We start from the raw sequence: 112,295 nt of genomic DNA on the forward strand, positions 1-112,295 counted from the left end.
CGCGTCAGGACGCGCGGTCCGCCCCACGTCGTCGGAGCGGGCGGGGGCCGGGGCGCACAGGGGTGGGGCCGCACCGGGGCCGCACCGATACGGCGGTGCGGGGGTGCGGCGGTGCGAGGGTGCGGGACGCGCCGCCGCGCTCACGGGGGCGTTTCTCGTCGCCGCCTCAAGAATTCCGCTCGGCATCCGAAGGCCGCCACTGCGCCACGTCACCCTCCTGGGGGGTGACGTGGCGCTGTGGCGTGCGGCGGGCGTGGACCGTTCAGTTCCAGAGCGGCTGGTGCACCGTCCTGGGATATCCGTCCGGCCTGCCGTCGGTGTACGTCAGGCTCATGCGGGTGTAGTGGGACAGCTGCGGCTGCTGCTTCCACGTCCGGGGGTGGTCGAGCCGCACGGTGACCGGGCACGAGCGGAAGGTGCCCGCCGCGCAGTAGGGCTTGCAGTCGTTGACCACGTTGACGCCCGTGGCCACCGCGCGCTTCGCGTCCCACCGAGTCCAGTGCAGCGAGGTCAGGCGGCTGTTCCCGTCGCCGCAGGCCAGGATGAAGTCGGCCGGGCGGACCTGGGACCGGTCGAAGCAGTCCATGAGGACCGTGCTGCTCACCTGCCGGCCGGCGGTGTCCGCCGACCGCGGTGCCGCGGCGGGTGCGGCGGCGGCCGTGGCGGTCGCGAGGGCCGCGGCGGCGCCGAACATGACCGCCGCCCTGAATACGTTCTTGGCCATGTCCGCTCCCGGAACCTCGTCGCGGAGCCCACCGGCCACGCGTCCTCGCCCGTCACCCCGCCGGGCACGCCGGGGCCCGGACCCCGCCGAGCGCGCCTCCGCGCGGGCGGAATCCTCGGTTCCGACGCTACGGCCCCCGCCGGAGATGCACCACTCGCACGGCCCAACGCGATCCATGACCGCGGGCTCGGGCGGGGGCGGATCAGGCGGGCGGGTCCTCGGACCGGTCCTGCTCCTCCAGAGGCGGCATGAAGGCGCGCAGCCACCGCTCCGTCTGGGCGACGTGCGCCTCCGCGGCGCCGGCCGCCGCGCCCGGGTCCCGGTCGGCGATCGTGGTGGCCATGACGCGGTGGTCCTCGTCGCTCTTGCGGCGCAGCTCGGGGCCCTCGGGGAGCGTGAAGACCTGGTACTTGCGGGAGCGGGCGCGGAACACCGAGAGCAGGGAGGCGAGCGCGGGATTGCCGGCGGCCCGGGCGATCTCCGCGTGGAACTCGTGGTCGAGCTCCGATGCCTCGGTCGGGTCGTCGGTCGCCTCCATCGCGTCGCAGAGCGAAAGGAGCGTCCGCACCGTCTCGGGGGTGCGGCGCGCGGCCGCCTTCGCGGCGACGTGGGCCTCCAGCACCCGCCGGATCTCGTACACCTCCAACAGGCCGGACAGCGGCAGGAGTTCGAGGGTCAGGGAGAGGCTGCCGATGACGTCCTCGGGGCGGAGCGGGGAGACGTAGGTGCCGGAGCCGTGCCGCGGCTCGATCACGCCGAGGGCGGCCAGCATCCGTACGGCCTCGCGCAACGAGCCGCGGGAGACGCCCAGTTCCTCGCAGAGGTCGGCCTCCGGCGGGATGCGCTCACCCGCGACCAGGCGGCCCGTCGCGATCATGTGCCGTAGCCCGTGGAACGCCCTGTCGACCGCCGACATCCGACTCCTCCCCTGACGGGCCGGCGGCACCGCCGAGCCCGGGTGCACTCTAGCGAGTCCACCCGAGTCATCAGATGTCCTGGGCGTCTCGACCGCAACTCATCTGATGACTTCTTGTGTATGACCCTTGCCTGGCCGGAAAATGCCGTGCAGGATGCCGAGTCATCATACGAGTTCAGGTGACGGTCCGATGTCTCGTACGGCGCACCCGTGTGCCGTACGGCCCTTCGGATCCCGGCGGACGAGGAGACATGTGAGCGAGACCGAGGTCACCACCGCCCCGCGCCCCCTGCTGCTGGCGGACGGCCGGCCCGCCGCCCGGGCGTGGTCGCTCGACCCGGCCATGAAGCACCTGAACCACGGTTCGTTCGGGGCGGTCCCGCTGGTGGCACAGGAACGGCAGAACGAGCTGCGCGCCGAGATGGACCGGTCGCCGGTGGTCTGGTTCCCGGCGCTGCCGCAGCGGATCGCCGACACCCGGGTGGAACTCGCCCGCTTCCTGCGGGCGGACGCGGACGACCTCGCCCTGGTCCCCAACGCGAGCGCCGGGGTCAGCGTCGTCTACGCCGGCCTCCCGGACCGCCCCGGCGGGGAGATCGTCGTCACCGATCACGGCTACGGGGCGGTGACCATGGGCGCCGAGCGGCTGGCGCGCCGCTGGGGCGGGCGGGTCCGCACCGCGCGGGTGCCGCTGGACGCCGGTGAGGAGCAGGCGTACGAGGCCGTGGCGGCGGAGCTGAGCGACGCCACCGGGCTCGTCGTCCTCGACCAGATCACCTCGGCGACCGCCCGCCGCATGCCGGTCGAACGCGTCGGCGCCCACGCCCGGCGGCTCGGCATCCCGCTGCTCGTGGACGCGGCCCACGCACCCGGGCTCATCGCCGCCCCGCTCGACGGTCTGGACTGCGATTTCTGGGTGGGCAACCTGCACAAGTGGGGCTGCACGCCGCGGGGCACCGCCGCGCTGGTGGCCCGTGGTGAACTGCGCGAGCGGCTCCACCCGCTGATCGACTCGTGGGCCGCCGCCGATCCGTACCCCGACCGCTTCGACCAGCAGGGGACGGTGGACGTCACCGGCAGTCTGGCCGCGCCGGCCGCGCTGGACTTCGTCGAGCGCACCTGGGGCTGGGACACCGCCCGGCGGTACATGGACGACCTCGCCGGCTACGCGGAACAGGTCATCGGTGCCGCCCTCGCCGAATTGACGGGGGAGCCCGGCACGGTCGATGTCGGGATGCCCGTGCCCGGCATGCGCCTGGTGCGCCTGCCGGCCGGTCTGGCCGCGAGCCGCGTCGAGGCCGACGCCCTGCGCGACCGGGCCGCCGGGGAGCTGGGCGTGGAGACGGCCTTCACCAGCTTCGACGGCATCGGCTATCTGCGGCTGTCCGCACACGTCTACAACACCCCCGCCGACTACGAGTACTTCGCCGAGACCTGTGTCCCCGTCCTCGGCGAGTGGGCCCGCACCGCACGGGCCCGTTCCGGCACCCCGTGACACCGCGCCACCGACAACCCCCGTCCCCCGAAGCCGCCTTGAGTGCGGCAGATCCAAGGAAGAGGTCGGCACGATGAAGAGAAGGACGGCAGCCCTGGCCCTCGGCACGGCCGCCACGATGGTCCTGACCGGCTGTTCCGCCATGGGCGGCGGCGACAGCGGCACGGTGACCCTCAACATGGTCGAGAGCCTGACGAACCCCGCGCGCACGAGCCTGCTGAAGGACCTCATAGCGGACTTCGAGCAGCAGCACCCCAAGATCAAGGTCAACCTCATCTCGCCGCCCACCGAGCAGGCCGACCAGAAGATCCAGCAGATGCTCCAGTCCGGCAGCGGTGTCGACACCCTGGAGGTGCGGGACATCACGGTGGGCCCGTGGTCGAACAACGGCTGGCTCCACGACATGAAGAAGGGCCTGACCGGCTGGAAGGGCTGGGACGCCATGACGGAGAACGCCGTCAAGGCGTCCCAGGACACCAAGGGCAGGACGTACTTCGTCCCCTACGGCTTCTACGGACTGAGCCTCTTCTACCGCACCGACCTGATCAAGGACGCCGGGTTCTCGGCACCGCCGGCCACCTGGAAGGAACTGCTGAAGCAGGCCTCGGCCGTGCACGACCCCGCCAAGCGCCGCTACGGGTACGCCTTCCGCGGCGGAGCCAACGCCAACAGCAACGCCACGGCCGCCATCGAGGCGTACGTCGCCGACAGGATCGACCCCGCCGACGGCTTCAAGCTGAAGGACGGCAGCACGATCTTCTCCGCGCCCGAGGCCCTCGACGCCATGGAGACCTACGTCGAGCTCTTCAAGGAGGCCTCGCCGAAGTCGTCCGTCTCCTGGGGCTACCCGGAGATGGTGGAGGGCTTCTCCAACGGGTCCACGGCCTTCCTGCTCCAGGACCCCGAGGTGATCGCCACCGTCTCGGAGTCCAAGGCGATCTCCGCGGACCAGTGGGACACCGCCCCGCTGGTCGCGGGCCCCAGCGGCAAGACCGTGCAGCCCCTCGCCACCGCCGGCTGGGGCGTGGCGAGCGGCAGCAAGCACAAGGCCGAGGCGCTGAAGCTCGTCGAGTTCCTGTCCGAGGGCAAGGCGTCGACGGCCTTCACCAAGAAGAACAGCCTGGTGCCGATCCTCAAGTCGGCCACCGAGGACCCGTTCTACAAGACCGGCCCCTGGTCCAGCTACGTCACGATGACGGAGCACCCGGAGAAGTACCTCAACGTCAGCCAGCCGCGCGGCGTCGCGTGGTGGACCGAGTGGCAGCAGAAGGCCGACGCCGACATCCAGAAGCTCGTGCTCGGCAAGACGACGCCGAAGGAACTTCTGGCCGGCTGGGACGCGTACTGGACCGAGAAGCGGCAGCAGGAGAAGTAGCCATGCCGACCGCGTCCGGAGCGACGAGTACGACGAAGAAGACGAAGGCGGCGAAGACGAGGACGGCGGGCCCCTCCGGTGACGGGGGCGCCCCGCCCGCCCGCGGCGCGGCGCGGGGCCGCCGCAAGCCGGAGTTCACGTCCCGCCGGGGACTGCTCATCGCCGCCTTCATGGCCCCGGCCGCGGTCTTCGTGGCGGTCTTCACCTACTACCCGATGCTGGCCGGCAGCCAGATGGCCTTCCGCCACTGGAACCTGTCGGACCTCACCGACACCTCCTGGGTGGGCCTGGACAACTTCCACGACGTCTTCGCCGACCCCGCCTGGGGCACCGTCCTCGGTAACACCGCCGTGTGGGTCTTCGGGTCGATCGTGCCGCAACTGGTGATCGGTTTCGCCCTGGCCCTGTGGCTGCGCCGCAAGTTCCCCTTCCGCGGCCTCTACCAGGCGCTGGTGTTCTTCCCGTGGGCGATCTCCGGCTTCCTCATCGGCATCCTGTTCCGCTGGATGTTCAACAGCGAGTTCGGGGTCGTCAACGACCTGCTGCAGAAGGCGGGTCTGATCGACGAGCCGGTCGCCTGGCTGGCCGACCCGCAGACGGCGATGTTCGCCGTGGTGGTTGCCAACGTCTGGTACGGGGTCACGTTCTTCACGATCATGATCCTGGCCGCGCTGCAGTCCATCCCCGACGAGCTGTACGAGGCCTCGGCGCTCGACGGCGCGGGCAAGGTGCGGACGCTGTTCCGGATCACCATCCCGTACATCCGCGTCACGCTCGCACTGACCGTCCTGCTGCGGATCATCTGGATCTTCAACTTCCCGGACCTGATCTTCGGGATGACCGGCGGCGGACCCAACAACGAGACGCACATCGTGACCACCTGGATGATCAAGATCACGCAGCAGGGCGACTACGGCAAGGCGTCCGCGCTCGGCCTGATCGTGGTCGCGACGCTGCTGGTGTTCGCCGTCTTCTTCCTCCTGGCCACGCGTGAGAAGCGAGAGGTGAAGCCGTGATCGGCAAGGAGTCCACGGCCGGACGGGCCGCCAAGTTCACCTTCCTCGGCCTGTGGGTGGTTTTCACCGTCTTCCCGCTGTACTGGATCACGGTCACCTCGCTCAAGGCGCCCGGCGACATCTTCGCCTTCCCCCTCTCCTACTGGCCCGAGCACGTCTCGCTGGAGAACTACCGAGGGCTGTTCGCCAAGGCCGACTTCGGCGTCTACCTCACCAACAGCCTCGTCGTCGCCACCGTCGCGGGCGCGGTCGCCACCGCCATCTCGATGCTGTCGGCGTACGTCCTGGCCCGCTTCGAGTTCCGCACCAAGTCCGCGCTGCTGATGGCGGCCCTGGTCACGCAGATGATCCCCACCTTCATCGCGCTGGGGCCGCTGTACCTGTTGATGACCGACCTGAACCTGGTCGACAACCGGCTCGGCCTCATCCTGGTCTACATCGCCGTCTGCATCCCGTTCTGCACGGTGATGCTCCGGGGCTTCTTCGAGAACATCCCGGACGCCCTGGAGGAGGCCGCCATGATCGACGGCCTGTCCCGGTTCGGGGCGCTGTTCCGGGTGCTGCTGCCGGTGATGCGGCCCGGGATCGTGGCCGCGTTCATCTTCAACTTCGTGAACTGCTGGAACGAGCTGTTCCTGTCGGTGACGCTGATGAACAGCGACAGCAACAAGACCGTCCCCACGGCCCTGAACGGGTTCATCTCCAGCTTCAACATCGACTGGGGCTCGATGTCGGCGGCGGCGGTCCTCACCATCCTGCCGACGATGCTCCTGTTCGCCTTCGCCAGCCGCCACATCGTCCAGGGACTCACCTCGGGCGCGGTGAAGGGATAGGCGAGGCGCCGGGACCGCTGACCAATTCACGTACCTTCGAGGGGAGTTCACCGTCCCGGCGGACGACGACGAGGCGGACGTCGTCAGGGGCGTCTCCCACGGCGACGGCGATGCCGGGGTCCAGCTCCGCTACGGCGTAGGCGGTCGTGGCCGACCCCGGCACACCGTCGTCCCCGTCGTTCGGGGTGTCGTCGCACGCCGGGACGACCGCCTCGCCGAGCGCGTCCCCGACCGTGAACGGGATGTTGGCCACGTCCTGGTACGTCCGGCCCTCGTACTCGACCAGGAAGGCGCAGGACGAGGCGGCCTCACCGCCACCACCGCCCACGTCCGTGCAGGCCACGGCGGACGCGACGACGGCCGCCGCGACCGCCGCCCGCACGCCTCTGCCCCGGCTCGTGTGCAGCACCGTTCCCATCGGGAGACCTCCTCCGGAAGCCCCTCGGCTCCCGCTCGGTTGCATACCGGAGGCCGGGGCAGTCCTGCCGCGCCCCCGTCCCGGACCTTCACCACTACGACGGAGAGGGGGCCGTCTTCGTTCGGCCGGAAGGACTTCCGTGGCGGGTGTCGATCCGGTCTGCCCTCGTTCGACGCAGGGGTGAGAGTGGAAGACAACGGACCGAGGAGCACCTCATGCCCAAGCTGCGTGGACACAACCTCACCGTCTCGGTCGACGGCTTCGCCGCGGGAACGCGGCAACGCCTGGAGGCACCGCTCGGCGACGGCACCGACGGCCTGCACACGTGGATGTTCGACGCCCTGCGGGACCGTGCCGACGGCAGAAGGGGCGTCGACATCGACTGGGTCGAACGGTCCGAGCGGAACGTCGGCGCGACCATCATGGGGCGGAACATGTTCGGGCCGCAGCGCGGCCCGTGGGAGGACGAGTCGTGGACGGGCTGGTGGGGCGACAACCCGCCCTTCCACCACGACGTCTTCGTCCTCACGCACCATCCGCGGCCGTCGGTGGCGATGAAGGGCGGAACCACGTTCCACTTCACCGACGAGTCCGTGCATACGGTGCTGGAGCGGGCGTTCGAGGCGGCGGGCGGCAGGGACGTACGCGTCGGCGGCGGAGCGGCCACGGTGCAGCAGTACTTGCGGGCCGGTCTGATCGACGAACTGCACCTGGCGGTCGTCCCGCTCCTCGTCGGCCGGGGCGAGCGGCTGCTCGACAACGTGGCCGACGCGATCGGCGACTACCGGGTGGCCGAGACGGCGGCCTCACCGGCCGCCACCCACGCACTGCTGGTCAGACGCTGACCCGCGGCTCACGCCGGAGAAGGCTCCCTCCCCGCCGGGGCAGGGGAGCGGGGTGGGGCAGGAGCGGGTGTCGTCGGAGAGCGGGGTGGGTCAGCAGCGGCTGTCGTCGGGGGAGCGGGGTGGGGTCACGAGCGGCTGTCGTCGGACTGGTTCGCCCGCTCCGCCTTCTTCTCCTTCAGGCGCACGGTCTCCTTGCGGACCTCGGCCTGGGTGGCGCGCTCCCGCCGGAGCCAGGACGGGTTCTCCTTCTTGAGCTCCTCGATCTGCTCCGTGGTGAGCGCCTCGGTGACCCCGCCGCGGGCGAGCCCCGCGATCGAGATGCCCAGCTTCGCCGCGACCACCGGGCGGGGGTGCGGACCGTTCCGGCGCAGCTCCTCCAGCCACGCGGGCGGGTCGCTCTGCAGGGCGCTCAGCTCGGTGCGCGAGACGACACCCTCCTGGAACTCGGCGGGGGTGGCCTGGAGGTACACACCCAGCTTCTTCGCCGCGGTGGCGGGCTTCATGGTCTGGGTGGTCTGCTGCGACGTCATGGTGTCAAGGGTAACGAGCATGTGCGCCGCCTCTGACCACGCCCGGTAGCCTGGCCAGGTGACAGGCTCGGAAGCAACCCCCTCGTTCCGGCTCGCGTATGTCCCGGGAGTGACACCCGCCAAGTGGGTGCGGATCTGGAACGAGCGCCTGCCGGACGTCCCGCTCACCCTCGTCGCGGTGCCCGCCGCCGAGGCGAGCGGCCTGTTGCGCGACGGCGGCGCGGACGCCGGCCTCGTCCGGCTCCCGGTGGACGGTACGGACCTCAGCGCGATCCCCCTCTACGCCGAGACGACGGTCGTCGTGGTCCCGAGGGACCACATCGTGACGGCGGTCGACGAGGTGTCCGTCGACGACCTCGCCGACGAGCTGGTGCTGCATCCCCTCGACGACGTCCTGGACTGGCAGAAGCTGCCCGGGCGGCCCGCCAACGAACGTCCGGCCACGACCGCGGACGCCGTGGAACTGGTCGCGGCGGGCGTGGGGGTCGTCGTCGTCCCGCAGTCCCTCGCCCGGCTGCACCACCGCAAGGACCTCACCTACCGGCCGGTGGCGGACGCCCCCGAGTCACGCGTCGCGCTGTCGTGGCCGGAGGAGCGGACCACCGACCAGGTCGAGGACTTCATCGGCATCGTCCGCGGGCGGACTGTCAACAGCTCCCGCGGGCGTCCCACGGCCCCGGCCGCCCCTTCGGCCCAGCCCAAGCGGAAGCAGCCCCCGAAGGGCGACGCGCGCCGCAAGCCGGCGGGCGGCAAGCAGGGCGGCAAGAACCCCCGGAGCGGTTCCGGCGGTTCCGGCGGCGCCACCAAGGGCGCGAAGCGCGGAAAACCCCGCCGCCGCTCGTAACCCGGTTCCGGCCGGCCGATCGCGCGCCGCTCCTGACCCGCACGGCAGGAGCGGCACCACTGAGCCGACCGCCGGTTCCATGCGCAGATCGGGCTACCGAAAGGCACGCCCAGGCCACCGAACGTCAGTCGTCAGCCGCCGGGGCGTCGGCCGCTGAAAGGCATGGCCAACAACTTCCGTCAGCTCGGGACCGGGGCTGGGCTCACGCGGCCTCACTGCACCGCAGCGGCTCTGCCGTCCCCTGCGGCGTCACCACGTGAGGAGGCCGGGCCGTCAGCCGTCGGGCCGCCGACCGCTGACGGGCATGGCAGGCGACGCCCGTCAGCTCGGGACCGGGCTGGGCTCCCGGCGGCCGCACCACACCTCGGCGGTTCCGCCTCCCGGGCGGACTCACCACGTGTCGACGAACCCCCGGCCCTCCCGGGGACCAACCTGCTCGTGGCCGTCGAGGGCGGCGAGGATCCACTCCCGGGACTCCGCCGGGTCGATCACCGCGTCGATCTCCAGTGCGGCGGCCGCGTTGACCGCCTTGCCGTGCTCGTACAGTTCGGCGACTCGGGCCGCGAAGGCGCGGTCGCGCTCCTCGGGGTCCTCGATCGCCTCCAGTTCCTTGCGGTAGCCCAGGCGGACCGCGCCCTCCAGGCCCATGCCGCCGAACTCGCCGCTCGGCCAGGCGGCGGTGGCCAGCGGGGCGCGGGTGGAGCCGCCCATCATGGCCATCGCGCCGAGCCCGTACGCCTTGCGCAGGACGAGGCAGACGAGCGGTACGCGCAGGTTCGCGCCCGTCACGAAGAGGCGCGCGAAGTGCCGTACCGTCGCGGTCCGTTCGGCGTCCGGACCGACCATGAAACCGGGGGTGTCGCAGAGCGAGACGACCGGGAGGCCGAACGCGTCGCAGAGCTGGAGGAAGCGGGCCGCCTTGTCCGCCGCGTCCCGGTCGACGGCGCCGCCCAGATGCGCCGGATTGCTCGCGAGGAGCCCCACGGGACGGCCCTCGATCCGGACGAGTGAGGTGAGCACGCCCACGCCGAACGCCGGCCGCAGCTCCAGCACCGACCCGGTGTCCGCGAGCGCCGTCACGGCCGCCCGCATGTCATAGGCGCGCCGGCGGTTCTCCGGCACGACGTGGCGCAGCAGCCGCCGGTCCGGCGCCTCCCAGCCCTCCCGCGCGCCCTGGAAGTACCCGAGGTAGCGGCGTGCCACGCGGACCGCCTCCGCCTCGTCGGCCACGGCGATGTCGACGACCCCGTTGGGCTCCTGGACCGACAGCGGTCCGACCTCCTCGGGCCGGTACACCCCGAGGCCGCCGCCCTCGATCATCGCGGGACCGCCCATGCCGATGGTGGCCTCGGGGGTGGCGATCACGACGTCGCAGCAGCCGAGCAGGGCCGCGTTGCCGGCGAAGCACCGACCCGAGGCGATGCCGACCAGCGGGACCGTGCCGCTGAGGCGTCCCATCCGCTGGAACGTCGTGATGTTGAGACCGGCGACGGCGGTGGTGTCCGTGTCTCCGGGCCGGCCCCCGCCGCCCTCGGCGAACAGCACCACCGGCAACCGCCGCTCCTCCGCGACGCCCAGCATCCGGTCGGTCTTGCGGTGGTTCTGGTGCCCCTGGGTGCCCGCCAGGACCGTGTAGTCGTACGACATCACCACGCAGGGCGCTCCGTCGACCCGCCCCGTGCCGGTGACCATGCCGTCGGCCGGGGTGGAGCGGATCAGGTCGTCCAGCGAGCGCCGCCTGCGCTGCGCGGCGATCGCCAGGGCGCCGAACTCCGTGAAGCTGCCCGCGTCGCAGAGGTCCTCGATGTTCTCGCGGGCGGTACGGCGCCCGAGCGCGCGGCGCCGGGCCACGGCGTCCGGGCGGTGCTCGTCCAGACCGAAGGCGTGGCGGCTGCGCGCCTCGGCCAGATCGGGCCGTACGGCGTCCAGGTCGACCGTCCCCACGGTCCCGGTCCCGCCGGACGCGTCGCTCGCCCCGTCCAGCTCGACCAGGGGCCGCCCCTCCCGCACGGTGTCGCCGAGGCGCGCGTGCACGGCACGGACGACTCCGGGGGCCGCCGCCCGGACGACGTGCTCCATCTTCATGGCCTCCAGCACGACCAGTTGCCCGCCCGCCGCCACCCGGTCGCCCGGGGACACGTCGACGCCGACGACCGTGCCGCTCATGGGGGCGACGGCGGTCCCCTCGGCGGGTGCCGGGGCGGCGTCCTCGGGGACCAGCTCGGCCAGGTGCTGCTCGACGAACCCGGTGTGCGCCCAGAACTCCGGCCGGTCGAGAACCGCGCGCAGCAGCGGGACGCCCGTCCGCACCCCCTCGACCGTGAACTCGTCCAGCGCCCGCCGGGCCCGCTCGCAGGCGGCGGCGACCCCGTGCGGTGAGGACACGATCACCTTGGCCAGCAACGAGTCGTAGCGGACGCCCACTTCGGCCCCCGCCCGCGCGGCGGTGTCGACCCGGACCCCGGGCCCGGTCGGCACGTCGAAGCGCGCGAGCCGGCCCGCCGACGGACGTACCGTGCCGTCCGCCGCCGTGACCTCGGCGTTCACCCGGGCCTGCACGGCGTGGCCGCGAGGAGCCCGGGGCTCACCCGCCAGCCCCAGCGCCTCCAGCGTCTCGCCCGCGGCCAGCCGCAGCTGGACGGCGACCAGGTCGACGCCGGTCACCTCCTCGGTGACCGTGTGCTCCACCTGGAGACGGGGGTTGGCCTCGATGAAGCGGAACTCCTCGCCGCGGACCAGGAATTCGAAGGTGCCCAGTCCGGTGTAGCCGGTCGCCCGGGCCATCCGCAGGGCACAGGACAGCAGCGCGTCGCGCACCCGCGGCGGCAGTCCGGGCGCCGGTGCGATCTCGATCAACTTCTGGTGGCGGCGCTGGGCGCTGCAGTCCCGGTCCCACAGATGGGTGACGGCGCCGGTCGCGTCGCCGACGACCTGCACCTCGATGTGCCGGGCACCCTCCAGCAGCCGCTCCACGTACAACTCGGGCCTTCCGAAGCCCTGCTGGGCCTCCGAGCGGCACCGCTCCCAGGCGTCGGCCAGCTCTCCGGCCGAGCGCACCACCCGCATCCCGCGGCCGCCGCCCCCGCCCACCGCCTTGACCATGACGGGGCCGCCCGCCAGGAACTCCCGCGCCTCCTCCGGGCTCGTGCCGCCGCGGGTCCCCTCCAGGACCGGCACGCCCTGGTCCACGGCGAGCGCGCGTGCGCGCGCCTTGTCGCCGAACAGCGCCAGCACCTCGGGGGAGGGGCCGACGAAACGGACTCCGCCGGCCAGGCACCGGGCGGCGAACCCGGCGTCCTCGCTGAGGAATCCGTACCCCGGGTGGAGGAAGTCGCAGCCGCGCGCCGCGGCCAGCAGTGCGTCCGCGTCCAGGTAGCCGGCCCCGCCCAGCGGCACCGCCTCGTCGGCGTAGCGGACGTGCAGGTCGTCGTCCGGGGCGTACACCGCGACGGTGCGCAGCCCCGCCTCGGCCGCGGCGCGCAGGACACGTACGGCGATCTCCCCGCGGTTGGCGACGAGTACGGCGGCAGAACCCATGAGCCCCTCCGGGAAACCGTGGTCGGCCGCCATGCTCATTGACATTGACGTCAACGTCAATATGCTCGCGGCGTGACAGCCGACGAACAGGCGGTACGGCGGGCGTGGGCGACCCGCACAGCCCGCGACCGCAGCGAGGCCCCGGCGCGCGGCAGGCTCCTGGACGCGGCCGAGGCCGTCTTCGCGCGGCTCGGCCACGGCGCCGCCACGGTGGGCGACATCACCGCCGAGGCCGGGATCTCGCGCGCCGGCTTCTACGTGTACTTCGCGTCCAAGGAGGAGATCTTCCGCGTCCTCGCCACACGGGTCAGGGACGCGTTCCTCGCCGCGCAGGACGTGCCGGACGTGGACGACACCGACGACGTGCGCGCCGTCGCGACGGCCTCCGTCGGTGCCTTCGTCGCCGCCTACGCCCGCCATCTGCCGCTGCTCGGACCGCTGGCGGAGCAGGCCCGGACCGACCCCCGGCTGGCCGAGCTGTGGCAGGAGATCTGCGAGCGGCCCGTGCACCGCCACGCCCGCTACATCCGCCGCGTGGCCGCCGAGGGCCGGGCCGCCCCGGTCGCCGAACCGCTCGCCGTCGCCCGCGCGGTCGGCGGCATGTGCGTCGAGTTCGCGCGGCTGGCCGCCGCGGATCCCGGTACGTACGACGACGCGGTCCGGGACGTGACGGCCATGTACCTCAACCTGCTCGGAGTCCGCCCCGGCCCGAACAGCCGCACCCGCCATAGCACATGAGCCGGTGACCCGGGCACTGGAGCGCCCGTCGCAAAGGGCGTCGGTGAAAGACGGTTGTGGGAGCGCTCCCAACTAGGCAGGATGCGGTAGTGACTTCCTCTCCCGCCGTACGTCCGTACCGCCCGCAGGACCGGGCGGCCGTCGAGGACATCTGCGTGCTCACCGCCCACAACGGCGGTGACAGCAGGCCCCATTACAGAGATCCCGGGATCTTCCCCGCCGCCTTCGCCCTCCCGTACGTCGAGCTGGAACCGGACCTGGCCTTCGTGCTGGACGACGGGCGCGGACAGGCGGTGGGGTACGTCGTCGGCGCCGCGGACACCGCCCGTTTCGCCGAGACGTTCCGCGCGAAGTGGCTGCCCCGGGTCGCCGATCGCTATCCGCTTCCCTCCGGCCCGCCCGCCAGCGCGGACCAGGCGATCGTCGCGCTGCTGCACGACCCCGAGCGCATGGTCTTCCCCGAGATGGCCGCGTATCCGGCCCACCTGCACATCGACCTGCTCCCCGAGTGGCAGGGCCGCGGGCACGGCCGTGCGCTGATGAGGGCACTGCTGGCGGCCCTGCGGGACAAGGGCGTCCCGGCCGTCCACCTGGTGATGGTCACGGCCAACACGCGGGCCAGGGCGTTCTACGACCGCCTGGGCTTCCACGAGATCGACGTGCCGGACCCCGGACCGGTCACCTGCCTCGGGCGTACGACGGGACGACTCGACCGACTGTGAGCGCCCGCTCCGCGCCCGTTCCCTCGGGGCCGTCACTCACCCGCGCAGTCCGGAGGCCGCGACCGTGACGGGGGGAGGTGCGGTGCCTCGGCGCGGCCGTGCACGGCGTGGTCCCTCGGCCGGGGCGGCGCCGGCGGCCAGACGGGCCGGTGCTCCGCGGGCAGGTCCAGCAGGGCCTGACCGACCGTCAGCCGGCTGGGCAGCAGTTCCGAACTGCCGGTCTGCGCAAGGAGTTCGGTGAGCCGGCGCCCCGCCCCGGCCAGCATGAGCTTGCCCTGCCTGCGCTCCAGCAGCCAGCGGACGGCCAGCAGGCTGTTCAGGCCCCGCGAGTCGCAGAAGACGAGGGCGGTCACGTCCAGCACGAGATGCCGGTGCCCCGCGTCCACGCTCGCTCCGAGCGTGCCCAGGAAAAGCTCCTCACCACTCTGGTCCAGCTCGCCGCTGACCCGCAGGACCGCGCAGTCGTCACAACTGGTGATCTCGGTGATGGTCAGACGGTGGGTCTGTGTGGACATCGCACCTCCATCCAGCCCTCGTGCGGTGAGCCACTACTACCAGAGCTCCCCTGCACGTCCCTGCCGGTCCGGGTCCGGCGAGCGGCCCGGACGCTTCCCCTCAGGCCTCCCACGCTGGGCCGTCCCGCGGTCCGGGCGCCGCCCGATCGTCACCCGTACGGGTGCGTGTGCCCCGCATTCCGGGCGCCAGGGCACCTCCGGCGGAACCCGTCCGCCCGCGACGCCCCGCACGCGCCGTCGCCGCACCGGGCCGGGCCCGTGCGCGTCCCGTACGCCCGTCCGGTCCCGCACCGGCCGGTGCCTGTCACCGGCCTGGAGGTGGACCTTAGCGCGATGTGCACCCGAACCGGACACGATCGCCGATTCCGGCCACCAGCCAGAGGATTGGGGATGGCATCGGCGGGGCCACGGGACGCGCTGGTGGCGGACCGTCAGGAGGGCGTCGCCGTCAGGGAGTCCGGGACGAGCGGGCGGAGCGGACGAGCCAGTCGTGAGCCGCCCGCGCCGTGAACTCGGCCTGGCCGCCGCGCAGCAGCAGCGCGGCGGTCGCGAACGCCGGGTCGTCGGCCTGGGCGGCGACGTAGGGGACGGCGACGCAGCGCATGCCCGCCGCGTGCGCGGCGGCGGCGCCGGGGGCCGCGTCCTCCAGGACCACGCAGTCGGCGGGGGCCGCCCCCAGCCGGCGGGCCGCCTCCAGGAAGATGTCGGGTGCGGGCTTGCCGTGCGCGACCTCCTCGGCGGAGACGACGGTGGTCAGCCACTCGTCCAGGCCCGTGCCCGCGAGGATCGCCTCGATGGCCTGCGGTGAGGAACCCGACGCCACGGCCATCGGGACCCCCTCGCGGGCCAGCAGCTCCACGAACGTCCGCATCTCCGCGTACACGGGCGTGGCCGCGCGGGCCAGCTCCAGATAGCGGCGGTTCTTGTCCGCGAGCAGGACGTCGAGGGGCGCTTCGAGGCCGTAGCGCTCCTTCCAGAGCCGCAGCGTCTCCCGCGTACTGATCCCGACGTACCGTTCGTGGTCCGCCCAGGTGAAGTCCGTGACGCCGTGCGCGGCGAGCGTCCGCCGGCCCGCCTCGAAGTAGTTGGGCTCGCTGTCCACGAGCGTTCCGTCGAGGTCGAAGACGACCGCGGTGCCGCCGAGAGTGCTCATGGCCTCCAGGATGCCAAGGGCGCCGTCCCCGCCGCGCGGCCCGGCCGTGACCGGAGCCGGGAGCGCGGCGCGTGCCTCGCCCCGGCTCGCGGGGGGTCAGCTCTTCGCCGCCCGGCCCATCGACTCGACCAGCGGCAGCAGCCGGTGCGGGACGCGCTCGCGCAGCACCACCTCGGTACGGGTGCGGACGACGCCGGGCAGGCTGATCAGCGACTGGATGACGTCCTCCAGGTGCGCGTTGTCCCGCGCCACCACCCGGGTCAGCAGATCACCGCCGCCGGTGATCGAGAACGCCTCGACGATCTCCGGGACGGCGGCCAGCGCGTCCCCCACGTCGTCGAGGTTGCCCTGTGTCACCTCGATGTGCACGAAGGCGAGCACGGGGTGGCCGAGCGCGGCGGGGGACAGGGCGGGGGCCGTGCCGGTGATCACCCCGTCGCGCTCCAGCCGGTCGAGGCGGGCCTGGAGCGTGCCGCGGGCGACGCCCAGGATGCGCGCGTACTCCCGCACGCTGGTGCGCGGCTGTTCGAGGAGCAGCCGCAGGATGCGGGTGTCGAGTTCGTCCACGGCCATGGTCCGTTGGCCTTCCTGCTGTCACGGGTGATCCACTCCGACTGTACCAATGGCTCAGTGAACGGTGAGCCGGTTGAGCCACTGCCGTCCTGATGCTTTCCTAGGGCCTATTGATGGCGCCGCGCAGCGCAGGACAGGCAATGAAGCCGGATCCGTGCCCGCGGCGCCATTCCCATGTCCTGAGGGGATCGCCCGAAGGCCGGGTCGACGAGAAACGGGGGCGGCTGCCGCACGTGAAGAAGATGTTCAGGGCTCCGGATCCGGGACTGTTCCGGCTGCGGGTCTCGCTGCGGGCGGTGCTCGGCATCGGCCTCGCCGTGACCGTGTCGGAACTGGCGGGACTGTCGCTGCCGGCCTCGATCACGGGCGGGCTCGCGGCACTCCTCGCGCTGTTCACCGTGGGGGACGCGACCGTGCGCGGACAGGCGGTCACCACCGCCCTGCTGCCCGTCGTCGGCTTCCCCGTCCTGGCGGTCGCGACGGTGCTGCACGGGGTGCCCGCGCTGCGTGACGCGACCTGGCTCGCGGTGATCTTCGGCGGGGTGTACGCCCGCCGCTGGGGGCCGCGCGGTCACGCGCTCGGGATCTTCGCGTTCATGATGTTCTTCACCACGCAGTTCCTGCACGCCCTGCCCGGCCAGTTGCCGCAGCTGTACGCCGCCGTCGCGCTGGCCCTGGCCGCCTCCTCGGCGGTCCGCTTCGGCGCGTGGTGCATCGAGCGGCGCACCCCGCCGCCTCCCGCGCCCGCGCCTCTGGACGGACGGGGGCTCGACCGCCCGGCCACCCGCCAGGCCTTCCAGGCGACCGCCGCCTGCGCCTTCGCCGTCGCCGCCGGCCCGCTCCTCTCGCACGAACGCTGGTACTGGGCCGTCGGCACCGCTTGGTGGATCTTCGTGAACACGGCGTCGCGCGGCGAGACCCTGGTCCGCGGCTTCCGGCGCGTCGTCGGCACGGTCACCGGCATCGGCGCGGGACTGCTGGTCGCCGTCCCCCTGCACGGCGCCCCGGCGCCCACCGCGGCGCTCGTGGCCGTCTGCGTCTTCGGCATCTTCTACACGGCGGCGCCCTCGTACAGCTGGATGATGTTCTTCGTCACCGTCATGGCCGGCCTGCTGTACGGGCTCCTGGGCGTGCTGCACCCGGGACTGCTGGCCCTGCGCTTCGCCGAGACCGGTGTCGGTGCCCTCGGCGCGGCGCTCGCCGTCGCGCTGATCCTGCCGATCACCACGCACGCGGTCACCGACCGCTGGGTGGAACGCGCCCTGCACGCGGTGCACGGCTGCACCGCGACGGCGGCACGGCGGCTGGCCGGTGACGCCGCCGCCGACCCCGCGCCCCGGGTGGCGGAGCTCGAAGCCCTGCTGGGGCGGGTGCGCTCGGCGCTCGCGCCGCTGGTCCATCCGCTCAATCCGCTGCGGGCGCGGAAGGCCAGGGCCCGCGAGGTCCTCGCCCTGCTCGACGACTGCGCCCGTGAGGCGCGCGGGCTCGCCGCCGTCGCCGCCGACCCGGACGCCTCGCACGACGCCCGCCTGACCGCCGCCTGCGGGCGCGTCGAGGCGGCGATGGCGTCCCTCGTCGGCGCCGTGCCCGAGGGCGCCGTGCCGGCCCACCCGGCCGCCCCGGGCCATCACCCGGGCGCCGAGCAGGCCCTGGCCCATCTGCACGGCCTGGAGCGGGCGCTCGCGGCCCTGGCGGGCCCGCTGCGGGGCTCACGGCTCCTGGGCGCCTGAGAGACCCCGGCACAGCCCGGCGAGGCGGGCTGCGCCGGGCGAAGGTGCCTACGCCGGTGAGGTTTGCACGTACGGCGAGATGCGTTCGCCCGGTGAGGCGCGTATGTGCGGCGAAAGCTTGGGCGCACGGGGGAGATGCTCACGCAGGCGAGACGCACACGCAGGGCGAGGCACGCACGCACCGCAGACGCTCACGCAGGGTGAGGCGCGCACGTGCGATGAGATACCCACGCACGACGCGAGGCCCACGCAGGGCGAGGCGCGCACGCACGGCAGATGCTCACGCAGGGTGAGGCGCGCACGCACGGCGAGGCGCGCACGCAGGGCGACCGCATGCGCGCGGCGACCGTCCGTACGACGAGGGCATTCCCGGGGCGCGCACACGTGGCGAGGCGCGCACGCAGGGCGAGATGCTCACGCGCGGGCGAAGCTCGCAAGAACGGTGAGGCGCGAGACCGGAAACGCCGCCGTACAGGAGCGTCCGGCCGCCGTCGGCGTACGCCCCGCCACGGACGGTGGCCCCGTGGCTCCGTGGCTCCGTCGCCCCATGGCCCCGGCGGCCCTCCGGCCGGGCGCCGGCGTCCCCGGGAGTCGTCTCCGCGGCGGGCGGGCGACCGTGCCCTGCTCGGTCCAGACGGATGATCCCGCGCTGCTACCGTCGCCCCGGACAGCGCAGCAGCGAGAGGGGACGGCAGTGACAGACGACGTCAGGCGGCAACCACGGGCGTTCATCGGGTCGTTCACGGCGGCGGGCGGCCACGGTGTGCTCACCGCGGCCGTGGACGAGCAGCGGGGCACGCTGACGGTCCTGAGCGCCGTGGACGGCGTACCCGACCCGTCGTACCTCGCCCTGTCGCCCGACGGCGGCACGCTCTACACCGTCAGCGAGACCGCCGACGGCGCGGTGGCCGCCTTCCGCGTGACGGGCGACAAGCCCGAGCTCACCGGGCCGCCCGTGCCGGTCGGCGGCAGCGGGCCCACGTACCTCAGCCTCCACGGCGGCCACGTCCTGACCGCCAACTACGGCTCGGGCAGCGTCACCGCCGTGCCCGTCCGCGCCGACGGGAGGCTCGCCGACGCCCCCTCCGCCGTGTTCGCGCACACCGGCTCCGGCCCGCACTCCCCGCGCCAGCAGGGCCCGCACGCCCACCAGGTGCAGCCCGACCCCAGCGGCCGCTGGGCCGTGAGCGTGGACCTCGGCACGGACTCGGTGCGGGTGTGCGCGCTGGACGGCGGAACCCTCTCGCTGCACCGCGAGACGGCGCTGCGGCCCGGCTCCGGACCCCGCCACCTGGCCTTCCATCCGCGCGGCGAGCACGCCTACGTCGTGAACGAACTCGCGCCCACCGTGACCGTCTGTCGCTGGGACGCCGCCGCGGGCACACTGCGGCCCTTCGGTGAGACCGCCGTGCTGCCGGGCTCCCCGGACGGCGACGCGTTCCCGTCCGGCATCGCCGTCTCGCCGGACGGGCGGTTCGTCTGGATCGCCACCCGGGGCGAGGACGTCCTCTCCGTCCTGGCGCTCGACGGGGAGGAACTGCGGCTGGTCGCGACGGTGCCGTGCGGCGGCACCTGGCCGCGGGCCATCGCGCTGCACCCCTCGGGGCGCTTCCTGTACGTCGCCAACGAGCGCTCCGGGGACGTGACCTGGTTCGCGGTCGACCCCGCCACCGGGATGCTGCGCAAGAGCGGCTCGATCGAGGCCACCGCGGCGTCCTGCGTGGTGTTCGGCTGACCAGTCGCCGGCCGTCACCCGCGACCCGTGGGTGCCGCCGCCTGACCGCCGGGCGCAGAGGGGCGGAGCCTGCTGCCAGGCGCGTACCGGGCCCGGGGAACCAAGGTGACCCGGCCCGGGGAGCCAAGGTGACGGTGACCCGGCCCGGCCCCGCACACGGCGAAGGGCCCGTTTCGTGGAAACGGGCCCTTTCGGCGTCCGAGGTGCGGGTGACTCCCGTCGGCGGCCCCGCGGAACCGCGTGGACCTGCCGGACGGGTCTAGCGGGCCGGCGCGCCCTGCGGCTGCTGCGGGGCGATGCCCAGCGCCGTCGTGTACTTGGCCAGGGCCAGCTTGCCGATCGCCGGGTACGGGCCGAGCGCCTCGGCGGCGGAGCAGCCCGCCTCCTTGGCGGCCGCGTCGAGCAGCCCCGGGTCCAGCTCGGGACCGATCAGGTACGGTGCGAGCGCCAGCTGCTGGGAACCGGAGGACCTCAGCTGCTCGGCGATCGCCGCGATGGAGCCCTCCTCGTCGAGCGCCGCCGCCATCACCGGCACCGCGAGCCGGGCGGCCAGCAGCATGCCGGTGATCCCGGCCGCCTGCACGGCCTCCTCGCCGCCCACCGACGCGAGGATGATGCCGTCCGCCGCGGTCGCCACGGTGAACAGCCGGGCACGGTCGGCGCGCGCCAGACCCGCCTCGGACAGGCGCACGTGCAGGGCCTCCGCGAGCAGCGGGTGCGGGCCGAGCACGTCGGTCAGGTCGGCCGCGACGCGGCTCTCCATGACGGCCTGGCGGATGCGGCGCAGCAGCGCGTTGTCGGGTCCCGCGAGCAGCGGCACCACGACGGCCACCGGGCCGTCGGGCTCGGCCACGTCCGCACCGGCGGCGCGCGCCTGCTCGAAGCGGGCCGTGCGCTCCTCGGCGGCACGGCCGAGCACGGACTGCAGGGTGGGGAACTCGGCGTCGTCGCCGTCCAGGTACCCGATCCGGGCGTCGAGGCCGGGGAGCTCGGAGCGGGCGATGCTCACGACCTCCTCGGCGAGGCTGCGCGTGGCGGCACTGGGAGTGCCCGGCAGCGCGAGGACGAGCGCGGGCGCGCCCTCGGGAGCCGCCAGGGGTTCCGGGCGGCGGTGCCGCCCGGGCTGGCGGGGTCGCGGCATTCGTACTGGCAGGCCGGACGCGGGCCCAGTGGGGGAGCTCATGGCGCCGCATGTTACTGGCTTCCTGGGCTCCCCTGTTCGGGGAGGGTGCAGGTGAGCGGTATCCGTCCGCTTTTGTCGCATGAGTTACGTACAGATTAGAAATGATCACTACGACCCCTCTTGACGAGGCGGCCCCGACCGCCACGCCATCGGACCTCGCGGATCGGGCGAAGGGTGTCAACCGGCCGTCTCGGACACCACGTGCAGCAGGCGCGCGTCCGGCGCGAGCGCGAGGTCGCCGCGGGCGAGGTCGACGGCGATGATCATGGCGCCGTGCAGGGGGTCGCCCGCGGCCGGCACCGTGCGGGCGTGCGGCAGTTGAGCCGCCAGCTCCTCGCGCAACGGTACGAGCAGCGGGTCCCCCATCTTGAACAGTCCGCCCGTGAGTGCGACGTGCGCCTCCCCGGTCGCGGGGCAGACCGCGGCCGCGGACTCGGCCATGTGCCGGGCCGCCGCCCGCAGGATCTCCGCCGCCACCGGATCGGCGCCCGCGGCCGTCGCCACCTCGGGAGCGAAGGAGGCCAGCACCGCGGGCCGGTCGGCGCGCGAGTACAGCCGGCCCGGCAGCTCCGGCACCGGCCCGAACCGCTCCTCGACGCGGGCCAGCAGCGCCGCCGAACCTCCGTGCCGCCCGTCGAAGGCCCGCAGAGCGGCCTCCAGTCCGGCCCGCCCGATCCACGCCCCGCCCCCGCAGTCGCCCAGCAGATGGCCCCAGCCGTCCGCCCGGCGCCAGCTCCTCAGGTCCGTCCCGACGGCGATCATCCCCGTGCCGGCGGCGATCACCGCGCCCGGCCGCCGGCCGAGGGCCCCCGTGTACGCGGTGACGGCGTCGGCCGCCAACACCACCCGGCGGACGCCCAGTTCACGCTCCAGGGCGGACGGCAGCCGGGCCCTCAGGTCGTCCCCCAGGGTGGCGAACCCGGCCGCGCCGACGGCGACGGCCCCCACTTCCTCGACGCCGGAGTCCGCCATCAGCCGCCGGGCCATCGGCAGCAGTTGTTCCAGCAGGTGATCCGCGTCGATGCCACGCGGGCCGGTGCGCACCGGTTCCGCGGACGTCAGCGGCCCGGGGCGGCCGGTGCCCGCGTCGGCGGGAACACCGAGCGCGGCCCGCATCCCGGAGCCGCCCGAGTCCACGGCCAGCACTCCGGACACGGGGCCGGGGCGGCTCACGGCAGTCGCCAGTCCACGGGCTGCGCTCCCTGCCGGGCCAGGAGGTCGTTGGCGCGGCTGAAGGGCCGCGAGCCGAAGAAGCCGCGGTCGGCGGACATGGGGGAGGGGTGCGCGGACTCGATCGAGGGGAGGTCCCCGAGAAGCGGACGCAGGTTGCGGGCGTCGCGGCCCCACAGGATCGACACCAGCGGCCGTCCGCGGGCCGCCAGCGCCCGTATCGCCTGTTCGGTGACCTCCTCCCAGCCCTTGCCGCGGTGGGCCGCGGGGCTCCGCGGCGCCGTGGTGAGCGCCCTGTTGAGCAGCTGGACCCCCTGCTGCGTCCAGGGCGTGAGGTCGCCGTTCGACGGCTGCGGGACCCCGAGGTCGGTGGTGAGTTCGCGGTAGATGTTGATCAGGCTGCCGGGCAGCGGCCTCACCTCCGGAGCTACCGAGAACGACAGCCCCACCGCGTGCCCCGGGGTGGGATAGGGGTCCTGCCCGACGATGAGGACGCGGACCTCGTCGAAGGGCTGCTGGAAGGCGCGCAGGACGTTCGGTCCCGCCGGGAGGTAGGTGCGTCCCGAGGCGATCTCCGCGCGCAGGAAGTCACCCATCCCGGCGATCCGCCCGGCGACGGGTTCCAGGGCCTTCGCCCAGCCTGCTTCGACGATTTCATGCAACGGTCGTGGTGCCACGGGCGTCACCCTACTGCCGTACGGGTGACGGCGATCAACCGGTCACCGCGGGACAGCCACGTGACGACCGGAGGCGACCGAAACCGACCACCGGACGGCGAGACGGACGGCGAGGACGCACGGCAGGCGAACGGAACCGACCCTCCCGCCCACCTCACCGCGCGCCCCGTCTCGCCCCTACCGCACACCTGTTGGCGCCCCGTCCCGACGCTCCCGCCTCGGTTCTCCCGCGTACCTCTGGGCGTTCCCGCTTCGACGCTCCCGTCCGCCTCTCCGTGGCCCGGCGCCGCATCCCAGCCTTCCGCCTTCCGCGCCCCGCCCCCCCCGGCCAGCCTCTCCGCGCCCCCTGCCACGCACCCCTTGCCCACCGGCCGCGGCCGGAACGGCGTCGCCGTCCTGAACGGCGGCTCCGTGCCGCTCAGTCCACCACCGCCGCCCGCACGCACAGCACGTCCGGCAGATGCGCCGCCAACTGCTGCCAGCTGTCGCCGTCGTCGGAGGAGGCGAACACCTCTCCGTTGCGATTGCCGAAGTACACGCCGGCCGGGTCCGCGTCGTCGGTGCACAGGGCGTCGCGCAGCACCGTGCCGTAGTGGTCCCCGTCGGGGAGGCCGGCCGTCAGGGGCTCCCAGTTCTTGCCCGCGTCCGCCGTACGGAAGACCCGGCAGCGCCGGTCCGCCGGGACCCGGTCGGCGTCGGCGTTGATCGGGAAGACGTACGCCGTGTCCCCGCGGTGCGGGTGGGCGGCCACCGCGAACCCGAACGTGGACGGCAGTCCCGCCCCGATGTCCGTCCACCGCGACCCCGCGTCGTCGCTCCGGTAGACACCCCAGTGGTTCTGCAGATACAGCCGGTCCGGGTTCGCCGCGTCCCGTGCGACCTTGTGCACGCACTGGCCGAACTCCGGGTTCGGATCCGGCAGGAACACCGCAGAGACACCGGAGTTGGCGGGCTCCCAGCTCGCGAGGCCGTCGGTCGTGCGGAACACCCCCGCGGTGGAGACGGCGACCGTCACGGCCCGCGGGTCGCGGGCGTCCGTGAGGATGGTGTGCAGCCCTTCGCCGCCGCCTCCCGGCACCCACTTCGAGCGGGTCGGGTGCTCCCACAGCGGACGTACGAGCTCGAAGGTCTCGCCCCGGTCCTCGGAGCGGTACAGCGCGGCCGGTTCCGTGCCCGCGTACACCACGTCCGGCTCGGCGGCCGCGGGGTGCAGCTGCCAGACCCGCTCCAGCGAAGCCCCGGTGTCCTTGGGGAACTTGACGGCCGGCTGGGCGGGCTCGGTCCACGAGCGGCCGAGGTCGTCGGAGTGGAACACGGACGGGCCCCAGTGCGCGCTGTCCCCTCCGGCCAGCAGCCTCGGCGTGTCGCCGCGGGTGTCGATGGCGACCGAGTAGACGGCCTGCGCGTTGAAGTAGGGAGTCTCGTCGAACTCCCAGGCGCCGCCCCGGCGCCGTCCGACGAAAAGCCCTTTCCGAGTGCCTACCGTGAGCAGTACATCGGCCATGCCGACCACCTCCGCGACGTCGTTGTCCCAGCACCGGTCAGTCTGCACCCCGGCACTGACAGTCACCTCTGGACGGGCATCACCGCAGGTCGGAGCGTGGTGTCGGGAAGCGCGTGGCACGTCTGGGGACGCCCGCCGGTCTCCTCGGGCTCGCGCGTTCGCGACAGAGGGGCCGAGGCAGGCATGAGGCCCGGGAGTTGGAGCATCTGTATGAGCATCGACGAGACGGCACCCGTATGGGACGGCGGTCCGGCATGTCCCTGACTCCATGAGGAGGATGCCCCGATGACGGCATTCCGTGGTCCCAAGGTGTGGTTGTGGCGCTGGCGGCGCAACCCGCTGCGCCGGCCCAGTGACACGCTGGAGGCCTGGATCCTGCTCGTGGCCACGGTCGTCACCGTCCTGTGCGGGGTGTTCACGGGTCTGGCCGTGGCGCGGTCCGTCGAGAACGGCCTCGCCCGGGAGCGCGTCGAGTGGCGTCCCGTCATGGCGACCGTCACCGAGGACGCCCCCCGGATCAGGACCGCCGCCAGCTCCTCCGGCGCCGACCGGGTCTGGGCGAACGTCCGCTGGACGGCGCACGGCTCGGCGCACACCGGACAGGCGCGGGTCGAGTCCGGCAGCGCGGCCGGCACCCCCGTCACCGTGTGGACCGACCCGCACGGCCGCCTGGTCGCCCAGCCCGTCTCCGCGGCGCAGGCGCGGCTGCGCGCGTCGCTGGTCGGCACCCTGGCCGGGACGGGCGCGGCCGCCGTGCCGTTCGCCTCGGCCCAGCTGGTCCGCGGCCGGCTGGAGCGGCGGCGGATGGCCCAGTGGGACGAGGAGTGGGCACGCTTCGGGCCGCTGTGGGGCCGCAAGACGAGCTGAGCGCGGCAAACCCGGGCGCCTCACCACCCCCACCTCCTACCGGCCCGACCCGCGAAACCGCCCGGCCCGCGAACAGCCCTCCCCGGCGAAGCCGTGAACCCGTCCCCCGGCGAAACCGTGAGCCCACCCTCCTCGACCGAGCCGTGCCCCATCCGCCCCGGCAGCCTCGGACGTCCCCTAGCGCCCCTCCTCCACCGCCTCCCTGCAGGCCCGCAGCAGCTGTTCGTCCTCCAGGATGTCGTGGCTGCCGAAGCCCCCGGAGCGTGCCCGGTGCCGTCGCGGGTTGGCGAGTTCGGCGTGCGGCAGGTCGTGCAGGGGCGCTCCGGCCGGGCCCAGCTCGGCGAGGCAGCTCGCGATCGTGCCGCGCGTGTACGCGTTCTCCAGCCAGGCCGCGCGGAACACAGGGAGGACGGCCCCCGCGTCCCCGGTGACCCGCCACAGCGCGCAGGCCGCGGTCGTCCGCTCCCACACGTCGTCGGAGCCGAGCATGTGCCGCAGGGCGGACGAGGCGGAACGGGCCGGCGTGCCCAGTCGGCCCAGCGCCTCCGCCGCGGCCCGCCGCAGGTGGGTGCGCTCAGCGGTCAACTCCCGGGTCAGCACGGGAAGTACGGCCTCGGCGTCCCGCTCCAGCGACCAGAGGGACGCCGCCGCGGTCACCGCGCAGTCGGTGTGCAGCAGCGCGCGCAGCGCCGGTATGCCGTCGGGGTCCCCGAGCTCGCCCAGGGTGCGGGCGGCACCTGCCAGGAGCGGGTTGCTGTTCCGCATCCCGGCCGGTGCCAGGTGCAGCAGCCGCAGCACCTCCGGTGCGGCCGCGCGGTCCCTGAGCGCCGCCAGCGCCGCGAACAACGGCGCCGCGCGGTCGTACGTCTCCGGGGAGTCGACGGGAACGTCGGCGAGCCGGGCCCGCAGCAGGGGAGCGAGCGCGGCGGCGGCCGGGCCCGCGTACGGGATCACGTATCCGATGTCCTTGGGCACCTCCGGCTGCTCCAGCACCTCGGCCAGGAGGGGGACCGCCCGTGGATCACCGGTCCTGGCCAGGGCCTTGAGAGGTCCGCCCAGGGACGGCGCGCCGCGCTCCCAGTGCCGCACCCGGGCCTCGGGGCGGGCCGCGGCGAGTGCCGCGAGGTGGTCGGCGGCCGGGGCGGCCAACGTGAAGAGGTCCTCCAGGACGGACACCGCGGCGTCCCGCAACCGCTCCTCGTCCGACCGGAGTTGCCGGCCCATGAGGGCCACCGGTTCGTCGTAGGACGCCCGCCACTCGCGGAACAGCCCGGCGGACATCCATACGGCGTTGCACCGGTCGGTGGCGTCGGGGCTCGTCAACTGGCCTCGCAGCAGCGCGATCCGGTCCGCGACACGCTCGCCCAGAGCGGTGTGCAGCGTCCTCAGGAGCTGGGAGCCCTCCTCGTCGGCCGGGCGCAGTCGCCGGAGGTGGCCGGTGAGGGTGTCCGTTTCGGGCCGCTCCGGCTCGTCCGGCACCCGCAGCTGCCGCGATCTCTCCCGCAGCAGCTCGATGACCGTGGGCACCAGCTCGGCGGGCAGGCGCCCGGGTGCGCAGCTCGCGAGCTGGCCGAGTGCGGCGAGCCGCAGTCCCGGTTCGTCGGCCTCCGCACCGAGACGCGCGAGGCAGTCCACCGCGGGGGAGGCGGAGGCGGGGTGCAGCCGGGCGAACAGCCCCAGCCCCTCGGCGAGTGCCAGGCGGACCCGGTCGTCCGTCTCGTCGGCGAGCCGCTCGCGCAACAGGCCCAGCACGCGCGCCGGTTCGCCGAGGAAGCGCACCAGGGCCGTCGGCGCCGCCCGCCGTACCTCCGGGTCCCGGTCCGCGGCGAGCGAGGCGAACACGGCCGCACCCGATCCGACCGCCGCGCGGGCCATCGCGCGGTTGTCGTCGGAAGCGGCGTACTCCTCGTCGAGGTCCGGCGGATCCATTCCGCCGATGCTGGCCAGCAGCTCGACGACCCCGCCCCGGTCCGGGACGTCCTCGGAGGCGATCAGCTCGAACAGGAAGGGGATGCAGGCGAGCGTCGAGTCGTACACGTCGCCCTGGTGGTGCACCGCCCCGTACATCCCGTCGAGCGACCTCTCCCGATCCTCGGGCTGCGGGGAGGCCAGTCCGCGCAGCAGCGCGGGTACGTCCTCGGCGCTTCCGTACGCATGCTCCATCGAGGCCCAGTCGACCTCGTCGATCCCCCTGAACACGGCGTCCCTCCCGGACGGTCGGCGATTGATCGAGAGTGTGCACCACAGCACTGACAGTCACGTCGGGGAAGGCGAGTCGGTTGAACGGTGCATCGGGATCGAGCCGTCGTGGCACGGCGCCCCGCGGCCTGTCCGGTGCTGCGGAGGGGCGTCGCGGCCGGCGGTGGGGCGGCGAGGGCACGCCGGGGACGGCTTCACGGCCCACTCGTCACGGCGGCGAAGGAGGCGTCCGGCTGCTTCGCGAGGACGCCGCAGGTCGGCGGGGGTGGCGAAGGCCCTGGTGAGGCACGCGTGAAGGGGAAAGCGCGACCGCCGGGCCAGGTGCCGCCGGAGGGCGGGGCGCTCCGCGGCGGGGCGGCGGCCGGGCGTGCGGAAGGCGCCGGACGGGACGGCGTGATGTTGGCCGATACAGGCGGGAGCGGACACCGAGGGGGCGGGCGCGGCGGCCCGGACGCCGGGAGGTCCGCGGCACGGACGCTGCGGGTGACCTCGGGGGCGCCGAGGTCACCCGCCGCACGGGTGGGTCAGACGGAACGGTGGTACTGCTCGGGCACGTGCACCTCGGCGCCGAGTTCGCGGGCCGCGAGCCGGGCGAAGGACGGGTTGCGCAGCAGTTCCCGGCCCAGCAGCACGGCGTCGGCCTCGTCGTTGGCGAGGATCTTCTCGGCCTGCGTGACGTCCGTGATCAGGCCCACGGCGGCGACGGGCATCGGCGTCTCGGCCTTCACCCGGGCGGCGAAGGGCACCTGGTAGCCGGGGCCGACCGGGATGCGGACTCCGGAGACGTTGCCGCCCGTCGACACGTCGAGGAGGTCCACGCCGTGCTCGTGGAGCTGCGTGGCGAAGCGGACGGTGTCGTCCGCGGTCCAGCCGCCGTCGTCTAGCCAGTCGGTGGCGGAGACGCGGAAGAACAGCGGCTTGCCCTCCGGCCACACCTCGCGCACGGCGTCCACGACCTCCAGGGCGAACCGGGTGCGGTTCTCGTACGAGCCGCCGTAGGCGTCGGTGCGGTGGTTGGAGTGCGGGGAGAGGAACTCGTTGATCAGGTAGCCGTGGGCGCCGTGGATCTCGGCGACCTCGAAGCCGGCCTCCAGGGCACGCCGGGCCGCGGCCACGAACTGTGCGGTGATGCCGTGGATCTCCTCGACGGTCAGCTCGCTGGGCACGGGGTGCCTCTCGTCGAAGGCGAGCGCGCTCGGCGCGAGCGGCTGCCAGCCGTGGCCGTCGGCGCCGACCGGGGCCCCGCCCTTCCAGGGCCGTTCGGTGGAGGCCTTGCGTCCGCCGTGCGCGAGCTGGATGCCGGGCACCGTGCCCTGCGAGACGAGGAATCGCGTGATCCGGCGGAACGCCTCGACCTGCGTGTCATTCCAGATGCCGAGGTCGTAGGGGCTGATGCGGCCCTCGGGGGAGACGGCGGTCGCCTCGACGATGATCAGGCCCGTGCCGCCGGTCGCGCGGGCGGCGTAGTGGGAGAAGTGCCAGTCGTTCGGCACGCCCGCGTCGGGCCCCGCGGGAGCCGCGGAGTACTGGCACATCGGGGGCATCCACACCCGGTTCGGGATGGTCAGGTCGCGCAGGGTGTAGGGCTCGAAGAGCGCGCTCACGGCGGACTCCATTCATCGCGGGGCCGGGTTACGCCTCGTACGATAACCTTCGTAGTACGGGGGATGTCAAACTACGAGGCTTCTCGTACAATGAGAGGCGGCGGACCGGAATCCGCGTACGTCGCCGGACGTGCGGCCCGCCCCGACGAACTGGAGCCGCCGTGACGACCGCCGCCCCCGCAGGCAGCAGCCGCGACCTCGCGCACCCCGCGAACGAGGAGATCCGGCTGGAGAGCGTGCTGCACGCCCTGTCCGACCCGATGCGGCTCCTGGTCGTGCGCGAACTCGCCGCCGACGGCGGGGAGTTGTCCTGCTCGCGCTTCGACCTGCCGGTCACGAAATCCACGACGACGCACCACTTCCGGGTGCTGCGCGAGAGCGGGGTGATCCGGCAGGTGTACCGCGGTACGGCCAAGATGAACGGACTGCGCAAGGACGACCTGGACGCGCTGTTCCCCGGTCTGCTCGACAGCGTCCTCGAAGCGGCGGCCCGCCAGGCCGACCGGCACCGCGACATCTGAGGATTCGACACCCACGACGCGACAATTCCTGCCCGGCGGTCGGTCGGAGCGCCGGGGTTCAGCGGCTAGGCGAACTCCCTTGTCGTGGACGGCCGTTCGGCCTGATCGCTCTGAGGTACCCGCCGCCGGCCGCCCGTTCGGCCTGAATGCCCCGAGGCACCCGCCGTCCATTCTGCCTGCTCGCCGAAGAGGCGCCCGGCGCCGCCGGCCGCCCGCCCCGGTCGGGCCCGTGACCGCTGCCACGCCGAGGCGCCGGCAGCGCGGCGCCCGCCGGGTGTGCTGCCCTCCCGGGGACCAGCTACGGCGCTTCCGTCCGCGCCGCCGCCAGCAGCGACGCCCAGTCGGGGAGCTTCACCACGCCCCGCCCGAGCGAGGCGCCCAGCTCCGCCTCGGCCCGCTCGATCGCCTGCCATCCGGCCCACTCCACCGGCGGCACCCCGGCCGCACGCAGTGCCGCGAGCGGATCACCGGGCACGTCCCGTCGTACGAGGGCGGGGGCGTCCTCGATCAGTGAGGTCACCGTCTCCTTGGCGCACGGCCGGTTGGTGCCGATGACGCCGGTCGGGCCGCGCTTGATCCAGCCCGCCACGTACTCGCCCGGGGCGACGGCGCCGTCCCGCAGGACGCGCCCCGCGAGATGCGGCACGGTGCCGCGTACCGCGTCGAACGGCAGCCCTTCCAGGGGCACGCCGCGATAGCCCACCGAGCGCAGCACCAACTGCGCCTCGATCTCCTCGTACCGCCCCGTACCCGTCACGCCGCCGTGCCCGTCCGGCACCGTCCGCTCGAACCGCACCGCACCCACGCGCCCGTCCACGGCGAGGAGTTCGACCGGGCGCAGGAAGAAGCGCAGCGCGATCCTGCGCCGTCGCGTCGCGGGCGGCGCCGCGGCCCAGGCCCGCATCACCTCGACGTTGCGGCGGTTCGCGGCGGGCAGGGCGGAGGGGTCGGTGTACCCGGGGTCGAGCGCCAGCTCCCGCGGATCGACGGTGACGTCGGCCTCGGGCATCGCGCCCAGCTCGCGCAGTTCCTTGGTGGTGAAGCGGGCCTGCGAGGGGCCCCGGCGGCCCACCATGTGGATCTCGCCGATCTCGCTGGCGGCCAGGGCGGTGAGGGCCGCGTGGGGCATGTCCGTGGGGCTGAGTTCGGTACTGCCGCGGGCGAGCATCCGCGTCACGTCGACGGCGACGTTCCCCACGCCGATGACGACGGCTCTGCGCGCGCCGGTCACGAACCCGTCGGCGGTGGAGTCGGGGTGGGCGCTGTACCAGGACACGAACTCGGTCGCCGACCAGCTGCCGGGCAACTCCTCGCCGGGGATGCCGAGATGGCGGTCGGTGGCGGCGCCCACGCAGTAGACGACCGCGTGGTACAGCTCGCTCAGCCGGGTCACCGGCAGTCCGCCGGGCCCGACCTGGACGCCGCCCAGGAACCGGACGCGCTCGTCCTCCAGGACCGTCCGCAGATTGTTCTGCAGGGACTTGATCTTCTCGTGGTCGGGCGCCACCCCGTACCGCACCAGGCCGTAGGGGCACGGCAGCCTGTCCAGCACGTCCACGCGCACCCCTGGCACCAGGCGCTGCTGGAGGAGACTCTGGGCGGTGTAGACCCCGCTGGGCCCCGAGCCGACGACGGCGACGTTCAGCACGGCGGAACTCCTTCCCGACTCGAACGGTCCGAGGAGATCGCTGGTGCCTCCAGCATGGCACCGGGCGGCGCCGGGCGGGAGGGGTGCGGGGCTGCGCCGACGGGGTACGGTCCCGGTCCTCGGCATGCGAGCCTATTCGCATGGAATGTGATGATGCGGTTACGTCGCGTATGTGCTGGAAGCATCCTTTCTTAATCTTTCTGATCGAGAACGACCGGATGGCGCGGTGTCCGTGCGGCCCGCGTGGGAGGTGCGGGAGGACGGGATCCGGACGTCGTGGTTCGACGTCCGGCTCGGCTTCGGCGACGGCGCCCGGGTCGACGTCCTCGCGGTGGTGTCACCGCAGGGGGTGTCCGTCGAGGACGTACGGGCCTGCCCGCCGCTGTCCCTCGACGATCTGACGGTGCTCGCCGAGTGGATCGAGGGCCCGCTCTTCGAGGCGTGCGGCGGCGGGTCCGCGGAGTCCGGCGCGTCCCCGCAGACGTCGGCCCGCCGGGCACGGCCCGCCTGGCCGAGCGGCACCGAGGGGCGGCGCCTGGTGGCGGAGGAGTACCGGGCGGCGCAGGGGGACGGCAGGGACCCGGTCCTCGCCGTCATGTGCGCGACCGGTCACAGCCGCCGCCGCTCGCTGCGCCTGATCGCCGGGGCCCGCGACGCGGGATTCCTGACCCCGCGCCACGCCCGCCGCTGAGCCTGCCCGCCCGCCGGCCGCGTCACATGTCGCGCATCCGGCTGATCTCGCTCGTCTGCTGGGCGATCACGTCGTCGGCCATCTCCTCGATCTGGACGTTGTTGCCCTGCGCCTTCACGTCGGTGGCCATCGTGATCGCCCCATCGTGATGAGTGATCATCAGCTTCAGGAAGAGTTCGTCGAAGGACTTCCCGCGGGCCGCGCGCAACGTCGCGAGCTGCGCCTCGGTCGCCATGCCGGGCATGGCCTCGTGGTGGTGCTCCGTGCTCCCCTTCGAGCCGCCGCCGTGCTTTTTCAGCCAGCTCCTCATGACCGCGATCTCCGGCCCCTGGGCCGCCGTGATGCGCTCGGCGAGCAGTTTCACCTTGCCCGACGCCGCCCGCTTCGGGGCGAGTCCGGTCATCTCCAGGGCCTGGCTGTGGTGTTCGATCATCATCCGCGCGTAGGAGATGTCCGCGGAGTTCGGGGCGCCGTCGCCGGAGTTCTGCTTGCGGGCGTCCTCGGCGGAGAGCGTCTCCGCCGCCTCGCCGGGTTTTCCGGGCGCGATCACCGAAGGCCCGTTCGCCTTGGGGGACTTGTCGTCCGACGAGGGGGAGCCGGAGTCGCAGCCGGCGAGGGCGAGTACGGCGGCGACCGTGAGCGACGCCGTGACCAGGCACGCGCGGGACGTACGGCGAACGAGCACAACGACCTCCTGTGGCCCTGACATTGACGGACACCTCTCGGTGTTGAGGACCGTCCTAGCACGCAACGGGGTGTCGGTGATCAAAAACTTTTATTAAGGCTCCGTTGCCATCTGTTGATCTGTGCATGATGAAGACGATACTTCGGGGGTCCGTGCACCGTTCGAACCCGAACGGCGACTAGGGAGGGCACAGTGACCCTGTTGAACGATCCCCGAACACGGCGCAGACGCCTGGGAGTTGCCGCAGCAGCGGCAGGACTCGTGGCAGCGCTGTTCACGGCCGGTCCGGCGGCCGCCACCCCCGACCCCGGGGACGGCCCCGCCACGCAGCAGAAGATCTCCAAGAGCGAGACCGCCGAGGTCAAGGCGGACATAGCGGCCGGTGAGATACCCGGACAGGACGAGGTGGTCCACTCCGACAACATCGAGCACCTCGTCAACATCCCCAAGGAGACCCTCGCCGGAACCAACTCGGACCTGGCGTTCCAGGGCCACTACGCGTTCGCCGGCAACTACGACGGCTTCCGCATCTTCGACATCAGCGACCCCAAGGCGCCCAAGACGGTCGCGCAGGTGCTCTGCCCCGGTTCGCAGAACGACATCTCCGTCTCCGGGAACCTGCTCTTCCTGTCCACCGACTCCTCGCGCAGCGACAACTCGTGCAGCAGCACCACGCAGCCCGCGACCGAGAAGTCCTCGTGGGAGGGCATGAAGGTCTTCGACATCAGCGACAAGACGAACCCCAAGTACGTCGCCGCCGTCGAGACCGCCTGCGGCTCGCACACCCACACGCTGGTGCCCGAGCGCAGGAACGTCTACATCTACGTCTCCTCGTACTCGCCCAACGCGGCCTTCCCCGACTGCCAGCCCCCGCACGACGGCATCACGGTCATCAAGGTGCCGCGCAAGGCCCCCGAGAAGGCCGCGGTGGTGAACTTCCCCGTCCTGTTCCCGGGTGAGGGACCCGACGGCGGCGGCAACCCCGGCGCGCCCACCAACCCGGGCGTCTCCAAGACCACCGGCTGCCACGACATCACCGTGCTGCCGTCCAAGGACCTCGCGGCGGGCGCCTGCATGGGCGACGGCATCCTCTTCTCCATCGAGGACCCCGAGAACCCGAAGGTCATCGACCAGGTCCAGGACAACGTGAACTTCGCGTTCTGGCACTCGGCGACCTTCAACCAGAGGGCGAACAAGGTCGTCTTCACCGACGAGCTGGGCGGCGGCGGCGCGGCCACCTGCAACGCGGCGATCGGCCCGAACCGCGGCGCCGACGGCATCTACGACATCGTCGGCCGGGGCGACCACCGCAAGCTGGTCTTCAAGGGCTACTACAAGATCCCGCGCCACCAGGCCGACACGGAGAACTGCGTCGCCCACAACGGCTCGCTCATCCCGGTCAAGGGCAAGGACCTGATGGTCCAGGCCTGGTACCAGGGCGGCGTCTCCGTCTGGGACTTCACGGACTCCGCGAACCCCAAGGAGATCGCCTACTTCGAGCGCGGCCCGCTGTCGACCACCACGCTCGCGACCGGCGGCTCCTGGTCGGCGTACTACTACAACGGCTACATCTACTCGAACGACATCGCCAAGGGCTTCGACGTGCTGAAGCTCAGCGACAAGCGCACCGACGCGGCGAAGCGGATCCGGCTGGACGAGCTCAACGTCCAGACGCAGCCGGACTACTTCGACTGATCGGAGCGGCGCGACCCCGACGAGTCGCGGCTCTCCGTCGCGAAGAACCGTGACAGGTCCTCGTCGTCCGTCCCGCCGGGTGCCCCGGCACCCGGCGGGATCCCCATCGTCCGGTCCAGGCCGTAGCGCTTGAACAACTCGGCCCGCAGCACCGGCACCGGCATCGGGACACCCGGCACCAGCGCCGCGAACACGGCGCCCATCAGCAGCGCCCTGAGCATCGGATAGTCGGCGGCGGCATCCGGTGAGCCGTGCCGGGCGACGGTCTCCCGCAGCAGCTCCGCGAGCCGCTGCTGCTCCGGGCACTGCACGAAGCCCTCGGCCTGGAGGATCCCCGCCATGTGCTGGCGCATGAGGACGGGATGGTCCCGGGTGAGACCCAGGACGGCGTCGATGGCCCGGGCCATCCGCTCACGGCCGTCCTCCGTGCGCGGCTCCCGCTCCAGCGCCTCCTCCAGCGTGCGGTGCATCAGCCGGTGCACCGCCGACTGGAGGAGCTGCCGCTTGCCGGGGAAGTAGTAGGAGACCAGGCCCCGCGCCGAACCCGCGCGGTCCGCGATGTCGCCCAGCGTCGTCGCCTCGTAGCCGCGCTCGCGGACCAGCTCGACCGCCGCCTGCAGAAGCCGCTCCCGGGAACGCCGCCGCAACTCTTTATTGACCGAGGCGCTGCGCGGGGACATGCTGTAACTCCTGCGTTGACTGGCTGCCAGCCAACTATACTCAACGCGTCCGGCCAAGACCCTTCGCGGGTCCGTTCCGGGCTGCCGTCCGTCCTGGGCGACGCGGGGGATCGTCCAGGGCGGACGCGCGCGTTCCAGCTGTCGCACGGCCGGTGAACCGTCCCTACAGTGGGCACGGGGGCCGAGGAGGCAGAGGGACATGGATCAGGAACAGATCCTGGCCAGGATCACGGCGATGGTGGACGACGAGCGGCGCCTGCGCGACGAGCTCGCCTCCGGCCGGATCGACAGCGCCACGGAGAACGAACGGCTCGGGCAACTGGAGCGCGAGCTCGACCGCTGCTGGGACCTGCTGCGCCAGCGCCGAGCGAAGACGGAGTTCGGGGAGAACCCCGACGAGGCGCAGGTGCGCCCCGCCTCGCAGGTCGAGGGCTACCAGAACTGAGGCGCCCACCCGCAGGCGCCTGAGCGCCGCCGGTCAGTCGATCAGGCCGAGCACGGGACGCAGTCCGGCGGGGCGGTGCGCCACCGGAAGGTGGTCCACGAAGTGCACCGCGCAGCCCAGCGCGTCGGCGCCCCCGTCCGCGCGGCGGTCGTCGCCGACCATCAGGGCGTCCCGCGGGGCGACCCCGAGCGCGTCGCAGGCCGCCGCGAACAGCCGCACGTCCGGCTTCTGGACGCCGTGCTCGTACGACAGGACGTACGCGTCGACGTACGTGTCCAGACCGTGCTCGCGGAAGACCGGCCGCAGGTCCCAGCCGATGTTGCTGACCACGCCCACGGCGATCCCGCGCCCCCGCAGCGCCGCCAGCACCTCGCGCGCGTCGGGATACGCGGACCAGGCGGCCGGCGTGCGGTGCCGGTCGTACAGGGCGTCGTACAGCGAGGGATCGGGCAGCGGCACCTGGCGGGCGACGCCGGTGTACGCGGCCCGGTGCAGTTCCGCGCTGCGGTCGCGCACCGCCCACACCTCGGCGAGTTCCGCCGGGACCGGCCTGACCGCCGGGGCTCCGCCCGGGAGCGCGCCCACCGACTCCAGCTCCCGTGCCAGGCCCGTCACCCGGGGCTCCGGGAGGCGGATCCCGGCGTCCGTCAGCACGGCGCGGAGCCAGGACTCCGTCGGTTCGACGCGGAAGAGAGTCCCGGAGAAGTCGAAGAGCGCACCTTTGATCGCCATGGACGACGATCCTTGATCTCTCCGCCGTACGGGTCAAGGCTGCCCGTCGGACGGGGGCCGGCCGGCCGCCGCCTCCGTCCCCGGGGGCTCGACCCAGCGGTGGTACGCCATGACGGCCAGCGCGACCACGAGTGCCCCGAGGAGCATGCCGCCCAGGACGTCCGAGGGCCAGTGGACGCCCAGCCAGACGCGGGTCAGGCCGACACCCGTGACGGAGACGACAGACAGAGCGCACAAAGCCCACCACAGGGCGGGACGGGCGTCGTGGCGGCGGAGCAGCCAGAGCAGGAGCCCGCACACCACCGTGGCCGTCAGCACGTGCCCGGAGGGGAAGGCGGCGTAGTGGGCCGAGTCCACCGGGTCGGGCCAGACGGGACGCCGCCGGTCGACGGCGGCCTTGACGCCCTGTTGCAGCAGTGTGCCCACCGCACAGGTGACCGCCAGCCAGAGGCCGGTCCGCCACGCGGAGCGCCGCAGCACCAGCCACAGGACCACGACCGCGCACAGGATGCGCAGGGTCGTGGGATCCCACACCCAGTCGGTCAGCACCCGGAAGGTGTGCGTGGTGCCCGGGTCCTCGACCGCCCAGCGGTGCGTGGTGCGCGAGATGTCGCCGTCGACGTCCATCAGCGGATGCCAGGAGGACGCGACCAGCACCAGGAGCACCACGGAGGCCACGGCGAGCGGCACCGCGAGGGCGGCCGCGGCCCGCGGAGCCGGTGTACGGACGGGTGAGCCGACGGGCGGGGGGCGCATACGTCGATCCTCGCCGAACCCGGGCCTCCGATGCCACTGACGGAGTGTCGGGCCCGCCCCCGGACGCTCAGGACATCCCCGACGTCGGCAAGGGCCGGGTGCGCACACCGCCCCCGGACGGCTCGAACGGCGCCCGGACGCGCTTGCGCCCTTCTCGGCTCCGGGGCGGACACGCGTCCCCGCAGGGGGTGAGGTGCCAGCCGTCGCCCCGTCTTGTCGGCGGGCTCGGAAGCGTGCCGACAAGACGGTGAGCCGCCTCGCGTGGCTGCCGGACCGGCGCGTTCCGGCCGTCCGGCCGTCGGCGTGCATCGGCACGGATCGCCGGGTGCGCGGCCCTCGTGCCCCAGACCTCGGCCCGTGCCCCGGGAAGGCCGGCGCTCCGGGGAAGGCCGGCGCCCCGGGGAAGGCCGGTGCTCCTGGGAAGGGCGGAGACCTCATTGCGGAGCCGAAAAAAGGTGACGGGGTTGCGCCCCGTGTCGCAGGGGGCCGGGTCCTCCGGTCGGCCCCTCGTGACCGGCCGGGGTCGCTAACCGAGCGCCCGCAGGCCCGGTACGAACGCGATCAGCAGGGGGACCACCGGCACCAGCGCGCCCGCCGCCGTCAGCCGCAGCCGGCGCGCGGCCGTGAGCCGGTCCGGCGGGGTCAGGAGGCGGTGGACGCGCTGCGGGAGGTGCGCCTGCGGGGTCGGAGCGGGACCGAACACGCCCCGGTCCTCGTTGAGTTCGACCAGCGCGAGCGCGATGGTGAGGCGGCCGAAGCGCCGGGACGCCATGTCGTCGGCGGCGAGTTCCACCAGGCGGTGCATCTCGTCACGGAACGCGGCGAACACCGGAACCTGCGGGAATCCGTTGGCCAGCGCGGCCGAACAGTGCAGCAGCCAGTCGTGACGGGCCTGCGCGTGCCCCTGCTCGTGGGCCAGCACGGCGTCCAGCTGACGTCCGTGCAGCCGTTGCAACGCGGCCGTGGTGATGACGAGTTGCGGCGCGGCGCCGGGCAGCCACCAGGCGTCCGGACGCTCGCCCTCCAGGACCACCAGACGATCGCTGCCGGCTTCCTCGCCGGGCAACAGCGGCGCGCGGTCCAGGAGTTCGGAGCGGCGCCGGCGTCGGCGTGCTCCGGCACGCACGATCTCGCGGGCCAGCATCGCCCCGGTCCACAGACCTCCGCCGGCGAGCACCACGGCGGTCGCCGCGGCCCAGGCATCGCCGGTGCCGAGCGCGTAGGCGTCGACGACCGAGTGCGGTGCGGGGGCGAACACATGGCCCCGTACGGCCATCCAGGCGGCGGCCGCGCTCAGGGTCATCGACAGCACGCAGCACAGCAGGACCGCCGCCACCACGCACTGCCACACCCACAGGGCGACCACCGGTTCGCGATCCGGCCAGTCGGCCCGGGCGAGCAGCCTCGGGGCGACGACGGCGGCCAGCGCGCCGAGCAGCAGCAGTGCCGCGGGGACCATCATGGTCGAAGCCTATGAGCGGGGGCCGCCGGACGATACGGGCTGCCGCGGCAAGTGACGCACACCACGGGAGCCCGGCGACGCTCCGGCAGGGCCCGCGGACGGGGTTCAGAGCGTCAGCAGCATCGCGACCATGGCGATCCCCATCGACAGCCGGCACGCCCGCGCCAGCTCGGGCCGGTCGCCCCAGCCGACGGTGCCACCGGGGCGCCGCACCCGCGGCGGGGAAGCGGTGCCGGTCCCGGCGATCCCGGGCACCGGCAGCAGTCTGCTCCCGGACCACAGGACGTAGGCGGCGAAGTAGACGAGGAGCGTCCCGGTCACCGCGGGTATCCCGGATCCCGTGTGCCCGGCGTGCGCGGACGGGGACGCGGCCATGGCCCCGCCCATGTAGGCCATGGTGAAGGCGCCCACCAGGTGGTGGAGATGGTGTGCGCTGCCGCGGGCCGCCCGGAGCGCGCGGACCGCGGACGTGCCGAACACGGCCGCGTACACCAGCCACACCCAGCGCGGCGGTGCCGCCACCGCCGCCGGGACGGCCATGGCGGCCATGCCGAAGCCCATGAGCGCCTCGCCGCCCGCGGCGCGGCGCTGTTCGTCGACCGGGCTGCGCATCCGCAGCAGGCAGTAGGCGCCGGTCGCCGCGCAGAGCGCGACCAGCAGCCAGCCGGGCGAAGCCGGTCCGTGCACCGCGCACCTCCCCCTTCGACGGTGTCGGACGGTCGGTCTGGGCATGCCCGGCCCGCTCGGTGCGCAAGCGAGCGCAAGGGTGTACACGGGGGAGCGTGCGGGGGTGCACCGCAGGCCGGGCGCCTGCGGGAGCGGGGAGGACGTGCGGTCGACGGCTGCCTGGACGGGGGACCTCCAGTGAATCGTTCACGAGTAAAACACCTGCTAACGTTATGCGCATGAGCAGTGCGCCCCCCACGTCCCCCACCGTCCGCGCCCGTCGCCTTCCGCTCGCCGGTGCGCTGCGCCTCGGCAGGCCGTCCGACATCTGGTTCAAGCCCGCGCTGAGCGTGGTGGCCGCGGTCGCCCCGCCGAACCTCACGCTGCTCGCGCTGGGCCGCCTGGATCTCGCGATGTACACCATGGCCGGTTCCCTCTGCGCCCTCTACGCCCACAACCGCCCGTACGCCGCCCGGGCCGGGGTCCTCGCCCGGGTGGTGCTCGGCATGCTCGGCGGTCTGGCCGTCGCCCTGGTCGCGGCGTCGCTCACCACGCACGCCGTCGTCCTGGTCACCGTCGGCGCCCTGCTGGCCGCCGTCCAGAAGGTGCTGTGCGACGCCACCCGCGTCGGACCCCCCGGCCACGTCGTCCTCACCTTCATCAGCTCCGCGTCCCTCTTCGCGCCGCAGAGCCTCGGCCAGGTCCCCGGGCACCTGCTGCTCGCCCTCGGCGCGGGCGCCTGGGCCTGGCTGGTCGGCATGGCACCCGCTCTCGTACGACCGCACGGGCCCGAGCGGCGGGCCACCGCCCAGGCCCTCGACGCCGCCGCCGCGTACGCCGGGACGTGGGGGACCGGCGACGGTGCCGCGAAGAACCGGGCCGCCGGGGCCGCCGCCGCGCACAACGCCTGGCAGACGCTGCTCTCCACCGGTGCCCGTTCCGCGTCCGGGCGCGCCCTGGAGCGGCTCCTGGTCCGCGCGGAGATCGCCCTGGCCGCACCCGCCGACGCGGACGTCGAACGGCTGCGCGACTGGGCCCGCCGGCTCCGCGGCACCGGCCCCGTCCCGCCGACGGACGACCCGGACACCGGCGAGCTGCTGGGCGTCGAGGCCGAACTCGACAGCCCCGCGCCCTCGTGGCGTACCCGGCTCGCCCCGCTGGGCCCCCTCGCCCTGCGCACCGCGCTCGGCTGCGCCCTGGCCGGATACGTCTCCCTCGCGCTCGGGATCGGCCGCCCCTACTGGGCGCTGGTCACCGCGGCCTCGCTCTACCAGGCCAACGTCACCCTGACCTGGAGCCGGGGCGTCCAGCGCGTCGTCGGCAACCTCGTCGGCGTCCTCGCCTTCGCGGCGATCGTCCCCCTCGCACACCTCGGACCGGCGGCGCTCGTGCTGAGCTGTCTCCTGCTCAACTTCGGAGCCGAGGCGCTCATCGGCCGCAACTACTGGCTCGGCAGTGTCTGCGTCACCCCCATGGCGCTGCTCATCACCGAGTTCGCGCGCCCCCAGGAGGCCGGGCAGCTGATGACCGACCGGGTCGTGGACACCCTCGTCGGCGCGCTGGTCGGATTCGCCGCGGCGGTCGCGGTCACCAACCGGCGGGCCGGTGACCGCGTCGAGGACGCCCTCGCCGCCGTGGAACGCGCCCGCGGACGGGCGGCCCGCGTCCTGGCTGACCCCCGTCCCGCCCCCGGCGCCGTGGAGTCCGCCCGGCGGGCGCTCGCCGCGGCCGTCGTGGAACTGCGGGCCACGGCCGACGCCGCGGCGGGCGAGTGGTGGCAGCGCGCCCTGCCGGAGGAGCGGGTGATGCGGGCCGAACAGGCCGCACACCGTACGCTCGCGGCGACGGTACGACGTCAGGAACCCCACTCCCTGGAGGACGCACAGGCATGACGGCAGCACACGGGCGGGCGGCGAAGGCGGCGGCCGGGCGGGACGCGGCCGGGCGGGCGCCCGGCGGGGAGGACCCGGACGCGGCGCCCGGGAGCGGCTCCGAGGCCCGGCCCGTGGCGGAACCGGCGGCCCCCATGGACACCATGTCCGTCGTCGTGCGGCAGTGGCAGGCCGTGCACCCCGGCATCGACACCGGGCCCATGGAACTCATCGGCCGCATCAACCGCAGCGCGGCCCTCCTCCAGCAGGCGGAGGACGCCCCGCTGCGCCGCGCCGGACTGACCCGTCCCGAGTTCGACGTCCTCGGCACGCTGCGGCGCACCGGCCACGAGCTGACCCCGAGCGAGATCGCACGCGAGACCTTCTCCTCCGGCGCCGCCGTCACCAAACGGCTCAAGCAGCTCACCGAGCGCGGGCTGGTCGAGCGCCGCGGCGACACCCGCGACCGTCGGGTCGCGCACGTCCGGCTGACCGACGAGGGACGCGATCTGGTGGACGCCGTCCTGCCCGATCAGCTCGCGTACGAGACGACGGTCCTCTCCGGGATCGACCTCGCCCGTCAGCGCGAACTCGCTCTGCTGCTCGGTGACTTGCTCGGCCAGCTGGAAGGCCGGCTGGGACGGCCGCGGGTCTGAGCCCGCCGCCTTGTCCGCCGGCCGTGTCCGGCGGCGGCCCCGCGCGGGGCGGCGACCGGGCGGGACGCGGCCGGGGCACCCGCCGCTCCGGGCCGGGCCGCCGGAGGCGCCGCCGGTCAGATGCCCGGGCGGTACCGCAGCGGGTGGTCCGCGGGGATCTCCACCAGCACGATCTCGGTGCCGTCGGGATCGGCGATCCACATCTCGATCAGCCCCCAGGGCTCCTTCACCGGCGGACGCACGATGTCGACGCCCGCCACTCTCAGCTCCTCGTGCGCCGCTGCCGCGTCCGCCACCTGGAGCCACAGCTTGAGCGCGGGGGAGGGCGGGACCTCGGAGCGGCCCGCGACCTCCAGGAAGCCGCCGCCGAGGAAGTACACCGTGCCCCGTTCGGGACCGGTCCCGAACTCACGGTGGACGGCGAGGCCCAGCTGCTCGCCGTAGAAGCGACGGGAACGCTCGGGATCGGTGGGACGCAGGAGGGTCCGGCTGCTCAGCACATGCACCATGCGTCCGAGCCTAGGCCGTCTCCGCGGAGTCCCGGCCGGGGTCGGTCGGCCACGTACACCCCGTCGGCCCGGTCCGGGCGAGCGTTACCCTCTTCGGTGCCCGAGCCGCCACCGATCGGAGAACCGCTCCATGGACACCCCTGCCGCCGGCCTGACCTTCCGCGACGCCACCGACGCCGATGTCGACGCCCTGGTCGTGCTGATCGAGTCCGCCTACCGCGGGGAGAGCAGCAGGACCGGCTGGACCACCGAGGCGGACATCCTGGACGGGCAGCGGACCGACCCCGATGGCGTGCTCGCGGTGATCAAGTCGCCGGACAGCCGCCTGCTGACGGTCGAGCGGGACGGCGTCGTCGTCGCCTGCTGCCAGCTCGAACACCGCGGTGAGCACGCCTACTTCGGGATGTTCGCGGTGAGCCCGGCCCTGCAGGGCGCCGGTCTCGGCAAGGTGATCATCGCCGAGGCCGAGCGGTACGCGCGCGAGGTCTGGGGCGCGAAGGAGATGCACATGACCGTGATCTCGGTGCGCGACGACCTCATCGCCTGGTACGAGCGGCGCGGCTACCGCCGTACGGGAAGGACGACGCCCTTCCCGTACGGCGACGAGCGCTTCGGCGTCCCGCGCCGGGACGACCTGGAGTTCGAACTGCTGGTCAAGCCGCTGGTGTGAGGTTCACGCGCGGCGGGGGTGCGGGTCGGGGCGCCGCAGTGACGTTCATGCGGTGAAGCGGCCAGTCCGCTTGATCTCCGGGTAGTCGGTCGTCGCGCCGTCCAGCCCCAGGGCCCGCACCAGCCGCAGGTGGTCCTGGGTGTTGACCACCCAGCCGATGATCCGCAGGTCCGCCTTGCGGGCGCGCTCGACGATCTCCAGGGTCAGCCGCCGGATGTTGAGCACCAGGGTGGCCGCGCCGACGGCGGTGGCGCGGTCCACGACGTCGACGCCGTACCGGCTGGCGACCAGGGCGGTCCGTACGCCCGGGACGAGCCGGGCGACCTCGGCGATCGCCTCGTCGTGGAAGGACAGGACCTCCACGCGTCCGACGAGGTCCCGGCGGTGCATGACCTCCGCCAGCGCCCGCGCCGCCGCCACGTCCTTGATCTCCGCCTGGAGGGGCGACCGGACGGCGTCCAGCACCTCCTCGAAGACGGGGACGCGCTCGCCCCGGCCCGCGTCCAGCGCGCGCAGCTCGGCGAGCGTCTTCTCGGCGATCGGCCCGGTGCCGTCCGTCGTACGGTCCACGTCGGCGTCGTGCATGACGACGAGGGCGCCGTCCTTGCTCAGATGGAGATCGAGTTCGATCAGGTCGAGGCCCGCTTGCTGGGCGGCGACGAAGGAACGCAGGGTGTTCTCGGGTTCGACGCCCATCACTCCGCGATGTCCGATGGTGAGGAAGTTCAAGATTCGACTCGCTTCCGTCGACGGCGGCTCGGCTCCGGCGTGGAGTCCGACGGGCGTCCACGCGGCAAGGCCGCAGCCTAACGGCCCCGCCGTGCGATGTACCCGCTCCTACGCCGGGCAATGGGCGCCTTCGGCCAGGGGCGCCCGCGCCGGGGGCGCCGGGGCGGGTCACCCCCCGGTGGGCGAGTCCCGCGCCGGTTGACCGTACCGGCCGCCCCGGCCCCCTCCCGGTCGTGACGGTCGGTCACGGGGCGGGCGTGGCTGTCTGGTTCACGCCCTCGGAGCCGGAGGGCCCCCGTCGCCAGCGGACCCGGGTATGGAGCGGAAGTCGTCGCCCATCCCGTGTCTGACAGGAAAAAAGGCGGTGAAGACCGGGGTGGCGCAGGATAATTTGCCGAGACTCCACTTGTAAGAAGGAACGCCGGGCGCATACGGTGTCCATACGCGAGGTTCTCCCGTGGAGGATGGGTCATGACGGAAATTCTTGTGCAGGTGGGTACGGAGGAAACGATTCCTCCCCTGGCCAGGGTGGTGGAGCACCCGGCTTGGCCTGTGCTCAAGGATGCCGTGGAGCAGATACGGCCGTGGCAGTCCAAGGACGGCTCGATCGACTTCGAGGCCGAGGGTGCCCCCGAGGCGTCCGACGCCGAGCTGGCCGTGCGCCGGGTCATCGACGCCGTGGAGCAGCTCGCCCCGCTGCTGCCGCACGACGCGGCCTACCACGAGGCCCTGGTGAAGGACCTGCGGCGCTGGGCCGAGGGCGGCTTCCAGGTGCCCGACTTCCTCGACTCGCTGCTGGCCTTCCAGCCCGCCGCGCACCGCGAGGACGGCCTCCAGCACCTCGTGCTCTTCCCCATGTACACGCAGAACGGCAACCCGGACCGCAACTTCGAGGCGGTCGTGCTGCGCATGGTCTGGCCCGACTGGCTGGCCGAGCTGGAGCGCACCCGGTACGACAACCCGCTGTTCTGCGGCATCACCTTCGAGGACTTCACCGCGGGGTACGACACCAACTCCGCCGTCCTCTTCCCCGAGACCATCGCCGTGCGCGAGGCCCCCGAGCGCTTCACCTGGGGCGGCATCTTCTGCGACCGCGAGGCCGCCCGCTTCCGCGCCGTGACCGACGCCGCGGTCGGCATCCTGGGCCTGGAGCTGCCCGAGGACATCGCCGCCATGGTCCACGACCAGAAGCGCTGCGAGGAGGCCTTCGTCCTGTGGGACATGGTCCACGACCGCACCCACAGCCACGGCGACCTGCCGTTCGACCCCTTCATGATCAAGCAGCGCCAGCCGTTCTGGATGTACGGCCTGGAGGAGCTGCGCTGCGACCTCACCGCCTTCAAGGAGGCCGTGAAGCTGGAGGCCGACGGCGTCCCGCAGGCCCGCGACGTGCAGTACGCGGTCCTCTTCGACCGCATGTTCCGCTTCCCGGTCACCGGCGAGCGCGTGCGCAACTACGACGGCCTCGGCGGTCAGCTGCTCTTCGCCTACCTGCACAAGCACGACGTCGTCCGCTGGACCGACAACAAGCTGCACATCGACTGGCAGCGCGCCCCGCAGGTCACCAACCAGCTCTGCGGCGAGATCGAGGACCTCTACCGGGCCGGCATCGACCGCCCGAAGCTGGTCCACTGGTTCGCCGCCTATGACCTGGTCTCCGAGTACCTCGCCCCGCACCCCGGCTCGCGCTGGGCCAAGGGCCCCGACGCGCTCGACCTCGGCCTGCCGCCGCGCAAGCTGGTCGACGACGTGCTTCCGGACGAGTTTCCGCTGAGCATGTTCTACGAGGCGCTTGCGAAGAAGCTGAAGAACGTGATCGCCTCCACCAAGGGCATCACCGCGGAGAACGCCGAGCGGATCGCCGCGTGAGCGCCCGCGCAGAGGACGCTCAGGAGGCGAAGACGATGGCTCAGGGGAACGGCAACGGAGCACTCGCGGGCGCGGTGATCGCGGTGGCGGGTGCCGCGGGACCGGCGGGCCGGGCCGCGCTGCTGCGGCTCGCCGAAGCCGGCGCGGTCGTCGTCGGCTCGGACGCGGACCCGCAGCGGCTTGCCGAAGCCGTGGACGCGGCCCGCTACGCCCACGGCGGTGCCACCGTCGTCGGCGACACGGTCGACCTGCTCGACCCGCAGGCGACCCGTGACTGGGCCGACCACATCGAGAAGGACTACGGCCGGGTCGACGGCCTGGTCCACCTGGTCGGCGGCTGGCGCGGCAGCGCCTCCTTCACCCAGACCGACCTCGCGGACTGGGACCTGCTGGAGAAGCTGCTGATCCGCACGGTCCAGCACACCTCGCTCGCCTTCCACGACGCGCTCCAGCGCAGCGAGCGCGGACGGTACCTGCTCATCAGTGCCGCCGGTGCCACCAAGCCCACCGCGGGCAACGCGGCGTACTCCGCCTCGAAGGCCGCCGCCGAGGCCTGGACGCTGGCCATGGCCGACTCCTTCCGCAAGGCCGGGGGCGAGGACGGCCCGCGTGCCGCGGCTGCGATCCTGGTGGTGAAGGCACTGGTGCACGACGCGATGCGCGCCGAGCGCCCCAACGCGAAGTTCGCGGGCTTCACCGACGTCACGGACCTGGCCGAGGCCATCGCCGGCGTCTGGGAGAGGCCCGCCGGTGAAGTGAACGGAAACCGTCTGTGGCTGACCGAGAAGCCGTGAACCCTCCGAAGACCGACGCCCGGCGTCACCACGACCCGGCCGTCCGCGGCTTCGCCAGCGACAACTACGCGGGGGCCCACCCCGAGGTGCTCGCCGCCCTGGCCCTGGCCAACGGCGGGCACCAAGTCGCGTACGGCGAGGACGACTACACGGCCAACCTGCAGCGGATCATCCGCAGCCACTTCGGGGCCGGTGCGGAGGCGTTCCCGGTGTTCAACGGCACGGGCGCCAACGTGGTGGCGCTCCAGGCCGTCACCGACCGCTGGGGCGCGGTGATCTGCGCCGAGAGCGCGCACATCAACGTGGACGAGGGCGGCGCCCCCGAGCGCATGGGCGGTCTGAAGCTGCTCACCGTGCCCACGCCCGACGGCAAGCTCACCCCCGAGCTGATCGACCGGCAGGCGTACGGCTGGGACGACGAGCACCGTGCGATGCCGCAGGTCGTCTCGATCACCCAGAACACCGAGCTGGGCACCCTCTACACACCCGACGAGATCCGCGCGATCTGCGAGCACGCCCACGCCCACGGGATGCGGGTCCACCTCGACGGCGCCCGGATAGCCAACGCGGCCGCCGCGCTGGACGTCCCGATGCGGACGTTCACCAACGCGGCCGGCGTCGACATCCTCTCCCTGGGCGGCACGAAGAACGGCGCGCTGTTCGGCGAGGCCGTCGTCGTCCTCAACCACGACGCCGTCCGCCGCATGAAGCACCTGCGCAAGCTGTCGATGCAGCTCGCCTCCAAGATGCGCTTCGTGTCGGTGCAGTTGGAGGCGCTGCTCGCCAAGGACCTGTGGCTGCGCAACGCCCGGCACGCCAACGAGATGGCGCAGCGGCTCGCCGAGGGCGTCCGTGCCGTGCACGGCGTGGAGATCCTCCATCCCGTGCAGGCCAACGCCGTCTTCGCGCGGCTGCCGCACGACGTCAGCGAGCGGCTCCAGAAGCGCTACCGCTTCTACTTCTGGGACGAGGCCGCGGGCGACGTCCGCTGGATGTGCGCCTTCGACACGACGGAGGACGACGTGGACGGCTTCGTGGCGGCGCTCAAGGAAGAGATGGCCCGCTAGCGGAGACGCCCCCAAGAATGCATAGCTATACGGTTGACCGAAAAGTCATTGACTGACGGTCGGCCGTATTCCTATGCTCTGCGGCCATGGAGCTGATCCAGGAAACCTCTGACCTGTCCGCGTACTTGGCCGCCGACGAGGTCATCGACCACCATCATCCGCTGGTGCGCGAGACGGCCGCACGCCTCGCCCGCGACGCGGCGGACTCGTATGACTATGCGCGGTCCGCCTATGAATTCGTGCGCGACGGCATTCCGCACTCCCAGGACTCCGGCGATCCGCGTGTCACCTGGCGGGCCTCCGAGGTGCTGGAGCTGCGTACCGGCATCTGTCACGCCAAGGCGCACGCGCTGACCGCGCTGCTGCGCGCCGAGGACATCCCCGCGGCGCTCTGCTACCAGAAACTGCTGCACGACGACGGCGGGCACGTGGTGCACGGCCTCGTCGCCGTCCGGTTCCACGGGACCTGGCACCGCCAGGACTGCCGGGGCAACAAGCCGGGAGTGGACGCGCGGTTCTCCCTCGACGGCGAGAGGCTTGCCTGGATCCCGGACCCGGAGTCCAATGAGGTGGACTACCCGGTACTGTACGCTGGACCGCATCCGGCGGTGCTGGCGGCCCTGCGGGGTGCCGCGGACCGCCCGCACCTGTGGAAGACGCTTCCCACCGCACTCTGACGCAAGGCACACCATGACTCTCACGCTCACCGTGTCCGACGAGGTCCGCGCGCTCGCGCCCGGTTTCACCCACGTGGCGATCGAGGCGGAGGGGCTCGTCAACGGGCCCAGCACGGAGGGGAGTTCGGCGCTGCTCGACGACGCGGCCCGCCGTCTCGCCGGACGTCTGGACGGTCGCGCCCCGCACGAGGACCCGCACATGGCGGCCTGGCGTGAGACGTACACGGCGTTCGGCTCCAAGCCGTCCCGCACGCGCAACTCGGCCGAGGCGCTGGCCAAGAGGGCCCTGTCGGACGCGGGGCTGCCCCGGATCAACCTGCTCGTCGACGTCTACAACGCGATCAGCGTCGCCCACCTGATCCCGGTCGGCGGTGAGGACGCCGACCTGATCGAGGGCGGGATGCGGCTCGTCCGCGCCACGGGCGACGAGGACTTCGTGACCGTCGCGGGAGGGGAGGAGGCGATCGAGCACCCGGACGCGGGCGAGGTGGTGTGGCGCGACGACGCGGGCGTGACCTGCCGGCGCTGGAACTGGCGCCAGGGGCCCCGGACCCGGCTCACCGAACGGTCGGCCTCCGCGGTCTTCCTGCTGGAGAGCCTGGCACCGATGCCCGTGGCCGACGTCGAGCGCGCCGGAGCCGAACTCGCCGGACTGCTCGAGAAGTTCAGCCCCGGGGCGCGGATCACGGTCCACGCCCCGGCCTGAGCGGGGTCAGCGCGTCTCGGCCGCGCGCACCTCTTCGGGGGTCGGTGCCGTGCCGCCGAGATGTGCGGGCATCCACCAGGTGTCGTCCGGCCCCTTGGGGCGTACGGGATAGGCGCGCTGCGCGGCTTCCAGGAGCTCCTGGACCCGGTCGCGCAGCCGGCGTGTGATCGCCCCCGCGTACTGGTCGCTCGGAGCCTCGACCGGCTCGCCGACGCGGATCGTGATCGGGATGTGGCTCCGCTTGAAGTTGCGCGGGTGCCCCTTGGTCCACAGGCGCTGGGTGCCCCACAGCGCCATCGGGATCAGCGGGACGCCGGCCTCCTGAGCCAGGCGCGCGGCACCCGACTTGAAGCTCTTCAGCGTGAACGAGGGGGAGATGGTGGCCTCGGGGAAGACGCCCACGATCTCACCGGAGCGCAGCGAGTCCAGCGCGTGCGAGTACGCCTGCTCGCCCTGCTTGCGGTCGACCGGGATGTGCTTCATGCCCCGCATGAGAGGGCCGGAGATCTTGTGCCGGAACACCGACTCCTTCGCCATGAAGCGGACCAGGCGCTTCTGCGGGAGCGCGGCCATGCCGTCGAAGATGAAGTCGAGATAGCTGATGTGATTGCTCACCAGCACGGCGCCGCCCGAGCGCGGAATGTTCTCCGATCCCTTGCAGTCGATTTTGAGGTCCCAGGCCTTGAACAGCGTGAGGGCGAGACCGACGACGGGACGGTAGACAAGCTCTGCCATGGACGGGGTGGACCCTTCTCTCTGCCTGGGAAAGGGTTCCCGGCGGGAAAGTTACGCAGCCGTAGGTTTACGGCATTGCGCAGATCGTGCCCCAAGAACGGACGGGGGGCCAGTCCTGGTGCCGGAGAACCGCGAGATCCTCGTCACGTCGACCCGTGATCGACCTCGGCGTTTTCCCCGGCCTTTACTCCGCACGCACCGTCAGACGGCGCAGCAGCACGTACATCTCGCATCCCAGGCAGTACCCGAAAGCGGCGTTGAGGAACGCGGCGGCGAGCGCGGCCGCCGTCGCCGCGGTCCCCAGCCACTGCGGCCCCACCGCGTAACCGACCAGGCCCAGCACGGCGAACGCGAGGCCGACGACCTGCGCGAAGCGCGGCGGCTCCGGCGGTTCGAACTCCGTAGGCGGCCCGATCCGGGGGCGTACGACCGCGCGGAACAGCCATCCGTACGGCGAGCGTCCGACGCCGCCGGCCGCGCCGAGCGCGAAGGCCAGCGTCTGCCAGGCCAGCAGCCAGGCGCTGCCGGTGATCAGCACGGCCGCCAGCACGAGGGTCGTCAGAGCCGCCCCGAACCGGGGTCCCCTCACATCGATGTCCATGAATCAAGCATTCCGCATGGGGCACGATTCGTGGCGGCGGGAATCTTTGCGGTCTCGTGAACGCTGCCGCCATGGATGACCGGACTCGTGGTGTGCGTGGCGGTGCTCGCGGTGGCGAGCGCCTACGGAGTGCTGCATCGGCGGCGGAGCGGGAGAGTCAGAGTGCGCGGGCGTGACGGCGGGAAGCGGCTCGGCGCCGCCGAGTTGGGGCAGGACCTCGGCGAACGGGCCACCCTGGTCCAGTTCTCCAGCGCCTTCTGCGCCCCCTGCCGGGCGACCCGCCGGGTGCTCGCCGAGGTGGCAGGACTGGTGCCCGGCGTGTCCCACGTCGAGATCGACGCCGAGGACCGCCTCGAACTCGTGCGGCGGCTCGACATCCTCAAGACGCCCACGGTCCTCGTGCTCGACGCGGACGGCCATGTCGTGCGCCGGGCCACCGGACAGCCCCGCAAGGCGGACGTCATCGCCGCGCTCGGCGAGGCCGTCTGACCCGCGGTGATCTTCGTGAGGGATCTCCCAGTCGGCGGGACGCACTTGACTGCGCCCGCCACCTATCGTCAGCCTGACCGTATGCTCCGGGAACTCCTTCTCTTCGCGCGTGTCCACGTGGACCTGGCCCGCACCGCGAGTGCGCGCTGTCCGGGCTGTTGAACACCCACGGACCCGCCCCCGACCCCGGCCTCGCCGCGACGGGGGGACTGCCACGTCACCTCGCGAAGAAGGACCACCCGATGACGGCCACGCCCGGTTCCGGCACCGCCCAGCTCGCCTCTCCCGACCTCCTGCGCTCCGTGTTCCGGCAGCACGCGGCGGGTGTCGCCGTGATCACCGCCCGGGGCGACCGCGGCCCCGTCGGGTTCACGGCCACCTCGCTCACCTCCGTCTCCGCCGAGCCCCCGCTCGTCTCCTTCGGCATCGGCACCGGCGCCTCCAGCTGGCCCGCCGTGTCCGAGGCGGACCACGTGGGCGTGCACATACTCGGCGAGCACCAGCAGGACCTGGCGGGCACCTTCGCCCGCAGCGGCGCCGACCGTTTCGGGGCGCCCACCCGCTGGCGCGAGGGACCCGAGGGCGTGCCGCTGCTCGACGGCGTGCTGGCCTGGCTGGTCTGCCGGGTCGTGGCGCGCGTGCCGGCCGGGGACCACCGCATCGTCCTCGCCGAGGTCTCCCTCGGCGACCCCTCGGGAGCGGGCCGTCCGCTGCTCTACCACCAGGGGCGTTTCCACGGTCTGCGCGACTGACGGACGCCCGCCGGCACCGGATGTGTGGCCGATGCCACAGGCGCGGCGGTTGATTACGCAGCGTTGTCAAGGTCACAGTTCAAAGCGCTTGCTTAGTGGGCAGGCGATAGGTGTACTGACGAGTAATATTTCGTTCGGAGCGCGGGTCGCCCCGACCGGGATCGGCCGCTTCAGGCGCCTATGCTGCCTGCAAGAAGGCAGCCCAGAAATGACGATGCAGTAGGAGAGCCGGCGTGAGCTTGAGGATCGTTGTCACTGTGAAGTACGTGCCCGACGCCACTGGCGACCGGCACTTCTCCGATGACCTGACGGTGGACCGCGACGACGTGGACGGTCTGCTCTCGGAGCTCGACGAGTACGCGGTGGAGCAGGCGCTGCAGATCGCCGAGAACGCCGACGACGCCGAGATCACCGTGCTGACCATCGGCCCCGAGGACGCCAAGGACGCGCTGCGCAAGGCGCTGTCGATGGGCGCCGACAAGGCCATCCACGTCGAGGACGACGACCTGCACGGCACCGACGCCATCGGCACCTCGCTGGTGCTGGCGAAGGCGATCGAGAAGGCCGGCTTCGACCTCGTTGTCTCCGGCATGGCCTCCACCGACGGCACGATGGGCGTGGTCCCCGCGCTGCTCGCCGAGCGCCTGGGTGTCCCGCAGGTCACGCTGCTGTCCGAGGTCTCCGTCGAGGACGGCGTCGTGAAGGGCCGCCGTGACGGCGATGCCGCCTCCGAGCAGCTGGAGGCCTCGCTTCCCGCGGTCGTGTCGGTCACCGACCAGTCCGGTGAGGCGCGTTACCCCTCCTTCAAGGGCATCATGGCCGCCAAGAAGAAGCCGGTGGAGTCCTGGGACCTGGAGGACCTGGAGATCGAGGCCGACGAGGTCGGTCTCGAGGGTTCCTGGACCAAGGTCGACTCCGCTGCCGAGCGTCCGGCGCGCACCGCCGGCACGATCGTCAAGGACGAGGGCGAGGGCGGCAAGCAGCTGGCCGAGTTCCTCGCGGGCCAGAAGTTCATCTAGCCCGCCAGATTCGCCCGGGGTCCGGTCCGCCGCACCCCACCGCCCCCTCATACTTCGTAAGCAGGAGAGAAGAAGTCCCATGGCTGAAGTTCTCGTCTACGTCGACCACGTGGACGGCGCCGTCCGCAAGCCCACCCTGGAGCTGCTGACGCTGGCCCGCCGTATCGGCGAGCCCGTCGCCGTCGCCCTCGGCACCGGTGCCGACAACACCGCCGCCGCGCTCGCCGAGCACGGCGCGGTCAAGGTCCTCACCGCCGACGCCTCCGAGTTCGCCGACTACCTGGTCGTGCCGAAGGTGGACGCCCTCCAGGCCGCGTACGAGGCCGTGTCCCCGGCCGCCGTGCTGCTGCCCTCCTCCGCCGAGGCGAAGGAGATCGCGGCCCGTCTCGCGGTCCGCATCGGCTCCGGCATCATCACCGACGCCGTCGACCTCGAGGCCGGCGACGAGGGCCCGGTGGCCACGCAGTCCGCGTTCGCCGCCTCCTTCACCACCAAGTCCCGCGTCTCCAAGGGCACTCCGGTCATCACGGTCAAGCCGAACTCGGCTCCCGTGGAGGCCGCCCCGGCCGCGGGCACCGTCGAGGCCCTGACGGTCTCCTTCTCCGAGAAGGCCACCGGCACCAAGGTCACCTCGCGCACCCCGCGCGAGTCGACCGGCCGCCCGGAGCTGACCGAGGCCGCGATCGTGGTCTCCGGCGGCCGCGGCGTCAACGGCGCCGAGAACTTCTCGATCATCGAGACCCTCGCCGACTCCCTCGGTGCCGCCGTGGGCGCCTCACGCGCCGCGGTCGACGCCGGCTGGTACCCGCACTCCAACCAGGTCGGGCAGACCGGCAAGTCCGTGTCGCCGCAGCTGTACATCGCCTCCGGCATCTCCGGCGCGATCCAGCACCGCGCCGGCATGCAGACCTCGAAGACCATCGTGGCCATCAACAAGGACGCCGAGGCCCCGATCTTCGACCTGGTCGACTACGGCGTGGTCGGCGACCTCTTCGACGTCGTCCCCCAGCTCACCGAGGAGATCAACACCCGCAAGGGCTGATCCTCCTTCCGGAAGCCCGGCCCGCGAGGGCAGCGCCTCCCACCTCCTGCCGGGGCCGCGTGGTGATCTTCACCGCGCGGCCCCGACCGGTTCCGGGGGACCATTGACGCAGATCGAGACCGCCTATTACCTTCGCTATACGGATTGTTGATTCCGTGTAGCGGAAAACAGGAGGGTGTGGGATGGGTCAGGGCCAGCAGGAGAAGGTGGCGACGAGCCTCGCGGGCGCCGTCAGCGAGGAGATCAGCGCCTCACTCGCGCCGGTCGACGCGGAGCTGGAGCGCCGCTACCCGGGGGACCCCGGCACCCGCCAGCCCGTCCACACCGTCTACGTCCCCGGCGACGCCTTCGCCGCCGACACCCTCCGCACCTGGGGCGACCGCGCCCTCGCGGCCCTCGACGAACACGCCCCGGACGCCGCCTCCTTCGCGCGGGTCCTCGGCCTCCCCGACGACCTCGCCGAGCCGGTCTACGGCCGCGTACGGGCCAAGCTGGAGCGCGAGCCCATCGAAGACCTGCGCGTCGACTTCGAGGACGGCTACGGCCCGCGCCCCGACGCCGAGGAGGACGAGAGCGCCGCGCGCGCCGCCCGGCTGATCGCCGAGGCGTACCGGAACGGCACCGCCGCCCCGTACATGGGCATCCGCCTGAAGTGCATGGAGGCCCAGGTCCGCGACCGCGGCATCCGCACGCTCGACATCTTCCTGACCGGCCTGATGGAGGCCGGCGGGCTGCCCCACGGACTCGTCCTGACCCTGCCCAAGGTGACGTACCCGGAACAGGTCACCGCGATGGTCCGGCTCCTGGAGGAGTTCGAGAAGGCGCGCGGTCTGGAGGCCGGACGGATCGGCTTCGAGATCCAGATCGAGACCAGCCAGTCCATCCTCGCCACCGACGGCACCGCCACCGTCGCCCGCATGATCCAGGCCGCCGAGGGCCGCGCCACGGGACTGCACTACGGCACCTTCGACTACAGCGCCTGCCTCGGCGTGAGCGCCGCCTACCAGGCCGGCGACCACCCGGCCGCCGACCACGCCAAGGCGGTCATGCAGGTCGCCGCCGCGGGCACCGGGGTGCGCGTCTCGGACGGCTCCACGAACGTCCTGCCCGTCGGCCCGACCGCGAAGGTCCACGACGCCTGGCGCCTGCACTACGGCCTCACCCGCCGCGCCCTCGCCCGCGCCTACTACCAGGGCTGGGACATGCACCCGGGGCACATCCCGACCCGGTACGCGGCCGTGTTCGCCTTCTACCGCGAGGGCTTCGAGCAGGCCGCCGCCCGCCTCTCCCGCTACGCCAACCAGGCCGGCGGCGACGTCATGGACGAGCCCGCCACCGCGAAGGCGCTCAGCGGATACCTGCTGCGCGGCCTCGACTGCGGTGCCCTCGACGTCGCCGAGGTGGCCCGCCTCAGCGGTCTCACGCGGGCCGACCTGGAGGCCTTCGCGACGCCGCGCCGGGGCGACCTGACCGCCAGCGCCAAGTAGGGGGCCGTACGGCGCGTACGGCCCCCGCCCGGCCGGTGCGCCCGCGCACCGGCCGTTCACGGCGACGGCCCGCCTGCGTCGGGGGCTCAGACTCCGTTCCGTGAGCCCGCCCGCGGCCCGGCGGCTGAGCGCCGCGGGGCCCGCGGCGCGTGGTCGGTTGCTGGTCGCCGACATCGGGGCGATCAAGATCGCACGACATCGCCCCGCACCTGGGCATGACCAGAGGCGCGTTCTACGAACGGTGGCGCAGATCGGGGGCGACGGCCGCGCGGACGTCGGTGGGGGCCGCGTCCGGATGCGGGCGTACGGGACCGGCGCGCCGCTCCCGGGACTGCCGGCCGGTGTCGGCGGCGCTCGGTGAACCGTCAGGCGGACGGCGGCAGTTCGCCCGAACCCCGGGTGATCAGCCGGGTGGGCAGCTCGATGCGCTCGGGGGTGACGAGGTTGCCGTCCAGCTGGCGGAAGAGGCGCTCGGCGGCGGTGCGGCCGAGGGCGGCGGCGTCCTGCGCGACGACCGTCACGCCGGGCTGGAGGAGGTCGGCGAGCTCGATGTCGTCGAAACCGACGAGGGCGACGGGCCTGCCGCGCTCGGCGATGACACGGACGACGGTGACGGTCACGCGGTTGTTGCCCGCGAACACGGCGGTGACGGGGGAGGAGCCGGACAGCATGTCCTCGGCCGCGCGGCGCACCCGCTCGGGGTCGGTGACACCTAGGGACATCCAGGCGTCCTCCACCGGTATGCCGGCTTCCTCCATCGCGGTCCGGTAGCCGCGCAGACGCTCGGCGGCGGTGTGGATGCGGGGCATGTCGCCGATGAAGCCGATCCGCCGGTGGCCGTGGGCGATGAGGTGGGCCACGCCGTCGCGCGCCCCGCCGAAGCTGTCCGACAGTACGACGTCGGCGTCGATCCTGCCCGCCGGCCGGTCCACGAAGACCGTGGCGACGCCCGCCTTGATCTCCGGCTCCAGGTACCGGTGGTCGTCACCGGCCGGGATGACGACCAGCCCGTCGACCCGGCGGGCGCACAGGGCGAGCACCAGCTCCTGCTCGCGGTCCGGGTCCTCCGCGCTCGACCCGTTGATGAGCAGGGCGCCGTGCGCACGGGCGACCTCCTCGACCGCGCGGCTCAGGGGGCCGTAGAACGGGTCGGCGAGGTCCTCCAGGACGAGACCGATGCTCGCGGTGCGGCCCTTGCGCAGCACCCGCGCGCTGTCGTTGCGGCGGAAGCCAAGCGCCTCGATGGCCTCCTGGACCCGGCGCTCGGTGTCCGGGGTGACGCCCGGTTCGCCGTTGACGACGCGGGAGACCGTCTTGAGGCCCACACCGGCCCGCGCCGCCACGTCCTTCATGGTGGGACGATTGCCGTAGCGGGTCTCGGATCGGCGGGCGGTCTCGGCCACGATGTGCTGTCCTGTCCTGTCGTCCACGGGGATGCGTAGGTCCATGGGGTTGTATGAGGATGTGGCGTCGAGCATAGAGCCTGGACAACGTTGTCAGATGCGGGAGACACTGTCCATCGCAATCTCCGGTCCGGCTTCCCACCAGGGGAGCGTCGTCCTGCCGGCCTCCGGCCGGGGATCCGGGCCCGCCGCGGCAGCCTCCGGGCGCCGGGACCGGTACGACACAGCAGCGGGAGACCTGACTCAGATGCACACCGACCTCGTGGCCGCGCTCGACATCGGCGGCACCAAGATCGCCGGAGCGCTGGTGGACGGCGACGGCCGGATCCTTCTGCGCGCGCAGCGTGCCACGCCCGCGCGGGAGAGCGGCGACACCGTGATGCGGGCCGTCGAGGACGTCATCGGCGAGCTGACGCTCTCCCCGCTGTGGAGCCGGGCGCGGGCGGTCGGGATCGGCAGCGCGGGCCCGGTGGACGCCTCCGCCGGCACGGTGAGTCCCGTGAACGTGCCGGGCTGGCGCGGCTTCCCACTGGTGGAGCGGGTCCGTACGGCCACGGCGGGCCTGCCGGTCGCGCTGATCGGCGATGGAGTGGCCATCACCGCGGCCGAGCACTGGCAGGGTGCCGCCCGAGGCCACGACAACGCGCTCTGCATGGTCGTCTCGACGGGTGTCGGCGGCGGCCTGGTGCTGAACGGGCAGTTGCATCCGGGCCCGACCGGCAATGCCGGTCACATCGGGCACATCAGCGTCGACCTCGACGGCGACCCCTGCCCGTGCGGCTCCCGCGGCTGCGTCGAACGCATCGCGAGCGGTCCGAACATCGCCCGGCGCGCGATCGAGGGCGGATGGCGGCCGGGGCCCGACGGTGACACCTCCGCCGCCGCCGTGGCCGCCGCGGCGCGGGCCGGGGATCCCGTGGCCGTGGCCTCCTTCGAGCGCGCCGCGCAGGCGCTCGCCGCCGGCATCGCCGCGACCGCGACCCTCGTGGAGATCGACGTCGCCGTCATCGGCGGGGGAGTGGGCAAGGCCGGCGACGTCCTCTTCACGCCGCTGCGCAAGGCCCTCGGTGCCTACGCGACGCTGTCGTTCGTGGAGCGCCTGACCGTGGCACCCGCGCTGATGGGGACGGACGCCGGCCTGGTCGGTGCGGCGGCGGCCGCGCTCAGCGGGAGGCCGAGCACGACCGCCGGGGTGTGAGAGTGCCGGGTCCGGGGGCAGCCCGCCCGGACCCGGGGCGCCGCTCTCAGCAGGTGAGTCGGGCGTCCGCCCAGTCCGCGTGGTCGGAGTCGATGCCGTCGCCGCCGTCCGTGACGACCAGCCGGACCACCTCGGCCCCGCTGACGTCGGCCGAGACCGACTGCGCCGGCATCGCCGTGGTCAGCACCCCGGTCGAGGCGACCTTCGTGCCGTCCGCCCAGATCTCGAAGGCGACCGAGCCGTTGCTGCTCTTCTCGTCGTCCACGCCCACCTCGGCGGTGACCCGCTCGCACGCCTTGCCGGTGTAGTACTCGACGGCGCTGTCCGCGTGCACGCCGAGCCCCGTGGCGTACACGGCACCGCCGATCGTGAGCGGACGCCCGTCGCCCGCCGCGCTCTCGCCGTTGCTGGTGTTGCGCTCGACCGGCCCCCACCCGTTGGCCGCCGACATCCAGGGCAGGTCGCCGAGCCGGGAGACTCCCGTCGGCGGGGCGACGACCACGGAAGCCGTCAGCGGCACGATCGTCTCGGCGCGGACCCCGGCCGGGGAGCGGTAGACCGCCTTGAGCGTCAGGGTGTACGAGCCCGTGGCCGTGCCCTCGGGTGCGGTGACCTCCCATGCCGTGCGCAGGGACCGGCCGGTGGGGACCGAGCCCGCGGTGGTCGGCGAGGTCGCCCTCACGCGCCAGCCCGTCGGCGCGGCGAGCGACACGGAGACCTGCCGGGCCGGTGTGCGGCCCAGGTCCGTGAAGACCGAGGACAGGGTGGCGGTGCGGCCCGCCTGGACCAACGGGCTGCCGTTCAGGGCCAGTTCGGCGGCGGGCGGGTACGCGGACCAGCCGGCGTCGGCCGAGACCCGCACGAGGACCGTCCCGTGCGCGGGGACGGTGGCGGAGATGGCGCCCGCGGTGTTGTAGCTCCGGTGCTGCCACAGATCGCGCAGGGTGTAGGCGTCGGCCTCGGGCAGGCCGACGGCTCGCGCGCTCGTGCTGATCCGCTGGGCGCTGCCGGACTCGTTGAACAGCGCCACCGCGCGGCTGCCGTCCTTCAGCTCCTTGGCGACGACCCAGCGCCCGCCGGCGGAGGACAGCACCGTGCCCTGCTTGCCGAGGGGGTCCTGGTCGACGGCGACGACCTCCTTGTTGCCGAGGATCCCGAAGGTCGCGTCGGACGCCGTGCGCAGGTCCGAGCCGATGAGCAGCGGTGCGGCCATGACCGACCACATGGAGAAGTGCGAGCGGTACTCGGTGTCGGTCATGCCGCCGTTGCCGACCTCCAGCATGTCCGGGTCGTTCCAGTGGCCCGGTCCGGCGTGCGGGGCGAGCGGCAGGTTCTGCTTGAGGATCGACAGCATCGAACCCCAGTTGTCACTGATGTCCCCCGTCGTGCGCCACAGGTGCCCGACGTCGGACGCCCACTCCCAGGGCTTGTTCTGCCCCCACTCGCAGATGCTGTAGACGATGGGCCGCCCGGTCGCCTGGAGCGCGTCGCGCATCGTCGTGTAGCGCGTCTTCGCGTCCACGCCCTGGTTGTTGCAGTTGTCGTACTTGAGGTAGTCGACGCCCCAGTCCGCGAACTGTCGTGCGTCGCTGTACTCGTGGCCGAGCGCTCCGGGGAACCCGATGTCGCTGCACGTCTTCGTGCCCGCGCTGGTGTAGATGCCGAGCTTGAGCCCCTTGGAGTGCACGTAGTCGGCAACTGCCTTGATCCCGTTGGGGAATCGCGCCGGATCCGGCACGAGTCTGCCGTCCGCGTCCCGGGTCGGCAGGGCCCAGCAGTCGTCCAGGTTGACGTACTGGTACCCCGCGTCCTTGAGCCCCTTGGACACGAAGATGTCGGCGATCCCCTTGACCATGTCCTCGTCGAACTCGGGTCGGCAGCCCGTGGAGTTCCAGTTGTTGAAGCCCATCGGAGGGGTGAGGGCGAGACCGTCCGCCGGTGCCTGGGGCTGTGCCGGGGCCGGGGCCGGAGCGTCCGCCTTCGGAGCGGGGGCGGCGAGGGCTGTCGGCGCCACGAGCCCTGTTGCGCACAACAGGCCTGCGGTGACCGCTCCGACCACTCTTCTGCGGGTTGTGTGGGGGTGAAGGTGACGCATCGTTACGTCCTCCGAAACTCGCGAGAGAAGGGGTGTCTGCATGCTCGCGTCAACCGTGCGCGTTTACGGTAGGACCTGTCGGACTCTGTTGGAAGGGGAGCGGCGGAACTGGCGTGATGCCTCGTCAGTTGACGTGCGGGAGGCGCCATATGGCCGTGGGGTCACCGTTGCGCGTTCGGTTGTGTTGGGTGTCCGGACGGTGGAGGGTGCGCGGCTCGTGCCTCGGGTGGGGGCGGCTCATGGCTCGGGTGGGGTGCGGTTCGTGTCTTGGGTCGGGTGCGGCTCGTGCCTCGGGCGTAGCCGTTGCCCGGCGAATCTTGTCCAGCAGGAGGGCGGCCGCTTCCCTCGGGCTGAGACCAACCGCTGGTCCGCTGTCGGGCTGCACTCCGCCCCCAAAGCTCTGTCCCGACCTTGCGGCTCGCCCCTGGAAGACGCTGCCGCGGCATCGCGCGCCCAGCGTCACCGCTGAACAGCACCCAATGCGCGCGGTGATCGCGCGGCCCAGTGGCTCATCTCCCGCGAACTCGCCGACGCCCGGCCCGACGCCGTCCGCCCCAACCTCGTCACCGGTCCGAGCAATCTCGCCACCCGGCCAGGAAATGTGGGACGTCATGAGGAGGGAATGAGAGTAATTGACGAAGCGGTTCGAATGCGGTGGCGACTTGCTCGTGCTCGACCCGTGCTCCGTCAGCAAACCTTTGAGCAGTCTCTTGAGTTGTTATCCCAGCTGCATGAGTGGGCAACCGGTCCACGCAGAGAAGTAAGGGTGACTGTGGCTGTCCCGAGCCGACTTCAAGCTCGTGCCCGCTAGATCCTCTGATGTCAAGTGGCCTCTGTCTCCTCGCTATAGCGTGTGGCTATGTTCGCGTTCATACAACAGCTCCCTGCCTTGATGGGCGTGCTGATCGGCGCCCTCGGGTCGTACTTGGTGGTCATGCGCAGCGATCAAGCCCGCTTCCGTCGCGAGCAGGCGGCCCGATGGGAGGAACGGCGGCTGACCGTCTACGCCGACTACGCCCGGTCGCTGAAGAAGGCTGTCACTTTGGCCTACCGGATCGCGGCGCACCTCGGCAACGACCCTCACCCGCACCCCTTGTCGCCTGAGGAGGCAGCGCCTCAATTGGCCGATGCCACTGCTGATCGGGATCCGGCCGGGGAAGCGCTGTTGATGCTCGGCAGCCCGGACGTGGTGGAGAAAGCCCGCGAGTGGGTCGTCGTGGTCATGGACATGGAGAGGTTCCTGCGAGACGGGACTTATAGCCCAGAAACGTGGTCAGCCATGCTTGATCGCCAGCGCGCCGCGCGTGAAGGGTATTACGCGGCCGTCCGGCGCGACCTGGCGCTCCCGCCCGGCCATTCCGGGCGATGGCGGCTCGCGGCGACCCAGACCCTCTAACCCTTATGGCCCGGCTTGTTCTGGCACGAAAGTGGCATGGCACGGGCCTGTTGGCTGGGCAGTCAGCTGTCCGCTCGCTGCGGATCACCGGGGACCGCCCGTATCCAGGAACGCAGTTTCCAGCAGACCGCGACGGGCCCTACGAGCATGGAAAGCATCCATAGGCCCACGCTGGCAGGGGAGATGAGGTAGTACTCCCACCGCGCCGGAAGTAGTGCTGGCAGGGCGATGGCCAGCACGAGGGCAAGCCATGTGCCTATCACCGTGAGCACGGCCTTCGACACGATTACCGCTCTCCGCATTGCATCCCCGCCCTCGACGTTCTTTGCCGGCCGTAGGTTACACAGCGGTGATGCCGGCTTTGACGTACTGGTCGACCTTGACCATCCGGTCGGGGGTCTCCGAACATGGCGACACCACCTCCGCGACCAGAAGCACGTGCTCAGGACGGGCCGAATGATGTCGATGGTCTCTGCGCGGCACACGACGAAGTCCGGGCGGCAATCGGTGAACGGGACGTCCTGAAGTCCGTGCGTCGAAGTCCAAGTCGGCGTTCGGCTCCGGGGCTTGCGGCGGCATCCAGGACGTGCGCCGAAATCCGGGCCATGCGGTGGCGCCGAACGCGCTCGGACTTACGGAGATCCGGGCGCGGACCCCGATTGTCAGTGCCCGTCGCTACGCTGGCGGCACTGTAACTACGAACAAGTCGGGTTACTGCTGTGCCCCGCTCCTCCGCCCCGTCAGGGACAGCACCGGAGGAGCGGGGCATGCTGCCGTCGGCTGCCCCGCCCGGCCCCGCGCTGCCCCGGAGGTCCGGGTGCCGCGAGTCCTTGGCGGGCCACCTCGCGGTGTGCGACCTCCCGTGCGTGAGCCCGGCGTGAGCGCTACCCGTGACCCGGGGCCGGGTTCGTAGTTGATCCGGGCATGAAGAAGCGAAGCATGCTCGCCGTTGCCTCCCTCGCCGCCGGATTCGTCGTCGCGGCGGTCACCCCTTCCCACGCCCTCGGCGGTGGGGACCCGCTCGGCGACCTGGACCTCGGCAGCACGATCAGCGACCTGGACCACACGATCAGCAACGACAGCCTGGCGATGGAGGAGGGCGTCCTCGACCAGGACGGCTGACGAGGGACTTGCGCGGCGCCGGCACCCGTGGAACAGGGGCCGGCGCCGCCGCATGTCGCCCGTCGGCGAGGCTCACCTCAACAGCGCCTGGTTTCCGTGGCAGGGTGGAACGGGCAAGCCTCAGGGGGCCAACAGAAGAGGGGGAACCGTGATCGTCTGGATCAACGGTGCGTTCGGTGCGGGGAAGACGACGACCGCACGGGAACTGATCGACCTGATCCCGAACAGCACGCTCTTCGACCCCGAGGTCATCGGCGGCACGCTCACGCACCTGCTGCCGGCCAAGCGCCTCGCCGAGGTCGGCGACTTCCAGGACCTGCCGATCTGGCGACGCCTCGTGGTCGACACCGCGGCCGCCATGCTCGCCGACCTCGGCGGCGTCCTGGTGGTCCCGATGACCCTGCTGCGCCAGGAGTACCGTGACGAGATCTTCGGTGGCCTCGCCTCGCGCCGGATCTCCGTACGCCATGTGCTCCTGGCCCCGGCGGAAACGATCCTGCGGGAGCGAATAGCCAAGCGCGAGGTGCCACCCGACCTTCCCGACGGCGAGCTGCGGGTGCGCCAGTGGGCCTTCGACCACATCGAGCCCTACCGCGCCGCGCTCGCCTCCTGGCTCACCGCCGACGCGCATCCCGTGGACACCAGCGCCCTCAGCCCGCACGAGGCCGCCCAGCGCGTCGCCGAGGCCGTCCGCAGCGGGGACGCGGCCGTCAGCGACATCGTGCAGACGCCCGAACCGACCGCCGAGACCCTCGCCGCCGGGGTGCTCCTCTTCGACGAACAGGACCGGGTCCTGCTCGTCGACCCCACGTACAAGCCCGGCTGGGAGTTCCCGGGAGGCGTCGTCGAACGTGGCGAGGCACCCGCGCGCGCGGGTATGCGCGAGGTTGCCGAGGAAACCGGCATCACGCTCGACGAGGTGCCCAGGCTCCTCGTCGTCGACTGGGAGCCGCCCGCACCCCCCGGCTACGGCGGTCTGCGCCTCCTCTTCGACGGCGGACGCCTGACCGCCTCCGAGGCCGGCCGGCTCCTGCTCCCCGGCCCCGAACTGCGCGAGTGGCGCTTCGTCACCGAGGAGGAGGCCGCCACCCTGCTGCCACCGGTGCGCTACGAACGCCTGCGCTGGGCACTGCGGGCCCGGGAACGGGCGGCGGCGCTGTATCTCGAGGCGGGGGTGCCGGTGGGGTGACCGCTGGGGCGGCCTGGAGTGCCGGTGGGGTGACCGCGAAGGTCGGCCTGGGGTGCCGGTGGGGTGGCTGCCGAGTCGGCCTGGGGGGTGCCGGTGGGCTGACTGTGGGCGTCGGTCCGGAGCTCCCGGGGGGTGACTGCCGGGGTGCCGGCTTGGGTCGCCGTGCTGACTCGGCGGGGCGTGCGGACGGTTCCCCTCCGGCTGTTCTTAGCCGTCCGGGCGTCCCGTGTGCCGCCTTCCTGCCCGTACGACGGCCTGTTTTCGGCCGTGTTGAGGCCTACGAATGGTTGTCGGCGGGGGTGGGTTTCCCGCCGGAGGTGAGGGTCCGACCGGACATGAGCAGGGGACTCCGCACCGAGAACCCCCGCGCACTCCCGGGCTGCCGGGCGTCGGTGCCTCACGGGGCGTGCGTGGCCGCCGATGCCCGTGGTGCCGCGGACGCCTGCCCGATCACTGGATCACCGTGTCCGAAGCAGGCCACGTCCGTGCCCAGGGCCGCCAGCCGCTGGAAGGAGGCGACGGCCCGGGACCGGTCCAGGTTGAACACGCCGAGCATCACGCTGCCGTCCACCGGGGACGCCGCGACGGCGTCCCCGGTGAACAGCACTCCGTGCTCCGGGAGATGGAGCGCGACGCTGCCGTCGGTGTGGCCGGGCGCGTGCACGACGTGGGCGCCGCCGCCGAAGTCGAGGACGTCGCCGTCCGCCACCTCGGTGATGCCGGGCGGACGGACGGGGGTCCCGGGCCGCGGCGGCAGCAGCTCGCTCGCCCGCGCGTGAATCGGCCGCTCCCAGTCCTCGAACACCGATCGCGGCTCCGGGACTTCACCGCGTACGACACGGGCGTCCAGCCGGTGTGCCAGCACCGCGGCACCGCTCAGCGCGGCGAACTCGCCCGCCCCGTCCGCGTGATCCTCGTGGAAGTGGGTGAGGACGATGCGCCGTACGTCACGGACATCGCGCCCGGTACCGGCGACCGCTTCGGTGATACGGGCCGCCGAACCCGACGGTCCGGCGTCGATCAGCGTCAACTCGTCGCCGTCGCACCACAGATAGGCCTGACCGACGGGAAACCGGAGCATGAGGAGCCGGGGAACGACCTCGACGACCTCCATCTCCGCAGCCGCATTCCTGTCCGTGGGGAGACCGCCCGTGGGCAGACCGTAAAGCGCGCGCCGACGCATCGCGAGGCCCCTCTGCCGAGAGCAGAGGGGCCTCGCGAAAGCTGTCGAGCCGTTGCCGCGTGATGGTCACGGCCGTTCGGCTCGCGCCGTGCCGGCGTCGGTGTCGGCGCGGCTCACCGCCCGGTCGGCCGGCTCAGCTCGCCGCGTAGTTCCGCAGGAACAGCGCCTCCGCCACGGACAGGCGCTCCAACTCCTCGGGCGACACGCTCTCGTTCACGGCGTGGATCTGCGCCTCCGGCTCGCTGAGTCCGATGAGCAGGATCTCCGCCTCCGGGTACAGCGACGCCAGGGTGTTGCACAGAGGGATGGAGCCGCCCTGACCGGCGTACTGCATCTCCTGGCCCGGGTAGGCGACCGCCATGGCGTCGGCCATCGCGGTGTACGCCGGGCTGGCGGTGTCCGCCTGGAACGCCTGGCCCTGGCCGATCTGCTCCGTCCGCAGGCGCGCACCCCAGGGCGTGTGGGCCTCCAGGTGGGCCTGCAGCAGCTTGGTGGCCTCGGCCGCGTCGACGCCCGGCGGCACGCGCAGGCTGATCAGCGCGCGGGCACCGGCCTGCACGGACGGCGTCGCGCCGACCACCGGCGGGCAGTCGATGCCGAGGACGGTGACGGCCGGACGCGCCCAGATGCGGTCGGCGACCGTACCCGACCCGATCAGCTGAACTCCGTCGAGCACCTTCGCGTCCTTGCGGAACGTCTCCTCGTCGTACTGGAGTCCGTCCCACCGCGCGTCACCGGCGAGCCCGTCGACGGTCGTCGAACCGTCCTCCGCGCGCAGCGAGTCCAGCGCCCGGATCAGCGCCCCGAGGGCGTCCGGGGCCGCGCCGCCGAACTGCCCGGAGTGCAGGTTCCCCCCCAGGGTGTCGACCTGGACGCGTACGAGGGTCATGCCGCGGAGCGTCGAGGTGACCGTCGGCAGCCCCACCCGGAAGTTCCCGGAGTCGCCGATCACGATGGTGTCGGCCGTCAGCAGCTCCGGGTGCTCCTCGGCGTACCGCTCCAGGCCCCCCGTACCCTGCTCCTCGGACCCCTCGGCGATCACCTTGACGTGCACGGGGACGCCCCCGTTCGCCTTGAGCGCGCGCAGGGCGAGCAGGTGCATGATCACGCCGCCCTTGCAGTCGGCGCTGCCCCGTCCGTACCAGCGGCCGTCGCGCTCCGTCAGCTCGAACGGCGGCGTCGCCCAGGCGGCCTCGTCCAGCGGCGGCTGCACGTCGTAGTGCGCGTACAGCAGGACCGTCTTCGCCCCTTCGGGACCGGGCAGGAAGCCGTACACCGACTGTGTCCCGTCCGGGGTGTCGAGCAGAGCCACGTCCTGGAACCCCTCGGCGCGCAGCGCGTCCGCGACCCAGTTGGCGGCACCCTCGCTCTCACTCCTCGGGTACTGGTCGAAGTCCGCCACCGACTTGAAGGCCACCAGCTCGGTGAGCTCCGCCTTCGCCCTGGGCATCAGCGAGGCGACGGTCTCGGCGACCGGATTCGACGACATGGGCACGCTCCTTGTGGGTGCGACGTCGTACGTCGGCGTACGGGGCGTACGCGACGTACGGTGTACGGGTTGTGGACCTTGTGCGGATTGTTCTCGATGTCCCCCGGGGCGTACGCGCGCACTGGGGTGCAGGGCGCGTACGTTGCCGATCCTCCCACAGTGGCCTGCGGCGATGCCCGCCGTAGGATGCGGGGGAAAGGTGCGGCAGGCGGCTGGATCGGGAGCATCAGACCATCGTGAGCGAGAACTCTTCGGCGGCGGACGACGCGCAGCAGGTATGGGACGTCGTCGTGGTGGGCGCGGGACCCGCGGGGGCCTCGGCCGCCTACGCGGCAGCGGTCGCGGGACGCAGCGTCCTGCTGCTGGAGAAAGCGGAACTTCCCCGCTACAAAACGTGCGGGGGCGGCATCATCGGCCCCTCCCGCGACTCGCTGCCGCCCGGCTTCGAGCTGCCGTTCCAGGACCGGGTGCACGCGGTCACGTTCTCGATGGACGGGAAGTTCGCGCGCACCCGCCGCTCCAGGCACATGCTCTTCGGTCTCATCAACCGGCCGGAGTTCGACCAGCAACTGGTCGAGCACGCGCAGAAGGCCGGCGCCGAACTCCGTACGGGCGTCACGGTCTCGCGGGTCGAACAGCACGGTTCGGCCGTACCGGACCGGCGCACCGTCGCCGTAGTCCTCCAGGGCGGCGAGTCCGTCCTGGCCCGTGCCGTCGTCGGAGCGGACGGCAGCGCCAGCCGGATAGGAGCGCACGTCGGTGTGAAGCTCGACCAGGTCGACCTCGGCCTGGAGGTGGAGATCCCGGTGCCCGAGACCGTCGCCGAGGACTGGAAGGGCCGGGTGCTCATCGACTGGGGCCCCATGCCCGGCAGTTACGGCTGGGTCTTCCCCAAGGGGGACACGCTCACCGTCGGCGTGATCTCGGCTCGCGGCGAAGGCGCCGCGACCAAGCGGTACTTGGAGGACTTCGTCGCCCGGCTCGGGCTCGCCGGCTTCGAACCGAGCATTTCCTCCGGCCACTTGACGCGCTGCCGCGCCGACGACTCGCCGCTGTCCCGCGGCCGGGTGCTGGTGTGCGGCGACGCGGCGGGCCTCCTCGAACCGTGGACCCGCGAGGGCATCTCCTTCGCGCTGCGCTCAGGACGGCTCGCGGGGGAGTGGGCGGTACGCATCGCCGAGGCGCACGACGCCGTCGACGCCCGGCGCCAGGCCCTGAACTACGCGTTCGCCATCAAGGCGGGGCTGGGCGTCGAGATGAGCGTCGGCAAGCGGATGCTCGCCGCTTTCGAGCGGCGCCCCGGTGTGTTCCACGCGGCGCTCACCGGCCTGCGCCCCGCCTGGAAGGTGTTCGCGGGCATCACCCGCGGCTCGACGTCGCTGGGCGAGATGGTACGCAGCCACCCCATGGCAGGACGCGCACTGACCATGCTGGACCGGCAGTCCGGAGGCTGATGGGATCGGCGGCTCCCCGACCGGCGCCGCCGGCGGGGGCGTCGGCGGGCGCGCCGGGGGACGGCCTCGCCCACGCGTGCGTCAGGGCTTGACCGTGATCCGGAAGACCGGGTGCTTGTGGGCGGCGGCGAGAAGTTCCTCGTCGCTGCTCTTCACGTTGACGTCACCGAAGAAGCGGCCGACCTCCCAGCCCCACTTCTCGAGGTAGGTGCGCAGGATCGCCGGCTTCTCCTCGTCGGCCAGCTCCACGGCGGTGAACTCCTGCGTCTTGCGGCCGACCTGAAGCTGTCCACCGCCTGCGGCCCGGAGATTGCGGACCCACTCGGAGTGGCCGCGGGCCGAGATGAGGTAGGGGCCGCCCTCGTAGGGGAGCGGGTTGACGGGAACCTTGCGCCACTCGCCGCTCTTGCGCCCCCGGACGGACAGCTCGGCGCTGCCGAGGAGGCTGACGCCGTGCCGCGCGAGCCATCCGACGAAACTGTTCATCGCCTTGTCGAAGGACTTCGGCTTCAGGTAGTGGGTCGACGACGACATCGGGATCCTCCTGGTAGGGGAGAGCGCTGGCGCTTAGAGAGCAGTGCTCTCGCTTGGCTTCAGTGTGTGCGAGATCGGTGATCCAAAGCAAGAGCGGTGCTCTCTATTTTGTTCGGTGCTCTTGTTTTGGTGCGGGTGCTCGCGGTTTGGGGCGGGCGCTCTCGGTTCGGAGCGGGCGTTCGCGGTCCCGGTCGGTCGTTCGCGGTACGGGGCGGTGTGTTTGGTGAGGGGGTGTTTCTGTGACTGGAAAGCGGGAGCGGGGAAGTGGGGGGCTGGGGGGTGGGTGTGCCAACACCGCCGCGATGCTGGTGGTGCGGGGATCGAGGCGGCGTGGATTGCTTGGGGGAGTGCTTGCTGTGGGTGGTGTAGTGCCTGGCCGCGGGGGCGGGCGCTCTGATCTGGTGGTCGGTGCTCACGCTAGAGAGCGGTGCTCGCCTAGAAGTGGCAGTCGGTGGCAGGTGGTTGGCGGTCAGCGGTTGCTAAGTGGAGAGGTGCTCGCCGTGACGACTGCTGCGTGTTTCGAGAGCGGTGCTCACCGTGGAGGGCGGTGCTCGCTGAGCAAGGCGGTGCTTAGCGAGCGGGCCAGTGCTCGCTAAGTGGAGCAGTGCTCGCAGTGCTCACTAAGAGGGCGGGTGCTCGTTGACCGGGCCGGCGCTCTTCGCAGAGAGCGGCGCTCACTGACCAGGCTGGCACTCACTCCGGGAAGGTGACCTTCACCGTGCGGGGGTTGCTCACTCGTGAGGGTGGTGCTCGCCGCGGCTGATCGTCCTTGCGCCGGCGGGTGAGCTGGCCCCTCGTTGCAATGTGCTCTCGCCCCGAGGCTCGCTGCGGTGAGCGGCGCTCACTTCGCGGGGCGCCGCTCATTGTGGGAAGCGGTGCTCACCATGGGGGCCGCGCTCACTGAATGAGGCGCCGCTCACAAGGGAGAGCGGCGCTCGCTCCGCAGGTCAGCGACCGCATCCTTCGATGCGTAGTTGTCGCGAGATCGCTGCTCACCACGGCGAGCGGCGCTCACGTAGAAGAGAAGTGGTGCTCACCTACGAACAGGGAGTGGCGTCCACGTCGAAGAGCGCCAGCCTGGCCGCTTCGCCGACTCCCTTCTCGACGTCCACCGCAGCGTCCCCGAAGAGCGGCGCCCATACTATGAGAGCACCGATCTCGTTTGTGTGCACTGCTCTGGAAACGTGGAATACTCCCCCCATGAGTACCGCAAAAGGCGCCAGGGCCCGGGCCAGGATCGAGGTCACCGCAGCCATCAAGGACGAGGCGCGCAGACAGCTCGCGTCCGAAGGTGCCGCCCGGCTCTCGCTGCGTGCAGTGGCCCGGGAACTCGGCATGGTGTCGTCCGCCCTCTATCGCTACTTCCCAAGCCGTGACGACCTGCTGACCGCGTTGATCATCGACGCCTACGACGCCCTCGGCGAGGCAGCGGAGGCGGCGCATTCCGCGGTCGCCGACGCCGCGCCGCAAACCCGTTGGGTCGCGGTGTGCGTAGCCGTACGTGAGTGGGCGCTGGCGCATCCGCACGAGTACGCGCTGATCTACGGTTCGCCCGTACCCGGTTACGCCGCCCCGGACACGACCGTGCAGCCCGCGTCCCGAGTGGCTCTGCTCCTTGTCGGCATCGTCCGTGACGCCTATCGGGGCAAGGGTGTGGCACGGCCTCCGCTGGCGGCGGAGCTGAAGACGGAGGCACGGCGGATGGCCGCCGACATCGCGCCCGACCTTCCGCCCGAGGTGGCCGTGGCGCTCGTGGCCGCCTGGGCGCAGTTGTTCGGGCTGATCGGATTCGAGCTGTTCGGCCAGTTCCATCGCGTCGTCGAGGACCGCGACCCCTTCTTCCGGCATGCGGCGGCGCAACTCGCGCACGGGGTAGGGCTGGTGTTCCCCCAGCCCTCTTGACTGCGCCCCCACCTGCCGCCTGCCCGCCAGGCGAACCGGCAGCCACTCCATTGCCAGAGGACCCGACCCGCCGACTACGCCCCCGGCCGCCTCCCGCCTCGAAGCCCTCAGCGCCATCCGAGCCGTCGAAGAACTCCAATCCGTCCGAACCGTCCGAGCTGTCGAAGAACTCCAAGCCGTCCGAACCGTCCGAGCTGTCGAAGTTCTCCAAGTGTCCAAGCGCTGCAGCCCTCCAAGCCGTCGAACTCCCCGCACGTCCGAGCCGTCCGAGCCGTCCGAGCCTCCGCACTCCCGCACGTCCCAGCCCCCGCACCACACACCCGGCGTCGTACTCCCTCGGGAGTACGGCTGGTCGCCACGCCCGGCTGACGCCCGGAGGGCGCCGCGGCGTCTAGCGTGACGGGCATGGAAGAGCAGCGCACCCGCGGGGCCCGGACGTGTGGCGGGCCGCCATCCCGCACGTGGGGCGGGCCGCCCCGGTGGTGGCGGCACTGGCCGCCCGGGTGGGGCCGCCGGGACGACGAGGACCGCCGTGCCCGCTGGCCGTGGCGCTCCACGCTCCTGCTCACCGTCTTCGTGCTGGCCGGCTCCACCTTCGCGTCCCACGCCCAGGCGGGCGAGCGCGCGCCGTTGGACGTTTTCGCGCGTGTGCTGCTCGTCGCGGGGTGTGGCGTGCTGCTGTGGCGGCAGCGGTATCCGGCCTTCGCGGTCTTCGCCACGGCCGCGGCGGCGACGGTCTATCTGGGCGCCGGGTACGCGTACGGGCCGGTGTTCCTCACGGTGGCGGTGGGCTGCTTCGGCGCGATCGTGGCCGGGCACCGCCGGGCCGCCTGGGTGGCGGTCGGGATGCTGTGGGTCGGGCATGTGCTCGTCGCGCACTGGCTCTACCGCTGGCTGCCACCGGCGGGGGGCGAGCCCGCCGCGTGGAGTCAGGAGATCGTCACGGCGACCTGGGTCATCGCCATCGTGGCGGTGTCGGAACTGGCCCGCGTACGCCGTGAGCAGTGGGCGCGTGACCGGGCCCAGCGGGCGCTGGCCGCCGGGCGGCGGGCCGACGAGGAGAGGCTGCGGATCGCTCGTGAACTGCACGACGTCCTCGCGCACAGCATCTCCGTGATCAACGTCCAGGCGGGCGTGGGTCTCGCCCTTCTCGACTCCGACCCGGAACAGGCGCGGACGGCGCTCACCACCATCAAGACCGCCAGCAAGGAGGCGCTGGGCGAGGTCCGGCAGGTCCTCGACACGCTGCGGGCCCCCGGTGAGGCTCCGCGCGCACCGGCGCCGGGGCTCGACCGGCTCCCCGAACTCGTGGAGCAGGCCGCGAGCGCCGGACTGACGGTCGAGGTGCAGGGCACGGTCCCGGCGCTGGCGACCGGCACGGACCTCGCCGCGTTCCGTATCGTGCAGGAGGCGCTCACCAACGTCGTACGGCACTCGGGGTCGCGGCGGGCGCGGGTGCGGATCGACCGGGCGGAGGGGGCGTTGCGGCTGCTGATCGACGACGACGGGCCCGCGACCGGTGCGGACGCCGGGGGCAGCGGGAACGGGCTCGCCGGGATGCGCGAGCGGGCGGCGGCGCTGGGTGGCACGATCGAGGCCGGCCCGCGCGCCGAGGGCGGTTTCCGCGTCCTGGCGGTGCTGCCGCTGAAAACCGAGGAGGCCAGGTGATCCGCGTAGTGCTCGCCGACGACCAGTCGTTGGTCAGAGCGGGATTCAGGGCGCTCCTGGACGCGCAGCCGGACATCGAGGTGGCCGGTGAGGCCGCCGATGGTGAGGAGGCGCTGGACCAGGTGCGCGCACTGCGCCCGGACGTCGTGCTGATGGACATCCGGATGCCCCGGCTCGACGGGCTCGCCGCCACGCGGCGGATCACCGACTCCCCGGATCTGGGGAGCGTCAAGGTGGTCATGCTCACCACCTTCGAACTGGACGAGTACGTCTTCGAGGCGATCCGCTGCGGAGCCTCCGGTTTTCTGGTGAAGGACACCGAGCCGGAGGAACTGCTGCGCGCCGTGAGGGCGGTGGTGGAGGGGGACGCGTTGCTGTCGCCGGGTGTGACGCGTCGGCTGATCGCGGAGTTCGCGGCCCGCTCCAAGGAGCCCGCGGCCGCCGGGGAGTTGAGCGAACTCACCGAGCGGGAACGGGAGGTGATGGCCCTGGTCGGCATCGGTCTGTCGAACGACGAGATCGCCCGCCGCCTGGTCGTCAGTCCGCTGACCGCGAAGACGCACGTCAGCCGGACCATGGTGAAACTGGGTGCGCGCGACCGGGCCCAACTGGTGGTGCTGGCCTACGAGTCGGGCTTGGTGCGGCCGGGCTGGCTGGGCTGACCGGCCCGCGGGAACCGCGTCAGGACCGTCACGACGGTCGCGAGGAAGACGCAGGCCGCGAAGCCCGCCGCCGTCTGCCTCAGCGGGCCGCCCGACAGTCCGAAGGCCGCGGGGAGGGCGTGCGCGACCGCCATGAAGGCGGCGCCCGCCAGAATCGCGCCGGCGAACAGCGCGTAGCCGATCTCGACCGTCATCGCGTCCCGCTCCGCCTGCGTACGTTTCCCCATACTTGCAGTCAAACAGGCGAATGCCCGACGGACAAGAAGTGTCCGTCGGGCGGGCCGAGTTGAGGAGACGTGCCGGTTCGCACCGAGTCGCCGGTGCGGGCTCAGTCGACGACCGCCACCCTGGCCTCCTCCGTCTGCTTGCCGGTCTCCAGTGGCTTCTCCGGCGTCTTCGCCGGCGACACCTCCAGCGGCTCCCCGTGCGAGGAGCGGGCGACCAGGATCGTCTCCCGTGAACGCGGAGTCCGCAGTCCGGTGAGGGTGATGAGCAGGCCCGCGAGAGCGATGCCCGTCACGACGACCAGGCCCGACCGGTAACTGTCGAGGACCGCCTCGGGGGAGGAGCCCTCGGAGGAACTCGCGGTCACCACCGCCGTCACCACGGCCAGGAAGATCGCGCCGCCCACCTGGACGGAGGTGTTGAGCAGGCCGGACACCATTCCCTGCTCGTGGTCCTCCACGCCGTTCGTGGCCTGGATGTTGAGCGACGGGAAGACGAGGGCGCAGGCCGCGCCGATCAGGAGCATCGTCGGCAGGATGACGGCCGCGTAGACGGGGTCGAGGTCGACGCGGAGGAACAGGGCGTAGCCGACGACCATCAGGGCGAAGCCGACGGCGATGAGGCGCGGGGTGCCGAACCGGTCGACGACGGAACCGACCTTCGTCGAGGACAGGGCGACCAGCGCGCCGGCGGGCAGGAAGGCGAGCGCGGTGTGCAGCGCCGACCAGCCGAGCAGTGACTGCATGTACAGCGTCACCATGAACTGGAAGCCGACGTACGAGCCGAAGAACGCCATCGCGCCGAGCTGGGCGCGGATCTGGCTGCCCGAGCGGAGCACGCCGAGCCGGATGAGCGGGCTGGGGCTGCGGCGTTCGACGGCGACGAAGACGGAGAGCAGGACGGCGACGGCGGCGAAGGAGAGCAGCGTGCGGGCCGTGCCCCAGCCCACCTCGGGCGCCTGGACGACGGTGAAGACGAGCAGCAGCATCGAGGCGGTGCCGAGGACGGCGCCCGGGATGTCGTAGCCGCGGTGGTCCTTCTCGCGCTCGCTGCGCGGGATGAGCTTCAGGCCGGCGAGCAGGGCGACGACGGCGATCGGGGCGGGCAGCAGCATGGTCAGCCGCCAGCTCGCCTCGGTGAGGAGGCTGGAGAGCACGAGCCCCATGGAGAAGCCGGTGGCCGCGCAGGTGGTGTAGATCGAGAGCGCGCGGTTGCGCAGGGGGCCCTCGGCGAAGGTCGTGGTGATGATGGACAGTCCGGCCGGCGCGGTGAACGCGGCGCTCAGGCCCTTGATGAAGCGGCTGGCGATGAGCAGCGGGCCCGAGTCGACGAGCCCGCCGAGCAGCGACGCGAGCGCGAAGACGCCGAGGGCCACCAGGAAGACCTGACGGCGGCCCAGGAGGTCGGCGGTGCGTCCGCCGAGGAGGAGGAGTCCGCCGTATCCCAGGATGTAGCCGCTGACGATCCATTGCAGCGTCGACGTGGAGAGGTCGAGTTCGGAACCGATTGACGGCAGGGCGACGCCGACCATCGACACGTCCAGCGCGTCCAGGAACATCGCGGCGCAGAGCACCAGCAGGGTGCCCCACAGCCGGGGCGTCCAGCTTCCCTGGGACGCGGGGGTGGTGAGCGGAGAGGTCATGCCGACGACATTACATGCGCACGCATCCAATGCAAATGCATTTAATTCCGATGCAACAAAGTCGGTTCTTTGCTACGGTGCGGCCATGGCGGCGAAGAAGGCCGAGCACGTGCTCGTGGACCAGTGGCGGGACATCCTGGCGGTGCATGCGCGCACCCTGTGCGAGCTCGACCGCGAACTGCATCGGTACGGCCTGGGCGCCAGCGACTTCGAGGTGCTCGACGTGCTGGCCGCCGAGGGCGCGGCGCCGGACGGCGGCCCGTCGTATCGCGTGCAGGAGATCTCCGAGCGGGTGCACCTGAGCCAGAGTGCGCTGTCCCGGCTGATCGGCCGCCTGGAGAAGGACGGACTCGTCACGCGGTGCGTGTGTCCGGAGGACCGCAGGGGTGTCAGTGTGGCGCTCACGCCGCGGGGCCGCGCGCTGCGCGACGAGGTGCTGCCGGTGCAGCGCGCGGTGCTGCACCGGACACTCGCGGGCGGCGCCACCGACTGCTCCTGACCCGCCCGTCCCCACGGGCCGGCGGCCTCGCGGGGTCCGGGGCGCGGGTGAGGTGGCGCTTCGGGTTCAGTTCCAGGTGACCGCCGACGTCTCCCGCCACAGCGCGGCCACCTCGGTGGCGCCCGTCACCTCGGGGAACGGCCGCCGGTTCCACAGCGACAGGTACAACTCACCTGCGGTGCCCACGAGTTCGCAGTCGGCGTGTCCGTCCTCTCCCCGTTCGGTCGCGGGGGGCTGCGACGACAGCCGTACGGTCCACGCGGCGCCCTCCGCGTCGGTCGCCCGCAGCCTCAGCGTGCGAGGCTCCGCCGAACGCACCCTGCTCTTCGCGCGGTTGTGGAATCCGTACAGCAGCTCGTCGATGCCGTCCAGCGCGAAGTCCCTGCCGACCGGAGTCGATTCGGCGCCCAGCGCCGACTCGGCGTCGACCCGGTGCACGGTCGTCTCGTGGGCCTGTCGTCGCGCCCAGAACGCCAGCGGCGAGGGGGCGGGCATGAAACTCCAGCACTCGGTGTCGGGCGGAGCGGCGGCGAGCGTGTCGACGAGCCGCCGATGGCCCTCGCGGAACCAGGCCAGGAGCTCGTCGCCGTCCAGGTCGGGCAGGCCGCCGTCGGGCTGGTAGGAGGTGTGCCGTTCGGCGACGAATGCCGTCGCCCAGCGGTGCACCATGCCGGTGTGCCGGAGGAGGTCGCGTACCTGCCAGTCCGGGCAGGTCGTGACCTTGGCCTCGGTCCCGGCCTGTTCGGCGGCGGCCGCCAGCAACTGCCCCTCGCGGTCGAGTATGTCCAAGAACTGAGCGATTTCCATGCGGTGAGTGTGCCGGACGGAGTGCGGTCGAGGGGAAGCGGATCTCGCGCGTCGCGGCGGTGGGGCCGAAGTCGGCCTTTCCTGCACGGGGTTCAGTCGCGTTGCCGCACGACCTTGCAGGCAAGGGGCGTTGCCCACGAGGCCGTTGACCTGGTGGGCAGCACGCACCTCATCCACGTCGCCGGTCGAGGGCCGCGCCGGCGCGGCGTCGTCCGCGGCTGCGCCGGGGTCGTCGCCCCGGCCGCCGTCGGGTTGCTCGTGACCGCCACCGCGGTCGAGCGCCGACCGCGGGGTGGAAGAGGAGCCGTCGCGCGACCCGCACGTGGGCTCCCGGCCTCGGGTGGATGCGGCGCGGGCGTCAGGCGACCGTCACCCGGCGTGTGGCGAATCCGATCAGCGCCGCGACTCCCGCCAGCACCGCCACGCTCGTGAGCGCCGTGGGCAGGGAGTACCAGTCGGCCATGAAGCCGATCGCGGGCGGCCCCAGCAGCATGCCCCCGTAGCCCAGCGTGGACGCCGCGGCGACGCCGGTCGGGCCCGCGAGTGCGCCGGCGCGGTCGACGGCCACCGGGAAGATGTTGGCGAGCCCGAGGCCGGTGACCGCGAAGCCGAGCAACGCGGCCCACACCGAGGGGGCGAGCGAACCGACCAGCATGCCCAGCATGGCCGTGGTGCCGCCCGCCACGAGGGTCCGGGTCCGGCCGAGCCGTTCGAGGAGCGTCGTACCGCTCAGCCGCCCGATCGTCATGGCCAGGGCGAAGCAGGAGTAGCCGGCCGCCGCCACGCCGGGGTGCGCGTCGAGGTCCTGCTCCAGGTGGAGCGCGCCCCAGTCGGCGAGTGCCCCCTCGCCGTACGCGGTGCAGAGCGCGATGAGGCCGAAGACCGCGACCAGTCCGCGGGTGCGCCCGTCGAGGCGGCGGGGTGCCTTCTGCTCGGCGTCCAAGTGGCCGGGCGGTACCGGGGGTTTCTGGCGCAGCAGCGTGCGCCCGGCGACCGCTGTGACGAGGAGCCCGATCACGGTGAGGCCGAACAGATGGCGGGTGGGGGACAGGTGGGCGGCCACCAGCCCGCCGAGGCCGGCCCCGAGCATTCCGCCCAGGCTGTAGGCCGCGTGGAAGCTCGGCATCACCGGCCGCCGGAGCGCGGCCACGAGGTCGACGGCCGCGCTGTTCATGGCGACGTTGATGCAGCCGTACGCGGCGCCGAAGACGAGCAGGACGGCACCGAGGGACAGGGCGGAATGGGTGAGCGGCGGCAGTGCGACGCCGAGCGCGAGGAGGACGCCGCAGGCCACGGTCACCGGATGGCTGCCGAAGCGGCGGCACAGGCGGCCGGTGAGCATCATCGTGATCACCGCGCCGGCGGACACGCCCAGCAGGGCGAGCCCGAGTGTGCTGGCCGAGGCGCCGGTCTGCTCCTTGATGGCGGGGATGCGCACGACCCAGCCGGCGAAGACGAAGCCGTCGAGGGCGAAGAAGGCGGTGAGGGCGAGGCGTAGCCGGGTCAGGTCGTTGCCCGGCACGACGCTGTGCGGGGACAGTTTGTTTATTTGCGGCACAAACTCAGAGTAGGTGCGTGCGCGGGACGCGTACAAGGGGGAGTGGCCGAACTCAGACCACCACGACCTCCAGGCCCACGTCCTCGAACCGCCGTACCGTCTCCGCGTCGGCCCCCGAGTCCGTGACGAGCGTGCCCACCGCGTCGGCCGCGCAGATCCGGGCGAACGCCCGCTGTCCCAGCTTGCTGGAGTCGGCGGCGACGATCACCCGCTCGGCGCGCTCGCACAGCAGGCGGTTGATCGCGGCCTCCGCCTCGTCGTGCGCCGCCGCCCCGTGCGTGGCGTCGAGGGCGACCACGCCGAGCACCGCGACGTCGACGGTGATCTGGTCGAGCACGCCGTCCGCCAGCGGGCCGACGAGCTCGTACGAGGAGGGGCGGGCCACCCCGCCCGTCACCACGATCTTGAACTGAGGGCGTACGGCCAGCTCGTTGGCGATGTTGAGCGCGTTCGTCACCACCGTGAGCGCGGGGGACCCGGACGCCAGATCGGGGCGCACGGCCAGCGCGCGGGCCACCTCGGTGGTGGTCGTACCGCCGGTCAGGCCCACCGCCTCGCCGGGCGCCACGAGGTCGGCGACCGCCTTCGCGATCCGCTGCTTCTCCGAGGCGCGGCGGGCGGTCTTGTAGCGCAGCGGCAGTTCGTAGGAGACCCCGTGCACGACCGCCCCGCCACGGGTGCGGATGAGCATCTGCTGCTCGGCGAGCTGGTCGAAGTCCCGCCGGATCGTCGCCGCCGACACCTCCAGCTCCGCCGCGGCCTCCTCGACGTCGAGCCGGCCCCGCTCCACGAGCAGTTCCAGCAGCGTCTTCCAGCGGGCGTCGCGCGACATCCGCACTCTCCGTTCCTCGATCCTCCGCGAGGCTAACGCACCTCGATCGCGCTCAAATGCTTGATGTTGCTCGGAATGACGCATTATCTTGCACGAAACTGCATCCGTGGGAGGGGTACGGCATGACCCATGTCGAGAACGAGCTGAACAGCCAGCCCGAGTGCTGGGCCCGGGCCGCCGAGCAGGCCACCGGGCACGGGGCCGCGCTGCCCGCGCCGGGCGAGCGGGTCGCGATCGTCGGATGCGGCACCTCGCTCTTCATGGCCCAGGCCGCCGCCGCGCTGCGCGAGCGGTCGGGCCAGGGGGAGACCGACGCCTTCGCCGCGTCGGAGTTCCCGCACGGCCGCGCGTACGACCGCGTCGTCGCGCTCACCCGGTCCGGGACCACCACCGAGGTGCTCGACGTGCTCGGCCGTCTCAAAGGCGCGACGCGCACCACGGCCGTCACGGCCGACCCCCGGACACCGGTGATGGAGGTGGCCGACGACGTCGTGGTGCTCGCCTTCGCGGACGAACTGTCGGTCGTGCAGACCCGGTTCGCCACCACCGCCCTGACCCTGCTCCGCGCCCATCTCGGACTGCACACGGACGCCGTCGTGACCGACGCGGCCACCGCGCTCGACACCCCGTTGCCCGAAGGACTCGTCGACTGCGCGCAGTTCACGTTCCTCGGCCGCGGCTGGACCGTCGGGCTGGCCGCCGAGGCCGGACTGAAGATGCGCGAGGCCGCACTGGCGTGGACCGAGGCCTACCCGGCGATGGAGTACCGGCACGGGCCCATCAGCGTCTCCACCCGCGGCACGGCCACCTGGATGCTCGGTGAGGCCCCCGAAGGGCTGGCCGAGCAGGTGCGGGCGACCGGCGCCCTGTGGGTGGCCGGCCGTCTCGACCCGCTGGCCGAACTCGTCCGCGCCCAGCGGCTGGCCGTCGCCGTCGCCGCCGCCCGAGGACTCGACCCGGACCGGCCCCGTCACCTCACCCGCTCGGTGATCCTCGGTCCGGACGCCCGCTGAACCAGCTCAACCACCTGTGCAGAAGGAGGAGTTGTGCCACTCGCAGCCACCGGTGACCTGATCACCGCCGCCGTCGGGGAGCGGACCGCCGTCGCCGCGTTCAACATCATCACGCTGGAACACGTCGAAGCCGTCATCGCGGGCGCCGAGTCCGTGGACGCGCCCGTCGTCCTGCAAGTCAGCGAGAACGCCGTGAAGTACCGGTACGGACGGGTGCTCCCGCTCGCCCGCGCCGCGACCGCGGCGGCCGAGCGCGCCGCGGTGCCCGTCGCGCTCCACCTGGACCACGTGCAGAGCGACGCCCTCCTGCGCCAGGCCGCCGACGCCGGGTTCAGCTCCGTGATGTACGACGCCGCCCGGCTGCCGTACGAGGAGAATCTCGCCGCCACCCGGGCCGCCGCCGACTGGGCGCACGCACAAGGGCTGTGGATCGAGGCGGAGTTGGGGAAGGTCGGGGGGAAGGGCGGTGAACCGGCCCTCGACGCGCACGCACCCGGTGCCCGCACCGACCCCACCGAGGCGCGGGCCTTCGTGGCGGACTCCGGCGTGGACGCACTGGCCGTCGCCGTCGGCAGCACGCACGCGATGACCACCCGCACGGCGGCCCTCGACCACGAACTGCTCAAACGCCTCGCCACCGCCCTCGAAGTGCCCCTGGTGCTGCACGGCTCCTCCGGGGTCCCGGACGACGAGCTGGCCGCGGCAGTCGCCGGTGGCATCGCCAAGGTCAACATCGGAACGGCGCTGAACCTCGCCATGACCGGCGCCATCAGGGAGTTCCTCACCGCCCGCCCCGAGGCGGTGGACTCGCGCGCCTACCTCGGCGCGGGACGGGAAGCCATGGCCCGGACCGTGGCGCACCTCATCGGCGTACTGCGGACATGAGCGTCCGCGGGTGCGCACTCCGGACGTGAGCGTCCGCCGGTGCGTGCTGCGGGCATGAGCGTCCGCGCCGGTGCCGTGCTGCCTTGTTCGGTCCTGCGCGTGCGCCGGGTGACTTTCGCGCCGCCCGGTGCCACGGTCCGCTATCGGGGCAGCTACCGCTACGGGGGCGGCTCCGAGCAAGGGCCTCTGCGCCCATCTGCGGTCCCGCTGACACCCTTTCGTGCACTGCCCCCTGTCGGGCAGGCGATCGGCCCTCAACTCACTTGTCCGAAGGGGCGGTTGTCTCACCGCCCCGCCACCCCTGCGCACCGCTACTTCCTGACCGCCTTGAGCAGCACGAACTTCGCGTCGCTCGCGACGAGTTCGCAGTTGCCGAACAGGCGCCGCAGCTTGAGGTGGTAGCCGAGGTGCCGGTTGCCGATCACCCACAGCTCACCGCCCGGACGCAGTGCGCGCCGCGCGCCGGTGAACATCCGCCAGGCGGTGGCGTCGGTCGTCGCCTGGTGGGAGTGGAAGGGCGGGTTGTTGAGGACGACGTCGACGCTTCCGCTCGGCACGTCCGTCAGCCCGTCCCCGACGAGGAACTCCGCCGACCCCACGGGGGACGAGGAGTTCTCCGCCTGTTCCCGGTCCTGCGTGTTCATCCGGTAGGTCGCCTCGGCGGAGGCGACCGCCTGGTACGACTCGTCGACGAACAGCACGTGTGCGCGCGGGTTGGCCAGCGCGACCGCCGTACCCACGACCCCGTTGCCGCAGCCGAGGTCGACGACGCGCTCGGCGTCCCGGGTGCGCGGCAGGTGCTGGAGGAAGAAGCGGGTGCCGATGTCGAGCCGGTCGGCGCAGAACACCCCCGCGTGGTTCACGACGGTCCGGCCGGACACCACGCCGACCGCGTCCGGGAGTTCGTAGCGGTAGGGCCAGGGATTGGCGGTCCGTACGAGCCCCGGCGCCGGGGTGCTGAAGACGAGCCGGGCCTTCTGTTCCGCGAGCGACGTGCGGGTCGGGCCGATGATCCGCTCGAACAGGCGCAGCGTCGAGGTGTGGATCTCCTTGACCATGCCGGTGCCGACCACGACCGTCCCCTCGTGCAGGGCGGGCGCCAGCCGGTGCAGCTGGTCCTCCAGCAGCGCCAGGCTCTTGGGCACGTGCACGAGCAGGACGTCGATGCGGTCGGGGGGCGTGTCCCGGGTGGTCAGCAGGCGCACGGCGTCCTCGTCGACGCCGTTGCGCCGCAGATTCGCCCGGGTCGCCTCCCGCGCCAGGTAGGAGTCCGTGATCTGCACCGGCCGGTGCGAGGCGAGCGCCGTGACCAGCGCGCCCCACCGGTCGCCGACCACGACCACCGACCCGGACAGGGAGGTGCCGCTCGCGGCGAGGTGCCGCAGGAGATAGGCGTCGGACGCGTCCCAGGCACGCAGCCTGTCGCGGGAGTCCTCGGGGAAGCGGGCCAGCGTGAGCTCGCCCCAGGGTGTGGCCATCCGGTCGTTCATCGTGGCCCCAGGCTATCCGAGCCGCAGCTCAGGGCCGGTCCCGGCGGGCACGGCGCCGGCCGGGGCAGGCCCGCGGGGCCGGGCGCGGCAGGAGTGGCCGGGCCGCGCGAACGGGCGGACCCGGCGTCGTCACCGTGCCGCGCGGCGGCTGCGTGATGATGGAGGGCATGGACAGCGAGCTGTTTCCGCGCGGGCGGACGGAGGTGGCGCCGGGCGCCGTGCACCTGCCGGACTGGCTGGACCCCGCGGGCCAGCGGGGGCTGCTGGCCGCCTGCCGCGAGTGGGCGAGACCGCCCGCCGGCCTGCGCACGGTGCGCACCCCCGGCGGCGGCACCATGACCTCCCGGCAGGTCTGCCTGGGCCTGCACTGGTACCCGTACGGGTACGCGACCACCGTGGTCGACGGCGACGGCTCCCCGGTGAAACCCCTCCCGTCGTGGCTGGCGGACCTCGGCCGCCGGGCGGTGGAGGACGCCCTCGGCCCGCAGCCGCCCGGTTCCGCGGCGCACGACATCGCGCTGATCAACTTCTACGACGCAGACGCCCGCATGGGCATGCACCGGGACAGCGACGAGAGGTCGGACGCGCCGGTGGTGTCCCTGAGCCTCGGCGACACCTGCGTCTTCCGGTTCGGGAACACCGGGTCGCGGGGCCGCCCGTACACGGACGTCGAGCTGCGCAGCGGCGACCTCTTCGTCTTCGGCGGCCCGTCCCGGTCGGCCTACCACGGGGTCCCGCGGGTCCACGCGGGCACCGGACCGGGCGAGTTGGGACTCACGGGTCGGCTGAACGTCACCCTCCGGGTCGGCGGCTTCCAGGTTCCGCCCGTCGCGCACAAGTGAGCGAGTCGCAGGGCGAGGACGCGGCCGGGACCGTCGCGGTACGGGTGTCGCCGGGCGCGCCATGGCGGGAGCGCGCGGACGCCGCCCGGGGCACCCGGCCGGGCCACCGGTGGTCCGGATCATGGGAGACTCGCCCTCATGAACGGCAAGGCGGGCCCCCGGGCGGCGGGGGAAGGGAACACACGGACGCGGCTGGACCGGGGGCGTGGAGCCCTCGGGCCCGCGCTGGAGCTCGTGCACACCGGACGTGCGCCGACCCGTGCCGTCCTCACCGCCGAACTGGGCGTCACCCGGGCGACGGCCGGCGCGGTGGCCGCCGAGCTGGAGGCGCTCGGCCTGATCCGCGTGGACGCGCGCCCCGGAGCGGCCGCCGGTTCGCAAGGACGCCCCTCGCACCGCCTGGAGGTCGCCGAGGACGGTCCCGTCGCGCTCGCCGCGCAGGTCCACGCGGACGGGTTCCGTGCCGCGCTGGTGGGTCTCGGCGGCCGGATCGTCGCGACCGCCCCCGGCTGCGAGACCGTCGACGCCGACCCGGCGAAGGTCCTCGGCTCGGTCGTCGAGGCCGGTGCCGAACTGCTGGCGCGGACCGGACGGCGCTGCGTGGGCGCCGGTCTCGCGGTGCCCTCGGCGGTCGCCGAACCGGACGGTCTCGCCCTCAACCCCCTGCACCTCGCCTGGCCCGCCGGTGCGCCGGTCCGCCGGATCTTCGCCGAGCGCGTGCGCGCCGCCGGGATCCACGGGCCCGCCTTCGCGGCCAACGACGTGAACCTCGCCGCCCTCGCCGAGCACCGGCACGGAGCAGGCCGCGGCGCTCGTGACCTGCTGTGCGTGGCGACCGGGCACCGGGGCGTCGGCGGCGCCCTGGTGCTGGACGGGCGGCTGCACACGGGCAGTTCCGGCCTGGCGCTGGAGGTCGGCCACCTCACCGTCAACCCGGAGGGGGGACGCCCCTGTCACTGCGGAAGCCGGGGCTGCCTCGACGTGGAGGCGGACCCGCTGGCCTTCCTGGACGCCGCAGGCCGCGACCCGGGTCCTGAGGTCTCGCTGCTCCAGCAGTCCAACGACCTGATCCGCGGGCAGTACGCGGACCCGGCGGTCCGCACCGCCACCGAGGCGCTGATCGACCGGCTCGGGCTCGGGCTGGCCGGGCTGGTCAACATCCTCAACCCCGACCGCATCATCCTCGGCGGGCTGCACCGCACCCTGCTCGACGCCGACCCCGACCGGCTGCGCGCCGTCGTCGCGGACCGCAGCCTGTGGGGGCAGAGCGGCGGTGTGCCGATCCTCGCCTGCACGCTGGACCACAACAGCCTGGTGGGCGCGGCCGAACTGGCCTGGCAGCCGGTCCTCGACGACCCGCTGACGGCCCTCGCCGGGGCCTGACCCGGCACAGGGGGCGAGTCCGTCAGGCCCACTCCACGGAGAACGCGCGTCCCGGGTTCTCGGTGAACACCCGCTCCACCAGCTCCCTGCCGAGGGCGACTTCGAGGCGCGGCCGGACACGGCGCAGCAGATACGGCATGCCCGGACCGCCGTCGACGGAGCGGGCGGAGGCGGTCGTAGTGTCGCCGCCCAGGAGCAGGCGATCACCGAACCCGGCCTCGGCGAGGGCCCGTACGGCCTCCGGCATGCGCCAGTCCGTGGCGTGGTGGGCGCGCGAGGGGCCGTCGAAGGCCAGATAGGCGCCCGCCTCGGCGGCCTGTCGGTGCACCACCGGGTCCGGTGCCCGGTTGAGATGGCCGAGGATCACCCGGTGCGGCGGCACCCCCGACTCGCCGCACAGCAGGTCGAGTACGTCGAGGGCGCCCGTGCCCAGCTCCAGGTGGACGGCGATCGGCGCCCCTGTGGCGTGATGCGCCTCGGCCGCCGCGGTCATCGTCCAGCGGGCGTGCGCGTCCAGGGCGTGGAAGCCCCCGGCGACCTTGATCAGTCCGGCCCGGACCCCCGTCGTGCCGATGCCCCGGGTCAGCTCCGTGACGAACAGCTCGGCCAGTCCGCCGCGCAGCCGGGTGAGCACCTCGGGCGCGTAGTGCACCGCCTGGTGCAGTCCGGTCGCGGCGACGACGTGAACTCCCGTGTCCCGGGAGACGATCGGCAGGTCCGCCATCCGCCGGCCGAGCCCGTACGGCGTCCACTGGACGACACTCGCGCCGCCCTGCTCCCGGAAGGCGGCGAGTTCGGCCCGCGCGGAGGCGGCGTCGCGCAGTTCCTGGCCCGGGAGTTGCGGGCTGCCGAAGAAGACGTGGTCGTGCGCGTCGCACACGCCCAGCCGCTCCGGGGGCAGGTCTCCGAGGACCGTGCGGACGGTGCTCACCACTGCGGCCCCCGCGGCAGCAGGGCCCGCCCGGGCTGCGACAGGTGCAGCACCTGGAAGACCTCGCCGGGAGCCTCGGGGGTGTCGTGGGCCCAGACGGAGAAGTGCACCGTCTCCCAGTTGCGGGTGTCGACGGCGGCGGCCGCGCAGACGGCGCCGTCCAGCGAGGCCAGCCGCTCCGTCTCCCGCACCGCCTCCTTCGCCGCCTCCGACAGCGGGACGCCCTCGGGCACGGGCCGGCCGCACCGCACCGCGACCGCGGCGGGGGAGCCGGCGGCGACCCCCTCCTCGTACGAGAGTCCGGTCCACTGCCGCACCGGGGGGCGTCCGAAGTCGTCGGCGATGCCCTGGAAGGCGCCGGTCCAGAGGAAGTCGTTCATGCCCTCGACGGTGTTCCAGAGGTAGAAGGGCGCGTACTGGCCGACCGGCGAGCCGTGCACGCCGCGTTCGCGGATCAGATAGGCCTTGAGTCCGAGACCGTCCCAGTCGTCGAGCCGGTGCCCGAGCCGGGAGACACGGTCGCGGATGACGCCCACGTCGTAGTCGGCGGGCAGCGTCAGTTCGTACTGCATGGCGTGCACGGTGCCTCCAAGTGGCGGTGCGGGGGCGGGGGTCGGAGCGACCGGCCGGGTTCAGCGGGAGGGGGAGAGGAGGGCCAGCAGTCCCCGGACGCCGGTGTCGAACGCGGCGGGCGAGCCGGACGCGCGGGCCAGGACGTAACCGCCCTGGACCGTGGCGACGATCGTCGCGGCGACCTCCTCCGCGTCGAGGGAGGGGGCGAACTGCCCCTGCTCCTTGCCCTCTTCGACGATTCCGGCGAGCCTCTCGCGCAGCCAGTCGATCGTCGCGTCGACGGGAGCGCGCAGCTCCTCGCTCGCCATGACGTCCGGGTCCATCGTCAGCCGCCCGACGGGGCAGCCGCGCAGCACGTCGCGTTCGCGCCGCAGATACGCCGCGATGCGCTCGTACGGCGTGCCGGGCGTGCCCAGCACGCCCTCGGCGGTGGCCCGCAGTTCCTCGGCGGTCCTGCGGATGGCGGCCAGAGCGAGATCGGGCTTGCCCTTGAAGTGGTGGTACATGCTGCCCTGTCCGGCGCCCGCGTGCTGCTGGATCGCCTTCGGGCTGGTGCCCACGTAGCCGCGCTCCCACAGCAGCTCGCGGGTGGACTCGATCAATCGCTCCGGGGTGCCCATGAAACCACTGTACATACTAGTAGGTACAGAAATCGAGGGGGCAGTCGCGGGCGCCGGGAGCAGACGCGCTGCCTTCGCGTACTCCCCGGGAGGTACGCGCACTGCCGCTGGCCGTACGACGACCCCGACCCCCTCCCGGAGCCAGGCTCGGAACATCACGAGGACACCCACCGAGGAGATGAACCGAGATGCAGACACTGGCGAACTGGGACGGCGGCCCCGGCCCGTGGATCCTGTTCTTCCCGCTGATCTGGGCGGCCGTCGTGGTCGGCGCGGTGACCGTCCTGCGCCGCACCGCCGGGCGGGGCCGCGGCGGTCCGTGGCGCCCGGCGGACGGCGGACGCCCGGCCGGTGACTCGCCGATCGCCGTGCTCGGCCGCCGCTTCGCGGCCGGAGAGATCGACGAGGACGAGTACTGGCGCCGGCTGTCCGTCCTGGACGAGCAGTTCGGGCGTACGGGCAAGGGCGGCGCGGCATGAGCGGCGCCCTCGCGGCCACCGAGGCGACCACCACCCGCCACGCCGCGCGAGTCACCGGAGCCGTCAAGGTGTACGGCTCCGGCGACACCGCCGTACGGGCCCTGGACGGAGTGAGCGTAGGGTTCCCGGCCGGCCGCTTCACCGCGATCATGGGGCCCTCCGGCTCGGGCAAGTCCACCCTCATGCACTGCGCGGCGGGCCTGGACACGCTCACCTCGGGAGCGGCCTTCATCGGCGGCACGGAACTCGGCGCACTCGACGACCGCCGCCTCACCCTCCTGCGGCGCGAGCGCGTCGGCTTCGTCTTCCAGTCCTTCAACCTGGTGCCGACGCTGACCGTCGCGGAGAACATCACACTGCCCGTCGACCTCGCCGGGCAGCCGGGCGACACCGCGTGGATCGACGCGCTCGTCGACGTCGTCGGCCTGCGCGACCGGCTCCACCACCGCCCCTCCGAACTGTCCGGCGGACAGCAGCAACGGGTCGCCGTGGCACGGGCGTTCGCGGGACGGCCGGACGTCGTCTTCGCCGACGAACCCACCGGCAACCTGGACTCCCGCTCGGGCGAGGAGGTGCTGGGCCTGCTCGGCCGGGCGGTGCGCACGATGGACCGCACCGTCGTCATGGTCACCCACGACCCGGTCGCCGCCGCCCACGCCGACGAGGTGATCTTCCTCGCCGACGGCCGCCTGGTCGACCGCATGGAAGCGCCGACCGCCGACAAGGTCCTCGACCGCATGAAGGCCTTCGACAGCAAGGGGGCACCGTCGTGAACGCCTCCGTCCGCATCGGCACGGCGTCCCTGCGAGCCCACAAGCGGCGCTTCGCCGGTACGTTCCTCGCGGTCTTCCTCGGTGTCGCCTTCCTGGCGGGCACGCTCGTCATGGGCGACACCCTGCGCGCCGGCTTCGACACGATGTTCGGCAACGCGGCCGGCGGCACGGACGCCGTCGTCCGCAGTGCCGCGACGATCACCACACCCGGCGAGAGCCAGGGCGAACGCAAGCCGGTCGACACCGCCCTGACCGCGACGATCGAGCGGACGCCCGGAGTCGCGGCCGCCGTGCCCGACATCCAGGGCGCCGGCCAACTCGTCGGCGCCGACGGCGAACCCGTCGGCGGCCAGGGCCCGCCCACCGTGGCCGGCAACTGGATCACGGACCCCGGACTCAACCCGTACCGCCTCGCCGAGGGCCGGGCGCCCGCCAGGAGCGGCGAAGTCGTGATCAACCGGGGAGCCGCGAAGAAGGGCGGCCTGGGAATCGGCGACACCACGACGCTGCGCACCCCCGACCCCGTGAAGGTGACGATCGTCGGCCTCGCGACCTTCGGCGGCGAGGACGGCATGGCCCAGGTGACCTTCACCGGCATGACACGGGCCGACGCCGAGACCTACCTGACCGCCCGCCCGGGCCAGGCGGCGGCCATCCAGGTGCGGGCCGCACCCGGCACCGGCCAGCGGGAACTCGTCGACAGGCTGACGCCCGTCCTGCCGAAGGGAGTGGAGGCGATCACCGGCCAGGAATCGGCCGAGGAGAACACCGACATGATCTCCAGCCAGTTCCTCACCCTCTTCACGACCTTCCTGCTGGTCTTCTCGGGCATCGCGTTGCTCGTCGCGACCTTCTCCATCCACAACACGTTCGCCATCGTCGTCGCCCAACGCACCAGGGAGAACGCCCTGTTGCGCGCCCTGGGCGCCTCACGCCGGCAGGTCACCGCCGCGACGCTGCTCCAAGCGAGCGCGGTCGCCGTCACGGCCTCCGCCGCCGGACTCGCGGGCGGTGTCGGCATCGCGGCCGGACTGCAGGCACTGTTCCCCGCCATCGGCTTCCCGTTCCCGGACGGGGCGCTGGTCGTCGGCGGGCTCTCGCTGCTGCTGCCCCTGGCCGTCGGCGTGCTGGTCTGCCTGGGCTCCGCCGTGCTGCCCGCGCTGCGAGCGGGCCGCACCGCGCCGCTGGCCGCGCTGCGCGAAACGGCCGTGGACCGGTCCGGGGCCTCACGCGGACGCGCCGCCGTCGGTGGTGCCCTGGCCGCACTCGCCGTCGCCGCGACCCTCGTCGGCGTCCTCGCCACACCGTCCCTGTGGCTCGCCGGCTCGGGCGCCGTCCTGGCCCTCGCCGCCTTCGTGGTGCTCGGCCCGGTCGCGTCGAGCACGGCCGTACGCGTCATCGGCATCCCCCTCGACCGGCTGCGCGGGGTCACCGGCGGCCTCGCCCGGCGCAACGCGCTGCGCACCCCCAAGCGCACCGCCGCCACCGCGAGCGCGCTGATGATCGGGATCGCCGTCGTCTCGCTGTTCACGGTCTTCGGCGCCTCGCTGAAGGCGACCACGGACCAGACGGTCTCACGCTCCTTCGCGGGCGACGTCGTCGTCAGCACCCCGTCCTTCGGCGCGGGCGGCAGCGGCTTCAGCCCGAAGCTGGCCCCCGCGATCGCACGGCAGCCCGGCGTCGAGAACGCCGTCGGACTCGGCCGCGGGGTCGCCGAGGTCGACGGCGCGGGCAGGGCCCTCACCGTCACCGACCCCGTCACGCTCGGCAAGGTCTTCGACCTCGGCCGGGTGGACGGATCGCTGGAGGGCCTCGGCGGCGACGGGATCGCCGTCACCCGCGAGGAGGCCCGCAGGCAGGGACTCACGACGGGCGACACCACCCGCCTCACCTTCACCGACGGCGACCGGAAGACCTTCACCGTCCGCGCCGTCTACGGCCGGTCGGAACTCGCCGGCGACTACGTCATCACCCGTGCCGCCTGGGCCCCGCACCGCACGCAGGACTCCGACACGCTCGTCGCCGTCTCCTTCGAGAACGGCGTGGGCACGGCTGAGGGCACGGCGGCGGTGGAGCGGACCGCGGCGGCGTACGGCAGCCCCGACGTGCAGACCCGCGACGAGTACGCGCGGTCCTCGGCGGCCGGCATCGACATGATGCTGACCCTCGTCTACGCGCTGCTCGCGCTGGCGGTGCTCATCGCGCTGCTCGGCATCGCCAACACGCTGACGCTCGCCATCCACGAACGGACCCGTGAACTCGGCCTGCTGAGGGCCGTGGGACAGACCAGGGCGCAACTGCGCGCCATGGTCCGCTGGGAATCGGTCCTGGTCGCCGCGTTCGGCACGGCGGGCGGGCTCGCGTTGGGAGGCTTCCTCGGCTGGGTCCTCGTGAGGGCCTCCGACGGAGCGTCCGACAGCGACTTCGCCTTCGCGGTGCCGCCCGTGCAGCTCGTGGTGGTGGCCCTGGTGGGCCTCGCGGCCGGAGCGCTCGCGGGTCTGCGCCCGGCCCGGCGGGCGGCACGCCTGGACGTGCTGCGCGCCATCGCCACCGAGTGACGCGTCCCCGCGACGCGGAGGTCACCGCCCGGTCAGCCGACAACGGCGGACCGGGCGGGAGCGTGTTCGGGCCTGCGCGTTTCCGAACCGAACCTGCGCACAGGCGTCTCGAGAACGGTGCCATAGGCCGGCCGCACCGGTGCCGTCGGCGCGGCGGGGTTCGCCGGCAGGGTGAACCACACGGCCTTGCCGGATTCCCCGTTCGGCCGCACACCCCAGCTCTCGCTCATGGCGGCGACCATGGCGAGGCCGCGACCGCAGGTGGCGAAGAGTTCCGGGTCCTCCACGACGGGCAGCCGCGGGTCGTTGTCGTGCACCGAGACCGTGAGCCGGTCGAGCAGGAACTCGATCTCCACGGTGCACATCTTGTCGGGCTCGGCGTGCCGGTGAACGTTGGTCAGAAGTTCGGTGACGCCGAGTGCTGCGCGGTCTATCAACTGGTCCAGATGCCAGTAGCGCAACTGCGCAGATACGATTCTGCGGACCTGGCCGATCCGCGCGGGCAGGGCTTGGAGCCCCACCGTGCAATGCCTGCTTGGCTGGCTGATCACGGCTGCGACTCCCCGAATTGAGGTCCGGAAGAAGACGGAGATCGAATCCAGCAGACGGCTGCGTGGAACGACCGCCTGCTGTGATGGCCGGCGGGCTGGTTCGCAGCGTTATCGCCGGTAGACCCAGAGTGACGTGACATCAGCGTGACCCAGGGAATGCCGTCCCGCAACTCGCGACCCATTCAACTGTTGCGTCCCGCCGCCTTGCGGACCGCCTCGATGAACCGGCGGGCCGAGGGTGGGCCGGGCTTTCCCGGCGCCGGATCGTGCTCACCGAGCGTGAGTTGGTACCGCGTGCCGTTCAGGTCGGCCGACGCCCGGTCGTCGTGGGCGAACCACGGCTTCGAGGCGCGCACCGCCTGCACCGGCGCGCTGTCGATCTCGCTGCCGTAGCTGGTGAGCAACTCGAGCCTGCCGTCGTTGATCCGGACCTGTCCGGCCCGGGTGAGCGAGCGCAGCCTCTTCCCGATCCGCACGCCCGTGGCCGTGAACTCCGGATCCGCCATGATGCCCCGCCCCCTCGCGTGTTCGGCCGCCGTTCCGTCGTGCCCGGCGTGGTCCTTGGTCCTTTGAAGCATCCCCCTGCGGTGCAGTCTGCCCGTCACCGGCGACGAGCACCAGTACGTACGACGACGTCCCGCGGGACGGTGGAAGCACTCGCGGGATGCGCCCCCCGACGCCGCGCGGGCCGCTCCCCAGGTCCTCCTTTGGGCTGCCCAAAGATGCGTTTATGCAGGTGAGAAGCGTGTGGAAGGTGCCTATGATCGAGGTGTCCGACCCTGTGAACCGGCGTCGGCGCAATGCGTAAGGAGCCTCGCCGTGAGCACCACTCCCTCGACCCGGACCGGACAGACCCTTGACGTCGACCACAGCGACCTCACGTACCGCGCCTGGCTCAAAGAAGCCGTTCGCAAGGTCCAGGCGGACGCCAACCGTTCGGCCGACACGCACTTGCTGCGCTTCCCGCTGCCCGAGCGATGGGGCATCGACCTGTACCTGAAGGACGAGTCGACCCATCCGACCGGCAGCCTCAAGCACCGGCTGGCCCGCTCGCTCTTCCTCTACGGCCTCTGCAACGGCTGGATCCGGCCCGGACGCCCCGTCATCGAGGCGTCCAGCGGGTCGACGGCCGTCTCCGAGGCGTACTTCGCGAAGCTGATCGGCGTGCCCTTCGTCGCGGTGATGCCGCGTACGACGAGTGCCGAGAAGTGCCGGCTCATCGAGTTCCACGGCGGGCAGTGCCACTTCGTCGACGACCCGCGCCGCATGTACGAGGAGTCCGCCGCCCTCGCGGTGGAGACCGGCGGCCACTACATGGACCAGTTCACCTACGCCGAGCGGGCCACGGACTGGCGCGGGAACAACAACATCGCCGAGTCCATCTTCCGCCAGCTCGAACTGGAGCGGTTCCCGGAACCGGCCTGGGTGGTCGCCACGGCCGGAACCGGCGGCACCTCGGCGACCATCGCGCGCTATGTGCACTACATGCAGCACGACACCCGCATCTGTGTCGCCGATCCGGAGAACTCGTGCTTCTTCGAGGGATGGACCACCGGCGATCCGGCCGTCACCACCGACTGCGGTTCCCGCATCGAGGGGATCGGCCGGCCGCGGATGGAGCCCAGCTTCGTGCCCGGCGCCATCGACCGGATGATGAAGGTGCCCGACGCGGCCAGCGTGGCGGCCGTCCGCGCCCTCGAACGGGCCATCGGGCGCAAGGCGGGCGGCTCGACCGGCACCGGTCTGTGGAGCGCGCTGAAGATCGTCGCCGAGATGGTGGCCGAGGGGCGCACGGGCAGTGTGGTGACCCTGATCTGCGATCCGGGTGACCGCTACCTGGACAAGTACTACTCGGACGCGTGGCTCGCGCAGCAGGGGCTGGACATCACGCCGTACACCGAGGCGATCGAGACGCTGCTGCTCACGGGCGTCTGGCCGGAGTAGCGGCCCCCCGTGCCGGGCGGGCCGTCCGCGCTCAGGCCGTCGTGGTGGTCAGCCGTCGGTCCAGTGCCGCCACCGCGTCCCGGAAGGCGCGGCCGAGGCCCGCCCGTCCCAGGCCGAGGGCCAGCCGGAAGGGCGCGGACCCGTCGGCGGCGAAGGTCCACCGCACCAGGGTGCCCGACCCGGCGGGCGTCAGCCGCCATTCCTCGGCGAGCGCGCGGAAGCCCGGCGCGTTCGTCACGTCGACCCGGTACGCGTACACGCGCGGCGCCTCGGCCGCCAGGACGGTCTCCTCGAAGCGCGTGCCGCCCTTCAGCCGGACCTCGCGCCCCGCGCCGCCCGCGGTCGGCCGGGCGAGCTTCACCGCGGAGAACCACTCCGCCCAGCCCGACACGTCGTCGGCGAGGGCGTGGAAGACGGCGTCAGGAGGTGCGGTGACCTCGCGTGCGAAGACCAGGCGGAGCGGAGCCAGCTCGACGAAGTCGAGTCCGACCGGGCGCAGACGGCGTGCCATGGATGCCCAACCTCCTCGGCGGGAACAAAGTCCCGGGCGGACGGGACCGGCCCGGGTGTGCCCGGGGTGTACGTACCGCGGGCGGCGCCACGATAGCTGGCGGCCCGTCAGATGTCTGCGTCGTCCCCCGGTTCGCCCGCCACCAGCAGGCGGGTGGGACGCTCCGCGATCTCCTCGCGCGCCTCGGCCGGCAGCCCGGCGTCGGTGACCCAGGTGTCCACCTGGTCCAGCATCGCGAAGGAACTCAGGCCGACCGTGCCCCACTTGGTGTGATCGGCGACCACCACGACTCGCCGGGCGGACTGCACGAGCCGCCGGTTCGTCTCGGCCTCGGCCAGGTTCGGCGTCGACAGGCCCGCCTCGACCGATATGCCGTGCACGCCCAGGAAGAGCACGTCGAAGTGGAGCGCCGCGATCGCCTGGTCGGCCACCGGCCCGACGAGGGAGTCGGAGGGTGTGCGCACCCCGCCGGTCAGCACCACCGTGGCCGCGCCCTGCCGCTGACCCGAGACGCGCTGCGCCGAGTGGAACACGTCCGCCACGCGCACCGAGTTGGTGACCACCGTCAGGTCCGGCACGTCGACGAGCCGATGGGCGAGCGCGTACGTCGTCGTGCCGCCGGAGAGCGCGATGGCGGTGCCGGGGGCGACCAGCCCGGCGGCGGTCCGCGCGATGTCCTCCTTGGCCGTCAGCTCCAGACCGGACTTGGCCTCGAAACCCGGCTCGTGCGTGCTCGCCTCGACCACCGGGACCGCGCCGCCGTGCACCTTCTCCACCACACCCTGGCGGGCGAGCGCGTCGAGATCGCGGCGGACCGTCATGTCCGAGACGCCGAGCCTGCGGGTGAGTTCGTTGACGCGGACTCCGCCGCGGCGGCGTACCTCGTCGAGGATGAGGTTGCGCCGCTGCTCCGCGAGGAGGTTCTGATTCTCGCTCACGTCCGCTCCGGTTCCTTTCGCCTCAAGCCGCCCGACACGCCGTCCGAACCTGCTCCGACGAGGACGTTCACCTCGCCCGGGCTCCGCGGGACGTCCCATCCTCGCACGGGCCGCCGACAGTCGCGCCACTGCCTGTGCACGCGTCACCACGGTCGGGGCCACACGTACCGGGGAGATTCCGTGACGAGAGGTGTGAGCCGGTCCCGGAACGGAGATCCTGTGCCTGCACATGACACGCCAGACACGCGGCACGGGGAAGTGCGGAACAGTGGAGCGTGCACGACATCACGGCCAGGCCGGGGAGCACGGCGACTCCCTCCAGGACCCGACGAGGGAACGCGCCGTCCCTCCGCAGCCGCCCGGAGGGGCCGAGCCCGCCCTCGAACTCCTGGTCCACGGAGTCGGCGGCGCCACACCCCAGGACATGCTCGGCGATCCGCGCACGGTACGGATCACGGGCGACGAGACGGCCGCGGTGTACCGGCGCGCCGACGACACCGACGCCGAGCGGCGCCCCGACGGACCCCGTGCGAAACCGGTGCCCGAGGCGTACGTCTGGTGCAACCTCACCTCCGGCAACGGCGCCCGCGCCCTGTGGCTCCTACTGCTGCCGTTCATGGTGGTCAACCTCGCCCACTGGATGCGCCCCACCGCGCAGAACCGGACCCGCACCGTACGCCTCTACGGCCTGCTCGTCCGGCTCGTCGGCCTCAGCCTGACCGTGCTCCTGGTGGCAGCCGCCTGCGAGGTGGCCCTCGACCTCACCGCCTGGCAGTGCGCGGGCACGCACGCGTGCGCCGACAAGCACTCCTGGCTCGGCTTCCTTGCGCCCACCACGTCCGGTGACGGCTGGTGGAGCGCACCGGGACGCCGACTCGCCCTGGCCTCGGTCGTGCCGGCCGCACTCACCGGACTGCTCTGGTACCTCTCCCACCGCACCTGGAGCGCCTACGAGTCGCAACAGCCCCTCTCCCGCCGGGCCGAGCCCGACGAGGAGACCGGCCGCACCGGACTCGGCCGCCCCGGATTCTGGTACGGGCGACGCCTGGTGGCCCGGCTGCGCGCCGCCCACACGGCGGCGGGCTTCCTGACCGTCGCCGCGGCCGTCGGCACGTCGGCCGCCCGCCACGACCGCGGGTCCGACGGGCCCGCCCTGCTGGCGGCCCTGGGACGGCTCCTCGACGCGAGCCTCCTCGTGGGGGCGGCCGTCGTGGTGTGGGTGGTGTGCCGCAGGGGCCGCAGCGAGAACCGCCTCGACCGGGAGCTGGACGAGACGCTCACCCGTTGGCTCCCGGGCGGCGCCCTCGTCCTGCTCGCGCTCACCATGCTGTACGCCGGCTGGTCGCGCCCCGGCTGGGAGTCCTCGGGGCGGCTCCCGGGCGACATGACCTTCGGCGCCGTCGCCCTGGGCCAGGGGCTGCTCGTCGTCGTCCTCGGCGTCGTCGCGCACGTCCTGTACCGCACCCGCCCCGACCCGCGCACCGCGATGCGCGGCCTGGCCGGTCCCGCCGTCGCCATGCTGGCGTGCGCGCTGGGCGGCGTCATGTCCGGGGGAGTGGCCCAGCGCGTCGCCGACTGGCTGGACGGCACCCGGGACGCGCTGGTGAGCCCGCCGGTGCTGCTGACCTGGCAGGCCTCCGCGATCCCGCCCCTGCTGCTGGTGCTGCTGGCGCTCGCCGGCTGGCTCGCCGCACGCACCCGGCTGCTGCGCCACCGGGAGATGCGCAACGTGGAACTCGACTACCCGGGCGAGGCCAAGGACACCGTCCGCACCCGCCGGATCGCGTCCACGCGCGCGCATGCCGCCCTCACCGACCGCGCCCCCCGGATCATCGGCATCACGTCCGCGGCCACCCTGCTCCTCGGCGCGGCGGCACTGCTCGGAGCGGGGCTGACCGGGAAGGCGCCCGGCGAGGCGGCGCGGGGCTCGTCCGCCTTCGTGCAGGGCGCCGCCCAGACCGCGCAGGCCCTCGGGTCCTGGCTGATCGGACTCGGCTTCCTGCTCTTCGTCACCTGGGGGCGCCGCGCCTACAAGGACGCCGCCGCACGCCGCACCATCGGCATCCTCTGGGACGTCGGCACCTTCTGGCCCCGCGCCGCCCACCCCTTCGCACCGCCCTGCTACGCCGAGCGCGCCGTCCCCGACCTCACCTGGCGCATGGCCACCTGGACCCGTGCCACCGGCGGACGCCTCGTCATCTCGGGCCACTCCCAGGGCAGCGTGCTCGCGGCCGCCGCGGCCTGGCAGCTGAAGCCCGCCGTCCGCAGCCGGGTCGCGCTGCTCACGTACGGCTCACCGCTGGAGCGGCTGTACGGGCGCTGGTTCCCGGCGCACTTCGGGCCGGCCGCGCTGACCTCCCTGCACCGCGAGGTCGACTGCTGGCGCAACCTGTACCGCCCCACCGACCCGATCGGCGGCCCAGTGCGGCTGCCCGGGGACTGCGGCCCGCAGGTCGACCGCGAGGCCCTGCGGGACCCCCTGGCCTACGGCCGCACCGAACGGCACCCGCTGCCCGCGCCGGTCCTCGGGCACAGCGACTACCAGGCCGATCCGGCGTTCGACGAGGAACGCGAGCGGCTGCTCGCCCGGCTCGCCCCCGACGTGCCGGGGCCCCGCTCCAGGGAGGACGACGGACCGCCGGCCGGCCCGCCGCCCCGCGAGGACCCTCCTCAGGGCGCCTCCGGCAGGTCCTCCGCGTAGAGCAGGGTGAGGTCGTCCGTGCTCGGCTCGGCGAGCTGGGCGACCCGCCCCGCGTGCCGCTCGACCATCGCCTCGAAGGTCTGGCGCGCCGTGCGGCCGTTGCCGAAGGCGGGCCCCTTGGGCAGGTCCGTGAAGTACGTGAGCAGCGCCTCGGGCGCGCCGGGCGCGAGCCGGTACTCGTGCTCCTCGGCCTGCTGCTCCACGATCCGCAGCAGCTCCTCCGGGCCGTAGTCGCCGAAGGTGATGGTCCGTGAGAAGCGGCTGGCGACACCGGGGTTGACGGAAAGGAAGCGTTCCATCTCGGCCGTGTAGCCGGCGACGATCACCACCACCGCCTCCCGGTGGTCCTCCATCAGCTTCACGAGCGTGTCGATCGCCTCGCGGCCGAAGTCGCGCCCCGAGTCCTCCGGGGACAGCGCGTACGCCTCGTCGATGAACAGCACACCGCCGCGCGCCCTGTCGAAGGCCTCCTGGGTGCGGATCGCCGTCGAGCCGATGTGTTCGCCGACCAGGTCGACGCGGGAGACCTCGACGAGGTGGCCCTTCTCCAGCACGCCCAGGGACGCCAGGATCTCGCCGTAGAGCCGGGCGACGGTCGTCTTGCCGGTGCCCGGGGAGCCCGTGAAGACCAGGTGGCGGCGTGCGGAGGCCGCCTTGAGGCCCGCCTGCAGGCGCCGGCGGCCCACCTCGATCATGTCGGTGAGGGCGCGCACCTCGCGCTTGACGCTCTCCAGGCCCACCAGGGCGTCGAGTTCACCCAGTACGTCCGTCGAGGGCCGCGCGGGCCGGTCGGCCTCCTGCGCGGGCGCGACGAGCGGTTCCTGCTCGGTGGTGCGCTGGCCGGGGATGGCGCCCAGCAGGCCGGGGGAGTGGCTGGTGGTCTGTACGGCCGTCTCCTGCGCCGGGGGCCGCGGGCTCGCGCTCTCGTCGCTGGTGCAGTCCTCGACGAGCGGTCCGCCGTCCGACGCCGTGCCCGTGCCGGCGTCCGCGAACTCGTACCCGCCGCGCGCGCACCGCTCCGTCCGGCACTTCTTCAGCGTCGTGCGGCAGCCGTCGATCACGTGGAAGCCGTAGCCGCCGCTGCCCGTGACCCGGCAGTTGTGGAAGCTGCCCCGGCCGCCCGCCGACACGTAGAAGCCCGCTTCGGCGGGTGAGTCGACCGTGCAGCGCTCGATGGTGGGGTCGGCGCCCTTGGTGACGATGACGCCCGTCTGCGTGCCGTCGACCGTGCAGCCGGACAGGGTGCCGCCGCTGCCGTGGTCACGGAACCAGGCGCCCGTCGCGGCGTCCCGGATGCGGCAGTCGTCGAGCTGCGCGGTGGCGCCGTCGCTGACGGACACCGCCGTGTTCCGGACCTGCCAGAGGTCGCTGTCCACGACGTCCGCGCGGGAACCGCGGTCGAGGACGAAGAGCGCGTCCGGCACGTCGTGCACCCGGCACGACTCGAGGACGACCGTCGCGCCGTCGCTGACCCACACCGCGGGGTAGTCGCCCGTGCTGTCGAAGATCTCGCACTGGTTGGCGTCGACGCGGGTGCCGGGGTCCCACACGGACAGGCCGTTGCGGCCGAACTGGCGGACCGTCGTGCGCGTCAGCGTCAGCACCGAGCGGGAACGCAGGTCCACCGCGTTCTCCGGGATGTCGTGGATGCGGCAGTCGGCGAGGGTGAGGACGGCGTCGGTGTCGAGCGTGACGCCGTCCGCGGTCGTCCGGTGCACGTCGCAGTCGGTGAGGTGGGCCGTGGCCCGTCCGGTGATCTGCACCCCGGAGCCCTTGACCTCGTAGACCTCGCAGCCGACGGCCTCCAGGGAGGAGTTCTCGCCCGTCGCCGACAGGCCCGCGCCCGAGGCGTGGTGCACCCGGCAGCGCTCCAGCCGCGGGCGGGCACCGCCGCGCACCGCGACGCCGGACTGGCCGGCCGCGACGACCTCGCACTCCTCGAAGACCCCGCCCCCGCCGTCGACCACGGCGATGCCGATGCCCGCCGGGTTGTCGACCGTGCACCGCCGCACCGTCGGTCGGGCACCGCCGCGCACCTCGATGCCGGCCGCGGAGCGGGTGACGATCCGCAGGTCCGTCAGCTCGGGCGTGCCCTCCTCGACGAGCACCGCGGGCGCCGCCGCGTCCTGCCCCTCGATGTGCAGGTCCTGCACCACGGCCGAGGCCCGCACGGTGAGCGGCACCCCGTCGACCGGCGCGATGCGGACCGAGCCGGGTGTGCCGTCGGGGCCGCGCAGCGTCACCGCGCGCTGGACGACGAGGTTCTCCCGGTAGGTGCCGGGGGCGACGGTGAGGACGTCGCCGTCGGCCGCGGCCTCCAGGGCGGCGGCGAGCGAGGCGTACTCACCTGTGCGGCGCCGCCACCGCGAGGTGCCGGTGTGCGTCACCTGGACCGTGCCCTGTGCCATGGCGCTGCTGTGCCCCCACCTAGTCGTACGCGGGTCCTGAGAGGCCGACCGCGTCATGCCGGAGATCCGATCCCGCCGAAAAAAGGGGATCCGATCGTGTGTCGCAGACCTGGGACGACCTCTCACGAGGTGCCGAACAGTTCGGCCGGTCCACCGTAGCGTGCGCGGACGCGGCGGGTTGACCGGAGGGAGAAGGCCGTCAGCTGCCGGTGCCCGTCCTTCCCCAGTCGGGGCCCGCCCTGTCCCAGGCCCGGTCCCAACGCGCGTACCTGCGAAGGGTGGTGCGCCACATGATCAGGCGGCGTCCTCCCTCGACGAGCGCGACGGTGAGCGCCGCCGCCCCGAACCCGGCAAGGACGGCGTGCGTCGACGCGGTCGCGGAGTCCAGGGGGCGGCCGGCCGGGCGGCCGTGCCGGTCGGTCCACACCCGGAAGCGGTCGCCGCGGTGCGGGGTATTGAGGACGGCCGTCACCGCGCCGTGCCGTGCGGTGCCGTCCGGGCCCTTCCAGTGGGCCAGTACGCGGGTGTGCGCGTCGCGCGCCGACGAGGTCTCGGGATCGGGGTCGAGCGGGGAGCGGTCGAGCCTCCTGATGACGGTGGCGACGACCTGGTGGCGCGCCTGGCGCTGCTCGCGGACGGACTGCTGGAGGGCCCGCTGGGCGGCACCTCCGACGACGGCACCCACGAGGGGCGCGGCGCCCAGGACCAGCACGACGGCCGCCAACGCCAGCCAGGCTTCGAACAGATCGGTCGTACGGCGCAGCGGATTGTGCCGCCATCGCCAGAGTCCGCGGATCGCCCGCACCGCCCGCACCCCCCTTCCGCCTCGGTGAGAACCCTCCGCCAGGCCGTCCAGGCGCGCGCCCGGCGAAGGGAGAGACGTCACCCGCCGGTCCCGCGAGTCCGTCTCATGAACTTCTCATGGGCTTTCAACGACCGTGCGTGCCCTCCGGGTTCCCCGCTCACAGGTTCCCTCAGGAACCCTGCGGACACGTGTCCGTACGGACGGTGGCGCGTGCGGCGATCAGGCGAGGATCTCGACGGGGTCGCCGATCCGCACCGTGCCGCGGGACTCGGGGACCAGGTTCTGCCCGAAGGCCAGCTGGTCGCCGAAGCGGCGGTGACGGCCCAGGGTGCGCAGCGGTTCCTTGCCGCGTTCGGCCGTGCGCTGGTCGGTGGTGGTCACGACGCAGCGGCCGCACATCTTGGCGACCCGGAAGACGACCTCGCCGATGGCGACGCGCGTCCAGTCGTCCTCGGCCCACGCCGGGGTCCCGGCCACCACCACGTTCGGCCGGAAACGGTCCATGGGCAGCGGGCCCTCGTCGGCGTGGTCGCCCTGCGCGATCAGGGAGTTGAGGGCGTCCAGGGAGGACCGCGTGGTGAGCAGCAGCGGGTAGGCGTCGGCGAGGCTGACGGTCTCGCCGGGACGGGCGTGCGGGGCGTCGTCGATGGGGCGGCGCGTGGCGGGGTCGTCGAGGTGGACGAGCGTGACCTCCACGCCCAGGTACGCGCTGAACCAGGTGCTCGCGGACGTGTCGGCGACGACCGTCTCGACCTTCTGGCGCGGGAACTTGGCGGGGATCGTGACGGCCGGGTCGGGCACCGCCACGGTCAGCGGGTCGGCGCCGGGCGCGGACAGCCGGATGCCGCCGCCGGGCAACGGCTCGGCGGCGGCGAGTGCGAGACGGGGCCGCTGCCGCTGGGTGACGACCTTGCCCGCTTCGTCGATCAGTGCCCAGCGCCGGTCACCGGCCAGCCCCCAGGGCTCCACCGCGGCCTCGCGGGGTGCGTGGCCCCCGAGTGCCTTGACCGGGTGGACGTGAATCGCTTGCAGCGCCGGGTTGTTCGCCATGGGGTCATCGTGCCAGCAGCCGACGACCCTCCGGGACCCGGACCCCGACGGGTCCGGGGCGCTCAGTAGCCGCGGTACTGCTGCCCGTTGTTGTACGGGTCCTGGTACGGCGCGGGGGCCGGGCGCGGAGCCGCGGGGCGCATCGCCTCGTAGCCGGTGTTGGCCGCCATCGGGCGGGGCTGCTGCTGCTGGTGGCCCGGGTAGCCGCGGGGGCCCGCGGCCTGCTGGGGGATGTAGCCCGTGGGCGCCTGGTGCAGCGGTGCGGGCTGCTGGGCCTGCGGGTAGCCGTAGGAAGGCTGGGAAGGTCCGGCCGGCAGCGCGGGGAGAGCCGACGGCAGCGCGGGCAGGTGGCTGCCCGTGTCGTACGCGGAGGGGACCCGGATGGGGGCGATCTGAGGGGTGCCCCGTTCCGCGACGAGGGAGTCGTAGATCGGGGTGTCCGGGAAGGACGGCGCGGAGTAGTAACCGCCGCCATAGGTGGAGCGGGGGGAGGTCATGGCACATAAGTTAAGCCCACGATGTGCTGGTTGGGGAGACCGATAAGAGGGTTGTTTTCCGTGTCGGCAGTGACGCGGGATCCCCAATGCGAGCGAACTCGGCAAAAAAGGACGCCAAAGAGGGTTCAGATCGTGTAAAGGCCGAGTTCCTGGCGGGTTACCGGCGGTTGGCCACCGCTCTTCCGGCCCGGATCATGGGCGTTCGGGGCTCGGAGGAATAGGTTTGGCCGAACGGGTCCGGCGAGCCGGCCGGACCTCCTGCACTGTCCTGGGTGGCGCGGTGCGAAGACGGTGATGGGGGCGTACATGTCAATGTCCAAGGGGTCGAACGTGGCCGTGCCGACGGCCGCGCTGCGGGTCGAACTGGGCCGGTCCTCCGGACCCGGGGTGCCCGACGCCGACGCGTCGGCGCTGCTGCTCGTCTCGGGGAAGGTGCGGTCGGACGGCGACTTCGTCTTCTACAACCAGCCGGTGCACTCCTCCGGCGCGGTCCGCCACGAGGGCAAGGGGAGCGCGGGCGGCCAGGCGACCGACACGCTCTCGGTCGACCTCGCGCGCGTGGAGCCCGCGATCGAGACCATCGTCCTGGCCGCGTCGACGGACGGCGGCACCTTCGGGCAGATCCCCGGCCTGTACATCCGCGTGCTCGACGCGCGGGGCACCGAGATCGCCCGCTTCGACAGCGCCGCGACCGTCGAGACCGCCTTCGTCCTCGGGGAGTTCTACCGCCGTCAGGGCGCCTGGAAGTTCCGCGCCGTCGGACAGGGCTACGACAGCGGCCTGGAGGGACTCGCCACGGACTACGGCATCACCGTGGACGAGCCGCAGCAGACCCCGGCGCCCGCCGCGCCCCGCACGCCGCCTCCGGCCGCCCCGCCCGTGAACACGTCCAGGCCCGTCGCCCCGCCGCCGGTCGCACCGCCCGTCACCATGCCGCCGCCCCACATGGCACCGCCGCCGGCCCCTCCCGCCCCGCCGACGACCCCGGTCCGGCTGACCAAGGTCACGCTCACCAAGGAGTCCCCCTCGGTCTCGCTGGCCAAGCAGGGCGGCACGTCCGGCGCCATGCGAGTGAACCTCAACTGGGAGGTGCGCAAGCAGTTCTCGGGATGGGCCAGCAAGCTCGGCCGGGCCGTCGCGATGCACTCGGACCTCGACCTCGACCTGTGCGCCCTGTACGAACTGTCCGACGGCCGCAAGGGTGTCGTCCAGGCGCTCGGCAACGCCTTCGGGGCCCTGCACCAGCCCCCGTTCATCCATCTCGACGGCGACGACCGCACCGGTGCCGCGACGAGCGGTGAGAACCTCTCCATCAACCTCGACCACAAGCAGAGCATCCGGCGCATCCTCATCTTCGTCACCATCTACGAGGGGGCCCGCTCCTTCGCCGACCTGCACGCCACGGTGACCCTGCATCCGCTGAACGGCGCGCCGATCGACTTCTCGCTAGACGAGTGCACGGTGCCGTCGAACGTCTGCGCCCTCGCGCTGATCACCAACAACGGCGGCGACCTCGTGGTCCAGCGCGAGGCCCGCTACCTGATCCCCGAGCGCGGGGTCAGCCCGCAGCGCACCGTCGACTACGCCTACGGGTGGGGCATGAACTGGACCCCCGGCAGGAAGTGAGCCCTCAGCCCTCGTCGTACACCGCGGTGTCCGGACGTGCGTAGGTGCGGCCCTTCCAGGCCGCACCTCGCCCCCGGTAGTGCTGCACCGCCGAGTCGACCGTCATCAGGAGATAGAGGAACGCGGTGGCCGGCAGCAGAGGGGCGAGCCACGCCGGCTGACGGTAGTAGCGCAGCATCGGCAGGTAGGTCGCCGTCATCACCAGCCACGCGAGCCCGCCGGCCACCGCCGCCCCCGCGCTCCCGGCGGCCAGTCCCGCCACGAGCGTGACGGGCGGCGCCAGGTAGACCAAAGCGAGGCCCAGGACCGTGCCAATGAGCAGCGGCGGGCTGTGCCGCAGCTGGGCGTACGCGCTGCGGGAGACCATGCGCCACAGGTCGTGCAGCCGGGGGTAGGGGCGCACGCTGTCCACCCGGTCGGCGAGGCCGAGCCAGATGTGCCCCCCGCCGCCCTTCACCGCGCGCGCGAGCGCCACGTCGTCGATGACGGCGTGCCGGATCGCGTCGGGGATCCGCGCCCGCTCGGCGGCGTCGGCGCGCAGCAGGACGCAGCCGCCCGCCGCGGCCGCGGTCCGCGACCCGCGCACCCCGATCCGCCGGAACGGGTAGAGCTGGGCGAAGAAGTAGACGAAGGCCGGGACGACGAGCCGCTCCCACACGCTGTCCACCCGCAGCCTGGCCATCAGGGAGACGAGGTCGAAACCGCCGGTGCGCGCCGCCGCGACCAGCTGCCTGAGGCTGTCCGGCGCGTGTGCGATGTCGGCGTCCGTCAGGAGCAGATAGGCGGGGGTACGCGCGCGTGCCAGGCCGATCCCGTGCCGGACCGCCCACAGCTTGCCCGTCCAGCCGGCGGGGGGCTCGCCGGGGGAGCCCACGGTGAGCGGCAGCCCGCCGTGCAGCCGGGACAGCTCCCGGGCCAGCTCCCCGGTGCCGTCCGTGCTGCCGTCGTCCACCAGGAAGATCTCGGCCCGCCCCGGATAGTCCTGGGCCAGCAGCGACGGGAGGCTGTCCGGCAGCACCTCGGCCTCGTCCCGCGCGGGGACGACGACGCAGACGGAGGGCCACTCGTCCTGCTCCCGGCACGGCGGCAGCCGCACGTCGGTGCGCCAGAAGAAGCCCTGGCAGAGCAGCAGCCACAGCCAGGCGGCGAGTGATCCCACGGCGATCCACACAACGGCGCTCACCCGTCGCAGTCTGCCCCACCCCGCCGGCCCGCCGAGACGGATCGTCTATGGTGACCGGGTGAAGATCGCGCTCATGGACTCCGGAATCGGCCTGCTCGCCGCGGCCACCGCGGTACGCCGGCTGCGGCCCGACGCCGATCTCGTCCTCTCCTCGGACCCCGGCAGCATGCCCTGGGGACCCCGCACGCCGGAGGACGTGACCGCGCGCGCCCTCGCCGTCGCCGAAGCCGCCGCCCGGCTGGAGCCCGCCGCGCTGATCGTCGCCTGCAACACCGCCTCCGTACGCGCCCTGCCCGCCCTGCGCGCCCGCCTGGAGCCGGGAGTGCCCGTCGTGGGCACGGTCCCGGCGATCAAGCCGGCCGCGGCTGGCGGCGGACCCGTCGCGATCTGGGCCACGCCCGCCACCACCGGCAGTCCGTATCAGCAGGGCCTCATCCGCGAGTTCGCGAGCGGGGTCGCCGTCACCGAGGTGCCCTGCCCCGGGCTCGCCGACGCCGTGGAGCACGCCGACCAGAAGGCCGTCGACGCGGCGATCGCGGCGGCGGCCGCCCGCACCCCCGCCGACGTCACCACCGTCGTCCTGGGCTGCACCCACTACGAGCTGGTCGCGGAGCGCATCCGGGACGCGGTGCAGCAGCCGGGCCTCCCGCCGCTCGTCCTGCACGGCTCGGCCGGCGCCGTGGCCGCTCAGGCGCTGCGCCGGATCGGTGAGCTCCCCGCCCCGGACGCCCCCGCGACCGGCTCCCTGACGGTGCTGCTCGGCGGACGCGAGGGCACGCTCCCCGAGGCGGCGCTCGCCTACGCGGAAGGCCGCCTGCTGCAGTCGCTCAGCCCCGCGAACTGACCCGGCGCGGCCGGCGGGTCCGCAGGGGCGCCGACCGCCCGGGCGGAGCAGTGACCGTCCGCCACCGGGTACCGGCGGAGCGAAACCTGAGTAGTCTCATACGCATGAGGGACCACCTTCACGGCGAGAACGCCCCCCACCCCGAGGTCTGGACGGGACGCGCGAGGAACCGCGTCCAGTGGCTGCCGGCCCTCGGTGGTGCCGCCTGTCTGGCGCTCGGTATCGAGCTGGCCGTCGACTCCGCATGGACCTCGGACAGCGCGCCGCTGATGATGTCCGTCGTCGGATGCATCGCGGCGGGACTGCTCATCCTGTTCGGCACGCTCGCCTTCGTGCACGTGGCCGTGCGGGTCGACAAGGACTGCCTGGAGGTGCGCTGCGGCCACATCGGCCTGCCGCGCCGCCGCATCCCCCTGTCGCACGTGGTCACGGCGGACTTCGCGCCGCAGGTCACCCCGCGCCAGTGGGGCGGCTGGGGATACCGGTGGCGTCCCGAGAAGGGGACGGCGGTCATCGTCCGGCGCGGTGAGGGAGTCGTCCTGCGCCTCGGTGACGGTCACACCTTCACGATCACCGTCGACAACGCGGAGGCGGCCGTACGGATCATCCGTGACCGGCTGCGTCCAGGGACGCCCGCGGCGCCCTGACGCCCACGGCCTCCGCCGGAGGGTCCGCAGGGCCCGGAGGGCGCCTTGAGGCCCTCACCGGGCCGTCTCCGGGCCGCTTCCTCACAACGCCGGCTCCCGCGACCGCTCCCCGGCGTCGTCCCTCTCCTCCGCCAGTGGTCGCGCGGTGGCGATGCCCGCCAGCAGACCCGCACCGGCCGTCACCGTCGTGAAGCTCAGCGCGTTCCCGACCGCCGCGATGGCGGCCAGCGCCGTCAGGGCCGCCCCCGCGCTGAGCGCCACCGGCGTCGACCGCGGCGAGCGCCACAGCGCGTACAGGACCCAGCCGAACGCCACGGCCAGCAGCGTCACGCCGACCACGCCCTGTTCCGCCGCCTGCTGGAAGGCCGCGGAGTGCGGTTTGCCGTCCGGCAGGGGCGACAGCACGGCGGTGGGGCTCAGCTCGCCGAAGCGGCCGGGGCCGGCGCCCAGCCCCGGGTCCCGGCTCACCATGGCGAGCGCGTCCCGCCACAGCAGCACCCGGTGCTCGGTGAGCTGACCCTCCAGGGCGGTGGTCGGCCCGTCCGGCAGCTTGTCCTCGGCCATGGCCCAGGTGATGCCCGTGACCAGTGCCGCCGCGAGCGCGAGACCGGCCAGCCCCGGGGCCCGGTGGCGCAGGCGGGCGGCCGCCAGCGAGCACAGCAGCACCCCGGCACTGGCGACGAAACCCGTCGTCGAGCCGACGAGGAGCGCGGCGAGCGTCGTCGCCGCGGCCAGCGAGAGCAGGGCCAGGCGCGGTCCGGAGGAGCGGGCGGCCCAGCCCGCGCAGCACGCGGCGCCCGCGGACAGGGTCAGCAGCGCGGCGGTCGCCCCGGTGTGCCCGAGCGGGGACAGCGGGGCGGGGGCGGTCGTGATCTGCGGCGCGGCGAGCGCGAGACCGAGACCGGCCAGGGCTCCCGCGCAGGGGGCGGCGACCGGGAGCAGCGCGCCGCAGATGCGTCCTGAGGCGTATCCGGCGGCCAGTGCGAGGACGGCCAGAAGTACACCCTCCGGCCGGCCGTCGTGTGCTGTTGCCGTGACGAGGGCCCAGCCGGCGCAGGCGGCGAGCACGATCATGCCCGTGGCGTCCGAGGTGCCGCGTCTCTCGCCCGCGGCGGACGCGCCGGCCGCGGACTCCGTCCCCGTGGACCCCACCCCGTCGCCCCCCGACCCGTGACGCCCCCCGGCCGCCGATACCGCCTCCGGTCGCACGTCAGAGGCGTGGGCACACCGTAACGGCTGATGTGCCGTTTGTGGACGAGTTGCGCAGAAACGTTGCGCCCGAGGGGGCCCGGCCGCCTCCGGGGGGCGCCGACCGTGCTGTCGGGGCCCAGGTCACGCGCCGTAGACTCGCCGGGTGACCGCGACCGCAACCTCCGTGGACGAGCCGGAACAGCTCGGACCCCAGGCCCTGCCCGTCTCCCGCGGCGCCCTGTGGGCGCGGCGGCTCGTTCCGTCCGCCGCCGCGGCGCTCGCCGGAGTCCTGCTCTACGTCAGTTTTCCGCCACGCACCCTGTGGTGGCTCGCCCTGCCGGCCTTCGCCGTGTTCGCCTGGACCCTGCGCGGTCGCACGTGGAAGCGGGCCCTCGGCCTCGGCTACCTCTTCGGCCTCGGCTTCCTGCTGCCGCTGCTGGTGTGGACCGGCGTGGAGGTCGGCCCCGGCCCGTGGCTGGCGCTGGTCGTGGTGGAAGCGGTGTTCGTCGCGCTCGTCGGCGCCGGCATCGCGGCGGTCTCGAAGCTTCCCGGGTGGCCCCTGTGGGCGGCGGCCCTGTGGACGGCGGGAGAGGCGGCACGCGCGCGGGTGCCCTTCGGCGGCTTCCCCTGGGGCAAGATCGCCTTCGGCCAGGCCGACGGCGTCTTCCTCCCCCTGGCCGCCCTCGGCGGCACCCCGGTCCTCGGGTTCGGCGTCGTGCTCTGCGGCTTCGGGCTGTACGAGGTCGTCCGCCAGGTGGCCGAGCGACGCGGCACCGGTGCCGTACGGCGCGGGGCGGCCGTGGTGGCCCTGCTGAGCGTGGCCCTCCCGGTCGCCGGGGCGCTGGCCGCGCGGCTCCTCGTCAGTGACACGGCGGAGGACGGCACGGCCACCGTGGCCGTGGTCCAGGGCAACGTGCCGCGCGCGGGACTCGACTTCAACGCCCAGCGGCGCGCCGTCCTCGACCACCACGTGCGCGAGACCGAGCGGCTGGCCGCCGAGGTCAGGGCGGGCAAGGTGGCCCGGCCCGACTTCGTGCTGTGGCCGGAGAACTCCTCCGACATCGACCCGTTCGCCAACCCCGACGCCCGCGCCGTGATCGACCGGGCGGCCCGGGCGATCGGCGCCCCTGTCTCGGTGGGCGGTGTCGTCGAACGCGACGGCAGGCTCTACAACGAGCAGATCCTGTGGGACCCGGACAAGGGACCCGTCGACACGTACGACAAGCGGCAGGTCCAGCCGTTCGGCGAATACCTGCCGCTGCGCTCGCTCCTCGGCGCCATCAACGGCGACTGGACGTCCATGGTGCGCCAGGACTTCAGCCGCGGCACCGAGCCGGGCGTGTTCACCATGGCGGGCACCCAGGTCGGTCTCGCCACCTGCTACGAGGCCGCCTTCGACTGGGCGGTGCGCGACACGGTGACCGGCGGCGCCCAGATCATCTCGGTGCCGAGCAACAACGCCACCTTCGACCGCAGCGAGATGACCTACCAGCAGCTCGCCATGTCGCGGGTCCGGGCGGTGGAGCACAGCCGCACGGTCACGGTCCCGGTGACCAGCGGCGTCAGCGCCGTGATCATGCCGGACGGGCGGATCACCCAGCGGACCGGGATGTTCGTCGCGGACTCGCTGGTCCAGAAGGTGCCGCTGCGTTCCTCCCAGACACCCGCGACCCGCCTCGGGATCCTGCCCGAGACGGTCCTCGTGGCGCTCGCGCTGGGCGGACTCGGCTGGGCCGCCGCCTCGACGGCCCGCGCCCGACGCGGCAGCGGCCTGTAGCCCGGCGGCCACCGGCGCCCGGGAGGGGACGCGGCGGGGCCGTTAGGGTCGCTCCATGGCTACCCCTGACTTCATCCGCACGATCCGCGCCTCCGCCGGCCGGCAGCTCCTCTGGCTCCCCGGCGTCACCGCCCTCGTCTTCGACGACGAGGGCAGGGTGCTGCTGGGGCGCCGCACCGACACCCGCAAGTGGGCGGTCATCGGCGGCATCCCGGAACCGGGCGAGCAGCCCGCGGCCTGCGCGGTGCGGGAGGTCCTCGAGGAGACGGCGGTGCACTGCGTCGTCGAGCGCGTCGTGCTCGTGCAGGCGCTGGAACCGGTGACCTACGCCAACGGGGACACGTGCCAGTACATGGACATCACCTTCCGGTGCCGTGCCGTCGGCGGTGAGGCCCGCGTCAACGACGACGAGTCGCTCGACGTCGGCTGGTTCGACGTGGACGCCCTGCCCGAGCTCAACGAGTTCGGACTGTTCCGGATCAAGCAGGCGCTGTCGGACGCACCCACGTGGTTCGACCCCATGACCTGAGGGCGAAGTATGGGTGGCGGCCATATCGGGAGGGGTGCGGGCGCTGCCTAGGGTCGAGACATGACCGCGCTCAGTGCCCTTCCGGGTCTCCACACCCCGCCTCTCGACCTCGGCGGCCGCACCGCCCTCGTCACCGGCGCCGCGAGCGGCATCGGCCGTGCCTGCGCGCTGCGTCTCGCCGGAGCCGGCGCCGAGGTGAGAGCGGTCGACCGCGACGCGGCGGGCCTGGACACCCTCACCGAGCAGGCCGCGGGACTGGCGGGCACCGTCGAGTCCCACGTGCTCGACCTCACCGACCTGGACGCGGCGGAACTCGCCGCCGCGGGCACCGACGTGCTGGTCAACAACGCCGGGCTGCAACTCGTCCGCCCGATCGAGGAGTTCCCGCCCGACGTCTTCCACACCGTCCTCACGGTGATGCTGGAGGCGCCGTTCCGGCTGATCCGCGGAGCCCTGCCCCACATGTACGGGCAGGGATGGGGCCGCATCGTCAACATCTCGTCGGTGCACGGGCTGCGGGCCTCCGCGTTCAAGTCGGCGTACGTGTCCGCCAAGCACGGCCTCGAAGGACTGTCCAAGACCGCCGCCCTGGAGGGCGCCCCCCATGGAGTCACCTCCAACTGTGTGAACCCCGCCTATGTGCGCACCCCACTGGTCGAGAAGCAGCTCGCCGACCAGGCGCGGGCGCACGGCATCCCCGAGGAGCAGGTCCTCACCGACATCCTGCTGCGGGACAGCGCCGTCAAGCGCCTCATCGAACCGTCGGAGGTCGCCGAGGCCGTCGCCTACCTGTGCAGCCCGCAGGCCTCCTACGTCACCGGCACGTCCCTGGCCCTGGACGGCGGCTGGACCGCCCACTGATGCGCCGGCCGCCGAGTTGTCCACAGGGCTGGCGGCGCCGGCCCGCCGACAGGTAATCCTGTGAGCATGTCCCGCGATCACGTGCAGTCCGCCGAGCGCCCCGCCGCCGCCGAGGCGCCCTTCCTGGAGCTCCTGGCCCGCGGCGCGTCCGCCGACGCGTACGAGCAGCCGGTCCTGCTGGCCCGCGCCGAGGGCCGCTCCGCCGAGCGCGTCGCCGCGCTGGAGCAGGCGAAGCGGCTGGCGCTGCGCGTGCGCTCCGAGATGGAGGGGAGGCGCCGCCGCGAGGCGGAGCTGTCCGCCCTCTTCGAGACAGCCCACGACCTGGCGGGACTGCGCGACCTCGACGCCGTGCTCCAGGCCATCGTCCAGCGGGCCCGGTCCCTCCTCGGCACGGACATCGCGTACCTGAGCCTGAACGACCCGGCCAGGGGCGACACCTACATGCGGGTCACCGAGGGCTCGGTCGCCGCACGCTTCCAGCAGCTGCGCCTCGGCATGGGGGAGGGGCTCGGCGGACTCGTCGCGCAGACCGCCCGCCCCTACGTCACCGACGACTACTTCGCCGACGACCGCTTCCAGCACACCCAGAGCATCGACACCGGCGTGCGGGACGAGGGCCTCGTCGCGATCCTCGGCGTGCCGCTGATGATCGGGCCCCACGTGATCGGGGTGCTGTTCGCGGCGGACCGGCGCGCCCGCGTCTTCGAGCGGGAGCAGATCGCCCTGCTCGGCTCGTTCGCCGCCCTGGCCGCGGCGGCCATCGACACCGCCAACCTGCTCACCGAGACTCGCTCGGCCCTGGACCGGCTCGGCCGCGCCAACGAGATCATCCAGGACCGCAGCGCGGTGATCGAGCGCGCCTCGGACGTCCACGACCGCCTCGCCGAACTCGTACTGCGCGGAGGCGGGGTCCACGACGTGGCGGCCGCGGTGTCCGAGGTCCTCGACGGCACCGTGGAGTTCGCCGAGGCCGGCACCACCCCCGACGCGGCCCTGGAGGCGTCCCGCGCGGAGGGCCACGCCGTACGCCGCGGCGCCGACTGGATCGCCGCGGTGACGGCGGGCGGCGAACTGCTGGGCGCCCTCGTGCTGCGGGGCCAGCCCGGTCTCGACCCCGTCGACCAGCGCACCCTGGAACGCGCGGCGATGGTGACGTCCCTGCTGCTGCTCGCCAGACGCTCGGCCGCCGAGGCCGAACAGCGGGTCCGGGGCGAGCTGCTGGACGACCTGCTGGACTCCCGCGACCGCGACCCGCGCCTGCTGCGCGACCGGGCGGCCCGGCTGCACGCCGACCTCGACGCCGTCCACGTGGTCCTCGCCGCCCGTCTCGGCGGCACCCCGGCCGACGCCGACCAGGAGGCCGAGGCCCGCCGGCGTCTGTGGTCCGCCGCCTCCCACCTCGCCGGCACCCGGCGCGGTCTGGCCGCCGCCCGCGACGGCGGCACCGTCCTGCTGCTCCCCCTGGAACCGGGCGACACCGCGACCGACCTGGCCCGCCGCACCGCCGCGCACCTCGGCACGGCCGTCCACGACGCCGTCACGGTCGGCGCCTCCCCGCCCGTCGAGAACCTCGCGGCCCGTCCCGAAGCCGTGGCGGCGGCCTACGCGGAGGCGCAGCGGTCCCTGGAGGCGCTGCGGCTGCTCGGCCGCGCGGGCGACGGCGCGGCCGCCGAGGACTTCGGCTTCCTGGGGCTGCTGCTCGCCGGGGACCGGGACATCTCCGGCTTCGTCGAGCGGACCATCGGACAGGTCGTGGCGTACGACGAGCGGCGCGGCACCGATCTGCTGCGGACCGTCGACGCGTATTTCGCCTGCGGCATGAGCCCGGCGCGCACCAAGGACGAGCTGCACGTGCACGTGAACACGGTCGCGCAGCGGCTGGAGCGCGTGGGCAGGCTGCTCGGGGACGACTGGCAGAGCCCGTCCCGCGCGCTGGAGATCCAACTCGCGCTCCGCCTGCACCGGTTGTCGTCGGCGGCACAGCACTGACCCTCGTACGACGGTGCGTACGAGGGCCGGTGCCGTGCGGTGGCGTCAGACGGTCCGCGCGTCCGCGGGCGGGGCCACCGGGGCGGGCTCCGCGTCGGAGGGCGAGGCCACGTCGGCCAGGTCCCGGTGCCGGGTCTCCTTCGCGACCCCCACCGCGACGAGCGTCAGGAGGACCGCCGCGATCACGTACAGCGCGATCGGGGTGGAGTCGTCGTACTCGGCGAGCAGGGCGGTCGCGATGAGCGGTGCGGGCGCGCCGGCCGCGACGGAGGCGAACTGGGCGCCGATGGAGGCTCCCGAGTAGCGCATCCGGGTCGCGAACATCTCGGAGAAGAAGGCCGCCTGGGGCGCGTACATGGCCCCGTGGAACACCAGGCCGACGGTCACGGCCAGGATGAGGTTGCCGAACCCGCCGGTGTCGATCAGCCGGAAGAAGGGGAACATCCACAGCCCGACCCCGGCCGCGCCCAGCAGATAGACGGGGCGGCGGCCGACGCGGTCCGAGAGGGCGCCCCAGGCGGGGATGACGGCGAAGTGCACGGCGGAGGCGATCAGCACCGCGTTGAGCGCCGTCTGCTTGGAGACACCGGCGGACGTGGTCGCGTACACCAGGATGAAGGCGGTGATCACGTAGTAGCTGATGTTCTCCGCCATGCGGGCGCCCATCGCCACCAGCACGTCCCGCCAGTGATGGCGCAGCACGGAGACCAGCGGCATCTTCTCGGGCTCGGACGCCGAGGCGCTCGCCGCTTCCGCCGCCTTGCGGGCCTCGGCCTGGGCCAACGCCTCCTTGAACACCGGCGATTCGTCGACAGACAGACGAATCCACAAACCGACCATCACCAGGACGCCCGAGAGCAGGAACGGGATGCGCCAGCCCCAGGAGCCGAAGGCGCCGTCCGACAGCGTGGCGGTCAGGAGCGAGAGCACACCGGTGGCCAGGAGCTGGCCCGCGGGCGCTCCCGTCTGCGGCCAGGACGCCCAGAAACCGCGCCGTTTCGCGTCCCCGTGCTCCGACACCAGCAGTACGGCGCCGCCCCATTCGCCGCCGAGCGCGAAGCCCTGGACGAGGCGCAGCACGGTCAGCAGGACCGGTGCCGCGACGCCGATGGTGCCGTAGGTGGGCAGCAGGCCGATCGCGAAGGTCGCGCCGCCCATCAGCAGCAGGCTCAGCACCAGCAGCTTCTTGCGGCCGAGGCGGTCACCGTAGTGTCCGAAGACGAGCGCGCCGATCGGCCGTGCCGCGAACCCGACGGCGTAGGTCAGGAACGAGAGCAGCGT

At 72.9% G+C, this 112,295-nt stretch carries 103 protein-coding genes and 1 pseudogene (1 of these 104 running past the window's edge); 53 read left to right on the forward strand and 51 right to left on the reverse strand.

Annotation, left to right across the window (positions count from 1 at the left end; translation table 11 throughout):
• Positions 1-262: 262 nt before the first annotated feature.
• Together ACWGIS_RS21960 and ACWGIS_RS21965 are read right to left on the reverse strand one after the other, a co-directional pair.
• On the reverse strand, positions 263-724 hold the full coding sequence (locus tag ACWGIS_RS21960) for a hypothetical protein (RefSeq protein ID WP_453364134.1): 462 nt from the start codon (positions 722-724) through the stop codon (positions 263-265).
• 202 nt (positions 725-926) lie between these two features.
• Positions 927-1,640, reverse strand: a complete 714-nt coding sequence (locus tag ACWGIS_RS21965; RefSeq protein ID WP_453364135.1) for a FadR/GntR family transcriptional regulator — start codon at positions 1,638-1,640, stop codon at positions 927-929.
• 253 nt (positions 1,641-1,893) lie between these two features.
• Here ACWGIS_RS21965 and ACWGIS_RS21970 point away from each other — a divergent pair, with 253 nt between their 5' ends.
• The 4 genes from ACWGIS_RS21970 to ACWGIS_RS21985 all read left to right on the forward strand — a co-directional run bounded on the left by ACWGIS_RS21970 (position 1,894) and on the right by ACWGIS_RS21985 (position 6,359).
• On the forward strand, positions 1,894-3,135 hold the full coding sequence (locus ACWGIS_RS21970; protein WP_453364136.1) for an aminotransferase class V-fold PLP-dependent enzyme: 1,242 nt from the start codon (positions 1,894-1,896) through the stop codon (positions 3,133-3,135).
• A 73-nt stretch (positions 3,136-3,208) separates the two neighbouring features.
• A complete protein-coding gene (locus ACWGIS_RS21975) occupies positions 3,209-4,510 on the forward strand; it encodes an ABC transporter substrate-binding protein (RefSeq protein WP_453364137.1) in 1,302 nt (433 codons plus the stop codon).
• Positions 4,511-4,512: 2 nt separating this feature from the next.
• Positions 4,513-5,526, forward strand: a complete 1,014-nt coding sequence (locus tag ACWGIS_RS21980) for a carbohydrate ABC transporter permease (protein WP_453364138.1) — start codon at positions 4,513-4,515, stop codon at positions 5,524-5,526.
• On the forward strand, positions 5,523-6,359 hold the full coding sequence (locus tag ACWGIS_RS21985) for a carbohydrate ABC transporter permease (RefSeq protein WP_453364139.1): 837 nt from the start codon (positions 5,523-5,525) through the stop codon (positions 6,357-6,359). The genes ACWGIS_RS21980 and ACWGIS_RS21985 overlap by 4 nt, the downstream gene beginning before the upstream one ends.
• On the opposite strand, the gene ACWGIS_RS21990 is transcribed toward ACWGIS_RS21985, so the two are convergent.
• Positions 6,334-6,777 (reverse strand): DUF6281 family protein, encoded by a 444-nt coding sequence (locus tag ACWGIS_RS21990; protein ID WP_453364140.1) that lies wholly within the window; start codon positions 6,775-6,777, stop codon positions 6,334-6,336. The genes ACWGIS_RS21985 and ACWGIS_RS21990 overlap by 26 nt on opposite strands.
• A gap of 215 nt (positions 6,778-6,992) precedes the next feature.
• On the opposite strand from ACWGIS_RS21990, the gene ACWGIS_RS21995 reads away from it, so the two are divergent.
• On the forward strand, positions 6,993-7,622 hold the full coding sequence (locus tag ACWGIS_RS21995) for a dihydrofolate reductase family protein (RefSeq protein ID WP_453364141.1): 630 nt from the start codon (positions 6,993-6,995) through the stop codon (positions 7,620-7,622).
• Positions 7,623-7,747: 125 nt separating this feature from the next.
• Here ACWGIS_RS21995 and ACWGIS_RS22000 read toward each other — a convergent pair whose 3' ends face one another.
• The gene (locus ACWGIS_RS22000) at positions 7,748-8,152 is read right to left on the reverse strand and encodes a DUF5997 family protein (RefSeq protein ID WP_453364142.1); all 405 of its coding nucleotides are present in this window, start codon (positions 8,150-8,152) and stop codon (positions 7,748-7,750) included.
• A 58-nt stretch (positions 8,153-8,210) separates the two neighbouring features.
• Here ACWGIS_RS22000 and ACWGIS_RS22005 point away from each other — a divergent pair, with 58 nt between their 5' ends.
• Positions 8,211-8,996 carry a LysR substrate-binding domain-containing protein gene (locus ACWGIS_RS22005; RefSeq protein ID WP_453364143.1) on the forward strand — a complete coding sequence of 262 codons (786 nt, stop codon included), beginning with the start codon at positions 8,211-8,213 and terminating at the stop codon, positions 8,994-8,996.
• 390 nt (positions 8,997-9,386) lie between these two features.
• Here the strand turns inward: ACWGIS_RS22005 and ACWGIS_RS22010 are convergent, their stop codons facing one another.
• The gene (locus ACWGIS_RS22010) at positions 9,387-12,533 is read right to left on the reverse strand and encodes a carboxyl transferase domain-containing protein (RefSeq protein ID WP_453364144.1); all 3,147 of its coding nucleotides are present in this window, start codon (positions 12,531-12,533) and stop codon (positions 9,387-9,389) included.
• Between the two features lie 72 nt (positions 12,534-12,605).
• On the opposite strand from ACWGIS_RS22010, the gene ACWGIS_RS22015 reads away from it, so the two are divergent.
• Both ACWGIS_RS22015 and ACWGIS_RS22020 read left to right on the forward strand, forming a co-directional pair.
• Positions 12,606-13,271, forward strand: coding sequence for a TetR/AcrR family transcriptional regulator (locus tag ACWGIS_RS22015; RefSeq protein ID WP_453364145.1), 666 nt, complete (start codon positions 12,606-12,608; stop codon positions 13,269-13,271).
• Positions 13,272-13,360: 89 nt separating this feature from the next.
• Positions 13,361-13,993 carry a GNAT family N-acetyltransferase gene (locus tag ACWGIS_RS22020; protein WP_453364146.1) on the forward strand — a complete coding sequence of 211 codons (633 nt, stop codon included), beginning with the start codon at positions 13,361-13,363 and terminating at the stop codon, positions 13,991-13,993.
• Positions 13,994-14,025: 32 nt separating this feature from the next.
• Here ACWGIS_RS22020 and ACWGIS_RS22025 read toward each other — a convergent pair whose 3' ends face one another.
• From ACWGIS_RS22025 to ACWGIS_RS22035, 3 genes are all read right to left on the reverse strand, one after another.
• On the reverse strand, positions 14,026-14,508 hold the full coding sequence (locus ACWGIS_RS22025) for an STAS domain-containing protein (RefSeq protein ID WP_453364147.1): 483 nt from the start codon (positions 14,506-14,508) through the stop codon (positions 14,026-14,028).
• A gap of 448 nt (positions 14,509-14,956) precedes the next feature.
• Positions 14,957-15,661 carry an HAD family hydrolase gene (locus ACWGIS_RS22030; RefSeq protein ID WP_453364148.1) on the reverse strand — a complete coding sequence of 235 codons (705 nt, stop codon included), beginning with the start codon at positions 15,659-15,661 and terminating at the stop codon, positions 14,957-14,959.
• Positions 15,662-15,757: 96 nt separating this feature from the next.
• A complete protein-coding gene (locus ACWGIS_RS22035; RefSeq protein ID WP_453364149.1) occupies positions 15,758-16,234 on the reverse strand; it encodes an Lrp/AsnC family transcriptional regulator in 477 nt (158 codons plus the stop codon).
• Positions 16,235-16,476: 242 nt separating this feature from the next.
• Here ACWGIS_RS22035 and ACWGIS_RS22040 point away from each other — a divergent pair, with 242 nt between their 5' ends.
• Both ACWGIS_RS22040 and ACWGIS_RS22045 read left to right on the forward strand, forming a co-directional pair.
• A complete protein-coding gene (locus tag ACWGIS_RS22040; protein WP_453364230.1) occupies positions 16,477-17,964 on the forward strand; it encodes an FUSC family protein in 1,488 nt (495 codons plus the stop codon).
• A gap of 694 nt (positions 17,965-18,658) precedes the next feature.
• The gene (locus ACWGIS_RS22045; protein WP_453364150.1) at positions 18,659-19,699 is read left to right on the forward strand and encodes a lactonase family protein; all 1,041 of its coding nucleotides are present in this window, start codon (positions 18,659-18,661) and stop codon (positions 19,697-19,699) included.
• 259 nt (positions 19,700-19,958) lie between these two features.
• On the opposite strand, the gene ACWGIS_RS22050 is transcribed toward ACWGIS_RS22045, so the two are convergent.
• From ACWGIS_RS22050 to ACWGIS_RS22065, 4 genes are all read right to left on the reverse strand, one after another.
• Entirely contained in the window at positions 19,959-20,882 is a 924-nt protein-coding gene (locus ACWGIS_RS22050; RefSeq protein ID WP_388904711.1) for a sirohydrochlorin chelatase, read from the reverse strand.
• Between the two features lie 177 nt (positions 20,883-21,059).
• Complete coding sequence (locus tag ACWGIS_RS22055) at positions 21,060-21,998, reverse strand: N-acetylglucosamine kinase (protein WP_453364231.1); 939 nt, start codon at positions 21,996-21,998, stop codon at positions 21,060-21,062.
• 53 nt (positions 21,999-22,051) lie between these two features.
• Positions 22,052-22,729, reverse strand: coding sequence for a uracil-DNA glycosylase (locus ACWGIS_RS22060; RefSeq protein WP_453364151.1), 678 nt, complete (start codon positions 22,727-22,729; stop codon positions 22,052-22,054).
• Positions 22,730-23,147: 418 nt separating this feature from the next.
• Positions 23,148-24,233, reverse strand: coding sequence for a WD40/YVTN/BNR-like repeat-containing protein (locus ACWGIS_RS22065; protein ID WP_453364152.1), 1,086 nt, complete (start codon positions 24,231-24,233; stop codon positions 23,148-23,150).
• Between the two features lie 285 nt (positions 24,234-24,518).
• On the opposite strand from ACWGIS_RS22065, the gene ACWGIS_RS22070 reads away from it, so the two are divergent.
• Entirely contained in the window at positions 24,519-25,100 is a 582-nt protein-coding gene (locus tag ACWGIS_RS22070) for an Rv1733c family protein (RefSeq protein WP_453364153.1), read from the forward strand.
• A gap of 177 nt (positions 25,101-25,277) precedes the next feature.
• Here ACWGIS_RS22070 and ACWGIS_RS22075 read toward each other — a convergent pair whose 3' ends face one another.
• Together ACWGIS_RS22075 and ACWGIS_RS22080 are read right to left on the reverse strand one after the other, a co-directional pair.
• Positions 25,278-27,299, reverse strand: a complete 2,022-nt coding sequence (locus tag ACWGIS_RS22075; RefSeq protein ID WP_453364154.1) for a HEAT repeat domain-containing protein — start codon at positions 27,297-27,299, stop codon at positions 25,278-25,280.
• Positions 27,300-27,823: 524 nt separating this feature from the next.
• Positions 27,824-28,903 (reverse strand): NADH:flavin oxidoreductase/NADH oxidase, encoded by a 1,080-nt coding sequence (locus tag ACWGIS_RS22080; protein WP_453364155.1) that lies wholly within the window; start codon positions 28,901-28,903, stop codon positions 27,824-27,826.
• 161 nt (positions 28,904-29,064) lie between these two features.
• Between ACWGIS_RS22080 and ACWGIS_RS22085 the strand changes: the two genes are divergently transcribed.
• Positions 29,065-29,424 (forward strand): ArsR/SmtB family transcription factor, encoded by a 360-nt coding sequence (locus tag ACWGIS_RS22085; RefSeq protein ID WP_453364156.1) that lies wholly within the window; start codon positions 29,065-29,067, stop codon positions 29,422-29,424.
• A 298-nt stretch (positions 29,425-29,722) separates the two neighbouring features.
• On the opposite strand, the gene ACWGIS_RS22090 is transcribed toward ACWGIS_RS22085, so the two are convergent.
• On the reverse strand, positions 29,723-31,072 hold the full coding sequence (locus tag ACWGIS_RS22090; protein WP_453364157.1) for an FAD-dependent oxidoreductase: 1,350 nt from the start codon (positions 31,070-31,072) through the stop codon (positions 29,723-29,725).
• Between the two features lie 226 nt (positions 31,073-31,298).
• Here ACWGIS_RS22090 and ACWGIS_RS22095 point away from each other — a divergent pair, with 226 nt between their 5' ends.
• The gene (locus ACWGIS_RS22095; RefSeq protein WP_453364158.1) at positions 31,299-31,763 is read left to right on the forward strand and encodes a DUF6214 family protein; all 465 of its coding nucleotides are present in this window, start codon (positions 31,299-31,301) and stop codon (positions 31,761-31,763) included.
• A gap of 22 nt (positions 31,764-31,785) precedes the next feature.
• Here the strand turns inward: ACWGIS_RS22095 and ACWGIS_RS22100 are convergent, their stop codons facing one another.
• The gene (locus ACWGIS_RS22100) at positions 31,786-32,472 is read right to left on the reverse strand and encodes a DUF305 domain-containing protein (protein WP_453364159.1); all 687 of its coding nucleotides are present in this window, start codon (positions 32,470-32,472) and stop codon (positions 31,786-31,788) included.
• A 168-nt stretch (positions 32,473-32,640) separates the two neighbouring features.
• Between ACWGIS_RS22100 and ACWGIS_RS22105 the strand changes: the two genes are divergently transcribed.
• On the forward strand, positions 32,641-34,143 hold the full coding sequence (locus tag ACWGIS_RS22105; RefSeq protein WP_453364160.1) for an LVIVD repeat-containing protein: 1,503 nt from the start codon (positions 32,641-32,643) through the stop codon (positions 34,141-34,143).
• Here ACWGIS_RS22105 and ACWGIS_RS22110 read toward each other — a convergent pair.
• The gene (locus ACWGIS_RS22110) at positions 34,131-34,823 is read right to left on the reverse strand and encodes a TetR/AcrR family transcriptional regulator (RefSeq protein WP_453364161.1); all 693 of its coding nucleotides are present in this window, start codon (positions 34,821-34,823) and stop codon (positions 34,131-34,133) included. The genes ACWGIS_RS22105 and ACWGIS_RS22110 overlap by 13 nt on opposite strands.
• 199 nt (positions 34,824-35,022) lie before the next feature.
• Here ACWGIS_RS22110 and ACWGIS_RS22115 point away from each other — a divergent pair, with 199 nt between their 5' ends.
• Complete coding sequence (locus ACWGIS_RS22115; RefSeq protein ID WP_453364162.1) at positions 35,023-35,268, forward strand: DUF2630 family protein; 246 nt, start codon at positions 35,023-35,025, stop codon at positions 35,266-35,268.
• Between the two features lie 33 nt (positions 35,269-35,301).
• On the opposite strand, the gene ACWGIS_RS22120 is transcribed toward ACWGIS_RS22115, so the two are convergent.
• From ACWGIS_RS22120 to ACWGIS_RS22135, 4 genes are all read right to left on the reverse strand, one after another.
• Positions 35,302-35,994 carry an HAD family hydrolase gene (locus ACWGIS_RS22120; RefSeq protein WP_453364232.1) on the reverse strand — a complete coding sequence of 231 codons (693 nt, stop codon included), beginning with the start codon at positions 35,992-35,994 and terminating at the stop codon, positions 35,302-35,304.
• A gap of 39 nt (positions 35,995-36,033) precedes the next feature.
• Positions 36,034-36,756: a phosphatase PAP2 family protein gene (locus ACWGIS_RS22125; RefSeq protein ID WP_453364163.1), complete on the reverse strand. Its 723-nt coding sequence runs from the start codon at positions 36,754-36,756 to the stop codon at positions 36,034-36,036.
• Between the two features lie 526 nt (positions 36,757-37,282).
• Complete coding sequence (locus ACWGIS_RS22130) at positions 37,283-38,218, reverse strand: M56 family metallopeptidase (protein ID WP_453364164.1); 936 nt, start codon at positions 38,216-38,218, stop codon at positions 37,283-37,285.
• 105 nt (positions 38,219-38,323) lie between these two features.
• Positions 38,324-38,905: a DUF5134 domain-containing protein gene (locus tag ACWGIS_RS22135; protein WP_453364165.1), complete on the reverse strand. Its 582-nt coding sequence runs from the start codon at positions 38,903-38,905 to the stop codon at positions 38,324-38,326.
• Positions 38,906-39,123: 218 nt separating this feature from the next.
• Between ACWGIS_RS22135 and ACWGIS_RS22140 the strand changes: the two genes are divergently transcribed.
• Positions 39,124-40,776 (forward strand): FUSC family protein, encoded by a 1,653-nt coding sequence (locus ACWGIS_RS22140; RefSeq protein ID WP_453364166.1) that lies wholly within the window; start codon positions 39,124-39,126, stop codon positions 40,774-40,776.
• Between the two features lie 134 nt (positions 40,777-40,910).
• On the forward strand, positions 40,911-41,411 hold the full coding sequence (locus ACWGIS_RS22145) for a MarR family winged helix-turn-helix transcriptional regulator (protein ID WP_453364233.1): 501 nt from the start codon (positions 40,911-40,913) through the stop codon (positions 41,409-41,411).
• A gap of 116 nt (positions 41,412-41,527) precedes the next feature.
• Here the strand turns inward: ACWGIS_RS22145 and ACWGIS_RS22150 are convergent, their stop codons facing one another.
• Entirely contained in the window at positions 41,528-41,920 is a 393-nt protein-coding gene (locus ACWGIS_RS22150) for a VOC family protein (protein WP_453364167.1), read from the reverse strand.
• A gap of 130 nt (positions 41,921-42,050) precedes the next feature.
• Between ACWGIS_RS22150 and ACWGIS_RS22155 the strand changes: the two genes are divergently transcribed.
• A complete protein-coding gene (locus ACWGIS_RS22155; protein ID WP_453364168.1) occupies positions 42,051-42,590 on the forward strand; it encodes a GNAT family N-acetyltransferase in 540 nt (179 codons plus the stop codon).
• Between the two features lie 45 nt (positions 42,591-42,635).
• On the opposite strand, the gene ACWGIS_RS22160 is transcribed toward ACWGIS_RS22155, so the two are convergent.
• Positions 42,636-43,319 carry a glycerophosphodiester phosphodiesterase gene (locus tag ACWGIS_RS22160; RefSeq protein WP_453364169.1) on the reverse strand — a complete coding sequence of 228 codons (684 nt, stop codon included), beginning with the start codon at positions 43,317-43,319 and terminating at the stop codon, positions 42,636-42,638.
• A 471-nt stretch (positions 43,320-43,790) separates the two neighbouring features.
• On the opposite strand from ACWGIS_RS22160, the gene ACWGIS_RS22165 reads away from it, so the two are divergent.
• From ACWGIS_RS22165 to ACWGIS_RS22185, 5 genes are all read left to right on the forward strand, one after another.
• The gene (locus ACWGIS_RS22165) at positions 43,791-45,188 is read left to right on the forward strand and encodes a DUF6421 family protein (RefSeq protein ID WP_453364170.1); all 1,398 of its coding nucleotides are present in this window, start codon (positions 43,791-43,793) and stop codon (positions 45,186-45,188) included.
• 35 nt (positions 45,189-45,223) lie between these two features.
• Entirely contained in the window at positions 45,224-45,982 is a 759-nt protein-coding gene (locus ACWGIS_RS22170; protein ID WP_453364234.1) for an SDR family NAD(P)-dependent oxidoreductase, read from the forward strand.
• Entirely contained in the window at positions 45,979-47,049 is a 1,071-nt protein-coding gene (locus tag ACWGIS_RS22175) for a threonine aldolase family protein (RefSeq protein WP_453364171.1), read from the forward strand. Before ACWGIS_RS22170 ends, ACWGIS_RS22175 begins: the two co-directional genes overlap by 4 nt.
• Before the next feature lie 86 nt (positions 47,050-47,135).
• Positions 47,136-47,726 (forward strand): transglutaminase-like domain-containing protein, encoded by a 591-nt coding sequence (locus ACWGIS_RS22180; protein ID WP_453364172.1) that lies wholly within the window; start codon positions 47,136-47,138, stop codon positions 47,724-47,726.
• A gap of 13 nt (positions 47,727-47,739) precedes the next feature.
• Positions 47,740-48,432, forward strand: coding sequence for a B3/B4 domain-containing protein (locus ACWGIS_RS22185; RefSeq protein ID WP_453364173.1), 693 nt, complete (start codon positions 47,740-47,742; stop codon positions 48,430-48,432).
• A gap of 6 nt (positions 48,433-48,438) precedes the next feature.
• On the opposite strand, the gene ACWGIS_RS22190 is transcribed toward ACWGIS_RS22185, so the two are convergent.
• A complete protein-coding gene (locus tag ACWGIS_RS22190) occupies positions 48,439-49,167 on the reverse strand; it encodes a lysophospholipid acyltransferase family protein (protein ID WP_453364174.1) in 729 nt (242 codons plus the stop codon).
• Positions 49,168-49,351: 184 nt separating this feature from the next.
• Positions 49,352-49,768 (reverse strand): DUF4395 domain-containing protein, encoded by a 417-nt coding sequence (locus ACWGIS_RS22195; protein WP_453364175.1) that lies wholly within the window; start codon positions 49,766-49,768, stop codon positions 49,352-49,354.
• A gap of 75 nt (positions 49,769-49,843) precedes the next feature.
• Here ACWGIS_RS22195 and ACWGIS_RS22200 point away from each other — a divergent pair, with 75 nt between their 5' ends.
• The 5 genes from ACWGIS_RS22200 to ACWGIS_RS22220 all read left to right on the forward strand — a co-directional run bounded on the left by ACWGIS_RS22200 (position 49,844) and on the right by ACWGIS_RS22220 (position 54,557).
• Positions 49,844-50,257, forward strand: a complete 414-nt coding sequence (locus tag ACWGIS_RS22200; RefSeq protein ID WP_453364176.1) for a TlpA family protein disulfide reductase — start codon at positions 49,844-49,846, stop codon at positions 50,255-50,257.
• 242 nt (positions 50,258-50,499) lie between these two features.
• A complete protein-coding gene (locus ACWGIS_RS22205; protein ID WP_453364177.1) occupies positions 50,500-51,009 on the forward strand; it encodes a flavin reductase family protein in 510 nt (169 codons plus the stop codon).
• Positions 51,010-51,242: 233 nt separating this feature from the next.
• Positions 51,243-52,028 (forward strand): electron transfer flavoprotein subunit beta/FixA family protein, encoded by a 786-nt coding sequence (locus tag ACWGIS_RS22210; protein WP_453364178.1) that lies wholly within the window; start codon positions 51,243-51,245, stop codon positions 52,026-52,028.
• A 79-nt stretch (positions 52,029-52,107) separates the two neighbouring features.
• A complete protein-coding gene (locus ACWGIS_RS22215; protein ID WP_453364179.1) occupies positions 52,108-53,070 on the forward strand; it encodes an electron transfer flavoprotein subunit alpha/FixB family protein in 963 nt (320 codons plus the stop codon).
• A gap of 182 nt (positions 53,071-53,252) precedes the next feature.
• Positions 53,253-54,557: a DUF6986 family protein gene (locus ACWGIS_RS22220; RefSeq protein ID WP_453364180.1), complete on the forward strand. Its 1,305-nt coding sequence runs from the start codon at positions 53,253-53,255 to the stop codon at positions 54,555-54,557.
• Between the two features lie 365 nt (positions 54,558-54,922).
• Here the strand turns inward: ACWGIS_RS22220 and ACWGIS_RS22225 are convergent, their stop codons facing one another.
• The gene (locus ACWGIS_RS22225; protein ID WP_453364181.1) at positions 54,923-56,005 is read right to left on the reverse strand and encodes a LacI family DNA-binding transcriptional regulator; all 1,083 of its coding nucleotides are present in this window, start codon (positions 56,003-56,005) and stop codon (positions 54,923-54,925) included.
• Positions 56,006-56,207: 202 nt separating this feature from the next.
• Here ACWGIS_RS22225 and ACWGIS_RS22230 point away from each other — a divergent pair, with 202 nt between their 5' ends.
• Entirely contained in the window at positions 56,208-57,158 is a 951-nt protein-coding gene (locus ACWGIS_RS22230; RefSeq protein WP_453364182.1) for an ROK family protein, read from the forward strand.
• Between the two features lie 46 nt (positions 57,159-57,204).
• Here the strand turns inward: ACWGIS_RS22230 and ACWGIS_RS22235 are convergent, their stop codons facing one another.
• Positions 57,205-59,253, reverse strand: a complete 2,049-nt coding sequence (locus tag ACWGIS_RS22235; protein ID WP_453364183.1) for an NPCBM/NEW2 domain-containing protein — start codon at positions 59,251-59,253, stop codon at positions 57,205-57,207.
• 859 nt (positions 59,254-60,112) lie between these two features.
• On the opposite strand from ACWGIS_RS22235, the gene ACWGIS_RS22240 reads away from it, so the two are divergent.
• Entirely contained in the window at positions 60,113-60,649 is a 537-nt protein-coding gene (locus ACWGIS_RS22240; protein ID WP_453364184.1) for a hypothetical protein, read from the forward strand.
• Between the two features lie 351 nt (positions 60,650-61,000).
• Here ACWGIS_RS22240 and ACWGIS_RS22245 read toward each other — a convergent pair.
• Positions 61,001-61,268 (reverse strand): annotated as a pseudogene (locus tag ACWGIS_RS22245) (Uma2 family endonuclease); the annotation flags it as partial.
• 305 nt (positions 61,269-61,573) lie between these two features.
• Between ACWGIS_RS22245 and ACWGIS_RS22250 the strand changes: the two are divergent.
• Positions 61,574-61,771: a hypothetical protein gene (locus ACWGIS_RS22250; protein ID WP_453364185.1), complete on the forward strand. Its 198-nt coding sequence runs from the start codon at positions 61,574-61,576 to the stop codon at positions 61,769-61,771.
• A 148-nt stretch (positions 61,772-61,919) separates the two neighbouring features.
• Positions 61,920-62,960, forward strand: coding sequence for an NUDIX hydrolase (locus ACWGIS_RS22255; RefSeq protein WP_453364186.1), 1,041 nt, complete (start codon positions 61,920-61,922; stop codon positions 62,958-62,960).
• A gap of 397 nt (positions 62,961-63,357) precedes the next feature.
• Here the strand turns inward: ACWGIS_RS22255 and ACWGIS_RS22260 are convergent, their stop codons facing one another.
• Together ACWGIS_RS22260 and ACWGIS_RS22265 are read right to left on the reverse strand one after the other, a co-directional pair.
• The gene (locus ACWGIS_RS22260; RefSeq protein WP_453364187.1) at positions 63,358-64,074 is read right to left on the reverse strand and encodes an MBL fold metallo-hydrolase; all 717 of its coding nucleotides are present in this window, start codon (positions 64,072-64,074) and stop codon (positions 63,358-63,360) included.
• Between the two features lie 202 nt (positions 64,075-64,276).
• Entirely contained in the window at positions 64,277-65,632 is a 1,356-nt protein-coding gene (locus ACWGIS_RS22265; RefSeq protein ID WP_453364188.1) for a M20/M25/M40 family metallo-hydrolase, read from the reverse strand.
• 236 nt (positions 65,633-65,868) lie between these two features.
• Between ACWGIS_RS22265 and ACWGIS_RS22270 the strand changes: the two genes are divergently transcribed.
• Complete coding sequence (locus ACWGIS_RS22270; RefSeq protein WP_453364189.1) at positions 65,869-67,086, forward strand: geranylgeranyl reductase family protein; 1,218 nt, start codon at positions 65,869-65,871, stop codon at positions 67,084-67,086.
• Positions 67,087-67,167: 81 nt separating this feature from the next.
• On the opposite strand, the gene ACWGIS_RS22275 is transcribed toward ACWGIS_RS22270, so the two are convergent.
• Complete coding sequence (locus tag ACWGIS_RS22275) at positions 67,168-67,620, reverse strand: nitroreductase family deazaflavin-dependent oxidoreductase (protein WP_453364190.1); 453 nt, start codon at positions 67,618-67,620, stop codon at positions 67,168-67,170.
• A 1,200-nt stretch (positions 67,621-68,820) separates the two neighbouring features.
• Here ACWGIS_RS22275 and ACWGIS_RS22280 point away from each other — a divergent pair.
• From ACWGIS_RS22280 to ACWGIS_RS22290, 3 genes are all read left to right on the forward strand, one after another.
• The gene (locus tag ACWGIS_RS22280) at positions 68,821-69,522 is read left to right on the forward strand and encodes a TetR/AcrR family transcriptional regulator (RefSeq protein WP_453364191.1); all 702 of its coding nucleotides are present in this window, start codon (positions 68,821-68,823) and stop codon (positions 69,520-69,522) included.
• Between the two features lie 405 nt (positions 69,523-69,927).
• A complete protein-coding gene (locus ACWGIS_RS22285; RefSeq protein WP_453364192.1) occupies positions 69,928-71,190 on the forward strand; it encodes a sensor histidine kinase in 1,263 nt (420 codons plus the stop codon).
• The gene (locus ACWGIS_RS22290; RefSeq protein WP_453364193.1) at positions 71,187-71,852 is read left to right on the forward strand and encodes a response regulator; all 666 of its coding nucleotides are present in this window, start codon (positions 71,187-71,189) and stop codon (positions 71,850-71,852) included. The genes ACWGIS_RS22285 and ACWGIS_RS22290 overlap by 4 nt, the downstream gene beginning before the upstream one ends.
• Here the strand turns inward: ACWGIS_RS22290 and ACWGIS_RS22295 are convergent.
• Together ACWGIS_RS22295 and ACWGIS_RS22300 are read right to left on the reverse strand one after the other, a co-directional pair.
• The gene (locus ACWGIS_RS22295) at positions 71,813-72,079 is read right to left on the reverse strand and encodes a DUF6332 family protein (protein WP_453364194.1); all 267 of its coding nucleotides are present in this window, start codon (positions 72,077-72,079) and stop codon (positions 71,813-71,815) included. The two genes, ACWGIS_RS22290 and ACWGIS_RS22295, sit on opposite strands and share 40 nt — an antisense overlap.
• A gap of 101 nt (positions 72,080-72,180) precedes the next feature.
• Positions 72,181-73,719, reverse strand: coding sequence for an MFS transporter (locus ACWGIS_RS22300; RefSeq protein ID WP_453364195.1), 1,539 nt, complete (start codon positions 73,717-73,719; stop codon positions 72,181-72,183).
• A gap of 85 nt (positions 73,720-73,804) precedes the next feature.
• Between ACWGIS_RS22300 and ACWGIS_RS22305 the strand changes: the two genes are divergently transcribed.
• The gene (locus ACWGIS_RS22305; protein ID WP_453364196.1) at positions 73,805-74,218 is read left to right on the forward strand and encodes a MarR family winged helix-turn-helix transcriptional regulator; all 414 of its coding nucleotides are present in this window, start codon (positions 73,805-73,807) and stop codon (positions 74,216-74,218) included.
• A 66-nt stretch (positions 74,219-74,284) separates the two neighbouring features.
• Here the strand turns inward: ACWGIS_RS22305 and ACWGIS_RS22310 are convergent, their stop codons facing one another.
• From ACWGIS_RS22310 to ACWGIS_RS22320, 3 genes are all read right to left on the reverse strand, one after another.
• Positions 74,285-75,025, reverse strand: a complete 741-nt coding sequence (locus ACWGIS_RS22310) for a maleylpyruvate isomerase family mycothiol-dependent enzyme (protein ID WP_453364197.1) — start codon at positions 75,023-75,025, stop codon at positions 74,285-74,287.
• Positions 75,026-75,383: 358 nt separating this feature from the next.
• Complete coding sequence (locus tag ACWGIS_RS22315) at positions 75,384-76,547, reverse strand: MFS transporter (protein WP_453364235.1); 1,164 nt, start codon at positions 76,545-76,547, stop codon at positions 75,384-75,386.
• A gap of 88 nt (positions 76,548-76,635) precedes the next feature.
• Positions 76,636-77,415, reverse strand: a complete 780-nt coding sequence (locus ACWGIS_RS22320; protein ID WP_453364198.1) for a DeoR/GlpR family DNA-binding transcription regulator — start codon at positions 77,413-77,415, stop codon at positions 76,636-76,638.
• 122 nt (positions 77,416-77,537) lie between these two features.
• On the opposite strand from ACWGIS_RS22320, the gene ACWGIS_RS22325 reads away from it, so the two are divergent.
• Together ACWGIS_RS22325 and ACWGIS_RS22330 are read left to right on the forward strand one after the other, a co-directional pair.
• Positions 77,538-78,428 (forward strand): SIS domain-containing protein, encoded by an 891-nt coding sequence (locus tag ACWGIS_RS22325; protein WP_453364199.1) that lies wholly within the window; start codon positions 77,538-77,540, stop codon positions 78,426-78,428.
• 33 nt (positions 78,429-78,461) lie between these two features.
• Positions 78,462-79,313: a class II fructose-bisphosphate aldolase gene (locus ACWGIS_RS22330; RefSeq protein WP_453364200.1), complete on the forward strand. Its 852-nt coding sequence runs from the start codon at positions 78,462-78,464 to the stop codon at positions 79,311-79,313.
• A 311-nt stretch (positions 79,314-79,624) separates the two neighbouring features.
• Here ACWGIS_RS22330 and ACWGIS_RS22335 read toward each other — a convergent pair whose 3' ends face one another.
• Positions 79,625-80,803 (reverse strand): methyltransferase, encoded by a 1,179-nt coding sequence (locus ACWGIS_RS22335; RefSeq protein WP_453364201.1) that lies wholly within the window; start codon positions 80,801-80,803, stop codon positions 79,625-79,627.
• 167 nt (positions 80,804-80,970) lie between these two features.
• On the opposite strand from ACWGIS_RS22335, the gene ACWGIS_RS22340 reads away from it, so the two are divergent.
• Entirely contained in the window at positions 80,971-81,645 is a 675-nt protein-coding gene (locus tag ACWGIS_RS22340; protein ID WP_453364202.1) for an alpha-ketoglutarate-dependent dioxygenase AlkB family protein, read from the forward strand.
• Between the two features lie 138 nt (positions 81,646-81,783).
• Positions 81,784-83,028 (forward strand): ROK family protein, encoded by a 1,245-nt coding sequence (locus ACWGIS_RS22345; RefSeq protein WP_453364203.1) that lies wholly within the window; start codon positions 81,784-81,786, stop codon positions 83,026-83,028.
• Positions 83,029-83,050: 22 nt separating this feature from the next.
• Here the strand turns inward: ACWGIS_RS22345 and ACWGIS_RS22350 are convergent, their stop codons facing one another.
• Genes ACWGIS_RS22350 through ACWGIS_RS22360 form a run of 3 tightly spaced genes read right to left on the reverse strand, consistent with a single transcriptional unit; the run spans position 83,051 to position 85,152 of the window.
• Positions 83,051-83,959, reverse strand: coding sequence for a phosphotriesterase family protein (locus tag ACWGIS_RS22350; RefSeq protein WP_453364204.1), 909 nt, complete (start codon positions 83,957-83,959; stop codon positions 83,051-83,053).
• The gene (locus ACWGIS_RS22355) at positions 83,956-84,540 is read right to left on the reverse strand and encodes a DUF4865 family protein (protein ID WP_453364205.1); all 585 of its coding nucleotides are present in this window, start codon (positions 84,538-84,540) and stop codon (positions 83,956-83,958) included. Before ACWGIS_RS22355 ends, ACWGIS_RS22350 begins: the two co-directional genes overlap by 4 nt.
• Before the next feature lie 51 nt (positions 84,541-84,591).
• Positions 84,592-85,152 (reverse strand): TetR/AcrR family transcriptional regulator, encoded by a 561-nt coding sequence (locus ACWGIS_RS22360; RefSeq protein WP_453364206.1) that lies wholly within the window; start codon positions 85,150-85,152, stop codon positions 84,592-84,594.
• Positions 85,153-85,340: 188 nt separating this feature from the next.
• On the opposite strand from ACWGIS_RS22360, the gene ACWGIS_RS22365 reads away from it, so the two are divergent.
• From ACWGIS_RS22365 to ACWGIS_RS22375, 3 genes are read left to right on the forward strand one after another with little or no spacing between them, the layout of a single operon-like run.
• Positions 85,341-85,631 (forward strand): SHOCT domain-containing protein, encoded by a 291-nt coding sequence (locus ACWGIS_RS22365; RefSeq protein WP_453364207.1) that lies wholly within the window; start codon positions 85,341-85,343, stop codon positions 85,629-85,631.
• Complete coding sequence (locus ACWGIS_RS22370) at positions 85,628-86,404, forward strand: ABC transporter ATP-binding protein (protein WP_453364208.1); 777 nt, start codon at positions 85,628-85,630, stop codon at positions 86,402-86,404. Before ACWGIS_RS22365 ends, ACWGIS_RS22370 begins: the two co-directional genes overlap by 4 nt.
• The gene (locus tag ACWGIS_RS22375; RefSeq protein ID WP_453364209.1) at positions 86,401-88,962 is read left to right on the forward strand and encodes an ABC transporter permease; all 2,562 of its coding nucleotides are present in this window, start codon (positions 86,401-86,403) and stop codon (positions 88,960-88,962) included. The genes ACWGIS_RS22370 and ACWGIS_RS22375 overlap by 4 nt, the downstream gene beginning before the upstream one ends.
• Before the next feature lie 32 nt (positions 88,963-88,994).
• Here ACWGIS_RS22375 and ACWGIS_RS22380 read toward each other — a convergent pair whose 3' ends face one another.
• Both ACWGIS_RS22380 and ACWGIS_RS22385 read right to left on the reverse strand, forming a co-directional pair.
• A complete protein-coding gene (locus ACWGIS_RS22380) occupies positions 88,995-89,513 on the reverse strand; it encodes an ATP-binding protein (protein WP_453364210.1) in 519 nt (172 codons plus the stop codon).
• A 182-nt stretch (positions 89,514-89,695) separates the two neighbouring features.
• Positions 89,696-90,019: a hypothetical protein gene (locus tag ACWGIS_RS22385; RefSeq protein WP_453364211.1), complete on the reverse strand. Its 324-nt coding sequence runs from the start codon at positions 90,017-90,019 to the stop codon at positions 89,696-89,698.
• A 313-nt stretch (positions 90,020-90,332) separates the two neighbouring features.
• Here ACWGIS_RS22385 and ACWGIS_RS22390 point away from each other — a divergent pair, with 313 nt between their 5' ends.
• Positions 90,333-91,457: a PLP-dependent cysteine synthase family protein gene (locus ACWGIS_RS22390; protein ID WP_453364212.1), complete on the forward strand. Its 1,125-nt coding sequence runs from the start codon at positions 90,333-90,335 to the stop codon at positions 91,455-91,457.
• Between the two features lie 31 nt (positions 91,458-91,488).
• Here ACWGIS_RS22390 and ACWGIS_RS22395 read toward each other — a convergent pair whose 3' ends face one another.
• Positions 91,489-91,968 (reverse strand): SRPBCC family protein, encoded by a 480-nt coding sequence (locus ACWGIS_RS22395; RefSeq protein WP_453364213.1) that lies wholly within the window; start codon positions 91,966-91,968, stop codon positions 91,489-91,491.
• A 107-nt stretch (positions 91,969-92,075) separates the two neighbouring features.
• The gene (locus ACWGIS_RS22400) at positions 92,076-92,906 is read right to left on the reverse strand and encodes a DeoR/GlpR family DNA-binding transcription regulator (RefSeq protein ID WP_453364214.1); all 831 of its coding nucleotides are present in this window, start codon (positions 92,904-92,906) and stop codon (positions 92,076-92,078) included.
• Between the two features lie 268 nt (positions 92,907-93,174).
• Between ACWGIS_RS22400 and ACWGIS_RS22405 the strand changes: the two genes are divergently transcribed.
• Positions 93,175-95,607 (forward strand): hypothetical protein, encoded by a 2,433-nt coding sequence (locus ACWGIS_RS22405; protein WP_453364215.1) that lies wholly within the window; start codon positions 93,175-93,177, stop codon positions 95,605-95,607.
• Here ACWGIS_RS22405 and ACWGIS_RS22410 read toward each other — a convergent pair.
• The 4 genes from ACWGIS_RS22410 to ACWGIS_RS22425 all read right to left on the reverse strand — a co-directional run bounded on the left by ACWGIS_RS22410 (position 95,577) and on the right by ACWGIS_RS22425 (position 100,367).
• A complete protein-coding gene (locus tag ACWGIS_RS22410; protein WP_453364216.1) occupies positions 95,577-98,015 on the reverse strand; it encodes a right-handed parallel beta-helix repeat-containing protein in 2,439 nt (812 codons plus the stop codon). The genes ACWGIS_RS22405 and ACWGIS_RS22410 overlap by 31 nt on opposite strands.
• Positions 98,016-98,214: 199 nt before the next feature.
• The gene (locus ACWGIS_RS22415) at positions 98,215-98,820 is read right to left on the reverse strand and encodes an Rv1733c family protein (RefSeq protein WP_453364217.1); all 606 of its coding nucleotides are present in this window, start codon (positions 98,818-98,820) and stop codon (positions 98,215-98,217) included.
• A 219-nt stretch (positions 98,821-99,039) separates the two neighbouring features.
• Positions 99,040-99,870, reverse strand: coding sequence for an MOSC domain-containing protein (locus tag ACWGIS_RS22420; RefSeq protein ID WP_453364218.1), 831 nt, complete (start codon positions 99,868-99,870; stop codon positions 99,040-99,042).
• Positions 99,871-99,932: 62 nt separating this feature from the next.
• Entirely contained in the window at positions 99,933-100,367 is a 435-nt protein-coding gene (locus ACWGIS_RS22425; protein WP_355794410.1) for a DUF6643 family protein, read from the reverse strand.
• A 306-nt stretch (positions 100,368-100,673) separates the two neighbouring features.
• Here ACWGIS_RS22425 and ACWGIS_RS22430 point away from each other — a divergent pair, with 306 nt between their 5' ends.
• On the forward strand, positions 100,674-101,993 hold the full coding sequence (locus ACWGIS_RS22430; RefSeq protein ID WP_453364219.1) for a TerD family protein: 1,320 nt from the start codon (positions 100,674-100,676) through the stop codon (positions 101,991-101,993).
• A gap of 4 nt (positions 101,994-101,997) precedes the next feature.
• On the opposite strand, the gene ACWGIS_RS22435 is transcribed toward ACWGIS_RS22430, so the two are convergent.
• Positions 101,998-103,176 carry a glycosyltransferase gene (locus ACWGIS_RS22435; RefSeq protein WP_453364220.1) on the reverse strand — a complete coding sequence of 393 codons (1,179 nt, stop codon included), beginning with the start codon at positions 103,174-103,176 and terminating at the stop codon, positions 101,998-102,000.
• Between the two features lie 58 nt (positions 103,177-103,234).
• Between ACWGIS_RS22435 and ACWGIS_RS22440 the strand changes: the two genes are divergently transcribed.
• Positions 103,235-104,020: a glutamate racemase gene (locus tag ACWGIS_RS22440; protein WP_453364221.1), complete on the forward strand. Its 786-nt coding sequence runs from the start codon at positions 103,235-103,237 to the stop codon at positions 104,018-104,020.
• Between the two features lie 104 nt (positions 104,021-104,124).
• Positions 104,125-104,667, forward strand: a complete 543-nt coding sequence (locus ACWGIS_RS22445; protein ID WP_453364222.1) for a hypothetical protein — start codon at positions 104,125-104,127, stop codon at positions 104,665-104,667.
• A gap of 81 nt (positions 104,668-104,748) precedes the next feature.
• On the opposite strand, the gene ACWGIS_RS22450 is transcribed toward ACWGIS_RS22445, so the two are convergent.
• Positions 104,749-105,819, reverse strand: coding sequence for an O-antigen ligase family protein (locus tag ACWGIS_RS22450; protein WP_453364223.1), 1,071 nt, complete (start codon positions 105,817-105,819; stop codon positions 104,749-104,751).
• Between the two features lie 202 nt (positions 105,820-106,021).
• On the opposite strand from ACWGIS_RS22450, the gene lnt reads away from it, so the two are divergent.
• From lnt to ACWGIS_RS22470, 4 genes are all read left to right on the forward strand, one after another.
• The gene (gene lnt / locus ACWGIS_RS22455; RefSeq protein WP_453364224.1) at positions 106,022-107,635 is read left to right on the forward strand and encodes an apolipoprotein N-acyltransferase; all 1,614 of its coding nucleotides are present in this window, start codon (positions 106,022-106,024) and stop codon (positions 107,633-107,635) included.
• 55 nt (positions 107,636-107,690) lie between these two features.
• On the forward strand, positions 107,691-108,164 hold the full coding sequence (locus ACWGIS_RS22460) for an NUDIX hydrolase (RefSeq protein WP_453364225.1): 474 nt from the start codon (positions 107,691-107,693) through the stop codon (positions 108,162-108,164).
• Between the two features lie 60 nt (positions 108,165-108,224).
• Entirely contained in the window at positions 108,225-109,025 is an 801-nt protein-coding gene (locus ACWGIS_RS22465) for a 3-hydroxybutyrate dehydrogenase (RefSeq protein WP_453364226.1), read from the forward strand.
• Positions 109,026-109,091: 66 nt separating this feature from the next.
• Entirely contained in the window at positions 109,092-111,014 is a 1,923-nt protein-coding gene (locus ACWGIS_RS22470) for a helix-turn-helix domain-containing protein (protein ID WP_453364227.1), read from the forward strand.
• Positions 111,015-111,059: 45 nt separating this feature from the next.
• Here the strand turns inward: ACWGIS_RS22470 and ACWGIS_RS22475 are convergent, their stop codons facing one another.
• Positions 111,060-112,295, reverse strand: the 3' portion of a protein-coding gene (locus ACWGIS_RS22475) for an MFS transporter (RefSeq protein WP_453364228.1). 168 nt of this gene lie beyond the right edge of the window; the window shows 1,236 of its 1,404 coding nt (coding positions 169-1,404); its start codon lies off the right edge, out of view — the gene reads right to left on this strand; the stop codon is at positions 111,060-111,062.

It is taken from the genome of Streptomyces sp. NPDC054842, assembly GCF_053611025.1.

Excerpts from the sequence above, each read along its gene's own strand:
- ACWGIS_RS22200 (WP_453364176.1), top strand. The coding sequence starts at position 49,844 with ATGACCGGACTCGTGGTGTGCGTGGCGGTGCTCGCGGTGGCGAGCGCC.
- ACWGIS_RS22365 (WP_453364207.1), top strand. The coding sequence starts at position 85,341 with ATGCAGACACTGGCGAACTGGGACGGCGGCCCCGGCCCGTGGATCCTG.
- ACWGIS_RS22305 (WP_453364196.1), top strand. The coding sequence starts at position 73,805 with ATGGCGGCGAAGAAGGCCGAGCACGTGCTCGTGGACCAGTGGCGGGAC.
- ACWGIS_RS22360 (WP_453364206.1), bottom strand. The coding sequence starts at position 85,152 with ATGGGCACCCCGGAGCGATTGATCGAGTCCACCCGCGAGCTGCTGTGG.
- ACWGIS_RS22320 (WP_453364198.1), bottom strand. The coding sequence starts at position 77,415 with ATGTCGCGCGACGCCCGCTGGAAGACGCTGCTGGAACTGCTCGTGGAG.
- ACWGIS_RS22150 (WP_453364167.1), bottom strand. The coding sequence starts at position 41,920 with ATGGTGCATGTGCTGAGCAGCCGGACCCTCCTGCGTCCCACCGATCCC.
- ACWGIS_RS22000 (WP_453364142.1), bottom strand. The coding sequence starts at position 8,152 with ATGACGTCGCAGCAGACCACCCAGACCATGAAGCCCGCCACCGCGGCG.
- ACWGIS_RS22460 (WP_453364225.1), top strand. The coding sequence starts at position 107,691 with ATGGCTACCCCTGACTTCATCCGCACGATCCGCGCCTCCGCCGGCCGG.
- ACWGIS_RS22225 (WP_453364181.1), bottom strand. The coding sequence starts at position 56,005 with ATGGACCTACGCATCCCCGTGGACGACAGGACAGGACAGCACATCGTG.
- ACWGIS_RS22100 (WP_453364159.1), bottom strand. The coding sequence starts at position 32,472 with ATGTCAGGGCCACAGGAGGTCGTTGTGCTCGTTCGCCGTACGTCCCGC.
- ACWGIS_RS22140 (WP_453364166.1), top strand. The coding sequence starts at position 39,124 with ATGAGCAGTGCGCCCCCCACGTCCCCCACCGTCCGCGCCCGTCGCCTT.
- ACWGIS_RS21990 (WP_453364140.1), bottom strand. The coding sequence starts at position 6,777 with ATGGGAACGGTGCTGCACACGAGCCGGGGCAGAGGCGTGCGGGCGGCG.
- ACWGIS_RS21960 (WP_453364134.1), bottom strand. The coding sequence starts at position 724 with ATGGCCAAGAACGTATTCAGGGCGGCGGTCATGTTCGGCGCCGCCGCG.
- ACWGIS_RS22010 (WP_453364144.1), bottom strand. The coding sequence starts at position 12,533 with ATGGGTTCTGCCGCCGTACTCGTCGCCAACCGCGGGGAGATCGCCGTA.
- ACWGIS_RS22025 (WP_453364147.1), bottom strand. The coding sequence starts at position 14,508 with ATGTCCACACAGACCCACCGTCTGACCATCACCGAGATCACCAGTTGT.
- ACWGIS_RS22340 (WP_453364202.1), top strand. The coding sequence starts at position 80,971 with ATGGACAGCGAGCTGTTTCCGCGCGGGCGGACGGAGGTGGCGCCGGGC.
- ACWGIS_RS22285 (WP_453364192.1), top strand. The coding sequence starts at position 69,928 with ATGGAAGAGCAGCGCACCCGCGGGGCCCGGACGTGTGGCGGGCCGCCA.
- ACWGIS_RS21995 (WP_453364141.1), top strand. The coding sequence starts at position 6,993 with ATGCCCAAGCTGCGTGGACACAACCTCACCGTCTCGGTCGACGGCTTC.
- ACWGIS_RS22470 (WP_453364227.1), top strand. The coding sequence starts at position 109,092 with ATGTCCCGCGATCACGTGCAGTCCGCCGAGCGCCCCGCCGCCGCCGAG.
- ACWGIS_RS22310 (WP_453364197.1), bottom strand. The coding sequence starts at position 75,025 with ATGGAAATCGCTCAGTTCTTGGACATACTCGACCGCGAGGGGCAGTTG.
- ACWGIS_RS22050 (WP_388904711.1), bottom strand. The coding sequence starts at position 20,882 with ATGAGCTCCCCCACTGGGCCCGCGTCCGGCCTGCCAGTACGAATGCCG.
- ACWGIS_RS22385 (WP_453364211.1), bottom strand. The coding sequence starts at position 90,019 with ATGGCGGATCCGGAGTTCACGGCCACGGGCGTGCGGATCGGGAAGAGG.
- ACWGIS_RS22260 (WP_453364187.1), bottom strand. The coding sequence starts at position 64,074 with ATGGAGGTCGTCGAGGTCGTTCCCCGGCTCCTCATGCTCCGGTTTCCC.
- ACWGIS_RS22430 (WP_453364219.1), top strand. The coding sequence starts at position 100,674 with ATGTCAATGTCCAAGGGGTCGAACGTGGCCGTGCCGACGGCCGCGCTG.
- ACWGIS_RS22295 (WP_453364194.1), bottom strand. The coding sequence starts at position 72,079 with ATGGGGAAACGTACGCAGGCGGAGCGGGACGCGATGACGGTCGAGATC.
- ACWGIS_RS22205 (WP_453364177.1), top strand. The coding sequence starts at position 50,500 with ATGACGGCCACGCCCGGTTCCGGCACCGCCCAGCTCGCCTCTCCCGAC.
- ACWGIS_RS22115 (WP_453364162.1), top strand. The coding sequence starts at position 35,023 with ATGGATCAGGAACAGATCCTGGCCAGGATCACGGCGATGGTGGACGAC.
- ACWGIS_RS22345 (WP_453364203.1), top strand. The coding sequence starts at position 81,784 with ATGAACGGCAAGGCGGGCCCCCGGGCGGCGGGGGAAGGGAACACACGG.
- ACWGIS_RS22325 (WP_453364199.1), top strand. The coding sequence starts at position 77,538 with ATGACCCATGTCGAGAACGAGCTGAACAGCCAGCCCGAGTGCTGGGCC.
- ACWGIS_RS22410 (WP_453364216.1), bottom strand. The coding sequence starts at position 98,015 with ATGGCACAGGGCACGGTCCAGGTGACGCACACCGGCACCTCGCGGTGG.
- ACWGIS_RS22280 (WP_453364191.1), top strand. The coding sequence starts at position 68,821 with ATGAGTACCGCAAAAGGCGCCAGGGCCCGGGCCAGGATCGAGGTCACC.
- ACWGIS_RS22185 (WP_453364173.1), top strand. The coding sequence starts at position 47,740 with ATGACTCTCACGCTCACCGTGTCCGACGAGGTCCGCGCGCTCGCGCCC.
- ACWGIS_RS22215 (WP_453364179.1), top strand. The coding sequence starts at position 52,108 with ATGGCTGAAGTTCTCGTCTACGTCGACCACGTGGACGGCGCCGTCCGC.
- ACWGIS_RS22035 (WP_453364149.1), bottom strand. The coding sequence starts at position 16,234 with ATGGCCGTGGACGAACTCGACACCCGCATCCTGCGGCTGCTCCTCGAA.
- ACWGIS_RS22170 (WP_453364234.1), top strand. The coding sequence starts at position 45,224 with ATGGCTCAGGGGAACGGCAACGGAGCACTCGCGGGCGCGGTGATCGCG.
- ACWGIS_RS22030 (WP_453364148.1), bottom strand. The coding sequence starts at position 15,661 with ATGAGCACTCTCGGCGGCACCGCGGTCGTCTTCGACCTCGACGGAACG.
- ACWGIS_RS22070 (WP_453364153.1), top strand. The coding sequence starts at position 24,519 with ATGACGGCATTCCGTGGTCCCAAGGTGTGGTTGTGGCGCTGGCGGCGC.
- ACWGIS_RS22465 (WP_453364226.1), top strand. The coding sequence starts at position 108,225 with ATGACCGCGCTCAGTGCCCTTCCGGGTCTCCACACCCCGCCTCTCGAC.
- ACWGIS_RS22190 (WP_453364174.1), bottom strand. The coding sequence starts at position 49,167 with ATGGCAGAGCTTGTCTACCGTCCCGTCGTCGGTCTCGCCCTCACGCTG.
- ACWGIS_RS22420 (WP_453364218.1), bottom strand. The coding sequence starts at position 99,870 with ATGGCGAACAACCCGGCGCTGCAAGCGATTCACGTCCACCCGGTCAAG.
- ACWGIS_RS21965 (WP_453364135.1), bottom strand. The coding sequence starts at position 1,640 with ATGTCGGCGGTCGACAGGGCGTTCCACGGGCTACGGCACATGATCGCG.
- ACWGIS_RS22335 (WP_453364201.1), bottom strand. The coding sequence starts at position 80,803 with ATGAACGACCGGATGGCCACACCCTGGGGCGAGCTCACGCTGGCCCGC.
- ACWGIS_RS22395 (WP_453364213.1), bottom strand. The coding sequence starts at position 91,968 with ATGGCACGCCGTCTGCGCCCGGTCGGACTCGACTTCGTCGAGCTGGCT.
- ACWGIS_RS22055 (WP_453364231.1), bottom strand. The coding sequence starts at position 21,998 with ATGCGGGCCGCGCTCGGTGTTCCCGCCGACGCGGGCACCGGCCGCCCC.
- ACWGIS_RS22445 (WP_453364222.1), top strand. The coding sequence starts at position 104,125 with ATGAGGGACCACCTTCACGGCGAGAACGCCCCCCACCCCGAGGTCTGG.
- ACWGIS_RS22165 (WP_453364170.1), top strand. The coding sequence starts at position 43,791 with ATGACGGAAATTCTTGTGCAGGTGGGTACGGAGGAAACGATTCCTCCC.
- ACWGIS_RS22370 (WP_453364208.1), top strand. The coding sequence starts at position 85,628 with ATGAGCGGCGCCCTCGCGGCCACCGAGGCGACCACCACCCGCCACGCC.
- ACWGIS_RS22220 (WP_453364180.1), top strand. The coding sequence starts at position 53,253 with ATGGGTCAGGGCCAGCAGGAGAAGGTGGCGACGAGCCTCGCGGGCGCC.
- ACWGIS_RS22125 (WP_453364163.1), bottom strand. The coding sequence starts at position 36,756 with ATGCGCCCCCCGCCCGTCGGCTCACCCGTCCGTACACCGGCTCCGCGG.
- ACWGIS_RS22155 (WP_453364168.1), top strand. The coding sequence starts at position 42,051 with ATGGACACCCCTGCCGCCGGCCTGACCTTCCGCGACGCCACCGACGCC.
- ACWGIS_RS22235 (WP_453364183.1), bottom strand. The coding sequence starts at position 59,253 with ATGCGTCACCTTCACCCCCACACAACCCGCAGAAGAGTGGTCGGAGCG.
- ACWGIS_RS22065 (WP_453364152.1), bottom strand. The coding sequence starts at position 24,233 with ATGGCCGATGTACTGCTCACGGTAGGCACTCGGAAAGGGCTTTTCGTC.
- ACWGIS_RS22145 (WP_453364233.1), top strand. The coding sequence starts at position 40,911 with ATGGACACCATGTCCGTCGTCGTGCGGCAGTGGCAGGCCGTGCACCCC.
- ACWGIS_RS22130 (WP_453364164.1), bottom strand. The coding sequence starts at position 38,218 with ATGATGGTCCCCGCGGCACTGCTGCTGCTCGGCGCGCTGGCCGCCGTC.
- ACWGIS_RS22195 (WP_453364175.1), bottom strand. The coding sequence starts at position 49,768 with ATGGACATCGATGTGAGGGGACCCCGGTTCGGGGCGGCTCTGACGACC.
- ACWGIS_RS22275 (WP_453364190.1), bottom strand. The coding sequence starts at position 67,620 with ATGTCGTCGTCGACCCACTACCTGAAGCCGAAGTCCTTCGACAAGGCG.
- ACWGIS_RS22265 (WP_453364188.1), bottom strand. The coding sequence starts at position 65,632 with ATGTCGTCGAATCCGGTCGCCGAGACCGTCGCCTCGCTGATGCCCAGG.
- ACWGIS_RS22240 (WP_453364184.1), top strand. The coding sequence starts at position 60,113 with ATGTTCGCGTTCATACAACAGCTCCCTGCCTTGATGGGCGTGCTGATC.
- ACWGIS_RS22300 (WP_453364195.1), bottom strand. The coding sequence starts at position 73,719 with ATGACCTCTCCGCTCACCACCCCCGCGTCCCAGGGAAGCTGGACGCCC.
- ACWGIS_RS21975 (WP_453364137.1), top strand. The coding sequence starts at position 3,209 with ATGAAGAGAAGGACGGCAGCCCTGGCCCTCGGCACGGCCGCCACGATG.
- ACWGIS_RS22040 (WP_453364230.1), top strand. The coding sequence starts at position 16,477 with ATGTTCAGGGCTCCGGATCCGGGACTGTTCCGGCTGCGGGTCTCGCTG.
- ACWGIS_RS22230 (WP_453364182.1), top strand. The coding sequence starts at position 56,208 with ATGCACACCGACCTCGTGGCCGCGCTCGACATCGGCGGCACCAAGATC.
- ACWGIS_RS21980 (WP_453364138.1), top strand. The coding sequence starts at position 4,513 with ATGCCGACCGCGTCCGGAGCGACGAGTACGACGAAGAAGACGAAGGCG.
- ACWGIS_RS22250 (WP_453364185.1), top strand. The coding sequence starts at position 61,574 with ATGAAGAAGCGAAGCATGCTCGCCGTTGCCTCCCTCGCCGCCGGATTC.
- ACWGIS_RS22110 (WP_453364161.1), bottom strand. The coding sequence starts at position 34,823 with ATGTCCCCGCGCAGCGCCTCGGTCAATAAAGAGTTGCGGCGGCGTTCC.
- ACWGIS_RS22180 (WP_453364172.1), top strand. The coding sequence starts at position 47,136 with ATGGAGCTGATCCAGGAAACCTCTGACCTGTCCGCGTACTTGGCCGCC.
- ACWGIS_RS22425 (WP_355794410.1), bottom strand. The coding sequence starts at position 100,367 with ATGACCTCCCCCCGCTCCACCTATGGCGGCGGTTACTACTCCGCGCCG.